Source organism: Pseudomonas sp. GW821-FHT07G10, assembly GCF_059418545.1.
This window is the reverse complement of the sequence record NZ_JBWKQB010000004.1, coordinates 111,362-226,704: the sequence shown is the minus strand read 5'-3', so window position 1 is coordinate 226,704 and position 115,343 is coordinate 111,362. Positions and strand designations below refer to the sequence as shown.

Annotated in this window: 106 protein-coding genes (2 of these 106 running past the window's edge); 42 read left to right on the top strand and 64 right to left on the bottom strand. The window is 58.9% G+C overall.

The genetic code is table 11. The features are described 5' to 3' along the window. From AC07O1_RS08625 to rpsB, 10 genes are all read right to left on the bottom strand, one after another. Positions 1-503: the 5' portion of an OmpH/Skp family outer membrane protein gene (locus AC07O1_RS08625; protein ID WP_017130863.1), read on the bottom strand. 1 nt of this gene lie to the left of the window's left edge; only the first 503 of its 504 coding nucleotides appear in the window; it begins with the start codon at positions 501-503; only part of the stop codon is in view: it crosses the left edge, with 2 bases visible at positions 1-2. Between the two features lie 45 nt (positions 504-548). Beyond that, positions 549-2,927, bottom strand: coding sequence for an outer membrane protein assembly factor BamA (gene bamA / locus AC07O1_RS08620; protein ID WP_495088513.1), 2,379 nt, complete (start codon positions 2,925-2,927; stop codon positions 549-551). Between the two features lie 74 nt (positions 2,928-3,001). Then, positions 3,002-4,354: an RIP metalloprotease RseP gene (rseP, locus tag AC07O1_RS08615; RefSeq protein WP_495088512.1), complete on the bottom strand. Its 1,353-nt coding sequence runs from the start codon at positions 4,352-4,354 to the stop codon at positions 3,002-3,004. Between the two features lie 54 nt (positions 4,355-4,408). Next, positions 4,409-5,599 carry a 1-deoxy-D-xylulose-5-phosphate reductoisomerase gene (gene ispC / locus AC07O1_RS08610; RefSeq protein WP_495088511.1) on the bottom strand — a complete coding sequence of 397 codons (1,191 nt, stop codon included), beginning with the start codon at positions 5,597-5,599 and terminating at the stop codon, positions 4,409-4,411. After that, the gene (locus AC07O1_RS08605; protein ID WP_495088510.1) at positions 5,596-6,402 is read right to left on the bottom strand and encodes a phosphatidate cytidylyltransferase; all 807 of its coding nucleotides are present in this window, start codon (positions 6,400-6,402) and stop codon (positions 5,596-5,598) included. The genes ispC and AC07O1_RS08605 overlap by 4 nt, the downstream gene beginning before the upstream one ends. After that, complete coding sequence (gene uppS / locus AC07O1_RS08600; protein ID WP_495088509.1) at positions 6,402-7,157, bottom strand: polyprenyl diphosphate synthase; 756 nt, start codon at positions 7,155-7,157, stop codon at positions 6,402-6,404. The genes AC07O1_RS08605 and uppS overlap by 1 nt, the downstream gene beginning before the upstream one ends. A gap of 13 nt (positions 7,158-7,170) precedes the next feature. After that, entirely contained in the window at positions 7,171-7,728 is a 558-nt protein-coding gene (frr, locus tag AC07O1_RS08595) for a ribosome recycling factor (RefSeq protein WP_494992556.1), read from the bottom strand. Then, positions 7,725-8,468, bottom strand: coding sequence for a UMP kinase (pyrH, locus tag AC07O1_RS08590; protein WP_003172271.1), 744 nt, complete (start codon positions 8,466-8,468; stop codon positions 7,725-7,727). The genes frr and pyrH overlap by 4 nt, the downstream gene beginning before the upstream one ends. Before the next feature lie 210 nt (positions 8,469-8,678). Further along, positions 8,679-9,542 carry a translation elongation factor Ts gene (gene tsf / locus AC07O1_RS08585; protein WP_494992555.1) on the bottom strand — a complete coding sequence of 288 codons (864 nt, stop codon included), beginning with the start codon at positions 9,540-9,542 and terminating at the stop codon, positions 8,679-8,681. A gap of 203 nt (positions 9,543-9,745) precedes the next feature. Continuing rightward, a complete protein-coding gene (gene rpsB, locus AC07O1_RS08580) occupies positions 9,746-10,486 on the bottom strand; it encodes a 30S ribosomal protein S2 (RefSeq protein WP_494992554.1) in 741 nt (246 codons plus the stop codon). Between the two features lie 381 nt (positions 10,487-10,867). On the opposite strand from rpsB, the gene map reads away from it, so the two are divergent. The 7 genes from map to AC07O1_RS08545 all read left to right on the top strand — a co-directional run bounded on the left by map (position 10,868) and on the right by AC07O1_RS08545 (position 19,194). Beyond that, the gene (gene map, locus AC07O1_RS08575) at positions 10,868-11,650 is read left to right on the top strand and encodes a type I methionyl aminopeptidase (protein ID WP_494992553.1); all 783 of its coding nucleotides are present in this window, start codon (positions 10,868-10,870) and stop codon (positions 11,648-11,650) included. A gap of 43 nt (positions 11,651-11,693) precedes the next feature. After that, positions 11,694-14,396: a [protein-PII] uridylyltransferase gene (locus tag AC07O1_RS08570; RefSeq protein WP_495088508.1), complete on the top strand. Its 2,703-nt coding sequence runs from the start codon at positions 11,694-11,696 to the stop codon at positions 14,394-14,396. 34 nt (positions 14,397-14,430) lie between these two features. Continuing rightward, positions 14,431-15,630, top strand: coding sequence for a succinyldiaminopimelate transaminase (dapC, locus tag AC07O1_RS08565; protein WP_494992551.1), 1,200 nt, complete (start codon positions 14,431-14,433; stop codon positions 15,628-15,630). 501 nt (positions 15,631-16,131) lie between these two features. Next, complete coding sequence (locus AC07O1_RS08560) at positions 16,132-16,440, top strand: arsenate reductase (RefSeq protein ID WP_494992550.1); 309 nt, start codon at positions 16,132-16,134, stop codon at positions 16,438-16,440. 32 nt (positions 16,441-16,472) lie between these two features. Further along, positions 16,473-17,507, top strand: a complete 1,035-nt coding sequence (gene dapD, locus AC07O1_RS08555; protein ID WP_494992549.1) for a 2,3,4,5-tetrahydropyridine-2,6-dicarboxylate N-succinyltransferase — start codon at positions 16,473-16,475, stop codon at positions 17,505-17,507. A 77-nt stretch (positions 17,508-17,584) separates the two neighbouring features. After that, positions 17,585-18,790, top strand: a complete 1,206-nt coding sequence (locus AC07O1_RS08550) for an aminotransferase class V-fold PLP-dependent enzyme (protein WP_495088507.1) — start codon at positions 17,585-17,587, stop codon at positions 18,788-18,790. After that, positions 18,787-19,194, top strand: coding sequence for a SufE family protein (locus AC07O1_RS08545; protein ID WP_495088506.1), 408 nt, complete (start codon positions 18,787-18,789; stop codon positions 19,192-19,194). Before AC07O1_RS08550 ends, AC07O1_RS08545 begins: the two co-directional genes overlap by 4 nt. Before the next feature lie 110 nt (positions 19,195-19,304). Here AC07O1_RS08545 and tcdA read toward each other — a convergent pair whose 3' ends face one another. Further along, positions 19,305-20,114 carry a tRNA cyclic N6-threonylcarbamoyladenosine(37) synthase TcdA gene (gene tcdA / locus AC07O1_RS08540; RefSeq protein ID WP_495088505.1) on the bottom strand — a complete coding sequence of 270 codons (810 nt, stop codon included), beginning with the start codon at positions 20,112-20,114 and terminating at the stop codon, positions 19,305-19,307. Between the two features lie 277 nt (positions 20,115-20,391). Between tcdA and AC07O1_RS08535 the strand changes: the two genes are divergently transcribed. The 4 genes from AC07O1_RS08535 (at position 20,392) to AC07O1_RS08520 (ending at position 25,628) form a co-directional block, all read left to right on the top strand. Further along, the gene (locus AC07O1_RS08535) at positions 20,392-22,983 is read left to right on the top strand and encodes a glycosyltransferase (protein ID WP_495088504.1); all 2,592 of its coding nucleotides are present in this window, start codon (positions 20,392-20,394) and stop codon (positions 22,981-22,983) included. A 222-nt stretch (positions 22,984-23,205) separates the two neighbouring features. Next, complete coding sequence (gene dapE / locus AC07O1_RS08530; RefSeq protein WP_495088503.1) at positions 23,206-24,357, top strand: succinyl-diaminopimelate desuccinylase; 1,152 nt, start codon at positions 23,206-23,208, stop codon at positions 24,355-24,357. Then, on the top strand, positions 24,357-25,166 hold the full coding sequence (locus AC07O1_RS08525; RefSeq protein WP_494992543.1) for a putative RNA methyltransferase: 810 nt from the start codon (positions 24,357-24,359) through the stop codon (positions 25,164-25,166). The genes dapE and AC07O1_RS08525 overlap by 1 nt, the downstream gene beginning before the upstream one ends. A gap of 84 nt (positions 25,167-25,250) precedes the next feature. After that, positions 25,251-25,628 carry a hypothetical protein gene (locus AC07O1_RS08520; RefSeq protein ID WP_495088502.1) on the top strand — a complete coding sequence of 126 codons (378 nt, stop codon included), beginning with the start codon at positions 25,251-25,253 and terminating at the stop codon, positions 25,626-25,628. Between the two features lie 58 nt (positions 25,629-25,686). On the opposite strand, the gene AC07O1_RS08515 is transcribed toward AC07O1_RS08520, so the two are convergent. From AC07O1_RS08515 to AC07O1_RS08445, 15 genes are all read right to left on the bottom strand, one after another. Continuing rightward, entirely contained in the window at positions 25,687-26,013 is a 327-nt protein-coding gene (locus AC07O1_RS08515) for a PA3694 family proteiin (protein WP_494992541.1), read from the bottom strand. Next, positions 26,010-26,924, bottom strand: coding sequence for an alpha/beta hydrolase (locus AC07O1_RS08510; RefSeq protein WP_495088501.1), 915 nt, complete (start codon positions 26,922-26,924; stop codon positions 26,010-26,012). The genes AC07O1_RS08515 and AC07O1_RS08510 overlap by 4 nt, the downstream gene beginning before the upstream one ends. Positions 26,925-27,007: 83 nt before the next feature. Beyond that, the gene (locus AC07O1_RS08505) at positions 27,008-28,285 is read right to left on the bottom strand and encodes a flavohemoglobin expression-modulating QEGLA motif protein (protein ID WP_494992540.1); all 1,278 of its coding nucleotides are present in this window, start codon (positions 28,283-28,285) and stop codon (positions 27,008-27,010) included. Between the two features lie 34 nt (positions 28,286-28,319). Beyond that, complete coding sequence (locus AC07O1_RS08500) at positions 28,320-28,868, bottom strand: hypothetical protein (protein ID WP_495088500.1); 549 nt, start codon at positions 28,866-28,868, stop codon at positions 28,320-28,322. 27 nt (positions 28,869-28,895) lie between these two features. Then, positions 28,896-29,600, bottom strand: coding sequence for a TetR/AcrR family transcriptional regulator (locus AC07O1_RS08495; RefSeq protein WP_495088541.1), 705 nt, complete (start codon positions 29,598-29,600; stop codon positions 28,896-28,898). Between the two features lie 111 nt (positions 29,601-29,711). Then, entirely contained in the window at positions 29,712-31,214 is a 1,503-nt protein-coding gene (gene lysS, locus AC07O1_RS08490) for a lysine--tRNA ligase (protein WP_495088499.1), read from the bottom strand. A gap of 126 nt (positions 31,215-31,340) precedes the next feature. Further along, a protein-coding gene (prfB, locus tag AC07O1_RS08485) for a peptide chain release factor 2 (protein WP_494992537.1) occupies positions 31,341-32,436 on the bottom strand; the annotation gives its coding sequence in 2 pieces (ribosomal slippage) (positions 31,341-32,363 and positions 32,365-32,436; 1,095 coding nt in all). Between the two features lie 93 nt (positions 32,437-32,529). After that, complete coding sequence (locus AC07O1_RS08480; RefSeq protein ID WP_495088498.1) at positions 32,530-33,531, bottom strand: diguanylate cyclase domain-containing protein; 1,002 nt, start codon at positions 33,529-33,531, stop codon at positions 32,530-32,532. A 48-nt stretch (positions 33,532-33,579) separates the two neighbouring features. Next, positions 33,580-34,593 (bottom strand): chemotaxis response regulator protein-glutamate methylesterase, encoded by a 1,014-nt coding sequence (locus AC07O1_RS08475; RefSeq protein ID WP_495010309.1) that lies wholly within the window; start codon positions 34,591-34,593, stop codon positions 33,580-33,582. Further along, positions 34,590-36,917 carry a hybrid sensor histidine kinase/response regulator gene (locus AC07O1_RS08470; RefSeq protein WP_495088497.1) on the bottom strand — a complete coding sequence of 776 codons (2,328 nt, stop codon included), beginning with the start codon at positions 36,915-36,917 and terminating at the stop codon, positions 34,590-34,592. The genes AC07O1_RS08475 and AC07O1_RS08470 overlap by 4 nt, the downstream gene beginning before the upstream one ends. Continuing rightward, positions 36,914-37,594 (bottom strand): chemotaxis protein CheW, encoded by a 681-nt coding sequence (locus tag AC07O1_RS08465; RefSeq protein ID WP_494992533.1) that lies wholly within the window; start codon positions 37,592-37,594, stop codon positions 36,914-36,916. The genes AC07O1_RS08470 and AC07O1_RS08465 overlap by 4 nt, the downstream gene beginning before the upstream one ends. Beyond that, the gene (locus AC07O1_RS08460) at positions 37,591-38,868 is read right to left on the bottom strand and encodes a CheR family methyltransferase (protein WP_495088496.1); all 1,278 of its coding nucleotides are present in this window, start codon (positions 38,866-38,868) and stop codon (positions 37,591-37,593) included. The genes AC07O1_RS08465 and AC07O1_RS08460 overlap by 4 nt, the downstream gene beginning before the upstream one ends. Beyond that, positions 38,865-39,401: a chemotaxis protein CheW gene (locus AC07O1_RS08455; protein ID WP_495088495.1), complete on the bottom strand. Its 537-nt coding sequence runs from the start codon at positions 39,399-39,401 to the stop codon at positions 38,865-38,867. The genes AC07O1_RS08460 and AC07O1_RS08455 overlap by 4 nt, the downstream gene beginning before the upstream one ends. Then, entirely contained in the window at positions 39,401-41,023 is a 1,623-nt protein-coding gene (locus tag AC07O1_RS08450) for a methyl-accepting chemotaxis protein (RefSeq protein ID WP_495088494.1), read from the bottom strand. The genes AC07O1_RS08455 and AC07O1_RS08450 overlap by 1 nt, the downstream gene beginning before the upstream one ends. A gap of 206 nt (positions 41,024-41,229) precedes the next feature. Next, on the bottom strand, positions 41,230-41,952 hold the full coding sequence (locus tag AC07O1_RS08445; protein ID WP_495088493.1) for a tellurite resistance TerB family protein: 723 nt from the start codon (positions 41,950-41,952) through the stop codon (positions 41,230-41,232). Between the two features lie 194 nt (positions 41,953-42,146). On the opposite strand from AC07O1_RS08445, the gene AC07O1_RS08440 reads away from it, so the two are divergent. From AC07O1_RS08440 to AC07O1_RS08390, 11 genes are all read left to right on the top strand, one after another. Continuing rightward, entirely contained in the window at positions 42,147-43,061 is a 915-nt protein-coding gene (locus AC07O1_RS08440; protein ID WP_494992528.1) for a LysR family transcriptional regulator, read from the top strand. 103 nt (positions 43,062-43,164) lie between these two features. Beyond that, on the top strand, positions 43,165-44,655 hold the full coding sequence (locus AC07O1_RS08435) for a gamma-aminobutyraldehyde dehydrogenase (RefSeq protein ID WP_495010304.1): 1,491 nt from the start codon (positions 43,165-43,167) through the stop codon (positions 44,653-44,655). Between the two features lie 87 nt (positions 44,656-44,742). After that, entirely contained in the window at positions 44,743-45,894 is a 1,152-nt protein-coding gene (gene ydcS, locus AC07O1_RS08430; RefSeq protein WP_495088492.1) for a putative ABC transporter substrate-binding protein YdcS, read from the top strand. Positions 45,895-46,100: 206 nt separating this feature from the next. Then, a complete protein-coding gene (locus tag AC07O1_RS08425; protein ID WP_495088491.1) occupies positions 46,101-47,138 on the top strand; it encodes an ABC transporter ATP-binding protein in 1,038 nt (345 codons plus the stop codon). A 13-nt stretch (positions 47,139-47,151) separates the two neighbouring features. Beyond that, the gene (locus AC07O1_RS08420; RefSeq protein ID WP_495088490.1) at positions 47,152-48,084 is read left to right on the top strand and encodes an ABC transporter permease; all 933 of its coding nucleotides are present in this window, start codon (positions 47,152-47,154) and stop codon (positions 48,082-48,084) included. Beyond that, positions 48,074-48,901, top strand: coding sequence for an ABC transporter permease (locus AC07O1_RS08415; RefSeq protein WP_495088489.1), 828 nt, complete (start codon positions 48,074-48,076; stop codon positions 48,899-48,901). Before AC07O1_RS08420 ends, AC07O1_RS08415 begins: the two co-directional genes overlap by 11 nt. A 49-nt stretch (positions 48,902-48,950) precedes the next feature. Then, positions 48,951-50,375, top strand: coding sequence for a gamma-aminobutyraldehyde dehydrogenase (locus tag AC07O1_RS08410; protein ID WP_495088488.1), 1,425 nt, complete (start codon positions 48,951-48,953; stop codon positions 50,373-50,375). 223 nt (positions 50,376-50,598) lie between these two features. After that, the gene (locus AC07O1_RS08405) at positions 50,599-52,083 is read left to right on the top strand and encodes an APC family permease (protein ID WP_495088487.1); all 1,485 of its coding nucleotides are present in this window, start codon (positions 50,599-50,601) and stop codon (positions 52,081-52,083) included. Between the two features lie 271 nt (positions 52,084-52,354). Further along, positions 52,355-52,618: a CopG family ribbon-helix-helix protein gene (locus AC07O1_RS08400; RefSeq protein ID WP_494992520.1), complete on the top strand. Its 264-nt coding sequence runs from the start codon at positions 52,355-52,357 to the stop codon at positions 52,616-52,618. Next, on the top strand, positions 52,581-52,871 hold the full coding sequence (locus AC07O1_RS08395) for a type II toxin-antitoxin system RelE/ParE family toxin (protein ID WP_495010301.1): 291 nt from the start codon (positions 52,581-52,583) through the stop codon (positions 52,869-52,871). The genes AC07O1_RS08400 and AC07O1_RS08395 overlap by 38 nt, the downstream gene beginning before the upstream one ends. A 492-nt stretch (positions 52,872-53,363) precedes the next feature. Then, positions 53,364-54,983: a glucan biosynthesis protein D gene (locus tag AC07O1_RS08390; protein WP_495088486.1), complete on the top strand. Its 1,620-nt coding sequence runs from the start codon at positions 53,364-53,366 to the stop codon at positions 54,981-54,983. Between the two features lie 192 nt (positions 54,984-55,175). On the opposite strand, the gene AC07O1_RS08385 is transcribed toward AC07O1_RS08390, so the two are convergent. The 3 genes from AC07O1_RS08385 to AC07O1_RS08375 form a co-directional block, all read right to left on the bottom strand. Further along, positions 55,176-56,282 (bottom strand): NADH:flavin oxidoreductase/NADH oxidase, encoded by a 1,107-nt coding sequence (locus AC07O1_RS08385; protein WP_495023284.1) that lies wholly within the window; start codon positions 56,280-56,282, stop codon positions 55,176-55,178. 317 nt (positions 56,283-56,599) lie between these two features. Then, positions 56,600-58,309 (bottom strand): single-stranded-DNA-specific exonuclease RecJ, encoded by a 1,710-nt coding sequence (gene recJ, locus AC07O1_RS08380; protein ID WP_495088485.1) that lies wholly within the window; start codon positions 58,307-58,309, stop codon positions 56,600-56,602. Positions 58,310-58,375: 66 nt separating this feature from the next. Next, positions 58,376-58,918 carry a YaeQ family protein gene (locus AC07O1_RS08375; protein ID WP_494992515.1) on the bottom strand — a complete coding sequence of 181 codons (543 nt, stop codon included), beginning with the start codon at positions 58,916-58,918 and terminating at the stop codon, positions 58,376-58,378. 149 nt (positions 58,919-59,067) lie between these two features. Between AC07O1_RS08375 and AC07O1_RS08370 the strand changes: the two genes are divergently transcribed. Both AC07O1_RS08370 and AC07O1_RS08365 read left to right on the top strand, forming a co-directional pair. Then, positions 59,068-60,267: a CaiB/BaiF CoA transferase family protein gene (locus AC07O1_RS08370; protein ID WP_495088484.1), complete on the top strand. Its 1,200-nt coding sequence runs from the start codon at positions 59,068-59,070 to the stop codon at positions 60,265-60,267. Between the two features lie 52 nt (positions 60,268-60,319). Further along, positions 60,320-61,210: a TIGR02285 family protein gene (locus AC07O1_RS08365; protein ID WP_495088483.1), complete on the top strand. Its 891-nt coding sequence runs from the start codon at positions 60,320-60,322 to the stop codon at positions 61,208-61,210. 164 nt (positions 61,211-61,374) lie between these two features. On the opposite strand, the gene AC07O1_RS08360 is transcribed toward AC07O1_RS08365, so the two are convergent. From AC07O1_RS08360 to ffh, 10 genes are all read right to left on the bottom strand, one after another. Next, the gene (locus AC07O1_RS08360; RefSeq protein ID WP_495010295.1) at positions 61,375-61,662 is read right to left on the bottom strand and encodes a DUF3509 domain-containing protein; all 288 of its coding nucleotides are present in this window, start codon (positions 61,660-61,662) and stop codon (positions 61,375-61,377) included. A 251-nt stretch (positions 61,663-61,913) separates the two neighbouring features. Further along, positions 61,914-63,323, bottom strand: a complete 1,410-nt coding sequence (thrC, locus tag AC07O1_RS08355; protein ID WP_494992511.1) for a threonine synthase — start codon at positions 63,321-63,323, stop codon at positions 61,914-61,916. A 67-nt stretch (positions 63,324-63,390) separates the two neighbouring features. Then, positions 63,391-64,695: a homoserine dehydrogenase gene (locus AC07O1_RS08350; RefSeq protein ID WP_494992510.1), complete on the bottom strand. Its 1,305-nt coding sequence runs from the start codon at positions 64,693-64,695 to the stop codon at positions 63,391-63,393. Positions 64,696-64,831: 136 nt separating this feature from the next. After that, positions 64,832-65,563, bottom strand: coding sequence for a thioredoxin fold domain-containing protein (locus AC07O1_RS08345; RefSeq protein WP_495088482.1), 732 nt, complete (start codon positions 65,561-65,563; stop codon positions 64,832-64,834). A gap of 288 nt (positions 65,564-65,851) precedes the next feature. After that, positions 65,852-66,748, bottom strand: coding sequence for a site-specific tyrosine recombinase XerD (gene xerD, locus AC07O1_RS08340; protein WP_494992508.1), 897 nt, complete (start codon positions 66,746-66,748; stop codon positions 65,852-65,854). 211 nt (positions 66,749-66,959) lie between these two features. Then, positions 66,960-67,310, bottom strand: a complete 351-nt coding sequence (gene rplS, locus AC07O1_RS08335; protein ID WP_054593850.1) for a 50S ribosomal protein L19 — start codon at positions 67,308-67,310, stop codon at positions 66,960-66,962. A gap of 45 nt (positions 67,311-67,355) precedes the next feature. Next, the gene (gene trmD / locus AC07O1_RS08330) at positions 67,356-68,129 is read right to left on the bottom strand and encodes a tRNA (guanosine(37)-N1)-methyltransferase TrmD (protein ID WP_494992507.1); all 774 of its coding nucleotides are present in this window, start codon (positions 68,127-68,129) and stop codon (positions 67,356-67,358) included. Further along, the gene (gene rimM / locus AC07O1_RS08325; protein WP_495088481.1) at positions 68,111-68,647 is read right to left on the bottom strand and encodes a ribosome maturation factor RimM; all 537 of its coding nucleotides are present in this window, start codon (positions 68,645-68,647) and stop codon (positions 68,111-68,113) included. The genes trmD and rimM overlap by 19 nt, the downstream gene beginning before the upstream one ends. A 5-nt stretch (positions 68,648-68,652) precedes the next feature. After that, complete coding sequence (gene rpsP / locus AC07O1_RS08320; RefSeq protein ID WP_262114813.1) at positions 68,653-68,904, bottom strand: 30S ribosomal protein S16; 252 nt, start codon at positions 68,902-68,904, stop codon at positions 68,653-68,655. 250 nt (positions 68,905-69,154) lie between these two features. Beyond that, positions 69,155-70,531 (bottom strand): signal recognition particle protein, encoded by a 1,377-nt coding sequence (gene ffh / locus AC07O1_RS08315; protein ID WP_494992505.1) that lies wholly within the window; start codon positions 70,529-70,531, stop codon positions 69,155-69,157. Positions 70,532-70,741: 210 nt separating this feature from the next. On the opposite strand from ffh, the gene AC07O1_RS08310 reads away from it, so the two are divergent. From AC07O1_RS08310 to AC07O1_RS08300, 3 genes are all read left to right on the top strand, one after another. Next, complete coding sequence (locus tag AC07O1_RS08310; protein ID WP_495088480.1) at positions 70,742-71,554, top strand: cytochrome C assembly family protein; 813 nt, start codon at positions 70,742-70,744, stop codon at positions 71,552-71,554. A gap of 12 nt (positions 71,555-71,566) precedes the next feature. Next, positions 71,567-72,808: a CNNM domain-containing protein gene (locus tag AC07O1_RS08305; RefSeq protein ID WP_495088479.1), complete on the top strand. Its 1,242-nt coding sequence runs from the start codon at positions 71,567-71,569 to the stop codon at positions 72,806-72,808. 260 nt (positions 72,809-73,068) lie between these two features. After that, positions 73,069-74,385, top strand: coding sequence for an MFS transporter (locus AC07O1_RS08300; protein WP_495088478.1), 1,317 nt, complete (start codon positions 73,069-73,071; stop codon positions 74,383-74,385). An 86-nt stretch (positions 74,386-74,471) separates the two neighbouring features. Here AC07O1_RS08300 and purT read toward each other — a convergent pair whose 3' ends face one another. From purT to AC07O1_RS08275, 5 genes are all read right to left on the bottom strand, one after another. Next, positions 74,472-75,653, bottom strand: a complete 1,182-nt coding sequence (purT, locus tag AC07O1_RS08295; RefSeq protein WP_494992501.1) for a formate-dependent phosphoribosylglycinamide formyltransferase — start codon at positions 75,651-75,653, stop codon at positions 74,472-74,474. 99 nt (positions 75,654-75,752) lie between these two features. Then, the gene (locus AC07O1_RS08290; protein WP_495088477.1) at positions 75,753-76,220 is read right to left on the bottom strand and encodes a preQ0 transporter; all 468 of its coding nucleotides are present in this window, start codon (positions 76,218-76,220) and stop codon (positions 75,753-75,755) included. 90 nt (positions 76,221-76,310) lie between these two features. Beyond that, the gene (locus AC07O1_RS08285) at positions 76,311-76,526 is read right to left on the bottom strand and encodes a DUF1289 domain-containing protein (RefSeq protein WP_494992499.1); all 216 of its coding nucleotides are present in this window, start codon (positions 76,524-76,526) and stop codon (positions 76,311-76,313) included. Continuing rightward, on the bottom strand, positions 76,523-77,047 hold the full coding sequence (locus tag AC07O1_RS08280; RefSeq protein ID WP_494992498.1) for a gamma carbonic anhydrase family protein: 525 nt from the start codon (positions 77,045-77,047) through the stop codon (positions 76,523-76,525). The genes AC07O1_RS08285 and AC07O1_RS08280 overlap by 4 nt, the downstream gene beginning before the upstream one ends. 55 nt (positions 77,048-77,102) lie before the next feature. Continuing rightward, a complete protein-coding gene (locus tag AC07O1_RS08275) occupies positions 77,103-77,702 on the bottom strand; it encodes a CoA pyrophosphatase (protein ID WP_494992497.1) in 600 nt (199 codons plus the stop codon). A 147-nt stretch (positions 77,703-77,849) separates the two neighbouring features. Between AC07O1_RS08275 and AC07O1_RS08270 the strand changes: the two genes are divergently transcribed. Then, positions 77,850-78,407, top strand: a complete 558-nt coding sequence (locus AC07O1_RS08270) for an NUDIX hydrolase (RefSeq protein ID WP_494992496.1) — start codon at positions 77,850-77,852, stop codon at positions 78,405-78,407. A 36-nt stretch (positions 78,408-78,443) separates the two neighbouring features. Then, positions 78,444-78,953 carry a L,D-transpeptidase family protein gene (locus AC07O1_RS08265; RefSeq protein ID WP_495088476.1) on the top strand — a complete coding sequence of 170 codons (510 nt, stop codon included), beginning with the start codon at positions 78,444-78,446 and terminating at the stop codon, positions 78,951-78,953. Positions 78,954-79,115: 162 nt separating this feature from the next. On the opposite strand, the gene AC07O1_RS08260 is transcribed toward AC07O1_RS08265, so the two are convergent. Then, positions 79,116-79,427: an NGG1p interacting factor NIF3 gene (locus tag AC07O1_RS08260; protein WP_495023290.1), complete on the bottom strand. Its 312-nt coding sequence runs from the start codon at positions 79,425-79,427 to the stop codon at positions 79,116-79,118. A 5-nt stretch (positions 79,428-79,432) separates the two neighbouring features. Beyond that, the gene (gene purL / locus AC07O1_RS08255) at positions 79,433-83,329 is read right to left on the bottom strand and encodes a phosphoribosylformylglycinamidine synthase (protein WP_495088475.1); all 3,897 of its coding nucleotides are present in this window, start codon (positions 83,327-83,329) and stop codon (positions 79,433-79,435) included. A 286-nt stretch (positions 83,330-83,615) separates the two neighbouring features. Here purL and mltF point away from each other — a divergent pair, with 286 nt between their 5' ends. Further along, positions 83,616-85,076, top strand: coding sequence for a membrane-bound lytic murein transglycosylase MltF (gene mltF, locus AC07O1_RS08250; protein ID WP_495023292.1), 1,461 nt, complete (start codon positions 83,616-83,618; stop codon positions 85,074-85,076). A 69-nt stretch (positions 85,077-85,145) separates the two neighbouring features. Here mltF and pdxJ read toward each other — a convergent pair whose 3' ends face one another. The 8 genes from pdxJ to lptF all read right to left on the bottom strand — a co-directional run bounded on the left by pdxJ (position 85,146) and on the right by lptF (position 93,865). Beyond that, positions 85,146-85,889, bottom strand: a complete 744-nt coding sequence (pdxJ, locus tag AC07O1_RS08245) for a pyridoxine 5'-phosphate synthase (protein ID WP_495010286.1) — start codon at positions 85,887-85,889, stop codon at positions 85,146-85,148. Positions 85,890-86,112: 223 nt separating this feature from the next. After that, positions 86,113-86,802, bottom strand: a complete 690-nt coding sequence (gene recO / locus AC07O1_RS08240) for a DNA repair protein RecO (protein WP_494992490.1) — start codon at positions 86,800-86,802, stop codon at positions 86,113-86,115. A 188-nt stretch (positions 86,803-86,990) separates the two neighbouring features. Then, on the bottom strand, positions 86,991-87,893 hold the full coding sequence (gene era, locus AC07O1_RS08235) for a GTPase Era (RefSeq protein ID WP_494992489.1): 903 nt from the start codon (positions 87,891-87,893) through the stop codon (positions 86,991-86,993). Continuing rightward, the gene (gene rnc / locus AC07O1_RS08230) at positions 87,886-88,575 is read right to left on the bottom strand and encodes a ribonuclease III (protein WP_494992488.1); all 690 of its coding nucleotides are present in this window, start codon (positions 88,573-88,575) and stop codon (positions 87,886-87,888) included. The genes era and rnc overlap by 8 nt, the downstream gene beginning before the upstream one ends. A gap of 228 nt (positions 88,576-88,803) precedes the next feature. Then, positions 88,804-89,658: a signal peptidase I gene (gene lepB, locus AC07O1_RS08225; protein WP_494992487.1), complete on the bottom strand. Its 855-nt coding sequence runs from the start codon at positions 89,656-89,658 to the stop codon at positions 88,804-88,806. A 5-nt stretch (positions 89,659-89,663) separates the two neighbouring features. Next, positions 89,664-91,463, bottom strand: coding sequence for a translation elongation factor 4 (gene lepA, locus AC07O1_RS08220; RefSeq protein ID WP_494992486.1), 1,800 nt, complete (start codon positions 91,461-91,463; stop codon positions 89,664-89,666). Positions 91,464-91,692: 229 nt separating this feature from the next. Further along, positions 91,693-92,754, bottom strand: a complete 1,062-nt coding sequence (lptG, locus tag AC07O1_RS08215) for an LPS export ABC transporter permease LptG (RefSeq protein ID WP_494992485.1) — start codon at positions 92,752-92,754, stop codon at positions 91,693-91,695. Next, positions 92,747-93,865 carry an LPS export ABC transporter permease LptF gene (lptF, locus tag AC07O1_RS08210; protein ID WP_494992484.1) on the bottom strand — a complete coding sequence of 373 codons (1,119 nt, stop codon included), beginning with the start codon at positions 93,863-93,865 and terminating at the stop codon, positions 92,747-92,749. Before lptF ends, lptG begins: the two co-directional genes overlap by 8 nt. Positions 93,866-94,187: 322 nt before the next feature. On the opposite strand from lptF, the gene AC07O1_RS08205 reads away from it, so the two are divergent. The 5 genes from AC07O1_RS08205 (at position 94,188) to rlmF (ending at position 100,963) form a co-directional block, all read left to right on the top strand. Continuing rightward, positions 94,188-95,678: a leucyl aminopeptidase gene (locus AC07O1_RS08205; protein WP_494992483.1), complete on the top strand. Its 1,491-nt coding sequence runs from the start codon at positions 94,188-94,190 to the stop codon at positions 95,676-95,678. A 60-nt stretch (positions 95,679-95,738) separates the two neighbouring features. Continuing rightward, positions 95,739-96,167: a DNA polymerase III subunit chi gene (locus tag AC07O1_RS08200; RefSeq protein ID WP_495088474.1), complete on the top strand. Its 429-nt coding sequence runs from the start codon at positions 95,739-95,741 to the stop codon at positions 96,165-96,167. Positions 96,168-96,174: 7 nt separating this feature from the next. Further along, positions 96,175-96,600: a DNA polymerase III subunit chi gene (locus tag AC07O1_RS08195; protein ID WP_495088473.1), complete on the top strand. Its 426-nt coding sequence runs from the start codon at positions 96,175-96,177 to the stop codon at positions 96,598-96,600. Between the two features lie 178 nt (positions 96,601-96,778). Then, positions 96,779-99,625 (top strand): valine--tRNA ligase, encoded by a 2,847-nt coding sequence (locus AC07O1_RS08190; RefSeq protein WP_495088472.1) that lies wholly within the window; start codon positions 96,779-96,781, stop codon positions 99,623-99,625. A 315-nt stretch (positions 99,626-99,940) separates the two neighbouring features. Further along, complete coding sequence (gene rlmF, locus AC07O1_RS08185; protein ID WP_495088471.1) at positions 99,941-100,963, top strand: 23S rRNA (adenine(1618)-N(6))-methyltransferase RlmF; 1,023 nt, start codon at positions 99,941-99,943, stop codon at positions 100,961-100,963. 103 nt (positions 100,964-101,066) lie between these two features. Here the strand turns inward: rlmF and AC07O1_RS08180 are convergent, their stop codons facing one another. Next, positions 101,067-101,348, bottom strand: coding sequence for an HU family DNA-binding protein (locus AC07O1_RS08180; protein WP_003440137.1), 282 nt, complete (start codon positions 101,346-101,348; stop codon positions 101,067-101,069). Positions 101,349-101,744: 396 nt separating this feature from the next. Between AC07O1_RS08180 and yejK the strand changes: the two genes are divergently transcribed. Further along, positions 101,745-102,749: a nucleoid-associated protein YejK gene (gene yejK, locus AC07O1_RS08175; protein ID WP_495088470.1), complete on the top strand. Its 1,005-nt coding sequence runs from the start codon at positions 101,745-101,747 to the stop codon at positions 102,747-102,749. Further along, positions 102,749-103,096, top strand: a complete 348-nt coding sequence (locus tag AC07O1_RS08170) for a glutaredoxin domain-containing protein (protein WP_494995092.1) — start codon at positions 102,749-102,751, stop codon at positions 103,094-103,096. Before yejK ends, AC07O1_RS08170 begins: the two co-directional genes overlap by 1 nt. A gap of 113 nt (positions 103,097-103,209) precedes the next feature. Here AC07O1_RS08170 and AC07O1_RS08165 read toward each other — a convergent pair whose 3' ends face one another. The 5 genes from AC07O1_RS08165 to AC07O1_RS08145 all read right to left on the bottom strand — a co-directional run bounded on the left by AC07O1_RS08165 (position 103,210) and on the right by AC07O1_RS08145 (position 107,144). Further along, a complete protein-coding gene (locus tag AC07O1_RS08165; RefSeq protein ID WP_495088469.1) occupies positions 103,210-104,145 on the bottom strand; it encodes a glutathione S-transferase family protein in 936 nt (311 codons plus the stop codon). Between the two features lie 64 nt (positions 104,146-104,209). Beyond that, the gene (locus tag AC07O1_RS08160; protein ID WP_495088468.1) at positions 104,210-104,554 is read right to left on the bottom strand and encodes a GIY-YIG nuclease family protein; all 345 of its coding nucleotides are present in this window, start codon (positions 104,552-104,554) and stop codon (positions 104,210-104,212) included. A gap of 53 nt (positions 104,555-104,607) precedes the next feature. After that, positions 104,608-105,078, bottom strand: coding sequence for a nuclear transport factor 2 family protein (locus AC07O1_RS08155; RefSeq protein WP_495088467.1), 471 nt, complete (start codon positions 105,076-105,078; stop codon positions 104,608-104,610). 100 nt (positions 105,079-105,178) lie between these two features. Next, complete coding sequence (locus AC07O1_RS08150) at positions 105,179-106,495, bottom strand: CynX/NimT family MFS transporter (RefSeq protein WP_495088466.1); 1,317 nt, start codon at positions 106,493-106,495, stop codon at positions 105,179-105,181. Next, positions 106,485-107,144 carry a FadR/GntR family transcriptional regulator gene (locus tag AC07O1_RS08145; RefSeq protein WP_495088465.1) on the bottom strand — a complete coding sequence of 220 codons (660 nt, stop codon included), beginning with the start codon at positions 107,142-107,144 and terminating at the stop codon, positions 106,485-106,487. Before AC07O1_RS08145 ends, AC07O1_RS08150 begins: the two co-directional genes overlap by 11 nt. Positions 107,145-107,308: 164 nt before the next feature. On the opposite strand from AC07O1_RS08145, the gene AC07O1_RS08140 reads away from it, so the two are divergent. Both AC07O1_RS08140 and AC07O1_RS08135 read left to right on the top strand, forming a co-directional pair. Next, entirely contained in the window at positions 107,309-107,620 is a 312-nt protein-coding gene (locus AC07O1_RS08140; protein WP_495088464.1) for a type II toxin-antitoxin system MqsR family toxin, read from the top strand. Continuing rightward, positions 107,617-108,105 carry a type II toxin-antitoxin system MqsA family antitoxin gene (locus tag AC07O1_RS08135; protein ID WP_495088463.1) on the top strand — a complete coding sequence of 163 codons (489 nt, stop codon included), beginning with the start codon at positions 107,617-107,619 and terminating at the stop codon, positions 108,103-108,105. Before AC07O1_RS08140 ends, AC07O1_RS08135 begins: the two co-directional genes overlap by 4 nt. 67 nt (positions 108,106-108,172) lie before the next feature. Here the strand turns inward: AC07O1_RS08135 and AC07O1_RS08130 are convergent, their stop codons facing one another. The 4 genes from AC07O1_RS08130 to AC07O1_RS08115 all read right to left on the bottom strand — a co-directional run bounded on the left by AC07O1_RS08130 (position 108,173) and on the right by AC07O1_RS08115 (position 112,334). Continuing rightward, positions 108,173-108,937 carry an amino acid ABC transporter ATP-binding protein gene (locus AC07O1_RS08130; RefSeq protein ID WP_495088462.1) on the bottom strand — a complete coding sequence of 255 codons (765 nt, stop codon included), beginning with the start codon at positions 108,935-108,937 and terminating at the stop codon, positions 108,173-108,175. A gap of 10 nt (positions 108,938-108,947) precedes the next feature. Further along, positions 108,948-110,045 carry an amino acid ABC transporter permease gene (locus tag AC07O1_RS08125; RefSeq protein WP_495023299.1) on the bottom strand — a complete coding sequence of 366 codons (1,098 nt, stop codon included), beginning with the start codon at positions 110,043-110,045 and terminating at the stop codon, positions 108,948-108,950. A 10-nt stretch (positions 110,046-110,055) separates the two neighbouring features. Further along, complete coding sequence (locus AC07O1_RS08120) at positions 110,056-111,237, bottom strand: amino acid ABC transporter permease (RefSeq protein ID WP_495088461.1); 1,182 nt, start codon at positions 111,235-111,237, stop codon at positions 110,056-110,058. A 65-nt stretch (positions 111,238-111,302) separates the two neighbouring features. Further along, a complete protein-coding gene (locus AC07O1_RS08115) occupies positions 111,303-112,334 on the bottom strand; it encodes an amino acid ABC transporter substrate-binding protein (protein ID WP_495088460.1) in 1,032 nt (343 codons plus the stop codon). A gap of 467 nt (positions 112,335-112,801) precedes the next feature. Here AC07O1_RS08115 and AC07O1_RS08110 point away from each other — a divergent pair, with 467 nt between their 5' ends. The 3 genes from AC07O1_RS08110 to AC07O1_RS08100 all read left to right on the top strand — a co-directional run. After that, positions 112,802-113,458: an alpha/beta hydrolase gene (locus AC07O1_RS08110; RefSeq protein WP_495088459.1), complete on the top strand. Its 657-nt coding sequence runs from the start codon at positions 112,802-112,804 to the stop codon at positions 113,456-113,458. A 96-nt stretch (positions 113,459-113,554) separates the two neighbouring features. Continuing rightward, positions 113,555-115,042 (top strand): ATP-dependent RNA helicase RhlB, encoded by a 1,488-nt coding sequence (gene rhlB / locus AC07O1_RS08105; protein ID WP_495088458.1) that lies wholly within the window; start codon positions 113,555-113,557, stop codon positions 115,040-115,042. Between the two features lie 128 nt (positions 115,043-115,170). Then, positions 115,171-115,343 carry the start of an ornithine cyclodeaminase family protein gene (locus AC07O1_RS08100; protein WP_495088457.1) on the top strand. The gene runs 781 nt beyond the window's last position, so the window shows 173 of its 954 coding nt (coding positions 1-173); the start codon lies at positions 115,171-115,173; the stop codon falls past the right edge of the window.

The following is a 115,343-nucleotide window of genomic DNA, read 5'->3' as shown; positions in this document are numbered from 1 at the left end:
TACTTCAGCTGATTCATGCGCTCGATAACCTGGCGAGTGATGTCGTACTGAGGTTTGACATCGATCACTGCGCCACGCTCGAAGACCAGGTCAAAAGCACCTTTCTTGATGACTTCTTCCACAGCGCTATCCAGTTTCGGCTTGAGCTGTTTCAGCATTTCACGGTCGGCAACGGCTTTGGCTTCGTTCAGTTCCTTGGACTGGAACTGGAAGTCACGGGCCTTTTGCTTGAACTCGAGTTCAAGGCGCTCACGTTCGCCTTGCTGCATTTTGTCGCCACCACTGACCAGACGATCCTGGATGCCTTTGGCGCTGCTTTCAAGAGCCTTTAGCTTGGTCAGTTGTGGACCGAACTTCTTCTCGGCATCCACAGCGTATTTCTTCGCGGCGTCAGACTCCAGCAGAGCCATTTGATAGTTCAGTACCGCAATTTTCATTTCGGCAAATGCCGGGGTCGCTACCAGGACAGTCGCCAGGAGAACCAATTGAGTCAACTTACGCACGATGCACTCCTACAAAAACCATTGTCGTTATCTTGGATCAGACGATTAGAACGTCTGACCGAGGGAGAATTGGAATACCTGGGTCTCAGCATTGCTGTCCGGTTTCTTGACCGGCATTGCCAATGCGAAACTCAACGGACCAAGGGCAGTAACCCATGTCACACCAACGCCCACCGAACTGGCCATATTGCTCAGACTGACCTCGTTGCACTGCGTTTTAGACTTCGAACCATCGGCGTTAGTGCTCTGCGTGCAAGTCGAGTCGAACACGTTACCCACGTCCCAGAATACCGACGTGCGCAAGGAACGCTGATCTTTCACGAACGGCAGAGGGAACAGAACCTCTACACCACCCTGAATCAGGACGTTACCACCAAACGGCAGCGCATTCTGGTCCGGGTCGACGGTAGTTCCCGGGTTAACGCCACGACTCGGCGTACTGCGAGGCCCGAGAGTGCTGTCCTTGAAGCCGCGAACCGAGTTGAAACCACCTGCAAAGTAGTTCTCGTAGAACGGCAGGCTATTGGTCGAACCGTAACCATCACCATAGCCCAGCTCAGTGTGCAGACGCATGGTGTAGTTATCAGTCAACGGCTGGAACAGCTGACCACGGTAATCGAGCTTGAAGAACGAGAGATCGCTGCCAGGGGTCGTTGCTTCCAGAACCAGGCTCTGGGAATGACCACGGGTCGCCAGCACGCCTTTGTTCAGAGTCGACTCGGACCAACCGGCCGAAGCCTTGAAGTTCAGGTACTGGTCACCTTCACGGTTAACGAAGTCAAAAATCTCGTCAACGGTGAACTGACCGGTCTTGATCTTGTCTTGCTGTGCCGTCAGACCAAAGGTCAGACGCGAAGTTTCACTGATCGGGTAACCAACGCTGACACCTGCGCCCAGGCTGTCTACGGCATAGCTCGCGACGTTGACATCAAGGTTTTTGTAGTCAGTGGTGCGATAGAAAGCGTTGTAACCCAGGCTGACGCCGTCAGCAGTCCAGTAGGGGTCGACATAACCGAAGTTATAACGGCTCTGGTACTGGCTACGGGTCAAGCCGATGCTGACCTTGTTACCGGTACCCAGGAAGTTGTTCTGGGTAATCGAGCCACCGAGGATCAGACCGGCGCTCTGAGCAAAACCGACGCTGGCGGTGATCGAACCGGACGCTTGCTCTTCAACGGCGTAGTTCACGTCAACCTGGTCATCGACACCCGGTACAGCCGGCGTCTCGACGTTGACCTCCTTGAAGAAGCCCAGACGTTCCAGACGGGTCTTGGACTGGTCGATCAGGTAGGTTGACGCCCAGCCTCCTTCCATCTGACGCATTTCACGACGCAGTACTTCGTCTTCCGACTTGGTATTGCCACGGAAGTTGATGCGGTTTACGTAGGCGCGCTTGCCAGGATCGACCATGAAAGTGATATCTACGGTGTGATCTTCTTCATGGGGCTGCGGCACGCCGTTGACGTTGGCGAAGGTATAGCCTTCGTTACCCAGACGACGGGTGATCAATTCAGACGTGGTGGTCATCAGTTTGCGCGAGAAAACCTGACCTTTCTGTACCAGCAGCAACGACTTGACCTGGTCTTCAGGCACTTTCAAGTCACCGCTCAGCTTGACGTCACGAACGCTGTACTTCTCACCTTCGTTAACGTTGACGGTGATGTAGACGTGTTTCTTGTCCGGGGTGATCGAAACCTGGGTCGAAGCGATATCCATGTTGATATAGCCACGATCCAGGTAGTAGGAACGCAGGCGCTCCAGGTCACCGGACAATTTTTCACGAGCGTACTTGTCATCGTTCTTGAAGAACGACAGCCAGTTAGAGGTTTTCAGTTCGAACAGGTCGATGAGATCTTCGTCAGGGAAGACCGTGTTACCCACCACGTTGATGTGCTGGATAGCGGCGACAGTGCCTTCGTTGATATTGACCTTCAAGGCAACACGGTTACGCGGCTGCGGCACCACTTCGGTGTCGACGGTCGCCGAGTAGCGGCCCTGAGCAACATATTGACGCTGCAGTTCGTTACGCACGCCCTCAAGGGTCGCACGCTGGAAGATCTCGCCTTCGGACAGACCGGATTGTTTGAGGCCTTTCATCAGGTCTTCAGTGGAGATCGCCTTGTTTCCGTCGATCTCGATACTGGCAACAGATGGACGCTCGACTACAGTGATGACCAAGACATTGCCATCGCGGCCCAGCTGGATATCTTGAAAGTAACCGGTTTTGAACAATGCACGAGTGGATTCCGCCAGGCGACGATCATCCGCCTGTTCACCAACGTTCAACGGCAAGGCACCAAAGACGCTACCCGCGGACACCCGCTGGAGGCCATTGACGCGAATATCGGAGATAGTGAAGGACTCGGCGTGAACTTCGGCGATCATCAATACGGTGAGAACCGCAGTTAGCAGCAGACGTTTCATGAAGTCCTTTCTTATTCCAACTGGCAATAAACAAACTGCCGCAAAATGCGGCAGATTCGCAATTCAGCGAAGCGTTACAGTCGACCCAGATCGTTGAGCAGAGCAAGCAACATCACCCCGACCACCAAACTGATACCGATCTGCATCCCCCAACCCTGCACCCGATCCGACAAGGGGCGACCACGCGCCCACTCAATCAGATAAAACAACAAATGCCCCCCATCCAGTACAGGAATGGGCAACAGATTGAGAACTCCCAGGCTAATACTCAGATAAGCAAGGAAATTCAAGAAATCAGCGACACCCGACTGGGCAGAAGCGCCCGCCACTTTAGCAATGGTTATCGGTCCACTCAAGTTTTTTACCGAGAGCTCGCCGAACAACATTTTCTTTAGTGAATCAAGGGTCAGCACACTCATGGTCCAGGTCCGCCGGGCACCCTCGCCGATCGCAGCCAGCGGACCGAAGCTGACCTCATGAATCATGCTTGGTGGCCAATCGACAGCCTTTACCCCGGCCCCCAGATAACCGCTCGCGACTTTCGACTTGCCACGGGCAGCCAAGGTCACAGGGACGTCGATTTGAGCACCATCACGCTCAACATGCAGCATAATTTTGGTATCAGGCCGTACACGGACCAAATCAACGACTTGCTGCCAATCGCTCAACGCCTGACCATCGAGCGCCAGCAGACGGTCGCCCATCTTCAGGCCGGCAGCCTGCGCAGGCCCTTTGGGATCAAGCTCGGCCAGCACCGGCGGCAACGCTGGACGCCAAGGGCGAATCCCCAGCGCGTGAATCGGATCGGGCTCATCAACACCTTTAAGCCAATGATCCAGCATCAGCTCATGAGGTGAGTCGACAGTCGAGCCCTGTTCGCGCATCAGCAACTGCAAGGAGCCACTTTCACCCAATCGGCTCACCAGTTGCAGATTGACGGCCGCCCAACCAGAAGTCGGCTCACCATCGATCGCAACGATTTCCTGACCTGGGCTCAAGCCGGCCCTTGCAGCAAGACTACCGACCTCAACCGCACCGATGACCGGACGCACCTGCTCGCTACCGAGCATCGCCAACGCCCAGAAAAACACCAGAGCCAGCAGAAAATTGGCAACAGGACCGGCCACGACGATAGCGATACGCTGGCGAACAGTCTTGCGATTGAAGGCTTGATCGAGCTGATCAGCCGGCACTTCACCTTCGCGCTCATCGAGCATCTTCACATAGCCACCCAACGGGATGGCAGCGATCACGAACTCCGTACCGCGGCGATCATGCCAACGCAGCAGGGGCATACCGAAGCCCACAGAGAAACGCAGAACCTTGACGCCACAGCGGCGCGCCACCCAAAAATGGCCGAATTCATGGAAGGTGACCAGCACGCCCAGAGCAACCAGGGTGCCGAAAATCATATAGAGCGCGCTCATCTACTTTCTCCGCATTCCTATCCAGTGCCGATACACTCGAATCCGCCGCAACATTTATCGCCCATGGCGACTCAGCCATTGCTCGGTCAGGGTACGGGCTTTGGCGTCCGCCGAGAACACCGCGTCGAGTTCGTCGACGGCAACCACAGGCTCGAGGCTTAATACTTCCTCGATGATACTCGCGATCTCCGGGTAGCGGATGCGTCGATCAAGAAAGGCTGCCACAGCCACTTCATTTGCAGCATTCAACGTGGCGGGCGCACTGTTACCCGCCTCCGCCGCCTGACGCGCGAGTCGCAGGCATGGAAAACGCTCTTCATCGGGAGCCTGGAAGTCCAGGCGCGCGATTGAGAACAGATCAAGAGGCGCCACCCCGGAGTCGATTCGCTCAGGCCAGGCCAGGGCGTTGGCAATCGGCGTACGCATATCAGGATTGCCCAATTGCGCCAACACCGAGCCATCGACATAGTCGACCAGCGAATGAATGACGCTCTGCGGATGAACGACCACTTCGACCTGGGCAGGCCTGGCATCGAACAACCAGCAAGCCTCGATCAACTCAAGGCCTTTGTTCATCATGCTTGCCGAATCAACCGAGATCTTGCGACCCATCGACCAATTGGGGTGCGCACAAGCCTGCTCGGGCGAAACATCCGCAAGCTCGGACAACGGTGTTTGCCGGAACGGACCACCGGAGGCGGTCAGCAGGATCCGCCGAACCCCGACAGCACCAAGCCCGCGAGCAAAGTCACTGGGCATGCACTGAAAAATCGCGTTGTGCTCGCTGTCGATTGGCAACAGGACCGAACCGCTCTTGCGCACAGCCTGCATAAACAACGCGCCGGACATCACCAGCGCCTCTTTATTAGCCAAGAGGATTTTTTTACCGGCTTCTACCGCCGCCAAAGTCGGACGCAACCCCGCTGCCCCGACAATCGCCGCCATCACCGCATCGACTTCAGGATCGGCCGCGACCTGACACAGCCCCTCCTCCCCCACCAGGACGCGGGTTTTCAGCCCGGCAGCCCGCAAGTCGTCCTGCAGGCTACGTGCAGCAGCGATCTCAGGAACGACTGCGAAGCGCGGCGTGTGGCGAACGCACAACGCGAGCAGCTCGCTCAAACGACTGAAACCACTCAAGGCGAACACTTGGTAGCGCTCGGGATGACGAGCAATGACATCCAGGGTGCTCAGGCCAATCGAACCCGTCGCCCCCAGAACGGTAATCTGTTGTGGGCGACTCACAGTGCAGCCACCCACAACAGGACAGCAAATACCGGAATAGCCGCTGTCAGACTGTCGATTCGATCCAGCACACCGCCATGGCCCGGCAGCAGGTTACTGCTGTCCTTGATCCCCGACTGACGCTTGAACATGCTTTCAGTCAGATCGCCGACCACCGAGAGCGATACGACAATCGCCGCGCCGATCAACCCCAACAGCACCTGCACCCCACTCCAGTCTCGAACAAAGCCGACAACGGCAGTGATCAGCAAGCTAAGCAGTAAACCACCATAAACCCCTTCCCAGCTCTTGCCCGGACTGACTTGCGGAGCCAGTTTACGCTTGCCAAAAGCCCGGCCGGAAAAGTAGGCACCGATATCGGCCCCCCAGACCAGCACCATTACCGCCATGATCAGCCAGTTACCCAAGGGTTGTTGCTTGATCAGGATCAAACCTTGCCAGGCAGGCAACAAGATCAACAGACCAATCACCAACTTGCTTGCCGCGCTAGCCCAATACTCACCGGTCCGTGGATAAGTCAGCACCAGGAAAGTCGCCAGTAACCACCAGAGAACAGCAGCACCCAGCACCCATGGAGCGAGACCGGGAAGTACATGCATGAAAAACAGCAGCAGCGCGACCAGGGTTGCGTAAACAATCCGGGCAGACTGAGCAGTGAAACCTGCCAATCGAGCCCATTCCCAGGCACCCAGAGTCACCACCAGCCCGATGAACAAAGCAAAGCCCGTACCTTCGAGCAGGAAAAACCCGCACAAGGCGATTGGCAGCAGGATCAGCGCAGTAATGATTCGTTGCTTAAGCATTAAACCCGGGCTCCAGCCTCGACCTGCTCGCTCGTTTTACCGAAGCGGCGCTGACGAGAAGCGTAATCGGCCAGCGCAGAACGCATGGCATCGTGTTTGAAGTCCGGCCAGAACAGGTCGGAGAAATACAGCTCGGCGTACGCCAACTGCCACAACAGGAAGTTGCTGATGCGGTGCTCACCGCCAGTACGAATGCACAAGTCCGGCAAGGGCAGATCGCCAGTCGCCAGACAGGTTTGCAACAACTCGGGCGTAATGTCTTCAGGTCGCAGATGCCCGGCCTGAACCTCGCGCGCCAGGCGCTGGGCAGCTTGGGCAATGTCCCATTGACCACCATAATTGGCAGCGATTTGCAGGATAAAACGATTGCTGCCCGCTGTCATCGCCTCAGCTTCACGCATGGCCGCCTGCAGCTCCGGATGGAAGCGCGAGCGGTCACCAATGATGCGCAGGCTGATGTTGTTGTCGTTGAGGCGCTTGGCCTCACGACGCAATGCCCTGAAGAACAGATCCATCAAGCCACTGACTTCGTCTGCCGGACGCTGCCAGTTCTCACTGGAGAAGGCAAACAAGGTCAGCACTTCGACCTTGGCCTCGGCACACACCTCGATGACAGCACGAACAGCATCGACACCCGCTTTATGCCCGGCAATACCCGGCATAAAGCGCTTTTTTGCCCAACGATTATTGCCGTCCATGATAATCGCGACATGACGCGGCACCGAAGACGGTACAGCTTGCTTGGTCTTTTCCATGAAAACGCGACCCTTATACGGCCATCAGGTCTTTTTCTTTCTCCGCCAACTTAGCGTCGATTTCAGCTACGAACTTCTTGGTCAGATCGTCGATCTCGCCAGTGGCACGACGCTCTTCGTCTTCGCTGATTTCCTTTTCCTTGACCAGATCTTTCAGCGAGCTGTTTGCATCGCGACGGATGTTGCGTACGGCAACACGGGCGTCTTCAGCCACATCACGTGCCTGCTTGGTGAAACCGCGACGGGTTTCTTCGGTCAGGGCCGGCATGCTGATCAGCAGCAGCTCACCAAGGTTGGTCGGGTTCAGGTTCAGACCTGCGCTGCCGATTGCCTTGTCGACGGCGCCCAGCATGTTGCGCTCGAAGGCAACAACTTGCAGGGTACGGGCGTCTTTGACGGTGATGTTGGCAACTTGCTTGATCGGGGTGTCAGCACCGTAGTACGGCACCATCACGCCCTCCAGGATGCTTGGGTGCGCCTGGCCAGTACGGATACGGCCGAAGTTGTGCGCCAGCGATTCCACAGATTTCTGCATGCGATCTTTAGCGTCTTTCTTGATTTCGTTGATCATTGTTGGCCTTCCTCGATCAGGGTTCCTTCAGCGCCGCCATGTACGATATTCAGCAGGGCGCCGGGCTTGTTCATGTTAAAGACGCGCAACGGCATCTTGTGATCACGGCACAGACAGATGGCCGTCAGATCCATCACACCCAGCTTGCGATCCAGCACTTCATCGTAGGTCAGATGATCGAACTTCTCGGCATGCGGGTCTTTGAATGGGTCAGCGGTGTACACACCATCAACCTTGGTCGCTTTCAACACGACGTCAGCATCGATCTCGATCGCTCGCAGGCAGGCTGCCGAATCCGTGGTGAAGAACGGGTTGCCGGTACCGGCTGCGAAGATAACGACTTCCTTGGCGTTCAGGTGACGCATGGCTTTGCGGCGATCATAGTGATCGGTTACGCCAACCATGGAAATAGCCGACATAACGATGGCGGAGATATTCGCACGTTCCAGCGCATCACGCATGGCCAGGGCATTCATCACAGTGGCCAGCATCCCCATGTGATCGCCGGTAACCCGATCCATCCCGGCAGCACTCAGGGCTGCACCACGGAACAGGTTGCCACCGCCAATCACCAGACCGACCTGAACGCCTATACCGACCAGCTGGCCGACTTCCAGCGCCATGCGATCCAGAACCTTGGGGTCGATCCCGAACTCTTCCGAGCCCATCAGGGCCTCGCCGCTGAGCTTGAGTAGAATGCGTTTATAGCGAGCCTGATAACCACTGCCCTGCTGAGCCATTGCGAATCTCTCCTGCGGCGTATTTTAAAAATTCTTTGCAAGCTGTTTGCAGCCTGCGTTCACTCTAACTGGACGCTATCACAACGCCATCGGAACACGGCTTTGTAAGCCAGTTCCGAAGGGAAGCCAAATAAATTGATCATCCCATTTGAAAAGAGGCTGCGCGCGTGAGCGGGCAGCCTCTTCAGGGCGACAGTTTAAAAAACTGTCTTACTGCTTGGCAGCAGCCAGCTGAGCAGCAACTTCTTCAGCGAAGTTGTCTACTGGCTTCTCGATGCCTTCACCTACCGCGAAGCGAGTGAAGGAAACGATTTCAGCGCCGCCTTTCTTGGCCAGGTCGCCAACAGTCACTTCAGGGTCCTTGACGAACTGCTGGTTGACCAGGCTGGCTTCGGCCAGGAACTTGCTGATACGACCAGCAACCATTTTTTCAACGATTTCGGCTGGCTTGCCTTTGATCTTGTCTTCGTTGAGGCTCATGAACACGGCTTTTTCGCGCTCGATGGCTTCAGCGGAAACTTCCGACGGCAGCAGGAACTCAGGGTTGCTGGCCGCGACGTGCATCGCGATGTCTTTAGCCAGTTCAACGTTACCGCCCTTCAGGACGACAGCAACACCGATCTTGTTACCGTGCAGGTAAGTACCGACCACGTCACCTTCAACGCGAACCAGACGACGGATGTTGACGTTCTCGCCGACTTTACCGACCAGAACCAGACGATCAGCTTCACGCGCTTCGATCAGCGGAGCAGCATCAGTCAGTTTGTCAGCAAAAGCCTGTTCGACGCTGGCAGCAACGAACACTTTGAAGTCGTCTTGCAGAGCCAGGAAGTCGGTCTGCGAGTTCACTTCCAGCAGAACTGCCGCTTTACCATTGTCCTTGATAGCGATTGCGCCTTCAGCAGCAACGTTGCCTGCTTTTTTGGCTGCCTTGATGGCGCCCGAAGCACGCATGTCATCAATGGCTTTTTCGATGTCGCCGCCAGCCTTGGTCAAGGCTTTCTTGCAGTCCATCATGCCTTCGCCGGTACGCTCGCGCAGTTCTTTGACCAACGCTGCAGTAATCTCTGCCATTTCAAAATTCCTCTTGGATAGGTTTTCAACCATTCCACCCGACCGAACGGGCGTTCAATTCTTGCGCTACTCCCGAAACACTTGTTAACCGCCGCTCATGACAAAAACTGCAGAGGGCATTTTTCAACAAACGATTTTCGAGGTGGCAAAAAGGGGGCCAAGCCCCCTTTTTGCGTACTGAGTAAACGCTAAGCGCTAGCTACTCAGCCTTCAACTACTGCTGCTGGAGCGTCTTCGACGAACACTTCGGTGCCGCCAGCAACGTGGTTGCGACCTTTGATCACAGCATCAGCCATCGCACCCATGTACAACTGGATGGCGCGGATTGCGTCATCGTTGCCTGGGATGATGTAGTCAACGCCTTCCGGGCTGCTGTTGGTATCGACAACGCCGATAACCGGGATGCCCAGTTTGTTGGCTTCGGTGATCGCGATGCGCTCGTGATCAACGTCGATAACGAACAGTGCGTCTGGCAGACCGCCCATGTCCTTGATACCACCCAGGCTACGATCCAGCTTCTCAAGATCGCGAGTGCGCATCAGCGCTTCTTTCTTGGTCAGCTTGGCGAAAGTACCGTCTTCAGCCTGAACTTCAAGGTCACGCAGACGCTTGATGGAAGCACGGATGGTTTTGAAGTTGGTCAGCATGCCGCCCAACCAGCGGTGATCGACGTACGGCGAACCGCAACGTGCTGCTTCTTCAGCAACGATCTTGCCAGCGGAACGCTTGGTGCCGACGAACAGAATCTTGTTTTTGCCCTGGGCCAGACGCTCTACGAAAGTCAGAGCTTCGTTGAACATTGGCAGGGTTTTTTCAAGGTTGATGATGTGAATCTTGTTCCGCGCGCCGAAAATGTACTTACCCATTTTCGGGTTCCAGTAACGGGTTTGGTGACCGAAGTGCACACCGGCCTTCAGCATATCGCGCATGTTGACTTGGGACATGATAGTTCCTTAATAAGTCGGGTTAGGCCTCCACGCATCCCAATGACCAACCAGCAGCGTCAAGCTGAAGGCACCCAGGTCATCGTGTCGACGCGTGTGTGGGTTTAAACTTTTCGAGGTATCCCCGGAAAGCGGCGCATTTTATACCACAAGAAAGGGAAAAACGAAACCAGGATTCACACGCTCCAGGCATCAGCTTTTACCCTGACCTTGGAATCGGATCAGAATGCACCATTACTATAGAGAGAAGCGATGGCAAGACGTTCATGATTTGCACCGACCGTCTGTTAGAATCGCGTTTTAGGGTTGCGAAGACGCAACATTTGGTTCCGCAATCCATCTACCGTGTTTATAGCGCCATTGAGCGCCTAGAGAGCCTGTATGACCGTCACCCTCAAAACCCCAGAGGACATCGCAAAAATGCGTGTCGCCGGCAAACTGGCCGCCGACGTGCTGGAAATGATCGCCGAATACGTCAAACCCGGCGTCACCACGGACGAACTGGACCGCATCTGCCACGACTATATTGTCAATGAACAGAAGGCCATCCCTGCCCCTCTCAATTACAAGGGTTTCCCGAAGTCGATCTGCACCTCGATCAACCATGTGGTCTGCCACGGCATCCCGAATGAGAAACCACTCAAGGATGGCGATACCCTGAACATCGATGTCACCGTCATCAAAGATGGCTATCACGGCGACACCAGCCGGATGTTCCACGTTGGCACCGTGCCTGTCTGGGCCGAGCGCCTGTCGCAAGTCACCCAGGAATGCATGTACAAGGCCATTGAACTGGTCAAACCCGGCTGCCGCCTTGGCGACATCGGTGAAGTCATCCAGAAACACGCCGAGAAAAACGGTTTCTCGGTGGTCCGCGAGTTCTGTGGCCACGGCATCGGCAAGGTGTTTCACGAAGAGCCGCAGATCCTGCACTACGGTCGTGCCGGCACCGGAATGGAACTGAAAGAAGGCATGACCTTCACCATCGAGCCAATGATCAACCAGGGCCGCGCCGACACCAAAGTATTGGGCGACGGCTGGACCGCGATCACCAAGGACCGCAAGCTCTCCGCGCAGTGGGAACACACGCTGCTGGTGACCGCCACCGGTTACGAGATCTTCACCCTGCGCAGCGATGACACTATCCCTCGCGTTTCGGCCTGATCCGTCCTGCTCTGCCCCTACATAAAGAAAGGAAAGCCAATCGATGCCGCAGGTGGATCCCGAACTCTTCGACCGCGGTCAGTTCCAGGCTGAACTGGCCTTGAAGGCAAGCCCGATTGCGGCCTTCAAGAAAGCTATTCGCCAGGCCCGCGAGGCGCTCGACGAGCGCTTTCGTGCCGGTCGGGATATCCGTCGACTGATCGAGGATCGCGCCTGGTTCATCGATAACATCCTGCAAAAGGCCTGGGAGCAGTTCAACTGGAACGAAGACGCCGACATCGCGCTGGTCGCGGTCGGCGGCTATGGTCGCGGCGAGCTGCACCCTTACTCCGACATCGACCTGCTGATCCTGCTCGACAGCGCCGATCACGAGACTTTCCGCGATTCCATCGAACGTTTTCTGACGTTGCTGTGGGATATTGGCCTGGAAGTCGGGCAAAGCGTGCGTTCGGTGGATGAATGTGCCGAAGAGGCCCGCGCCGACCTGACGGTCATCACCAACCTGATGGAAAGCCGCACCATTGCTGGCCCCGAGCGTTTGCGCCAGCGCATGCTGGAGGTCACCAGTACCGCTCATATGTGGCCAAGCAAGGACTTCTTTCTGGCCAAGCGTGCCGAGCAAAAGGCCCGCCACCACAAGTACAACGATACCGAATACAACCTGGAACCCAACGTCAAAGGCTCCCCCGGTGGCCTGCGGGATATCCAGACAATTCTCTGGGTAGCCCGCCGCCAGTACGGCACGCTGAACTTGCGTGCACTGGCTGGCGAGGGCTTCCTGGTGGAGAGCGAGAACACCCTGCTGGCTTCATCCCAGGAATTTCTGTGGAAGGTCCGTTACGCCTTGCACATGCTGGCCGGACGCTCCGAGGACCGCCTGCTGTTCGATCACCAGCGCTCGATAGCCGGGTTGCTGGGCTTCGCGGGGGATGACGCCAAGCAGGCTATCGAAAGCTTCATGCAGCAGTATTACCGGGTGGTCATGAGCATTGCCCAGCTCAGCGACTTGATCATCCAGCACTTCGAGGAAGTCATTCTCGCATCAGAAGATGAAGCGCCCTCGCAGCCGCTTAACTCGCGTTTTCAGCTGCATGACGGCTACATCGAAGTCACCAACGTCAATGTCTTCAAACGCACGCCATTCGCGATGCTGGAGATCTTCCTGCTGATGGCTCAGCACCCGGAGATTAAAGGAGTTCGCGCCGATACCGTCCGTTTGCTGAGGGAAAACCGTCACTTGATTGACGACGAATTCCGCCATGACATCCGCAATACCAGCCTGTTCATCGAATTGTTCAAGTGCGAGATCGGCGTCCACCGCAATCTGCGGCGAATGAACCGTTATGGCATTCTCGGGCGCTATCTGCCGGAATTCGGCTTTATCGTCGGCCAGATGCAGCACGATCTGTTCCACATCTATACCGTTGACGCCCATACCCTGAACCTGATCAAACACCTGCGTAAACTGCAGTACACCCAGGTTTCCGAAAAATTCCCGCTAGCCAGCAAACTCATGGGCAAGCTGCCAAAACCCGAGTTGATCTACCTGGCCGGCCTGTATCACGACATCGGCAAGGGTCGGCATGGCGATCACTCGGACATTGGCGCAGTAGATGCCGAGGCGTTCTGCGTACGCCATCAACTGCCGCAGTGGGACAGCCGACTGATTGTCTGGCTGGTGCAGAATCACCTGGTGATGTCGACCACCGCCCAGCGCAAGGATCTGTCCGATCCGCAGGTTATCCACGATTTCGCACAAATCGTTGGCGATCAGACCCGGCTCGACTATCTGTATGTGCTGACCGTCTCCGACATCAATGCGACCAATCCGACCCTGTGGAACTCCTGGCGGGCGAGCCTGCTGCGTCAGCTCTACACCGAGACCAAGCGCGCCTTGCGCCGCGGCCTGGAAAATCCGGTGGATCGTGAACAGCAGATTCGCCAGACCCAGAGCGCTGCCCTGGACATCCTGGTACGCAGCGGCACCGATCCGGATGACGTCGAACAGCTCTGGGCACAACTGGGCGACGACTATTTCCTGCGCCATACCGCTGGCGACGTAGCCTGGCACAGCGATGCGATCCTGCAACAGCCCGCCGACGGCGGCCCCTTGGTGCTGATCAAGGAAACCACACAGCGAGAATTCGAGGGCGGAACGCAGATCTTCATCTACGCGCCAGACCAGCACGACTTCTTCGCTGTGACCGTGGCGGCAATGGACCAGCTCAACCTGAACATTCACGACGCCCGGGTCATCACCTCCAGCAGCCAGTTCACCCTCGACACGTATATCGTGCTCGACACCGATGGCGACTCGATCGGCGACAACCCTCTGCGCGTCAAACAGATCCGCGACGGCCTGACCGAAGCCCTGCGCAATCCGGCTGACTACCCGACCATCATTCAGCGACGGGTGCCACGCCAGCTCAAGCACTTCGCTTTCCCGCCACAGGTCACCATCCACAACGACGCCCAGCGTCCGGTGACTGTCCTTGAGCTGAGCGCTCCGGACCGGCCCGGCTTGTTGGCACGGATCGGGACAATCTTCCTCGAGTTCGATCTGTCGCTGCAGAACGCCAAGATCGCCACCCTCGGCGAACGCGTGGAAGACGTATTTTTCATCACCGACGCAAACAACCAACCGTTGTCCGACCCGCAGCTGTGCAGCCGCTTGCAGGACGCCATCGTTGAACAATTGAGCGTCAGCCACGAACCGAATATCGAACTGTCGCGCCTGAGCTTCTAGTCGCGCGCCATGACTTGAGTGAGATCCGCCAGCAATGAACAACGCTCTGAACCAGTTGCAGCCCTACCCGTTCGAAAAACTCCGCGCCCTGCTCGGCACTGTTCAGCCCGCAGCAGGTAAACGCCCGATTGCCCTGTCCATCGGCGAGCCTAAACATCGCTCGCCTGACTTTGTCGCCCAAGCCCTGGCCAGCAACCTGGATCAGATGGCGGTCTACCCGACCACTCTGGGTATTGCAGCCCTGCGTGAAGCAATTGCTCATTGGTGCGAACGTCGCTTCAGCGTCCCCGACGGCTGGCTCGACCCTGCCCGTAATATTCTGCCGGTCAACGGTACGCGCGAGGCGCTGTTCGCCTTCACCCAGACGGTGGTCAACCGCAGCGATGAAGCACTGATCGTCAGCCCGAACCCCTTCTATCAAATCTATGAAGGTGCAGCCTTCCTTGCCGGGGCCAAGCCGCATTACCTGCCTTGCCTGGACGAAAACGGCTTCAATCCGGATTTCGACGCGGTAACGGCCGATGTCTGGCAGCGCTGCCAGATTCTGTTCCTGTGCTCGCCGGGCAATCCGACCGGCGCGTTGATCCCACTGCAAACCCTGAAAAAGCTGATCGCTCTGGCCGACGAGTACGACTTCGTGATCGCTGCCGACGAGTGCTACAGCGAACTGTATTTTGATGAACAGACGCCACCGCCCGGCCTGCTCAGCGCCTGCGTGGCACTGGGGCGCAAGGACTTCAAGCGCTGCGTGGTATTCCACAGTCTGTCCAAACGTTCCAACCTGCCTGGCCTGCGCTCCGGCTTTGTTGCCGGTGACGCCGAGATCCTCAAAGCCTTCCTGCTGTACCGCACCTACCACGGTTGCGCCATGCCGGTTCAGACGCAGCTCGCAAGCATCGCGGCCTGGAACGACGAAGAGCACGTGCGCGCCAACCGAACGCTGTACCGGGAAAAATTCGATGCGGTGCTGGAAATTCTGAGCCCGGTTCTCGATGTGCAGTGCCCGGATGGTGGCTTCTATCTGTGGCCGAATGTTGAGGGCGATGACGCCGAGTTCTGCCGCCAGCTGTTTGCCGAAGAACATGTAACCGTAGTGCCAGGCTCGTATCTGTCCCGTGAAGTCAAAGGCTTCAACCCAGGCGCCGGACGCGTACGTTTGGCACTGGTCGCGCCGCTGGCCGAATGCGTTGAAGCCGCCGAGCGGATTCGCGACTTCATTCAGCGTCGCAAGTAAGCGGCCGATCGCGAGCAAGCTCGCTCCTGCAATGAATCGCGCTTTTTGCAGGAGCGAGCTTGCTCGCGATAGCTTCACAGCATCACTTGAACTGCCACCTCTCACAACACGTCGCCCGAGAGCAGCCAAACCACCACATCAGAGACTTCCTCCGGCTGGCCGCGCGCTGCGTCATTGCAAGGGCTGGGTACCGTGCCGCAACCAGCGATTCTGAAGCGCGATTGCCAATCAATCGAATGCTAATGGCACCCGCTTGGCAACTGTTCGCCATTGAAGTGCCACATTAGTCGTTTAAGCTGCTGGCTGACCGCCGCACCAATGTCGCAACGGGCCTGGAAATCTGTAATACATTGCGACAAAGCTCGGCCGCAGCCGACGCCGAACCTGCCCGGTCGTGGCATAATCCGTCACCTTTCGTTTCCAGCATCTCCAAAGGGGGGCAATTCCTTGACCGCTTCAAGCAAAACGTTGCACCTTTTCGGCATCAAAGCTTGCGACACCATGAAAAAAGCGCGCACCTGGCTCGATGAAAACGCTGCCAGCTATGAATTCCATGATTACAAAGCGGCCGGAATTGACCGAGAACACCTGACCCAGTGGTGCGATGAGCACGGCTGGCAAGTGCTGTTGAACCGCGCAGGCACGACCTTTCGCAAACTCGACGACGAACGCAAAGCCGATCTCGACCAGACGAAAGCCATCGAACTGATGCTCGCACAACCTTCGATGATCAAGCGCCCGGTGCTCGATCTCGGTGACAGAACCCTGATTGGCTTCAAGCCAGATATCTACGCGGCAGCGCTCAAGTAAGCCAGCCCGTTCAATTTTGTAGAGGTAATCCCATGTCCACTACCCTGTTCAGCCTGGCCTTCGGTGTCGGCACCCAGAATCGTCAAGGCGCGTGGCTGGAAGTGTTTTACGCCCAGCCGCTGCTCAATCCGTCGGCCGAACTGGTCGCCGCTATTGCCCCGATTCTGGGTTACACCGAAGGTAATCAGGCCATCGCGTTCAGCACTGCCCAGGCTTCGCAACTGGCTGAAGCACTCAAAGGCGTCGACGCCGCGCAAGCCGCATTGCTGACCCGCCTGGCCGAAAGCCACAAGCCGCTGGTCGCCACGTTGCTGGCAGAAGACGCGCAATTGAGCTCCACCCCTGAGGCCTACCTCAAACTGCACCTGCTGTCCCATCGTCTGGTCAAGCCTCACGGCCTGAACCTGGCCGGCATTTTCCCGCTGCTGCCGAACGTCGCCTGGACCAGCCAGGGTGCGATCGACCTCGCGGAACTCGCCGAGCATCAACTCGAAGCCCGTCTGCGTGGCGAGTTGCTGGAAGTATTCTCGGTAGACAAGTTCCCGAAAATGACCGACTACGTGGTACCGAGCGGTGTGCGGCTGGCTGACAGCGCGCGGATTCGTCTGGGCGCCTACATCGGCGAAGGCACCACCGTGATGCACGAGGGTTTCGTCAACTTCAACGCCGGCACCGAAGGCCCGGGCATGATCGAAGGTCGCGTTTCGGCTGGCGTGTTCGTCGGCAAGGGTTCGGACCTGGGCGGCGGTTGCTCGACCATGGGCACCCTGTCGGGCGGCGGCAACATCGTGATCAAGGTCGGCGAAGGCTGCCTGATCGGCGCCAACGCCGGTATCGGCATTCCGTTGGGCGATCGCAACACCGTAGAGTCCGGCCTGTACGTGACCGCTGGCACCAAAGTGGCTCTACTGGACGAGAACAACAAGCTGGTCAAGGTGCTCAAGGCCCGTGAACTGGCTGGCCAGCCTGACCTGTTGTTCCGCCGTAATTCGGAGACCGGTGCCGTGGAGTGCAAAACCCACAAGTCGGCCATCGAACTGAACGAAGCGCTGCACGCTCACAACTAAGCAGCGACTCGATGCCAACGGAGCCTGTCGGGCGTTTATAATCAGCATCCGACAGGCTCAAACGAGTCTTGACCACCATGCTTGTGCCCTCTGCCTGGCGCGCCGACTTCCCGGCCATCGCCGCATTGCAACGGCAAGACCAGACCTATCTGGATAACGCCGCCACCACTCAAAAACCCCAAGCCCTGCTGGACGCCCTGACGCACTACTACGCCAATGGTGCGGCCAATGTCCATCGAGCCCAACACCTGCCCGGCGCCCACGCCACTCAGGCGTTCGAAGACAGCCGCAGCAAGGTCGCGCATTGGCTCAATGCAGGCGAAAGCGGGCAAATCATCTTTACCCACGGCGCGACCTCCGCGCTGAACCTCCTGGCCTATGGTCTGGAACACCAATTCAATGCCGGTGATGAAATTGTCATCAGCGCCCTGGAACATCATGCCAACCTGCTGCCTTGGCAACAGCTGGCCCTGCGTCGCGGCCTTGAGCTGATCGTCTTGCCATTGGACGCCGACGGCTTGATCGATCTCGATGCCGCGGCAAGCCTGATCGGCCCGCGTACTCGCCTGCTGGCGGTCAGCCAGTTGTCCAACGTACTCGGCGCCTGGCAGCCGTTGCCGGCGCTTTTGGCGATGGCCAAGGCCCATGGTGCCTTGACCGTGGTCGATGGCGCTCAAGGTGTTGTCCATGGGCGACACGATGTGCAGGCTTTGGGCTGCGATTTCTATGTATTTTCCAGCCACAAGCTTTACGGACCGGACGGCCTCGGCGTGCTCTACGGCCGCAGTGAGGCGCTGCACCAATTACGCCACTGGCAGTTCGGTGGCGAAATGGTGCAAAACGCGGACTACCAGCACGCCTCCTTCCGACCCGCCCCGCTCGGTTTCGAAGCCGGAACACCGCCGATTGCCAGTGTGATCGGCCTCGGTGCGACCCTCGATTACCTGAGCGGGCTCGATCTGGATGCGGTCAACGCCCATGAGGCCGCATTGCATGCCTATCTGCTGCAAGGTTTGCATGCGCGCAAAGGCGTTCGCCTGCTGGGCAAACCTGAGGTAGCGCTGGCCAGCTTTGTCGTCGAGGGCGTGCACAACTCTGACCTCGCGCATTTGCTGACCGAACAAGGAATTGCCGTACGCGCCGGCCATCATTGCGCGATGCCGTTGCTCAAAGGCTTGGGTCTTGCGGGAGCGATTCGGGTGTCGTTGGCACTGTACAACGACTCCGAAGACCTGGAGCGCTTCTTTGAGGCGCTGGATCAAGCCCTGGAGTTGTTGCGATGAGTTTGCCCGCCGAAGCGCTGACGGCGCTGGAAACCTTTCAGAGCGCCGCCGGATGGGAACAGCGAGCGCGCCTGCTGATGCAGTGGGGCGATCGACTACCGGCCTTGAGCGATGTGGAAAAGACCGAGGCCAATCGGGTGCAGGGCTGTGAAAGTCAGGTTTGGTTGCTGGGTACGTTGCAGGACGACCATTGGCAATTCACCGCCAGCAGCGATGCGCGGTTGATTCGTGGCTTGGTGGCGTTGCTGCTGGTACGGGTCAACGGTTTGTCTGCAGAGGATTTGCAGCAGATCGACTTGCCGGACTGGTTCAACCAGTTGGGCCTGGCCCGGCAGTTGTCACCATCGCGCAGCAATGGCCTGAATGCCGTATTGCAGAGGATGCGGGAGTTGGCTGGGTACTGATGATCGTTCCCATGCTCTGTGAGGGAATGCCTCAATGGAGGCTCTGCGTCCGCTCTTGTGACGCAGAGCGTCACGGGCTGCATTCCCACGCGGAGCATGGGAACGATCTATCAAGCAGGTTTGACCCGATCCGCCGGCCGCCGTACCCCGGCAACTATCTTGTCCACAGCCTTGGTCGCGGCGACCATGCCGAAGGTCGCCGTTACCATCATCACGGCGCCAAAACCGCCCGCGCAGTCAAGTTTCACGCCGTCGCCGACAAAACTCTTCTGCAAGCAAATACTGCCGTCCGGTTTCGGGTAACGCAGTTGTTCCGTAGAAAACACGCAGGGCACGCTGTAATGGCGGGTCACTGTGCGGGAGAAGCCGTAATCACGGCGCAAGGTGGAGCGGACCTTGGATGCCAGAGGGTCATTGAAGGTACGGTTCAGGTCACAGACCTGAATCAGCGTGGGGTCGATCTGCCCCCCGGCGCCGCCGGTGGTGATTATCTGAATCTTGCGGCGTTTGCACCAGGCGATCAGCGCCGCCTTGGCGTTGACGCTGTCGATGCAGTCGATTACGCAATCGATGTCTGCTGTGATGTACTCGGCCATGGTCTCGCGAGTGACGAAGTCGGCCACGGCATGCACCGTGCAGGCTGGGTTGATCCCGCGCAAGCGCTCAGCCATCACCTCGACCTTGGCCTGACCGACGGTGCTGTCCAATGCGTGCAACTGACGATTACTGTTGCTGACACAAACATCGTCCAGATCGAACAGCGATATCTCACCGACCCCGCAACGGGCGATGGCTTCCGCCGCCCAGGAGCCAACTCCGCCGACCCCGACGATCGCCACATGGGCCGCACGCAAGCGCTCCAGACCTTCGATGCCGTACAAACGGGCAACGCCAGCAAACCGCGGATCTTCTGTACTCATGACCATTACCCCAAAAACCGGCGCGCATTATAGGGCCGATGCTGGCCAAGAGCACCTTTGCGCTATGAACGGTGGCCAAGCCTCTTTCAATAGGCTAATCAGCGCGGTTATTTGAGCTACAAAAACAGCCGATAAGAACTTAAGTGAAGAGCCGTTGCCCAACGGCGACCTTCTCTTCACATGCTGTACGGTAAGTTGAAGGTCAGTGTAGGATGCGCGCCGTTTGGCACCTGCCAACAGTTCCTTCGTTCCACACCCTTTGGAACCCGAAATCTCTATGTCATCGCGTAAATTTGGACTCAATCTGGTGGTGGTTCTGGCAATCGCCGCGCTATTCACCGGCTTCTGGGCGCTGATCAATCGCCCGGTCACGGCCCCCAACTGGCCTGAACAGATCTCCGGTTTTTCTTACTCGCCGTTCCAGCAAGGGCAGTACCCACAGAAAGACCAGTATCCATCCGACGATGAAATGCGTCGTGATCTGGAGATCATGAGCAAGCTGACCGACAACATCCGTACCTACTCGGTCGACGGCACGCTTGAGGACATCCCGAAGCTGGCTGAAGAGTTCGGCCTGCGGGTAACCCTGGGGATCTGGATCAGCCCGGATCAAGAGCGTAACGAGCGCGAAATCACCCGTGCCATTGCACTCGCCAACAGCTCACGCAGTGTTGTGCGCGTCGTCGTAGGCAACGAAGCGATCTTTCGCAAGGAAATCACCGCCAAGGAACTGAGCGTTCTGCTTGATCGCGTGCGCGCGGCCGTCAAGGTTCCGGTCACCACGTCCGAGCAATGGCACGTCTGGGAAGAACATCCAGAGCTGGCCAGGCACGTCGACCTGATCGCGGCCCACGTCCTGCCTTATTGGGAGTTCATCCCGATGGACAAGGCCGGTCAGTTCGTCCTGGACCGTGCCCGTGACCTGAAAAAGATGTTCCCGAAAAAACCTCTGCTGCTGTCCGAAGTGGGCTGGCCGAGCAACGGCCGCATGCGCGGTGGTGCTGATGCGACCCCGGCTGACCAGGCTATTTACCTGCGCACACTGGTGAACAAACTCAACCGCCAGGGCTTCAACTACTTCGTGATTGAAGCATTTGACCAGCCATGGAAAGCCAGCGACGAAGGTTCGGTAGGCGCGTATTGGGGCGTTTACAACGCCGCGCGTCAGCAGAAATTCAACTTTGAAGGCCCGGTGGTTGCGATTCCGCAATGGCGAGTACTGGCCATCGGCTCGGTCGTCCTGGCCTTGTTGTCCTTGACCCTGCTGATGATCGACGGTTCGGCCCTGCGTCAGCGTGGCCGCACCTTCCTGACCTTTGTCGCGTTCCTTTGCGGTTCGGTGCTGGTGTGGATCGGCTACGACTACAGCCAGCAATACAGCACCTGGTTCAGCCTGACGGTGGGTTTCTTGCTCGCCCTCGGTGCGCTCGGGGTGTTTATCGTGCTGCTGACTGAGGCCCACGAACTGGCCGAAGCGGTCTGGACCCACAAACGCCGGCGCGAATTCCTGCCGGTGGTGGGCGATTCCGACTACCGTCCAAAAGTCTCGATCCACGTGCCCTGCTACAACGAGCCACCGGAGATGGTCAAACAGACCCTCGATGCGCTGGCCAACCTCGACTATCCGGACTTCGAAGTCCTGATCATCGACAACAACACCAAGGACCCGGCAGTCTGGGAACCGGTACAGGCCTACTGCGAGACGCTCGGCCCGCGCTTCAAGTTCTTCCACGTCGCGCCACTGGCCGGCTTCAAGGGTGGCGCGCTGAATTACCTGATTCCGCGCACCGCGCCGGACGCCGAAGTCATCGCGGTGATCGACTCCGATTACTGTGTCGAGCCGAACTGGCTCAAGCACATGGTGCCGCATTTCGCCGACCCGAAAATCGCCGTGGTGCAGTCACCGCAGGATTATCGCGACCAGAACGAAAGCACCTTCAAGAAGCTCTGCTACTCGGAATACAAAGGCTTCTTCCACATCGGCATGGTCACCCGTAACGACCGTGACGCGATCATCCAGCACGGCACCATGACCATGACCCGCCGTTCGGTGCTCGAAGAACTGGGCTGGGCCGACTGGTGCATCTGTGAGGACGCCGAGTTGGGTCTGCGGATATTCGAAAAAGGTCTGTCGGCGGCGTATTACCACACCAGCTATGGCAAGGGCCTGATGCCCGATACCTTTATCGACTTCAAGAAACAGCGTTTCCGCTGGGCCTACGGAGCGATTCAGATCATCAAGCGTCACACCGCAAGCCTGTTGCGCGGTAAAGACACCGAACTGACCCGTGGCCAGCGCTATCACTTCCTCGCGGGTTGGTTGCCGTGGGTCGCGGACGGCATGAACATCTTCTTCACTGTCGGCGCTCTGCTGTGGTCGGCGGCGATGATCATCGTGCCGCAACGGGTCGATCCACCGCTGTTGATTTTCGCAATCCCGCCATTGGCGTTGTTCGTGTTCAAGGTCGGCAAGATCATCTTCCTCTACCGTCGTGCGGTCGGGGTCGACATGAAGGATGCGTTCGCGGCGGCACTGGCGGGTCTGGCGTTGTCCCACACCATTGCCAAGGCGGTGCTGTACGGCTTCTTCACCAGCAGTATTCCGTTCTTCCGTACGCCGAAAAATGCCGACAACCACGGCTTTTGGGTGGCGATCTCGGAAGCCCGTGAAGAGATGTTCATCATGCTGCTGTTGTGGGGCGCGGCGCTGGGGATATTCCTGGTGCAGGGCATACCGAGCAACGACATGCGCTTCTGGGTGACCATGTTGCTGGTGCAGTCGCTGCCGTATCTGGCCGCGCTGATCATGGCGTTCCTGTCTTCACTGCCAAAACCTGCGCCAGAGACAGAGCCGGCACCTGCCGCCTAAATCTGCGCAAACCACTAAACGGCGGCCTCTGGTCGCCGTTTTGCTTTAAGATATCCACCATTTTGCGCGCCCAGTCCCACGACCGCAGGAGCAGGGGGGGCGCCGAGCCCTTGCCCGCGATTGAAGCGACTCGGTGTAACAGACAAACCTCATCATCGTTCTTCGCGGGCAAGCGGAACGCCGCCCGGCCCGCTCCCACACCAATGCTTTCGGAGTTATTACATGACGGCCCACGCCGACCTTTCGCCGACCCTTCAACTGGCCATCGACCTGATCCGCCGTCCCTCCGTCACGCCGGTCGACGCCGATTGCCAGAAGCAGATGATGCAGCGCCTGGGCGATGCCGGCTTCAAGCTGGAGCCAATGCGCATCGAGGATGTGGATAACTTTTGGGCGACCCACGGCAAACACGAAGGCCCGGTGCTGTGCTTCGCCGGCCACACCGACGTGGTCCCGACCGGCCCGGTGCAAGCCTGGCAGACAGACCCATTCGACGCACTGATCGACGAACACGGCATGCTCTGCGGCCGTGGCGCGGCCGACATGAAAGGCAGCCTGGCCGCCATGACCGTGGCGGCCGAGCGGTTTGTCAGCGACTACCCGGATCACAAAGGCTCGGTGGCCTTCCTGATCACCAGTGACGAAGAAGGCCCGGCTCATCACGGCACTAAAGCGGTGATCGAGCGCCTCGTTGCCCGCAAGGAACGTCTGGACTGGTGCATCGTCGGCGAGCCGTCGAGCACCGCCCTGGTCGGTGATGTGGTGAAAAACGGTCGGCGCGGCTCCCTCGGAGCCAGGCTCACCGTACGCGGTGTGCAAGGTCACGTGGCCTACCCGCACCTGGCGAAGAACCCGATCCATCTCGCTGCCCCGGCGCTGGCGGAACTTGCCGCCGAGCATTGGGACAATGGCAACAGCTTCTTCCCGCCTACCAGCTTCCAGATCTCCAATCTGAACTCCGGCACCGGTGCGACCAACGTGATCCCGGGTGATCTGGTTGCCGTGTTCAACTTCCGTTTCTCCACCGAGTCGACCGTCGAAGGCCTGCAACAGCGGGTCGCCGATATCCTCGACAAGCATGGCCTGGACTGGCACGTGGAGTGGGCGCTGTCCGGTCTGCCGTTTCTCACCGAACCGGGCGCGTTGCTCGATGCCGTATCGGACAGCATCAAGGCCATTACCGGCCGTGAAACCAGGGCTTCCACCAGCGGCGGCACGTCCGACGGGCGCTTCATCGCGACCATGGGCACCCAAGTGGTCGAATTGGGCCCGGTCAACGCGACGATCCATCAGGTCAATGAGCGAGTGCTCGCCAGCGACCTCGATGTACTGACCGAAATCTACTACCAGACCTTGATCAAGTTGCTCGCCTGATGCTCACCTGCCCTATCTGCACCGCGCCGCTGAGCGCGGTCGACAATGGAGTGGTCTGCCCCGTCGGGCACCGCTTCGACCGCGCGCGCCAAGGTTACCTGAACCTGCTGCCGGTGCAGCACAAGAACAGCCGCGATCCCGGCGACAACCAAGCCATGGTCGAAGCGCGCCGTGATTTCCTTAACGCCGGCCATTACGCACCGGTGGCCAGGCGCCTTGCCGAACTGGCCGCCGAACGTGCGCCACAGCGCTGGCTGGATATCGGTTGTGGTGAGGGTTACTACACCGCACAAATCGCCGAAGGATTGCCCAACGCTGACGGTTACGCCCTGGATATCTCCCGCGAAGCGGTGAAACGCGCCTGCCGGCGCAATCCGAAGCTGACCTGGTTGATCGCCAGCATGGCCCGCGTACCTTTGGCCGATGCCAGCTGCCAGTTCCTCGCCAGCGTCTTCAGCCCTCTGGACTGGCAGGAAGCCAAACGCCTGCTCAGCCCCGGTGGTGGCTTGATGCGCGTCGGACCGACCAGCGGTCACTTGATGGAATTACGCGAGCGCCTGTATGACGAAGTCCGCGATTACGCCGACGACAAGCATTTGGCCCTGGTACCAGAAGGCATGCAGCTGCAACACAGTGAAACCCTGGACTTTAAACTCAGCCTGGTCGCGCCCCAGGACCGCGCCAACCTGCTGGCAATGACGCCCCACGGCTGGCGCGCCAGTGCCGAACGCCGGGCGAATGTCATCGAACAGGCCGAGCCGTTCGAGGTCAGCGTATCAATGCGCTACGATTACTTCGTTCTTCAATAACCCATTAATTTATGGTCTTGAGCATTAGTCTTGAGGCCGACTAAATCCGCGAATGGATTTTTCAGACCCGCAGTGAGGACATCCATGCGCCAACCCGATATCGAGATTTACCTGAAAGACGCCGACGTTGATCACAAGGCCATTGCGGCCTGGCTCGGCACGGCTCTGGGCCCTTGCACCGACTGGGAGCAGAAAGGCCAGACTTACAAATGCAAGGCCGGCAATGTGCCAGTAACCTGGCTGCCGAAGGCTGTGGGCAAGTGGAACAGCCTGCACCTGGACAGCGACCAGACCCCATGGGACGACGATATCGCCTGCGCTCGCGCCGCTTTCGCCGCGTTGAACGTCGAGGTGCGTTGCGCACCGGGTAGCTGGGTTGAGGATGAAGGCGAGGAAACGGCTGATCGCTGGATTCGCATCAGCGTTGATGGTGAAGAAGAGATCACCTGGCATACAGCGTAATTCACTGCCATAAATCCGGAATCTGTTAAGGATTCCGGATTTATGGCTGACTGTAGCATCACTGCTCCAGCTGCGGCGTCTCCTGGCCCATGCAGCGCACAGCCTTCTTCTTGTTATTGACCAACACGCCGGTCAAGCCTTTCTGCTCGGTGTCGAACAGCACCAGCACACCATCAACGCATTGCGCCACTTCAGCAGCGGGCTCCAGGGAGATTTTGTAATCCTCGCCTGGCTGCGTCTTGAGCATGGTGAAATCGTTCAAAAGCAGCGCATCTTCCGGTTTGGCGAAGTGCAGGTAGCCGTAGTACCACAGGCATGCCACGGTGCCGAGGATGCTGCAGATACCGGTGATGATGAGGGGGATGGCGTTACGTTCTTCACTCATTGCGGACTCTCTGGGGGTTCAACTTCTGAATTCGGGGGTAGCGGGTAATTCGGGACTTCGCCCAGCCGGCGCAGGCCGTTGAAATGCTGCGGGTCATCCAGATAGCGCAGCATGACTTTTCGCCAGATCGGGTCGGCAAAGGTCTGCACATGACCTCCGCGGGTCAATTGCAGCACCCTGGGCGGCGGCGCAGCTTGATACAGACGGATAGCGCTGGAAAGAGGCACGATCGGATCATCGATGCTGTGGTAGATCAATTTCGGTACACCGCGCAGTTGCGGCATGACGTTGATTGCGCTGTCAGCGTCCGGCACCAGCCAGGACAATGGCACCTGAAACGGCCAGGTTAGCCAGGAGGTGCTCAAGGCGGAGCGCCCGACATCACGGTAACTGGCCGGCACGCTGTCAAGAATGAGCGCCTTGAGCTGGTGCTGGCGCTCGGGATGTTCGACCAAATAGTGCACGGCCAGCGCACCACCGAGGCTCTGACCGAGAAGCACCAGCGGTTTGCCTTGAACCTCAGGGGCCTTGTCCAGCCATTGGAATGCTGCGTCGATGTCCCGATAAATCTCCGGCAGCCGCGGCTCACCTTCAGACAGGCCATAGCCGCGATAGTCCACCAGCAGCACCTGATAACCCTCCTTCGGCAGCCACCAACTACCCCCCAGGTGCCAGGCCAGATTACCGCCATTGCCGTGCAGATGCAGCACCGTGCCTTTGAGCGCCACGCCAGCCTTGGCCGGCAGCCACCAACCGTGCAGTTTGATGCCATCCGCCGTGGTCAGGGTGACGTCGCGGTATTGCAGTCGGGCTTTTTGCGGAGTGAACGGCAGACCGGGCTCGGGGTAGAACAGCAAGGAGCTGCAGCCGTTCAAGGTCAGTAACAGACAAAAAATGCCGAGGATTCTCATCCGTTTGAAACCTCGCAAAAAATGGTGGGACATCTGATCGTTCCCACGCAGAGCGTGGGAACGATCAATGCAATGGTGTGTTGTTACAGGATATTCGAGTAGTCCGCCTCGATCCGGTCCAGGCTCAGGTGATTGAGGAAGTTGGAGAAGCACATCCAGGCCGACAAAGCGTTCATGTCACGAAACTGGTCCGGCAAATACTTGGGCGGTACGATCAGGCCTTCGTCCAACAACTGGCGCAAGGTGCGCATGTCTTCCAGAGTGGTCTTGCCACAAAACAACAAGGGTATCTGCTCAAGCATGCCCTTACGCACGGCCAACTGAATGTAGTTGTAAACCATGATAAAGCCCTTGAGGTAGGACAAGTCTTTGGTAAATGGCAGACCATTAGGCACTGATCCGCGGAACACCCGACTGGCATTGCTATAGCTTTGCTCCGCCTCGAAGCCTTGTTCGCGGAAGAACTCGAAGATCTGCAAGAAATCCGCCCCCTCTTCCACCATGTGAATAGCGCGGGTGCGGTTGGTCAGTTTGCGCAGGCGGCTTGGATAGGAAGCAAAGGTAATGATTTCCATCAGGATCGCCAGGCCTTCCTGGGTCACGGTCGAGGACGGTGGGCCCTTGGACAGGAAGGTGCAGATCGGCTGGTTCAGGCCATTGAGCGTGGTGCCGACGTGTACCAGCCCCTCATGGACCTCCAAAGCACGCACGTCACGGTTGTTGAACATCGCATCGGTGCGGATCTTGATGTAGTCGGCACCGGCTGCCGCGTCAGCGACGATCCCGTCGGACTCGAACACCCGGATGGTGTCCTCGGCTTCGCCAAAGACTTTGTTCAAGCGGCATTGCAGCAGATGGACAGCCTCTTTGGAGGTCAAGGTCTTGGGTTCGTCCTTGAGGTCGCCACGGCCGTCGATGTTGTTCAGATAATCGGAGAGCATCAGGCCCAGGTCGGCCAGGGTCGGGTCACCGGCATGGAAGGCGTCGGAGGCCGCGCCATAAAGCTCTTGGGAGATCAGACCGAAATCTTCGGTGCCGCGCGCTTCGAGCATGCGCACCACCATGCGGTATTCCTTGCACATACGCCGCATGATCTGCCCGACCGGGTTGAACTGACCCAGTTGACGGGTGATGTCACGCTCGATGTTCTGGAACTCCAGCTTCACCGCACTGGAGTCGAACGACAGTGGGCGATTGAGGTAGTAGTCGCGGTCGACGGCAGGCATTTCCTTGCCTTTGGCCTTGAGGAATCCTTTGCGGATGTTCTCGTCCCACTTGACCGCATCCAGTACGCGGATTGGTGTTTGCGCCAGCACTATGCGATCGGACAAAGTGCGTATCGTCTGCTGGTAATCGTCCACCCGAAACTCCTATTGATAACGTTCTATGCCGCGTTTACTTGCCCGAACGCTGGAAGCGCGCCGCTTCGATGAATACGTCAGAGTTGGCGGGATCATCCAGATAGGCGAACACCTGTTCCAGCGGGTTGCTGATCAGAACACCATCGCCTTCTTTGGTTTCAAACCGCTCGCCACTCAAGGCCTCTTGCCCCAGCGCCTGGCGAATCTGCTCCAGGTCCAGGTTGTAGACCACCAATTCATGGTTATCGGTCAACTCGAAACCGGCGATAGTGAAGTGGCCGCCGAATTGATCCGGCACCGCCGCCGACAAGTACCAGCGGCTGCCATGGCGGGAAACGGTGAAGTCATAAGCCTCGCGCTGTTTCGGCTCGCCTTTGGGGTAGCTGACAGCCTTGTAGCGATTGGTCGCGACGCGGCTCAGCTCAAGGTTGAGCGCCCCGCCCCAGACGTTCTTGCTCGTCCATTTGCCGAGCAGCGCGGCAGGTGCCGCCTGATCAGCCGGCAGTGGCTGCCTGACACTCACCAGACAGCCACTGAGCAGCAGAAACGACATGGCGATCACGACCTCACGCCAGGACTTCATTCAACACTCCTTTGAACACCGCGGTCGTCACACGGAGGCCAGCACCAAATGCATGTAACGCGTAAGGATACCGAGCATTTCTTCCTCGGCCGCTGGTTCCGCGTCATTGAGCAGGCCCTGATATTCCATCCGTCCGATTATAGCCGTCAACACTTTGGCATCTTGTTGTGGCTCACGGGAACCCAATACCTGGAAAAAATGGCAAGTGCCCTGTAGGAGGATTTGCTGATGCGAACGCACCAACAGCGCCAGACGCGGGTTGAGTAGTGCCTCCTGGCGAAATGCCTGCTCGGCCATCAAGTGTTCACGGCGGTTGTGCAATTGGCGCTGCACATAGTCGGCGGTCAACCGGGCAATGTCGTCAGCCAGTTGTGAACGAGACTCCCGGCTGCCGTCACCGAAAGCGACCATCTCGCGCAGCAAGCCCTCGCTATTGGCCCAGAATTTGGCCATGTAGGCTGCACTGCGCTCCACATATTGAGCGAAGGTATCGGTGAGCAGGTCATCGATATCCTTGAAATAGTAAGTAGTCGCCGACAACGGCACATTGGCCTCGGCAGCCACTGCGCGGTGACGCACCGCACGCACGCCATCACGCACGACGATACGCATCGCGGCATCGAGAATAACCTGTCGGCGCTGCTCGCTTCCCTGTCGGCTGGCCTTGCGGCCCTGGTACTGAACACTTTCAGCGACCGCAGTGGCGATTCCAGCTGCACCTTCTAGAGCAATTGCACCATTCACGACAGATATTCCTCTCACATCACTATGAATTAGAAGTACGTCAGTTCCACACAGACAATAAAAAGCCGCCTGATGTAGGCGGCTTCTTATTCATAACACTTACGCTTGCGGCCGCATATGCGGGAACAGGATCACGTCACGGATCGACGGAGCATCGGTGAGCAACATCACCAGACGGTCGATACCGATACCTTCACCGGCGGTTGGTGGCATGCCGTATTCCAGCGCACGAACGAAGTCGGCGTCGTAGTGCATGGCTTCGTCGTCACCGGCGTCCTTGTCGGCCACCTGGGCCTGGAAGCGCTCGGCCTGGTCTTCCGCGTCGTTCAACTCGGAGTAGGCGTTGGCGATTTCGCGGCCTCCGATGAACAGCTCGAAACGGTCGGTGACGTTCGGGTTGGTGTTGTTGCGACGTGCCAGCGGCGACACTTCGAACGGGTATTCGGTGATGAAGGTCGGCTGTTCCAGCTTGTGCTCCACCAGCTCTTCGAAAATCATGGTTTGCAGCTTGCCCAGGCCTTCGAAGCCTTTGACGTCGGCGCCGGCCTTCTTGGCGATGGCACGGGCCGTGTCGATGCTTTCCAGGTCCGCGGCGGTGATTTCCGGGTTGTACTTGAGGATTGAAGCAAACACCGAGATGCGCTGGAACGGCTGGCCGAAGTGGAACACCTTGCCCTGATAAGGCACGTCGGTGCTGCCCAGAACCAGCTGCGCCAGTTCACGGAACAGTTCTTCGGTCAGGTCCATGTTGTCTTCGTAGTCAGCGTAGGCCTGGTAGAACTCGAGCATGGTGAACTCGGGATTGTGCCGGGTCGAAACGCCTTCGTTACGGAAGTTGCGGTTGATCTCGAACACACGCTCGAAACCGCCGACCACCAGACGCTTGAGGTACAGCTCCGGCGCGATGCGCAGGTACATGTCCAGGTCCAGGGCGTTGTGGTGGGTTTCGAACGGTTTGGCCGCAGCGCCGCCCGGAATGGTCTGCAGCATCGGCGTTTCGACTTCGAGGAAGTCGCGCTTCATCAGGAAGCTGCGGATGTGCGCGATCACTTGCGAACGCACGCGGAAGGTCTGACGCACGTCTTCGTTGACGATAAGGTCGACGTAGCGCTGGCGATAACGGGTTTCGGTATCGGTCAGGCCGTGGTGCTTGTCCGGCAGCGGGCGCAGGGACTTGGTCAGCAGGCGCACGTTGGTCATTTCAACGTACAGGTCGCCTTTGCCGGAACGGGCCAGGGTGCCTTCGGCGGCAATGATGTCGCCCAGGTCCCAGGTCTTGACCGCGGCCAGGGTTTCTTCCGACAGGGTTTTACGGTTGACGTAGACCTGGATGCGCCCGGACATGTCCTGGATCACCATGAAGGAACCACGGTTGAGCATGAGACGACCGGCCACCTTGACCGGGATCGCTGCCTCTGCCAGCTCTTCCTTGGTCTTGTCCGCGTACTTCTTCTGCAAGTCTTCGCAGTAGGCGTCGCGGCGGAAGTCGTTGGGGAAGGCCTGGCCCTTGGCGCGCTCGGCAGCAAGCTTTTCCTTGCGCAGGGCGATCAGGGAGTTTTCTTCCTGTTGCAGGGCTTGCGGGTCGAGTTGTAGGTCGCTCATGTCTTTAAATTTTCCATCACAGGTTCGTTGCCCCTGCCTTGCGGCAGGGTTCGCGGGCAAGGACTAGGCGTCCCCCCATGCTCCTACATGATCACCGCAGCTGCGCAGTGATCATGTATGGCTGCTTTACAGCCCTTGCTTGAGGCTTGCCACCAGGTATTCGTCGATATCACCGTCAAGCACCTTGTCGCAATCGCTGCGTTCGACGCTAGTACGAAGATCCTTGATCCGCGACTGGTCGAGCACGTACGAGCGAATCTGGTGACCCCAGCCGATGTCCGACTTGGTGTCTTCCAGGGCTTGCGAGGCGGCGTTGCGTTTCTGCACTTCCTGCTCGTACAAGCGCGCCCGCAACATTTTCATCGCGGTGTCTTTGTTGGCGTGCTGGGAACGTTCGTTCTGGCAACTGACCACGGTGTTGGTCGGTACGTGGGTAATACGTACAGCCGAGTCGGTGGTGTTTACGTGCTGACCACCGGCACCGGAGGAGCGATAGGTATCGATCCGCAAATCCGACGGGTTGATGTCGATTTCGATGTTGTCATCGATTTCCGGCGAGACGAAAACTGCCGAGAACGAGGTGTGACGACGGTTACCGGAGTCGTATGGGCTCTTGCGCACCAGACGGTGCACGCCGATTTCGGTACGCAGCCAGCCAAAGGCATATTCACCCTTGATGTGCACGGTCGCGCCTTTGATCCCGGCAACTTCACCGGCGGACAACTCCATGATGGTCGCCTCGAAACCGCGTTTATCCGCCCAGCGCAGGTACATGCGCAGCAGGATATTGGCCCAGTCCTGGGCTTCGGTGCCGCCGGAACCGGATTGAATGTCCAGGTACGCGTTATTGGCGTCCATCTCGCCGCTGAACATCCGACGGAATTCGAGCTTCTCGAGGGATTCGCGCAGACGCTCCACTTCAGCGGCAACGTCGTCTACAGCCGCCTGGTCTTCTTCCTCGGCAGACATCAGCAACAGGTCTTTGGCATCGGCCAGACCGCTGTGCATTTCATCGAGGGTATCGACGATCTGGGCCAGCAAGGAACGCTCGCGGCCTAGATTCTGGGCGTATTCAGGGTTGTTCCAGACACTCGGATCTTCAAGCTCGCGATTGACTTCGGTCAGACGCTCATGCTTTTGATCGTAGTCAAAGATACCCCCGAATAGTTTCGGAGCGCTCGGACAGGTCCTTGATACTGTTAAGGATCGGGTTGATTTCCATGGCGGGCAGCACTCGTTGGCGAACTTTTGAAAGCCGACGAGTATAACGCAATCAGGCTGTCAAGGCAGCCCGCTTGGCCGATGGGGCCCTACTTCATTCAATCCCCACCTGATTACGCCCATTGTTTTTCGCCAGGTACAAACCTTTGTCGGCTGCCGAGATCAGTTGCCGGCAATCAGTGCCCTGCTGCGGGGTCATGGTCGACAGGCCGATGCTGATGGTCAGGCTCGAGCCTTCGGTCGGGGAGATATGCGTAATTCCCAGCGCAGCCACAGTCTGACGCAGTTTCTCGGCCACCAGCCGCGCGCCACCCGGCGAGGTATTGGGCAGCACCAGGACGAATTCTTCGCCGCCATAACGGGCTGGCAGGTCGGACGGTCGACTGCTGGCGTCGCGAATGGTCGTGGCGACTTTGCGCAGGGCTTCATCGCCCTCCAGATGGCCGAAGTTATCGTTGTAGGACTTGAAGTAGTCGACATCGATCATCAACAGTGAAAGTTGCGTCTGATCGCGCAGGGCTCGCCGCCATTCCAGCTCGAGGTATTCATCAAAATGCCGGCGATTGGACAGCCCGGTCAGGCCGTCGGAGTTCATCAACCGCTGCAGCACCAGATTGGTGTCGAGCAACTGCTGCTGGCTGACCCGCAACGCGCGATACGCCGCATCACGTTGCAGCAGGGTCATGTAAGAACGCGAGTGATAGCGGATACGCGCGACCAGTTCGATATTGTCCGGCAGCTTGACCAGGTAATCGTTAGCGCCTGCGGCAAACGCCGCGCTCTTGATCAAGGGATCCTCCTTGGTCGACAGCACGATGATGGGAATATCCTTGGTCGCCGGGTGGTTGCGGTATTCACGTACCAGACTCAGGCCGTCCAGACCGGGCATGACCAGATCCTGAAGGATCACCGTCGGCTTGATGCGGATCGCCTGAGCGATGGCCTGATGCGGGTCGGCGCAGAAGTGGAAATCGATATTCTCTTCATGGGCCAGCCCGCGCCGCACAGCCTCACCGATCATTGCCTGATCATCGACCAACAACACCATCGCGGCATTTTCATCGGTTTTGAAATCGTCGAGCTGCAAGTCATGCATGTGCGGTCACCTGAATTACTACCTGGTCAGGAAAGCTGTTTTTGTCAGTCATTTGGCAAATATCTCCAGCAATCGTGGCGCAATCTTGTTCAGTGGGCGGATTTCGACGGCTGCGTCGATGGCAGCTGCTGCCTTGGGCATCCCATACACCGCACTGCTGTTTTGGTCCTGAGCGATGGTCAGGAAGCCTTGCTGGCGCATCAATTTGAGCCCCTGAGCGCCATCACGGCCCATGCCGGTCAGCAATACGCCGACCGCATCGCCATCCCAGTAGCTGGCCACGCTCTCAAAAAAAACGTCGATCGACGGCCGGTAGATCTCGTTGACCGGCTCGGCGGTGTAGGCCAGTGTGCCGTCCTTCAAGAGTCGGATATGGTGGTTGGTGCCGGCTAACAGCACCGTACCGCTTTGCGGCGGCTCACCCTCTTGCGCCAGGCGCACCTTCAATCCGGACGCACTGCTCAGCCATTCGGCCATACCGGCAGCGAACACCTGGTCAACGTGCTGAACCAGCACGATGGCCGCGGAAAAATCAGTGGGCAGACCCTTGAGCAAGACTTCCAGCGCCGCCGGGCCACCAGCGGAAGAGCCGATGGCCACCAGGCTTTGGCGCTGCACCATGGTGCGCAGCGACGTCGGGGCCGAGCGCGCCCGGCTGCCGCCGCTCTGGCCGATCAGCCAGCCGATATTGAGGATCTTGCGCAGCAATGGCGCTGCGGCTTCTTTGGCATTACCCGCACCGACAGCCGGAGTGTCGACCACATCCAGTGCGCCATGGCCCATGGCCTCGAACACTCGATGGACGTTCTGCTGGCGGTCGCCGGTAACAATCACGATAGCGCACGGGCTCTCGGCCATGATCCGCCGGGTTGCTTCCACGCCATCCATCACCGGCATGATCAAGTCCATCAGGATCAGGTCCGGCGTCAGCCCGGCGCAGAGCTTTACCGCCTCGGCACCATTGCTCGCGACCCAGACCACTTCGTGCTCAGGTTCGAACGCCAGCGCGCGACGCAAGGCCTCTACCGCCAGTGGCATGTCATTGACGATAGCGATCTTCATGCCGGGGCTCCTCCAATGAGTTCCTCTACCGCATCGAGCAAAGCGTCGTCATGGAAACTGGCTTTGGCTAGATAATAGTCGGCTCCAGCGTCCAGTCCACGACGCCGGTCTTCTTCGCGATCCTTGTAGGAAACCACCATGACCGGCAGCGACTGCAAACGATTGTCGCGACGCAACAGGGTGACCAATTCAATGCCGTCCATTCGGGGCATATCGATGTCGGTGATCAGCAAATCGAAGTCTTCGGCACGCAAAGCGTTCCAACCGTCCATTCCGTCTACCGCGACGGCGACGTCGTAACCGCGATTGAGCAACAGTTTGCGCTGTAACTCGCGGACCGTCAGCGAATCGTCGACCACCAGAATGCGTTTGCGCGCGACTTCCACAGCCTGGTGGTTGTGCCGGGCGATGCGCTCCAGACGGCCAGTATTGAGCAGTTTGTCCACCGAACGCAGCATGTCTTCGACGTCGACGATCAGCACCACGGAGCCGTCGTCCAGCAGCGCTCCGGCGGAAATGTCCTGAACCTTGCCCAACCGATCATCCAGCGGCAGCACCACCAACGTGCGCTCGCCAATAAAGCGCTCGACGGCCACTGCGTACACCGCATCGCGCTCGCGGATCACCACCACTTTGAGGGTTTGATCGTTACTCTGAGCCGCCGGACGCTGTAACAGCTGGCTGGCCGCGACCAGACCGACATGCCGGCCTTCGTGCCAGAAATGCTGACGCCCTTCGACTTGTACTATCTCGTCCGGCTCCAGGTCGCACATGCGTTCGATGTGCGCCAGCGGGAAGGCATAAGCCTCTTCACCCACCTCGACTACCAGACTGCGCACCACCGACAGGGTCAACGGCACTTCAAGATGAAAGCGGCTGCCCTCGCCCGCTGTCTGCTCCAGTATCACGGCGCCACGAAGCTGTCGGACCATATGCTGAACCGCGTCCAGTCCAACTCCGCGCCCGGACACTTCGGTGACCTTGTCCCGCAGGCTGAAGCCCGGCAAAAACAGGAATGTCAGCAGTTCTTCTTCGCTCAACCGGGCAGCGGTTTCGGCCGGAGACAATTGGCGCTCGACGATGCTGCGACGCAGGTGTTCGAGGTCTACTCCATTACCGTCATCGCTCAGCTCCAGTACCAATAGCCCAGCCTGGTGGGAGGCGCGCAGCCGGATCAAGCCTTCGGCGGGCTTACCCGCCAACATCCGTTGCTCAGGCATTTCGATGCCATGATCCACCGCATTGCGCAGCAAATGGGTCAGCGGCGCTTCGAGCTTTTCAAGCACATCACGGTCGACTTGGGTCTTGTCGCCTTCGATCTCCAACCGCACTTGCTTACCCAGACTACGACCCAGATCACGAACCATCCGCACCTGCCCGGCCAACACATCGGCGAACGGCCGCATGCGACAGGCCAGTGCCGTGTCATACAGCACCTGAGCGCGTTGACTGGCCTGCCAGCCGAACTCATCCAGCTCGGCGGTTTTCTCGGCCAACAGTTGCCGGGATTCGGCGAGCATGCGCCGGGCATCGCCCAGCGCTTCCTGGGCTTGCAGGCTCAACTCGCTCTCTTTGAGATGAACATTGAGATTTTCCAGGGCTCGCAAACTGTTGCTTTGCATGCGTTTGAGACGCTGCATGGTCGCCAGCCAAGGCTTGAGTCGCTGGGTTTCTACCAAGGATTTGCTCGACAGATCGAGCAAGCTGTTCAGCCGCTCAGCGGTAACCCGCAGCACCCGTTCGCCGCCTTCGGTAACGCGCGTGGCTTTAGGCGACATTTCGATGGGCGCGGCAAGCAACGGTTCCGGCTCCAGCAACGGCGCTTCGGACTCAAGCCCGGCACGGGGCAAATCGACTTGCAGCTCAGCCATCAGCAGCATGACCGAATCAAGGATTGGCGCGGCAGGCGGTGCCACGTTGACGGTCAATGCCGCGGGATCGAGCAACCGGCCCATCAAGGCGACGTAGGCCTCGATATCGCTCGGCCCCACATTGTCGCTACCCGGTGTAGCGATGCGCATCAGAACGTCTGTGCCTTGCAGCAAGGCGTCGATGTGTTCGGGTTGCAGGTGCAGGCGCCCCTCCTGGGCGCTGACCAGGCAGTCCTCCATCACATGCGCCACGCTGACTCCGGCATCCACACCGACAATCCGCGCGGCGCCCTTGAGCGAGTGCGCTGCACGCATGCAGGCTTCCAGTTGATCGGCCTGAGTCGGGTTGCGCTCGAGTGCCAGCAAGCCGGCGCTGAGCACTTGAGTCTGCGCTTCGGCCTCCAGACTGAAGAGTTCGAGCAGCGATGAGTCACGCATTTGATCGGGGGTCATGTGAGGCTCCGGGTCACGGCTGACAGCAACTGTTCTTCATCCAGCCAGCGCAAGCTGCGACCTCTGAACTGCAATACGCCACGGGTGTACCTGCCAGCGGTTTGTGAGCCGGAACTGGAGGCGGCGCTCAAGGTGCGTTCATCGATGGCATGAATCCCGTCCACCTCATCCACCGGCACCACCACCGGGCCGCCGTGGGCAGCAATGATCAACATGCGCGGCATGACCCGCGCCCCGGAGACAACGCCAGTGGTGGCGTCCAGCCCCAGCAGTTCCACCAGTGACAGGCAGGCGACCAGGGCGCCGCGCACATTCGCCACGCCCAGCAACGCTCGCGAACGCTGGTGCGGCAAAGAATGGATCGGCTGCAACGGCGCAACCTCCGCCAGGCAGCGGGTGACCAGCCCCAACCACTCTTCGCCCAGGCGAAACATCAACAGTGAACGGGTGACGACATCATTCTCGACTGCAATCGACTGTCGATGATCCTCTTGTTGCAACGCATAACGATCGAGCAGGCGGGTCGCGGCAGCGGAATACACCGCGCAGTTGCGACAATGAATATGTTCAGGCAGCAGCGGGCAGGACTTGTCACCGTGGATACCGATCCGGTTCCAGCAGTCATCGATGGCCTGCGCATCCTCATGGGTCACGTTCAACGAAACAGATCCGGTCATCGTTTACGCTCACTGTCAGCGGTGCGCTCGCTACGGGCGGCGCGTTCCTGCAATCGGCGGGCACCCGTGGCGTCGCCTTGGGAAGCCAGCAAGGCCGCCAGGTGCATCAGGGTTTCAGGGTGCTGCGGCTGCAAATACAGCGCCTTGCGATAGAAGCCCTGAGCCTCCAATACGCTGCCGGCGACATCGCAGAGCAAACCCAACCAATAAAACACTTGAGCTACCGGCTCATGGTTATGCAGGTACTGCTCACAGGCCGCTCGCGCCTCAGTGCTTTTGCCTTCATTGGCCAACGCCTCGATATTGGCGAGCAAGGCCGCTGCATCATTCACCGCAGCACAAGGTTTGCCGGGGCTGATCACTGGCGCAACGCTGGTAAAGGGTCGGCTGCGAAGCGGCGGCTGCGCCACATCGCTTATTGGCTGACGCACCGGCAACGGTATCGGGTTAAAGACAGGCAACGGCTCGGGGTCAGACTCGCGGTGATGCCTGAAAGCAAAGGACTGTGCAATGCCGATCGAATGCATGCCCAATCGCCCCAGCAGGCCGCCTTCGGCCGGGCCGATAAACAGCACGCCGTCGACATGGGTCAGGCGCTTGATGACGTCAAGCACCTGTCGCTGAGTCGGCGGGTCGAAGTAAATCAGCAGATTGCGGCAGAACACAAAGTCATAGGGCGATTCATTGGCCAGCAATGCAGGATCAAGCAGGTTGCCCACCTGCAAGCGCACCTGCTCACGCACCCGTTCACTGAGAACGTAGCCCTGCTCCTGCGCGCTGAAGTGGTGCTCGCGAAAGTCGGTCTGTTGCCCACGAAAGGAGTTCTTGCCATACACCGCACGCTTGGCGCGCTCGACCGACAAGGCGCTGACATCCAGCCCTTCGACCTTGAACTGATGGGGCGCAAACCCGGCATCAAGCAAGGCCATGGCAATCGAATACGGTTCTTCGCCGGTAGAGCACGGCAAGCTGAGAATCCGTAATGCACGCATGCCCTTGATCTCGGCCAGACGGCCCTTCGCCAACGTGGCCAGGGCAACGAAGGATTCCGGATAACGAAAAAACCAGGTTTCCGGCACGATCACGGCTTCAATCAGCGCCTGCTGCTCATCCTGCGATTGCTGCAGTGTGAGCCAGTACTCATTCACGGTCTGCGCTTGCTGCGCGATGCTACGCTGGCGGACGGCTCGCTCAATGAGCGCCGCCCCTACGGACGCCACGTCCAGGCCAATGCGTTCTTTGAGGAAGTCGAAAAAGCGCTGGTCGTTGCTCACGGGCGCTCCTCAAACAGAGCGAGATCCAGCGGCGGCGACGGAAACAGCAGTGCGCGGACCTGGGCATCGAGCAAATCATCGACCCGAATCCATTGCAGCAAGCCTTGCTGGTCTTCGCGCACCAGCCCCAGATAAGGCGCCTGGCGATTGTCCAGGCCGTACGGTTTAAAGTCCGCCGGATTGCAGCGCAGGGTATCGGTGGCCTGTTCAAGAATCAGCCCGAGCAATTGCCCGGGCCCAGACGCTTGCGCTCGATAGTGCACCAGCACCAGGCGAGTGCTGGTGCGCACTTGGGCCGGCTGGCCGAAGGTCAGCGCACTGAGGTCGATCACTGGCACCACCACGCCACGGTAGGCAAACACCCCGGCGACCCAGGGCGGCGCTTTCGCGATCGGCTTGAGTGGCAGGCGCGGCAGCACTTCGGCCACCTCGATGGCCTGCAGGGCATAGCGTTCGTTGCCGATACGGAACAGCAAAAACAACGAATGTTTCGGCGTCATTCCGGCGCCGCGTTTCGCCGCGAACTCGCTCATCAGACTTTGAAACGCGAGACGCCGCTACGCAGCCCCACCGCCACCTGGCTCAGCTCATCGATGGCGAAGCTGGCCTGACGCAGGGACTCTACCGTCTGGCTGCTGGCATCGCCCAGCTGCACCAACGCGTGGTTGATCTGCTCGGCACCGGTGGCCTGGGCCTGCATGCCTTCGTTGACCATCAACACCCGCGGCGCCAGCGCCTGAACCTGATGAATGATCTGCGACAGCTGCTCGCCTACCTGTTGAACTTCGGACATGCCACGACGCACTTCTTCGGAGAACTTGTCCATGCCCATGACACCCGCCGACACCGCCGACTGGATCTCACGGACCATCTGCTCGATGTCATAGGTGGCCACGGCGGTCTGATCCGCCAGACGCCGTACTTCGGTAGCCACCACCGCGAAACCGCGGCCATATTCACCGGCCTTCTCGGCTTCGATCGCAGCGTTGAGGGACAGCAGGTTGGTCTGGTCGGCGACCTTGACGATGGTCACCACCACCTGATTGATGTTGCCGGCCTTCTCATTGAGGATCGCCAGTTTGGCGTTGACCAGATCGGCCGCCCCCATTACCGAGTGCATGGTGTCTTCCATGCGGGCCAGGCCTTGCTGACCAGAACCGGCCAGCACCGAAGCCTGGTCGGCGGCGGTAGAAACTTCGGTCATGGTGCGCACCAGATCGCGCGATGTCGCAGCGATTTCTCGCGAAGTGGCACCGATTTCCGTGGTGGTGGCAGCGGTCTCTGTCGCAGTAGCCTGCTGCTGCTTGGAGGTGGCGGCAATTTCCGTGACCGAGGTAGTGACCTGCACCGAAGAGCGCTGGGCCTGGGAAACCAGAGAAGTGAGCTCGGTCATCATGTCGTTGAAGCCGGTTTCTACGGCACCGAATTCGTCCTTGCGCTCCAGATTCAAGCGCCTGCTCAAGTCCCCCGTACGCATGATGTCGAGGATCTGCACGATCCGGTTCATCGGCGCCATGATTGCGCGCATCAACAGCAGACCGCACAGACCGGCAGCGATTACCGCGATCAGTAAAGAGACGCCCATACTGATTTTTGCTGCGGTTACCGCGGAACCGATAGCCCCGGTGGCATTACCCGCCTGATCACGATTGCGGTCGATCATGCCGTTCAAATGCTTGCGGCCAGCGATCCACGCAGGCGTCAGTTCATTCTCCAGCGCGAGGCGAGCCTGTTCGTATTCTTTGCGCTGATAGAGATCGATGACGTTCTTCAGTGTCTGATCGAACGCTTGATGACGCACTTCAAACTCGTCGAAAGAGGCACGATCGTCCGAGTCGAAGACGGTTTTGCGATAGTTATCCATCTGCGCCTTCAAGCGCTCTTCGAAGCTCTTGTACAACGCCTGGTCAGCAGCGCTGATGTCCCGATGTCCGGAGAGGCCAACGATCTGCTGGGTCAGGACGTAGCTGTCGACCCAGGCACTGCGAATCATCGAACTGTAATACACCCCCGGAACAGCGTCCGTTCGGACCGTTTCCTCGCTGGTCTCGATCTTCAGCAGACTGGAGAACGAGACCATGACCATCAGCAACATGATGGCGATAATTACCGCAAAGCTCGCCAAAATGCGTTGGCGCAACGTCCAGTTCTTCACAGTCGATCCTCGGGGGCATTCAAATGGAGGGGAGTATAGCCGAGGGCGGCTCATCATTTAGCAGTGGGTTGCGCACCACGTCTCACCCAGGGTGAAGAAAGTCAGCATCTGCTCTGGATGGCTACTGTGGGGCAGATGCGGTGAACGTCGTCAGTGATGACTCGGAAGAAAGTGGCGATCCTTTGGATCCCCCTTGCTTTCTCTGATTACAACGAGGCTTGCCGGACCTGACGCTCCAACTCGGCTTTCAAGCCTGGCTCAAGCTTGAGCTGGCGCGCCAGTTCATCCAGATAGGACTTCTCCATGAAGTTCTCTTCATCCACCAGCATCACGCTGGCGATGTACATCTCGGCGGCCATTTCCGGGGTGCTGGCGGCGCGGGCGACATCGGCCGGGTCCAGGGGTTTGTTGAGTTCGGCGTGCAGCCAGCGTTGCAGGTCCTGATCGTTGTCCAGCCTGGTAAATTCGCCCTCGATCAGCGCTCGCTCGCGTTCATCGACATGGCCGTCGGCCTTGGCGGCAGCGACCAGCGCCTTGAGGATCGCCTGGCTGTGCAATTCAACTTGCGCTGCCGGCAAGCGGTCGACGGTTTGTGGCTCAGCCTGTGGCGCGCCAGCCTGCTGTGCCTGCCAATTGCCGTATGCCTTATAGGCCAAAACGCCCAACGCGGCGAGACCGCCGTAGGTCAGTGCCTTGCCGCCAAACTTGCGGGCTTTTTTGTTTCCCAACAACAGCCCCATCGCGCCCGCCGCCAGCGCGCCGCCACCAACACCTGAGAGCAAACTGCCGAGCCCGCCCGAACTGCCGCCGAGCAAGCTGCCCAGTGCGCCGTTATCCGATACCGATTTGTTCTGAGTGCCGCCGGCCTTGTTTTGCAACATGTCCTGACCGGACTTGAGCAGCTGATCGAGCAATCTGCGTGTATTCATTTGTCACCTCCAAAACCGGGGTTAACCGGATCATTGAGGCCCACAGCGTAGATCGAAGCGCCCTCCTCCACGTGGCGAGAATGCTTCCAGATGTTGCTTGGCCCTGACCGAAGCCCCGGTCCTGAACCAGACCATCGATTAAAAAGATATACACTCAAGCAAATCTATAAAACCGTCTAACCGGTAATTCCCCCATGATGACCTTGCGTCAAATCCGCCACTTCATCGCTGTGGCCGAAACCGGCTCGATCTCGGCCGCCGCCCAGGCGGTCTATATTTCCCAATCGACACTGACCCTGGCAATCCAGCAACTGGAACAGGAAATCGGCGTCAACCTGTTCAATCGACATGCCAAAGGCATGACCCTGACCCACCAGGGTCACCAGTTCCTGCGCCAGGCGCACTTGATCCTGGCCACGGTCGACAACGCCAAGCGCAGCTTGCAACAAAGTACCGACCAGGTGGCCGGGCAGTTGATTGTCGGCGTGACCAGCCTGGTGGCCGGTTACTACCTCGCCGATTTGCTCACCCGCTTCCAGCGTGCCTACCCGAACGTGGAAATCCGCGTGATGGAGGATGAGCGCCCGTATATCGAGCATTTGCTGGTCAGCGGTGAAATCGATGTCGGGGTGCTGATTCTCTCCAACCTGGAAGACCGTCATGCCCTGCAAACCGAGGTGCTCACCCACTCGCCCCATCGCCTGTGGCTGCCGGCTCAGCACCCGTTGCTGGAACACGACAGCATCAACCTCGCCGACGTCGCCCGCGAACCGCTGATACAGCTCAACGTCGATGAAATGGACCGCAACGCCCAGCGCATGTGGTCCAGCGCGGGGTTGCAGCCACGCATCACCTTGCGCACAGCCTCGACCGAAGCGGTGCGAAGCCTGGTGGCGGCCGGTCTTGGTGTGTCGATCCAGCCGGACATGACCTACCGCCCGTGGTCACTGGAGGGCGACATCATCGAGGCGCGGCCACTGGCGGACCTGAGCCAGACCCTGGACGTCGGCCTGGCCTGGCGCCGCGGCACCGCACGCCCCGCGTTGGTGGACCCATTCCTGACCGTGGCCCGCGAGCAACCCCACGCCGGACGCAAGCCATCTATTTAATCGAACGCAGCCTTCAGTATTTAGTATTTGTCGACCGCAGCTCCGGCCACTAGTCTCTGTGCATCTATAAGAGAGGGCCGGGCTCCAGTCCCAAGGGAGCACCATGGCCACACAAGAAAAGAGAACCCGAAAAATGGCTGGCGTGCAGACCCCGTTGTTCACCGCTTTATTGATCGATGGTGAATTAGTCGCAGGCCAGGGTTTTGTCGAACCTATTCTCAACCCGGCCACGGGTGAAGTGCTGACGCATATCGCCGAAGCCAGCACCGAACAAGTTGAAAGCGCCGTTCTGGCTGCCCATCGCGCTTTTGCCGGTTGGTCGCGAACCACCCCGCAGCAACGCTCGAACATTTTGTTGGCCATCGCCAACGCCGTTGAAAAACAGGCCGATCACCTCGCCCGCCTCGAATCGCTGAACTGCGGCAAGCCGCTGCACCTGGCGCGTCAGGACGACTTGAACGCCACGGTCGACGTGTTCCGTTTCTTCGCCGGCGCCGTGCGTTGTCAGACTGGCCAGCTCAGCGGTGAATACCTGCCGGGCTACACCAGCATGGTCCGTCGCGATCCGATTGGCGTGGTCGCCTCGATCGCCCCCTGGAACTACCCCATCATGATGGCCGCCTGGAAAATCGCCCCGGCCCTGGCGGCGGGCAACACCCTGGTGTTCAAGCCATCCGAACACACACCGCTATCGATTCTGGCCCTGGCCCCGGCGCTGGCCGAATTGCTGCCACGCGGGGTGATCAACATCATTTGCGGCGGCGGTGAAGGCGTCGGCAGCCATTTGGTCAGCCACCCGAAAGTACGCATGGTTTCGCTGACCGGCGATATCGTCACCGGGCAGAAAATCCTCCAGGCCGCGGCGAAAACCCTCAAACGCACCCACCTCGAGCTCGGCGGTAAAGCGCCGGTGATCGTCTGCAATGACGCCGACATTCAAGCCGTGGTCGAAGGTGTGCGCAGCTACGGCTACTACAACGCGGGGCAGGACTGCACCGCGGCTTGCCGGATCTACGCCCAGGCCGGGATCCATGATCGCCTGGTCGCCGAGCTTGGCGCCGCCGTCAGCAGCCTGCGCTTTGCCGGCAAACGCGACACTGATAACGAGATCGGCCCGCTGATCAGCACCCGTCAGCGCGACCGCGTGGCCAGCTTCGTCGAACGCGCCCTTGGTCAGCCGCACATCGAGCGCGTCACCGGCGCCGCCGTGCATTCCGGCGCGGGCTTCTACTACCAGCCGACCCTGCTCGCCGGCTGCAAACAGAGTGATGAAATTGTCCAGCGTGAAGTGTTCGGCCCAGTCGTCACCGTGACCCGCTTCGAAGCACTGGAGCAAGCAGTGGACTGGGCCAACGACTCCGAGTACGGCTTGGCGTCGTCGGTATGGACTCAGAATCTGGACAAGGCGATGCAGGTCGCGGCGCGTTTGCAGTATGGCTGCACCTGGATCAACAGCCATTTCATGCTGGTCAGCGAAATGCCCCACGGCGGCTTGAAACGCTCGGGCTATGGCAAGGATCTGTCCAGCGATTCGCTACAGGATTACAGCGTGGTGCGGCACATCATGGCGCGCCACGGCAATGACCTGAATTAACGCACTACTCCAATAAATAGCCTCAAAAGGCATGGCTTCACCACGTTCACCAACTGCCCCGACCATAATTAAAGAAGAGGGAATCCCATGTTCGTGCACAAGACCGTACTGCTCAGTGCAATCACCACCGCACTGCTGGCCAGCGCCAGCATCCAGGCCGCCGAACCGCTGAAAGCCGTTGGCGCCGGCGAAGGACAACTGGATATCGTGGCCTGGCCGGGCTACATCGAACGTGGTGAGAGCGACAAGAACTACGACTGGGTGACCGGTTTCGAGAAAGAGACCGGCTGCAAGGTCAACGTCAAAACCGCCGGCACCTCCGATGAAATGGTCAGCCTGATGGCCAAGGGCGGTTACGACCTGGTCACCGCTTCCGGCGACGCCTCCTTGCGCTTGATCGCTGGCAAGCGTGTTCAGCCGATCAACACCGCGCTGATCCCGAACTGGAAGAACATCGATCCACGCCTCAAGGACGGGCCTTGGTACGTGGTCAACAAGCAGACCTACGGCGCGCCCTATCAGTGGGGCCCGAACGTGCTGATGTACAACACCACTGTGTTCAAGCAGGCGCCCACCAGTTGGGCCGTAGTGTTCGATGCGCAGAACCTGCCGGACGGCAAGTCCAACAAGGGTCGTGTGCAGGCCTATGACGGCCCGATCTACATCGCCGACGCGGCGCTGTACCTCAAGTCGAGCAAACCGGAACTGGGCATCAAGAACCCTTATGAACTGACTGAAACCCAGTACAAAGCCGTGCTTGATCTGTTGCGAGCCCAGCAACCGTTGATCCACCGCTACTGGCATGACACCACCGTGCAAATGAGTGACTTCAAAAACGAAGGCGTGGTGGCCTCCAGCGCCTGGCCGTATCAGGTCAACGGCCTGATAAACGAGAAACAGCCCATCGCTTCGACCATTCCCAAGGAAGGCGCCACTGGATGGGCCGACACCACCATGATGCACGCCGAGGCCAAGCACACCAATTGCGCCTACAAGTGGTTGGACTGGTCCCTGCAACCCAAGGTCCAGGGTGACGTAGCCGCCTGGTTCGGCTCGCTGCCAGCGGTTCCGGCGGCCTGCAAAGAGAGCGAATTGCTCGGTGCTGAAGGGTGCAAGACCAACGGTTTCGACCAGTTCGACAAGATCGCCTTCTGGAAAACCCCGCAGGCCGAGGGCGGAAAATTCGTGCCATACAGCCGCTGGACCCAGGACTACATCGCGATCATGGGCGGTCGCTAAAAGTCATTCCGGTAGCTACTGACAACTCGTTCCCACGCTCTGCGTGGGAATGCAGCCAGTGACGCTCCGCGTTACATGCCGAAGCGATTGCTGCGCGTCCGGTGAGGCATTCCCACGCGGAGCGTGGGAACGATCGATATTCAGATTTCTCAGAAGTCCAGGCAAGGGCCGCTGCGACGGCTTTCGCCTTTTTGGAGCACCGCACCATGACGCTTGCAGTCCAGTTCACCAACGTTTCCCGTCAGTTCGGCGAAGTGAAAGCCGTTGACCGGGTTTCCATCGACATCCAGGACGGCGAGTTCTTTTCCATGCTTGGCCCTTCCGGCTCGGGCAAAACCACGTGCCTGCGCCTGATTGCCGGGTTCGAACAACCAAGCGCCGGCTCGATCCGCATTCATGGCGAAGAAGCCGCCGGGCTGCCGCCGTATCAGCGTGACGTGAATACCGTGTTCCAGGATTACGCCCTGTTCCCGCACATGAACGTACGGGACAACGTGGCCTATGGCTTGAAGGTCAAGGGCGTCGGCAAGACCGAACGCCTGATGCGCGCCGAAGAAGCCCTCGACATGGTCGCCCTCGGCGGTTACGGCGAACGCAAGCCGGTGCAACTGTCCGGTGGTCAGCGCCAGCGAGTCGCCCTGGCCCGCGCACTGGTCAATCGTCCTCGGGTGCTGCTGCTGGACGAACCCCTGGGCGCCCTCGACCTGAAGTTGCGCGAACAAATGCAGGGGGAGTTGAAGAAGCTGCAACGCCAGCTCGGCATCACCTTTATTTTCGTCACCCACGATCAGACTGAAGCGCTGTCGATGTCCGACCGTGTGGCGGTATTCAACAAGGGCCGCATCGAGCAAGTCGACACCCCGCGCAACCTCTACATGAAACCGGCCACCACATTTGTCGCCGAGTTCGTCGGCACCTCTAACGTTATCCGTGGCGAGCTGGCCCAACAGTTGAGCGGCAGTACCAAGCCCTTCTCGATTCGCCCGGAACATGTGCGTTTCGCTGACGGTCCTGCGGCCAGCCACGAAATCGAAGTCAGCGGCCTGCTTCACGACATCCAGTACCAGGGCAGCGCCACCCGTTACGAACTCAAACTGGAAAACGGCCAGACCCTGAACATCAGCCAGGCCAACAATCAATGGCTGGATAGCTGCGCCCAGCACCAGACCGGGCAACGGATCACCGCACGCTGGGCGCGCGAAGCCATGACCAGCCTGACCGACACCGTTGCGAGCGAGGTGTGACATGAGCCCGGCCATGACCTCCTCCCCCGCCAGCGGTTCACCCTTGCGCAGGTTTTCCGACCTGCTGTATCGCCGACCCAATCTGTACCTGGCGATGTTATTGGTGCCGCCGCTGATCTGGTTCGGCGCGATCTATCTTGGTTCATTACTGACCTTGCTCTGGCAGGGTTTCTACACCTTCGATGACTTCACCATGGCAGTCACTCCCGACCTGACCCTGGCGAACTTCACGGCGCTGTTCCAGCCGTCGAACTTCGACATCATCGCCCGCACCCTGAGCATGGCCGTCGTGGTATCGATCGCCAGCGCCTTCGTCGCGTTCCCCATTGCTTACTACATGGCGCGCTACACCACGGGCAAGACCAAGGCGTTTTTCTACATCGCGGTGATGATGCCGATGTGGGCCAGCTACATCGTCAAGGCCTACGCCTGGACCCTGCTGCTGGCCAAGGGCGGCGTCGCGCAGTGGTTCGTTCAACACTTTGGGCTGGAGCCGGTGTTGCAGTTCGTGCTCGGTATTCCCGGCGTCGGCGGCAGCACCTTGTCCACCTCGCATCTGGGACGCTTCATGGTGTTCGTCTACATCTGGCTGCCGTTCATGATCCTGCCGATCCAGGCCTCGCTGGAACGTCTACCGCCATCGCTGCTGCAAGCCTCCGCCGACCTCGGGGCCAGACCACGACAGACCTTCATGCAAGTGACCCTGCCGCTGTCGATCCCGGGCATTGCGGCCGGGTCGATCTTCACCTTCTCGCTGACCCTGGGTGACTTCATCGTGCCGCAACTGGTCGGCCCGCCGGGCTACTTCGTCGGCAGCATGGTGTACGCCCAGCAGGGTGCAATCGGCAACATGCCGATGGCCGCCGCCTTCACCCTGGTGCCAATCGCGCTGATCGCCATTTACCTGTCCATCGTCAAACGTCTGGGGGCCTTCGATGCGCTCTGATTCAGAAAAGCATGGGGAAAAAGCCTCCCTGGGCCTGCGACTGGCCGCCTGGAGCGGGCTGGTGTTCCTGCACTTCCCGATCCTGATCATCTTCATATACGCCTTCAACACTGAAGACGCAGCCTTCAGCTTTCCACCCCAGGGCTTCACCCTGAAGTGGTTCAGCGTGGCCTTTTTGCGACCGGACGTGCTGGACGCGATCAAGCTGTCGCTGCAGATCGCCGCTATTGCCACGCTGATCGCCATGGTCCTCGGCACCCTCGCTTCGGCCGCTTTGTACCGGCGTGACTTCTTCGGCAAACAAGGCATTTCGCTGATGCTGATCCTGCCAATCGCCTTACCGGGGATCATCACCGGTATCGCCCTGCTCGCGACCTTCAAGACCCTGGGCATCGAGCCGGGCATGTTCACCATCATCGTCGGCCACGCGACCTTCTGTGTGGTGATCGTCTACAACAACGTCATCGCCCGTTTGCGCCGCACCTCTTACAGCTTGATCGAAGCCTCGATGGATCTGGGCGCCGACGGCTGGCAGACCTTTCGCTACATCGTCCTGCCGAACCTCGGCTCGGCGTTGCTGGCCGGCGGCATGCTGGCGTTCGCCCTGTCGTTCGACGAAATCATCGTCACCACTTTTACCGCCGGCCACGAGCGCACCCTGCCGCTGTGGCTGCTCAACCAACTCAGCCGCCCGCGCGATGTGCCGGTGACCAACGTGGTGGCGATGCTGGTGATGCTGGTGACCATGTTCCCGATCCTTGGCGCCTACTACCTGACCCGTGGCGGTGAAAGCGTGGCCGGGAGCGGCGGCAAATGATCGATCTTACAAATCCAACAATGAATTCGCTGCAAGAGAGGACATAGCCATGCAAACCAAACTGCTGATCAACGGCCAACTGGTCGAAGGTGAAGGCGCCAGCCAACCCGTGTTCAACCCGGCGTTGGGCCGTGTGCTGGTGGAAGTCAACGAAGCCAGCGAAGCCCAGGTCGACGCCGCCGTGTGTGCCGCCGATGCGGCGTTCGAAGGTTGGTCACAGACCCCGCCCAAAGAGCGTTCGCTGCTGTTGCTCAAACTCGCCGATGCCATCCAGGCCCACGGCGAAGAACTGGCCAGGCTGGAATCGGACAATTGCGGCAAACCCTATAGCGCGGCGCTGCACGACGAAATCCCGGCGATTGCCGATGTGTTCCGCTTCTTCGCCGGCGCCAGCCGCTGCATGGGCGGTACGGCCGGTGGCGAATACCTGCCCGGCCACACCTCGATGATCCGCCGCGACCCGGTGGGCGTGATCGCTTCCATCGCGCCGTGGAACTACCCGCTGATGATGGTCGCCTGGAAAATCGCCCCGGCCCTGGCCGCCGGCAATACCGTAGTGCTCAAGCCGTCGGAACAAACGCCGCTGACCGCATTGCGTCTGGCGGAACTGGCCTCGGAGATTTTCCCGGCCGGTGTGCTCAACCTGGTCTTTGGCCGTGGCCCCAGTGTCGGCAGCCCGCTGGTAACTCACCCGAAAGTGCGCATGGTCTCCTTGACCGGCTCGATTGCCACCGGCGCGAACATCATTTCCAGCACCGCCGACAGCGTCAAACGCATGCACATGGAACTGGGTGGCAAAGCCCCGGTGATCATCTTCGACGACGCCGACATCGATGCCGCCGTGGAAGGCATTCGGACCTTCGGTTTCTACAACGCCGGGCAAGACTGCACCGCCGCCTGCCGCGTCTATGCCCAGGAAGGCATCTACGACAGGTTCGTCGAAAAGCTCGGCGCGGCCGTCAGCACCATCAAGTACGGCTTGCAGGATGACCCGCAAACCGAGCTGGGGCCGTTGATCACCGCTCAGCATCGCGACCGTGTGGCCGGGTTTGTCGAACGTGCGCTGGCACAACCGCACATTCGCTTGATCACCGGCGGCAAGGCCGTGGAAGGCAACGGCTTCTTCTTCGAACCGACGGTGCTGGCCGACGCCCAACAGGACGATGAGATCGTCCGGCGCGAGGTGTTTGGGCCGGTGGTGTCAGTGACCCGATTCACAGACGAAGCGCAGGTGCTGGGCTGGGCCAACGCTTCGGACTACGGCCTGGCGTCGTCGGTATGGACCGCCGACGTCGGCCGCGCCCACCGCCTCGCGGCGCGTTTGCAGTACGGCTGCACCTGGGTCAACACGCACTTCATGCTGGTCAGCGAAATGCCTCACGGCGGGCAGAAACTGTCCGGTTATGGCAAGGACATGTCCATGTACGGGCTGGAGGATTACACCACCGTGCGGCATGTGATGTTCAAGCACTAAAAGCATCGCGAGCAAGCTTCGCTCCTACAGGTCTGCGCAGCCCGTAGGAGCGAGGCTTGCCCGCGATGGCGTCACCGCGAGTTCAAGGACGACTTCGCGATACGCACCACCAGGTTCCACACCAACGAAACCACAACAATAACCACCGAACCGGGTTGGGCCGTCATGGCCCCGCCACGGATTCGGACATCCGAAATCTGCCGATTTTCCGGAGAAATACCTTATGAGTGCATCACCCGAATTCTCTGCATTAGCCGCCGACAGCGATGCCGAGCAGCTACGCAAACTGGGCTACACCTCGAACTTCAATCGCAGCATGAGCCTGTGGGAAAACTTCGCCCTGGGCTTCACTTACCTGTCGCCGGTGGTAGGCGTCTACACCCTGTTCGGCCTGTGTCTGGCTGCCGGCGGGCCACCGATGTTCTGGGCCTACTTACTGGTCGGCTGCGGGCAATTGCTGGTGTGCCTGATCTTCGGTGAAGTGGTTTCACAGTTCCCGATTTCCGGTGGGGTTTACCCTTGGGCCCGCCGCCTGGTCGGCAAGCGCTGGGCGTGGATGGTCGGCTGGATCTACTCCATCGCCCTGTGCGTAACCATCGCCGCCGTTGCGGTCGGTGCCGGCCCCTATCTGGCGGCGATGATGGGCTTCGAACCAAGCAACAACACCAACATCATCATCGCTCTGGTGCTGACGTTGTTCGCCACGCTGGTCAACCTCAGCGGCACCAAAGTGCTGGCGCGTATCGCCATGTTCGGCTTCCTCTGCGAGCTGGTGGGCGCGGTGATCGTCGGGGTGTACCTGCTGGTATTCGAGCGTCATCAACCGCTCAGCGTGTTGTTCAACACCTTTGATATCCGCGTTGACGGCTCCTACCTGCCGGCCTTCCTCACCGCCTCGTTGGCGGGGATGTTTCTCTACTACGGCTTCGAGGCCTGCGGCGACGTGGCCGAAGAAACCCCGAACCCGAGCAAGCAGATCCCGGTGGCCATGCGCATGACCATCTACATCGGCGGCATTGCGGCGATGTTCGCTTGCCTGGCACTGATCCTCGCCGTGCCGGACATGCAAGCAGTGATCAATGGCACCGACAAAGACCCGGTCACCACCATCCTCAGCAACGCCTTCGGTCCTGTTGGTTCGAAAGTAGTGATGGGTGTGGTGATGATTTCCTTCATCTCCTGCGTCATCAGCCTGCAAGCGGCGGCCAGTCGCCTGCTGTATTCCTACGCCCGAGACGAAATGGTCATCGGCAGCAGCCTGCTGAAACGGATTTCGCCGACCACTCAGGTTCCGGTTGCCGCATTGTTCGTGTCCGGTATCCTGCCGGCGCTGATCATCGCTCTGGGCTTTTTCCTGCAAGACGCAGTGGCGACCATCGTCAGCTTCGCCGCCATCGGTATCTACCTGGCGTTCCAGATGATCGTTCTCGCCGCCCTCTACGCCCGTGCCCGCGGCTGGAGACCCAGCGGCAAATTCACTCTCGGGGCTTGGGGCCTGCCGGTGAACATCGGTGCGCTGGTCTACGGTGTCGGTGCAATCATCAACATGGCCTGGCCGCGTACGCCAGACGCTGCGTGGTACATCAACTACGCCATGGTGCTGAGCACCGCCATCGTTATCGGCCTGGGCCTGCTCTACATGTGGCTCGGCAAGCCGTACGACCACGGCACCGCCCCGGCGGGCGATGCCTGGAAAATCAGCCGGTAACACCTTTCGCCCCGGCATCGTTTGGGTTGCCGGGGTGACTCAGATGCGCAGTGGGGCCTACTTACCCATACAGCGATTGATGGAGCCTGGAGGGTAGTGGCGGAACGAATGACCACCCAAGCATTTGGCAATATATCGGTCACTCTCTTTCGACACAGCCCCGCTAAGGTTTGCTGACGACAGTGCACATAGCATCGGTTGACTGAAGTCTCGGCAAGGCCTACGGTGTTTACATCGTCTACAACGTATACACCTTTTCAGGAGAGCCAACATGGCCTCGCCCGTTTTGTCCTTTCGTGTCGAAGAGATCCTTGCCCAGCAACTGGATCAGCTTGCAGCCGCGACCGATCGCGACCGCCAGTATCATCTCAAGCGTGCACTGGTTCGTTATGTGGAAGCCGAGTCCTGGCATCTACAAGCCATCAGCGAAGGCATAGCCGATGCCAACGCTGGCAAACTGACCGATCTGGACGCCGTAAAGGCTAAGTGGGCAAACCGTGCCGAAAGTCGTACTGACCGAAAAAGCGGAGAGTGATCTTGATGCTATCCATGAGTATTACCGCGACTTGATTGGCTTTTCTGCAGCCAACGATGTGATAACAAACATTCTGGAATTATTCGGTCAACTTGAACTGTTCCCCGGCTCAGGCAGACCTTCCGTGATGCCTGATCTGCGTGAACTCGTCATAACTGAGTATCCGTTTATTGCTCCTTATCGCCTGATGCACGGACAAATTCAGGTATTGCGGGTTTTGCATCAGAGAACAGAGCGAATACAGGATTGGTAATGCCGGCTGAATTGAACAAAGGCCTGCTGCTCGATTCCTGCTCCGGGTAACTGCATCAGGCCACTCCGCATTCTGCAACGCCTGGTGGTTCATCTTCTGCAAGGACGTTAACGATAACCGCGAACCGCTGTCCGGCAGCGCCGCAACTGATTCAAAGACCCGCCTGTGATCATGCTGATGGTGATCGTAAGGTACGCCGTATAAGTGTGGTTGAGCACACGGTGGATGCGCTGCCATCCATATGGCCCGCTTGAATGCTTGCTGCGGTCTGTGACTATCATGGCCTTGCCCGCCTGGCGGCGGATTGCCTGATCATTTGTGCAGGCTTGCTCCTCAGCGCTCAGTGTTTTTTTCAATTCATTGCGAACGGCTGGCGCTCTTTGTTATCTGTTAAGCGTCCGTTGCGTTTGGCCCAAGACATGTCCGAACCTCAATTTCTGATTCATCACGCAGCCAGTAACGGCGCGGGATCATCCAAGACAGGTTTTATTTATGCACCGCAGGAATCTCCTGAAAGCCTCCATGGCCATCGCCGCCTATACCGGTCTGTCGGCCACTGGCCTGCTGGCCGCTCGCGCCTGGGCCGGTACCGCCGATGGCGAGGCTCAGACGTTCGACTTCGAAACGTTGAAGGCAAAAGCCAGGCAACTGGCAGGCGATCGATATCTGGATACCAAGCAGGTGTTGCCGCCGACCCTCGCCAACATGGCGCCGCAGCAATTCAACGCGATCCAGTACGACGCCAATCATTCGCTGTGGAATGAGCTGAACGGCCAACTGGACGTGCAGTTTTTCCATGTCGGGATGGGTTTCAAGCAACCGGTGCGCATGTACAGCGTCGACCCCAAGACCCGCCAGGCGCGGGAAGTGCACTTCCGGCCATCACTGTTCAACTACCGGAAGACCAGCGTCGACACCTCGCAGCTCAAGGGAGACCTGGGTTTCGCCGGGTTCAAGCTGTTCAAGGCCCCGGAGCTGGACAAGCACGATGTGCTGTCCTTCCTCGGCGCCAGCTATTTCCGTGCAGTGGATGCCAGTGGCCAATACGGTTTGTCTGCGCGTGGGCTGGCGATCGACACTTACGCCAAACGCAAAGAGGAGTTTCCTGACTTCACCAGGTTCTGGTTCGAAACACCAGACAAGGACAGTACGCGATTCGTGGTGTACGCCTTGCTCGACTCGCCCAGCGCAACCGGCGCTTATCGCTTCGATATCGATTGCCAGGCCAATCAGGTGGTGATGGCCGTCGACGCGCATGTCAATGCGCGCACCGCCATCGAGCAGTTGGGCATCGCGCCGATGACCAGCATGTTCAGCTGCGGCACCCATGAACGGCGCATGTGCGACACCATTCATCCGCAAATCCATGACTCCGACCGTCTGGCCATGTGGCGCGGCAATGGCGAATGGATCTGCCGGCCACTGAACAACCCGGCGACGCTGCAATTCAATGCCTTCGTCGATAAAGACCCGAAAGGTTTCGGTCTGGTCCAGACCGATCACGAGTTCGTCAGCTATCAGGACACCGTGGACTGGTACAGCCGCCGCCCGAGTCTATGGGTCGAGCCGACCACTGCCTGGGGTGAAGGCTCTATCGATCTGCTGGAAATCCCGACCACGGGCGAGACTCTCGACAACATCGTGGCCTTCTGGACACCCAGGCAGCCCGTCGCAGCAGGCGACTCGCTGAACTACGGCTACAAACTCTACTGGAGCGCTCTGCCACCCGTCAGCACACCGCTGGCGCAGGTCAATGCGACGCGCTCGGGCATGGGTGGCTTCATCGAGGGATGGGCACCGGGCGAGCATTATCCTGAGGTCTGGGCGCGGCGTTTTGCTGTCGACTTTACCGGCGGCGGTCTGGATCGCCTGCCCGAAGGAACTGCCATCGAGCCGATCGTCACGGCGTCGAACGGCCAGGTGAAAGACTTCAACGTCCTGCAGTTGCCGGACATCAAAGGCTATCGAGTGACTTTCGACTGGTACCCCACCGACGATAGCGTAGCTGCGGTGGAGTTGCGGCTGTTCATTCGTACCCATGACCGGACGTTGAGCGAGACCTGGCTGTATCAGTATTTCCCGCCAGCACCGGATAAGCGCAAATACACCTGACAGGGTCAGCCTTGAGATCGTCGGTGCCTGGACTGACCTCATCGCGAGCAAGCTCGGCTCCCACAAGGATGACGCGGTACCTGTAGGAGCCGAGCTTGCTCGCGATGACGGTAACAAGCCCCATAAAGCGTTCAGCTGGATAAGTAAAAGCCCCAGTCTCGCGACCGGGGCTTTGGCTTTTTACAAATGCGTTTATTCACGCAAATCCGACTCATGAATCGGCTGATCGCGGTGAGTCGCCCGTTGGTATTGCGCCGGCCAGATGGCTTTGTGTCCGCCCAGGTCATCATCGGCATGCAGCGGCCAGTAAGGATCGCGTAGCAGCTCCCGAGCCAGCAGGATGATGTCAGCCTGACAGGTACGCAGAATGTGCTCGGCCTGAGCGGGCTCGGTGATCAAACCGACAGTCCCGGTGGCGATACCCGACTCCTTGCGCACACGCTCGGCAAAGCGCGTCTGGTAACCCGGCCCGGTTGGAATCTCCGCGTTGGCCGCGGTGCCGCCCGAGGACACATCAATCAGGTCTACACCCAAGGCTTTCAGACGTCGCGCCAGCTCCACGGTTTCATCCGGGTTCCAGCCATCTTCGACCCAATCGGTGGCCGACACCCGCACAAACAGTGGCAACTCTTCAGGCCAGACCGTACGCACCGCTTCGGTCACTTGCAGCACCAGACGAATGCGGTTTTCGAAAGAGCCACCGTATTGATCGCTTCGCTGGTTGCTCAAGGGCGATAGAAACTGGTGCAGCAGGTAACCGTGCGCAGCATGCACTTCGACTACTTTGAATCCGGCGACCAAGGCGCGTTTGGCGGCATCGACGAAGGCCTGGATGACGTCGGCGATCTGTCCTTCATTCAGTTGTATCGGTGCGCTGTGTTCGGGGTCAAAGGCAATCGGCGATGGGCCGACCGGAGTCCAGCCGCCGTCGGCCGGTTTCACGCTGCCATGCTTGCCCAGCCATGGCCGATGGGTGCTGGCCTTGCGCCCGGCGTGGGCCAGCTGGATACCGGCGACAGCGCCCTGGGCGGTGATAAAACGAGTGATGCGTTGCAAGGGTTCGATCTGATCATCGTTCCACAGACCAAGGTCTTGAGCGGTGATACGCCCGTTGGCAGTCACCGCCGTGGCCTCGGTAAAGACCAGACCGGCACCGCCCACGGCACGACTGCCGAGATGAACAAGATGCCAGTCATTGGCCAGCCCATCGACGCAGGAGTATTGGCACATTGGCGAGACCGCGATGCGGTTGAGCAGCGTCAATTGACGAAGGGTATAGGGTTCAAGCAGCAGACTCATGGGGCACCTCTCAATCAGTGGTCAGGCTCCAGGGTTCTGTTTGAAAAGTCGACGAGTGACAAGAAGGATGCAGCACCCGCCCCCGCGGGCAAAAAATGAGAAGACGTCACAAGGCACAATCAGACAGTGTTTAGAGCCTAGTCGACAACCGAGAATGAGGGAGGGTTCAGAAAACTAAAGAACCCGATTTGGGAGATTTGATCGTTCCCACGCTCCGCGTGGGAATGCCTCAATGGACGCTCTGCGTCCGCCTCTGTGACGCGGAGCGTCACGGGCTGCATCCCCACACCGGAGCGTGGGAACGATCTGCGATCTGACTACCGCGGTTCGATGTGGGCAATCATCAACTGCACGGTTTCCTGCCCACGGAACTCGTTGAGGTCAAGCTTGTAGGCCAGCTCGACCCAACGAATGGTCGGGTTCGGCCAGATCTCGCGATCGATGCCAAATGCAATACCATCGAGTTTCAGCGAGCCGCATTCACTTTTGAGCACCACTTTGAGATGCCGCTCACCGACGATGCGCTGCTCGACCAACTGAAACACGCCATGGAACAACGGTTCAGGAAAGTGCTGGCCCCAAGGACCGGCGTGGCGCAAGGCGCGGGCGAGTTCCAGATGGAACTCCTCGACTGCCAGCGTACCGTCAGACAGCAGCCGCCCGGTCAAATCGTCCTCACGCAGTTGCCGACGAACCTCGGTGTCGAACGCCTCGGCAAACGCCGGGAAGTTCTGCTCCGGCAGTGACAGCCCCGCCGCCATGGCGTGGCCACCGAACTTGCTGATCAACTCAGGATGTTTCGCCGCCACTGCATCCAATGCGTCGCGGATATGAAACCCCGGCACCGAACGCGCCGAGCCTTTGAGCATGCCTTCACCCGCATCGGCAAAGGCGATGGTCGGGCGGTGGTAGCGCTCTTTCATACGCGAAGCGAGGATACCGATGACGCCTTGGTGCCAATCGGCTTCGAACAGACACAAGCCGAACGGCATCGACTCCAGCGGCAAGTCCTTGAGTTGAGCCAGGGCTTCGCGCTGCATGCCTTGCTCGATGGATTTGCGATCCTGGTTCAGCTCATCGAGCTGGGTCGCCATTTCCCGCGCTGAAGCGTTGTCTTCGCTGAGCAGGCATTCGATGCCCAGACTCATGTCATCCAGCCGCCCTGCCGCGTTCAGACGCGGGCCGATAATGAACCCAAGGTCGGTGGAGGTGATTCGCGAATGGTCGCGCTTGGCGACTTCAAGGATTGCCTTGAGTCCCGGCCGCGCACGCCCGGCGCGAATCCGCTCAAGCCCTTGATGCACCAGAATGCGGTTATTGGCGTCCAGCGGCACCACGTCGGCCACACTGCCCAGCGCCACCAGATCCAGCAACTCACCGATGTTCGGCTGCGGTCTACTCTCGTACCAACCCAGGCTGCGTAGACGAGCGCGCAGCGCCATCAGTACATAAAAAATCACCCCGACGCCGGCCAGCGCTTTGCTCGGGAACTCGCAACCCGGTTGATTCGGATTGACGATGGCGTCCGCGGCAGGCAACTCGTGCCCCGGCAAGTGGTGATCGGTGACCAACACGGTCAGCCCCGCCGCTTTCGCCGCCGCCACGCCTTCGACGCTGGAGATACCGTTGTCCACGGTAATCAGCAATTGTGGTTCGCGCTGCAAGGCTACCGCGACAATTTCCGGGGTCAGTCCGTAGCCGTATTCGAAGCGATTGGGCACCAGATAGTCGACGTGGGCGGCGCCCAGCAGGCGTAATCCGAGCATGCCGACCGTGCTGGCGGTCGCGCCATCAGCATCGAAGTCACCGACGATGAGGATGCGCTGGCGCTGCTCCAGTGCCACCACCAGCAAATCCACCGCCGCCTCAATGCCCTTGAGCTGCTGATAGGGAATCAAACGCGCCAGGCTCTTGTCCAGTTCAGCCTCGGACTGCACACCACGCGCCGCGTAGAGGCGGGTCAGCAGCGGCGGCAGGTCACCGAGAAACGGCAGGGTAGCGGGCAGCAGGCGGGGTTCGATACGCATGGGGCGAGGGGTGCTTCTCTTCAAGAAAAGGGATGAAACAGAATGATGCAGACGAGCGGCGAAGAATCAGCCGCGCTCGCCCGTCAGCCACTGCAGCTGGACTTCGTGCTGGCCGCGATCATCGGTCACGAAAATCGTGCCTTCGCTGATCATCACGTCCCACTTGATAGCGCGCGGCATGTCCTTGGCCAGCACTTCCAGAATCTCTTGCGGCACGGCGGCGATGTTGACGTTTTTCAGGTTTTTCACGGCTGGGACCACTTTGGTTTCCCAGACACGCAGGCTGCCATAGGCCAGCAAACTGGTGCGTTCAGTACGACGCGAGCACCAGGTCAGGCGATCGGCATCCGGCTGGCCGACTTCGATCCAGTGCAGGACACGGTCATCCAGACTTTTTTCCCACAAGGCAGGTTCGTCTACTTCTGACAGACCACGGCCAAAGGACAGCTGCTCGTTGTACCAGAAGGCATAGGCCAACAGGCGCACGGTCATTCGCTCTTCAGTCTCCGAAGGATGACGGGCGATGGTCTGTTTGACGCTTTCATACACCCCACGATCGAGGTCAGTAAGGTTCAGTTCAAATTTGTAGGTCGTGGACGGCTGGGCCATGAACGCGCTTCTTGATACGAGGAAAGGCGGCAAGTCTAACCGATGCGAAGGCTAATCAACGACTCCCGCGACTCATCATCCTTTAGCCAGATGGCCGGGCTATGTTAAAACGCTCTCTCCGCTCAGCCGTTTGCCCTACAGGATTTCCCATGCCGCTCACCGCCAAACCTCTTGCCGGGGTAAAAGTCATCGAACTCGGCACCTTGATCGCCGGCCCTTTCGCCTCACGCATCTGCGGCGAATTCGGCGCCGACGTAATCAAGGTCGAATCCCCGGATGGCGGTGACCCGTTGCGCAAATGGCGCAAGCTCTATGAAGGCACGTCGCTGTGGTGGTTCGTCCAGGCGCGCAACAAGAAATCCCTGACTTTGAACCTGAAACACCCGGACGGTCTGGCGATTCTCAAACAGTTGCTCAGTGAAGCGGACATCCTGATCGAAAATTTCCGCCCAGGCGTGCTGGAAAAACTCGGCCTCGGCTGGGAGGTTTTGCACGCATTGAACCCGAAACTGGTGATGGTGCGCCTCTCCGGTTTCGGTCAGACCGGGCCGATGAAGGATCAGCCCGGCTTCGGTGCGGTCGGCGAGTCCATGGGCGGCCTGCGCTACATCACCGGCTTCGAGGACCGGCCACCCGTGCGCACCGGCATTTCCATCGGTGATTCGATCGCCGCGCTCTGGGGCGTGATTGGCGGGCTCATGGCGCTACGTCACCGCGAGGTTAATGGTGGTCAGGGGCAAGTGGTGGACGTTGCGCTGTATGAGGCGATCTTCGCCATGATGGAAAGCATGGTCCCGGAGTTCGACGTCTTCGGGTTCATCCGTGAGCGCACCGGCAACATCATGCCTGGCATCACGCCCTCCTCCATCCACACCAGCGCCGACGGGAAACATGTGCAAATCGGCGCTAACGGCGATGCGATCTTCAAACGCTTCATGCAGGCGATCGGTCGCGAGGATCTGGCTGACGATCCGGCCCTGAGCAGCAACGATGGTCGCGACAGCCGCCGTGATGAAATATACGGCGTGATTGATCGCTGGGTCAGCTCGCTGCCGCTGGACGCGGTGATCGACCGATTGAACCTGGCCGAAGTACCGGCCAGCCGGATTTTCAGCGCCGAAGACATGTTCAGCGATCCGCAGTTTCTGGCCCGGGAAATGTTCCTGCAGGCCAAGCTACCCGATGGCAAGGCCTTCAAGATGCCGGGGATAGTGCCAAAACTTTCGGACACACCGGGCACATCCGAATGGGTCGGGCCAGCGCTCGGTGAACATAACGTGCAAGTGCTGAACGACCTTGGCTACGACGCCGTACAGATCAACCGGCTACGTGAAGTCGGGGCTATCTAAGCTGAATCCATTGTCTTTGGCTCGCCGGAGGCCGACGCTGGCAAGCAGCGCAATGCTTCGTCGCGCCTGGTGGCGAACGCTTCGCATGCTGGGAATTTTGCCGATGCTGGTGTGGCTATTGGCCGCACCAAGGGCGGCTCAAGCCAAGGAGACGCTGATCTGGCTGCTGCGCGACCTGCCACCGTTGACGATTCTCGAAGCACCAGAAAAAGGTCAAGGCGCCATCGATCGGCTGATGCCGCTGTTGATCGCCAGCATGCCGCAATACCAGCACAACATCATGCGGGTCAACCGCGCGCGCGGCATGCAAATGCTCCATGAACTCTCATTCACCTGCGATCCTTCATTGCTCTGGAGCAAAGAGCGCACGCAGTGGATCGAGTTTTCGATTCCCGCCTTGAGGATCCTGAGTAACGGTCTGGCAGTGCGCCATCAAGACCGCGCCACCCTGGAGCCGTTCATCGTCGGCGGCAAGGTCGATCTGACGGCACTTCTGGCCAGCAGCCAGAAGCTCGGAGTGGTTGCCGAACGCAGCTATGGCCAACGGATCGATGCTCAACTGCAACACGCTCCGGTCGACACATTGGCTGCGCACTATGGCAATGACGCGCTGGGTAGCTTGTTGCAAATGCAGCGCCTGGGACGCTTGACCGCGTTATTGGGCTACTGGCCGGAAATCCGGTACCAGGCACAACGGCAAGGCATATCGCCCGCTGAGCTGGAGTTCTACCCGATCAAGGATACGGAAAAGTACCAGTCGATCCATGTCGGTTGCTCGAATACGGCAGAGGGCCGTCAGGCCATTGCCAGCATCAACAAAGCCTTGCGCGACCTGCGTCAGAACACACTGATCGATTTTTATACCGCTTGGCTTGATCCAGAGATGCGCCGCGATTACCTGGAGGACGCCAGGGCATTTTTTCAGCGCCCTCAAGAGCAATGACAAACGCCAGGCAAAAGAAACCCCAAGAAGTAGGGAAACGACTCGGGGTTAAACGTGGCCTACAAAGACCCGTACAACAAGCTGCAAGCACCGGAGCACAATGCTTGGTCCCGTTGTACAAAGTCTGACTTACCCGACGGTATTAAGGTTCAAAAAAAATAGAATCAATTCCTGCTGGCAAAAGCCTTGTCCTGCGCGGCATTACGCAAAGCAGCGATGACGCTGGGCTCAAGACGCCCCTCGGCAATCAGCACGTCACGGTGCAGGCCGTCGACTACGTCTGTCAGCAAACGTTTATCGGTCAACTGAGCCTGATTGAACGCCCGCTCAACCACGATGGACCCGGCTGCATTCTTCAACGTCACCAGGCATTCGCCACCGGCACCCGAGGGGCCCAGTGCGACCTGATACGGGCTCAAAGCCTCACCCAGCAATAGGCTGATACTTTCCATCTCGATCACCACTCAATAGTCCGAAAACAAAGTGCCTAAGGGCCTGTCCACTGCAAATGACCACCAGCCCGAGAAGAAAGCCCTTCACGTAAACGAAGAGCGAACCTCGTCAACCTGAGTACATGGAGCATGCATGGAAAAGATGACAGAGAAAAAACAGCCACGTTGAATCGTCAACCTTCCGGTGATTCTGGGCGCACAATAAAAAGCCCGTCATGAGACGGGCTTCAATATGTGACGGGTCCAGTCAATCAAAGTGGCTTGCCGCGGTTGCCATGTTGACTGACAAAGGCCTGCACGGCTTTCAAGTCATTTGCCAAAACGGTGCAGCGCTCATCCCGTTCAAACAAATCAGAAAGATGAGCGGGCAGTTCAAGCGCTTTTCCTACACCAGCTTTCTCCACGGCTTCAGGGAACTTGACCGGGTGGGCCGTCCCCAGAATCACCATCGGTATATCCAGGCTGCGGCGGCACTCACGCGCGGCCTTGACGCCGATGGCGGTATGCGGATCCAGCAACTCGCCACATTGTGCGAAGACTTCGGCAATGGTTTCGCAGGTTTGCTCATCGTCGACCGCCAGCGAATCGAACAGCTTGCGTGTTTCAGTCCAGCGATCCTCGTCGACGCTGAAACCGCCACCCTGCTTGAAGGTCTCCATCAGGCCGGCCAGCGCCGCACCATTGCGACCGTGCATATCGAACAACAGACGTTCGAAGTTCGAGGAGACCATGATGTCCATCGACGGCGACAGGGTCGCGTGCAGGGTTTCCTTGACGTACTGATTGCCGCTCATGAAGCGGTGCAGGATGTCGTTGCGGTTGGTAGCGACAATCAATTGATTGATCGGCAGACCCATGTTGCGCGCCAGGTAGCCAGCGAAGATATCGCCGAAGTTGCCGGTTGGCACCGAGAACGATACCGAACGGGCCGGGCCGCCCAGCTGCAGGGCTGCATGGAAGTAGTAAACGATCTGGGCCATGATCCGCGCCCAGTTGATCGAGTTGACCGCTACCAGGCGAGTGCCCTTGAGGAAGCTCTGGTCGGCGAAGCTGGCCTTGACCATTTCCTGGCAATCGTCGAAGTTGCCTTCAACGGCGATGTTGTGAATGTTCTCGCCGAAGATGGTCGTCATCTGCCGACGCTGAACTTCAGAAACGCGGTTGTGCGGATGCAGAATGAAGATGTCGACGTTGTCGCAACGACGGCACCCTTCGATGGCGGCAGAACCGGTATCACCCGAGGTGGCACCGAGGATCACCACGCGCTCGCCACGCTTCTCCAGCACGTAATCGAGCAAGCGACCGAGCAGTTGCAGAGCAAAGTCCTTGAACGCCAGCGTCGGGCCGTGGAACAGCTCGAGCACCCATTCGTTACCGTTGAGCTGACGCAACGGCGCAACAGCGCCGTGGGAGAACGCACCGTAGGTTTCTTCAAGGATGTTCTTGAAGTCCACATCCGGAATGCTACCGCTGACAAACGGGCGCATCACCCGGAATGCCAGCTCGTGGTATGGCAGGCCGGCCCAGGAGGCAATTTCTTCCTGAGTGAAGCGTGGCAGGTTTTCTGGCACGTACAGGCCGCCATCGCTGGCCAGACCGGTCAGCAGGACATCTTCGAAATTCAGGGCCGGTGCCTGGCCGCGGGTACTGATATAACGCATGACTGGCTCCTCTAAAAAGAGTTCTCAAACGAGGGCTTTGGCAAAAAGCCCTCGGAACAATAACGGCTTAGTTCAAGTGCTCGACCCGGATCCGCACGACAGGACCGACCACATCCTGCAACGCTTCCAGAGCGGTGATCGCATCGTTCATGTGCTGCTCCAGCACACGGTGGGTCAGCAGGATCATTGGTACCAGACCGTCGTGCTCTTCAACTTCTTTTTGCATGATCGATTCGATGTTGATGCCACGCTCCGACAGGATGCTCGCAACCTGGGCCAGCACGCCCGGGTGGTCCTTGGCCTGGATACGCAGGTAGTAGGCACTTTCGCAGGCTTCGATCGGCAGGATCGGATGGGCCGACAGCGAGTCCGGCTGGAAGGCCAGGTGCGGTACGCGGTTTTCCGGGTCCGAGGTCATGGCGCGAACCACGTCCACCAGATCCGCGATCACCGACGAAGCCGTTGGCTCCATGCCAGCACCGGCACCATAGAACAGCGTCGAACCCGCAGCGTCGCCGTTGACCATGACGGCGTTCATCACACCATTGACGTTGGCAATCAGACGATCAGCCGGGATCAGCGTCGGGTGTACGCGCAGCTCGATGCCGCTTGGCGTGCTGCGTGCCACACCCAGGTGCTTGATGCGATAGCCCAGCGCTTCGGCGTAGTTCACGTCAGCGGTGGTCAGCCTGGTGATGCCTTCTGTGTAGGCCTTGTCGAATTGCAGCGGGATACCGAAGGCGATGGACGCCAGAATCGTCAGCTTGTGCGCCGCATCGATGCCTTCAACGTCGAAGGTCGGATCAGCTTCCGCGTAGCCCAGGGCCTGCGCCTCGACCAGGACGTCTTCGAAGGTCCGGCCTTTTTCACGCATTTCGGTGAGGATGAAGTTACCGGTGCCGTTGATGATCCCGGCGACCCAGTTGATGCGGTTCGCCGACAGGCCTTCACGGATCGCCTTGATTACCGGGATGCCACCAGCCACGGCAGCTTCGAAGGCGACGATTACGCCCTTCTCACGAGCCTTGGCGAAGATTTCATTGCCGTGAACGGCAATCAGTGCCTTGTTCGCGGTGACCACGTGCTTGCCGTTCTCGATGGCCTTGAGCACCAGCTCACGGGCCACGGTATAACCACCAATCAGCTCGATGACAATATCGATTTCAGGGTTGGTCGCGACAGCGAAGACATCGTTGGTAATGGGGGTACCGGTAATCTCACACTGAGGGTTTGGCGTACGCATGGCAATTTGAGCCACTTCGATTCCACGCCCGGCACGGCGGGCAATCTCCTCGGCGTTACGCTGAAGTACGTTGAAGGTGCCGCCACCGACGGTACCTAACCCACAGATGCCTACTTTGACCGGATTCACTCTGAACTCCCCATAAAACGGCCGACTCAAGGTCGGCCGTGGAAAACAGCCGCAAGCACGCGGCTCTCTATTTAACGGAACGACGACTGCTGTCGCCGAACCATGATCGTCAAAGGCTTACCGTGACGACGCAGGATTATTTCGCGCCCAACGCCAGTTTGGCGACTTGTGGCGCAGGCTGATAGCCCGGAATCACTTGGCCGTCGGCCAAAACGATGGCCGGTGTACCGCTCACACCGATAGACTGACCGAGAGCGAACTGCCTGGAAACCGGGTTGGCGCACTTGGCAGCCTTGATTTCCTTGCCATCGACCATACTGTCCATGGCCGCTTTCTTGTCTTTCGAGCACCAGACCGCTTGCAGCTGCTCGTCACCCGGCGAGCCCAGACCCTGACGCGGGAAAGCAACATAGCGCACTTCGATGCCCATTTTGTTCAGCTCAGGCACTTCGGCGTGCAGCTTGTGGCAGTACGGGCACGTGGTGTCGGTGAATACAGTAATGTGCGTTTTGGTTTCGCCGATGGCCGGATAAACCACAGTTTCTGCGACGGGGATGCCGTTGATCAACCTGGAAATGCCCAAACGTTCGGCTTTTTCAGTCAGGTTTACCGGTTTGCCATCCTTGAGCTGGAACAGATAACCCTGCATGACGAACTGGCCGTCAGCACTGGCGTACAGCACACGGCTGCCCTTGAGTTTGATTTCGTACAGACCGGCCAACGGGCTGGCGGTGATGGTCTCGACGGGCACTTCGAGATGCAGGCTTTCGAGGCTCTTGCGAATCGCTTGCTCGGCGGCGTCATCGGCCACAGCAAAGGTGCTGACCAATGCAATGGCTGCAGCGGCAATAATCTGGGTCACACGCATGGGAACTCCTGAAGGCGGACAAATGGAACGGGTACAACGCCGGTACTGAAACATCGGGTTTTAGCCGCCCACTGTGCAAACCGACAAAGCCTACCACAGTTGGCCTGCGGGGCCGACTGCCGCTCAGACAACACATCAAAATCGCCCCTTGCAAGGAGCAGCCGGTCGACGCTCGATTGCTCGCGATTAACGTAAGGACGACGCGCTCACTCAGACAACACGCGTTATCGTTCGCGACCATCGCGAGCAATCGAGCGTCGACCGGCTGCTCCTACACAGGGCCGGCAATCATCCTCGAGGGTGGTGTTTGGCGTGCAGGTCTTGCAACCGGGCTCGCGCCACATGAGTGTAGATCTGCGTGGTCGACAGGTCGCTGTGACCGAGCAGCATCTGCACCACCCGCAGATCGGCTCCATGGTTGAGCAAGTGAGTGGCAAACGCATGGCGCAAGGTGTGGGGGGACAGGGATTTTCCGATCCCGGCGACTTTTGCCTGGTGCTTGATCCGGTGCCAGAACGTTTGCCGGGTCATCTGTTCACCTCTCAGGCTGGGGAACAACACGTCGCTAGGTCGCCCGCCCAGCAGCTCGCCACGAGCGTCGCGCATGTAGCGCTCGACCCAGACAATCGCCTCCTCGCCCATTGGCACCAGCCGCTCCTTGCTGCCTTTGCCCATCACCCGCAGCACGCCCTGGCGCAGATTGACTTGCTCCAGGGTCAGGCTGATCAGCTCGGTCACGCGCAAACCACAGGCATACAGCACTTCGAGCATGGCGCGATCACGCTGACCGATGGCCTCACTCAGGTCCGGTGCCGTCAGCAGCGCCTCGACGTCGGCTTCTGACAGGGATTTGGGCAATGGCCTGCCCAGCTGCGGCATATCAATTTGCAACGTTGGGTCGACCGCAATCAATTTTTCCCGCAGCAGGTAACGATAAAAGCCACGTACACCCGAGAGAAAACGCGCTGTGGAACGTGGTTTATAGGCCTGCTCCAGACGCCAGGCCAGATGATCGAGAATCAGCTCGCGACCGGCGTTGACCAGCTCCAGGCTTTGCTCGCGCAGCCAGCCGTTGAACAGTGCCAAGTCACTGCGATAGGCGTCACGGGTATTTTCGGCAAGACCCTTTTCCAACCATAGGGCATCGAGAAACTGGTCTATCAGGGGATGATCGATGGCAGGCATGAGCACTCAGGATTCGCAAGCTCAAGGCCGCGTATAAATAAATAGCGAACAGTGGTGATGATCACTAGTCTTTCATAGCACGCCATTTCAAGGAACAGGGCAACAGCGAGTCCGCAGTTTTAGCAGATCTCCAGTGGGATCGGGGGCAAAAAACAGGCGCACACAAAAAAGCAGCCCGCAGGCTGCTTTTTTCGCATCGGAGAAGCTGGACTTAAACCAGTTTTTCCTTGATGCGAGCTGCTTTACCGGACAGGTCGCGCAGGTAGTACAGCTTGGCTTTACGTACGTCACCGCGACGTTTAACGGCCATGCTGTCGATTTGCGGGCTGTAGGTCTGGAAAGTACGCTCTACGCCAACACCGTTGGAGATTTTACGAACAGTGAAAGCACTGTTCACACCACGGTTACGCTTGGCGATTACAACGCCTTCGAACGCTTGCAGACGCGAACGGTCGCCTTCCTTCACTTTCACCTGAACGACAATGGTGTCGCCCGGGGCAAAGGTAGGGATCTCTTTGGTCATCTGCTCTGCTTCGAGTGCAAGGATGATTTTGTTAGTCATGCTGTGCTCCTAAGGTAAATCGTCGGATCTACCATCGATACGTTGTTAACTATCGTCCCGCTCGCGGATGTATTCCTCGAGCAGCTTCTTCTCTTCTCCAGAAAGCGAGCGGCTTTCCAGAAGATCGGCGCGTCGTTCAAAGGTCCTGCCAAGGGACTGCTGTAAACGCCATCGCCGGATATGTGCGTGGTTGCCACTTAGCAACACGTCGGGAACACGCTGATCCACATACACCTCCGGTCGGGTGTAATGCGGGCAATCCAGCAAACCATCCGTAAAGGAATCTTCCTCGGCGGAGTCCGCATGCCCTAAAGCTCCGGGCAGCAGTCGTGTAACCGCATCTATCAGGACCATCGCCGGCAGCTCGCCACCGGAAAGTACATAGTCGCCAATCGACCACTCTTCATCGACATGAGCCTCAATAAACCGCTCGTCAATGCCTTCATAGCGGCCGGCAATCAGGATTAATGCTTCCTCATTCGCCAACTCGCGTACCGCCGACTGAGTCAATCGACGGCCTTGGGGCGACAGGTAAATTACCTTCGCCGCCTCCCCGGCTGCCTGCCTGGCCTGAACCAGAGCATCTTCCAGGGGCTTGATCTTCATCACCATGCCCGGACCACCGCCAAATGGGCGATCATCCACAGTGTGATGTCGATCCGTTGTGTAGTCTCGCGGATTCCAACAGGTCAGCTGCAAGAGCCCCTGTTTCACCGCGCGGCTGGTAATGCCGTAGTCGCTGATGGCGGAAAACATCTCGGGAAACAAACTGATCACTTCTACGCGCAAATTAGCCACGTTTAGAAGTCCGCGTCCCATTCCACCTTCATCTCGCCCGCTGCCAGGTCGACTGCCAACACGCATTGCCCGGTATACGGCAACAGGCGTTCGCGATCATCCAGGCTGCCAGCGCAAGGCTTGACCACCATTACATCATTGGCGCCGGTTTCCAGAAGATGATCGATTTTCCCGAACAATTGCCCGTGAGTGTCGATAACCTTCAGACCTTCCAGCTGGTACCAGTAGTACTCGCCGTCGGTCAGTTCAGGGAACAGGTTGCGCGGCACGCAGATCTCGTAACCGGCCAGAAGACGAGCTTCTTCACGATCATCAAGACCCTTGAGCTTTGCGACCAGGAACTTGTCGTTCCCGCGTCCGCTGACCAGCTCAACCTGTTTCACATTGCCTTCGCGCCGCAGCGTCCAGGTTTTGTAGTCCAACAGGTTTTTAATCGGATCAGTAAAGGAATACACCTTCACTTCGCCGCGAACGCCGTGAACAGAATAAATCTTGCCGATAACGATCAAATCATCAGCGATTGCTGGCGTCGCGTTCATATTGCTCAGGCCGCAGCCTTAGCAGCATCCTTGAGCAACTGAGCAACACGCTCAGAAGGTTGTGCACCAACGCTCAGCCAGTAGGCTACGCGCTCTTGGTTCACGGACAGGCGGACTTCTTGACCACGAGCGATCGGGTTGAAGAAACCAACTTGTTCTTTGTGCGAACCGTCGCGTGGGTTGCGGCTGTCGGTCACGGTCAAGTGGTAAAACGGGCGCTTTTTGGAGCCGCCAAGGGCAAGACGGATTGTTAGCATGTGAACATCGTTCCTGTAGTCGGTGCTGCAAATCTAAATGCACAGCGGGCATAGGTGCCCGAAAGGCCGCATATTCTAAGGAATATCCGGACTTTTGCAAATGTCTTTTTCCGGCGCCTATCGGCATGCCATCAAGATTTGCTATAGAGCCGTCGCGAACGACGGCGGGTCAGCTCCCGCCAAGTGCGGGTTTGCTGGAGATCCCACGTCCGTGTGGGGTAGCGCCGACATAACTGCCGACGCGAAAACTTTACATTTTCGGCATACCGCCGCCGGGCAACATTCCGCCCATGCCGCGCATCATTTTCGCCATTCCGCCTTTGGCGGAGAATTTTTTCATCATCTTCTGCATCTGCTTGTGCTGCTTGATCAAGCGACCGATGTCCTGCACCTGGGTACCGGAACCCATGGCGATCCGACGCTTGCGCGAACCACTGATCAGCTCAGGGTCACGGCGCTCGGCCGGGGTCATGGAGTTGATGATGGCTTCCATTTGCTTGAACTGCTTCTCTGCTGCGCCCTGGGCATTGCCCATTTGCGCCAGATTCACACCACCGATATTTGGCAGTTTGTCCATGAGACCGCCGAGGCCGCCCATGTTCTTCATCTGTTGCAGTTGATCGCGGAAGTCTTCGAGATCGAAACCTTTACCTTTCTTGAGCTTTTTCGCCAGTTTTTCGGCTTTGTCTTTATCAAGGGTCTGCTCGGCCTGCTCGATAAGGCTGAGCACGTCGCCCATGCCGAGGATCCGCGAAGCGATCCGCTCAGGGTGGAACGGATCGAGCGCATCGCTCTTCTCGCCCATACCGATGAACTTGATCGGTTTGCCGGTAATCGCACGCACAGACAGCGCAGCACCGCCACGGGCGTCACCGTCGACCTTGGTCAGGATCACACCGGTCAGCGGCAGCGCATCACCAAAGGCCTTGGCGGTGTTGGCTGCGTCCTGACCGGTCATGGCGTCGACCACGAACAGTGTTTCTACAGGTTTGATCGCCGCATGCAGGGCCTGTATCTCACCCATCATCTCGGCGTCGATGTGCAGACGACCGGCGGTATCGACGATCACCACATCGATGAACTTGAGTCGGGCTTCTTTAATAGCCGCCTCAGCGATCGCCACCGGCTTCTGGCTGAGATCAGACGGGAAGAAGGTTACGCCGACTTCACCGGCGAGCATTTCCAGCTGTTTGATCGCCGCCGGACGGTAGACGTCCGCCGAAACCACCATGACGCTCTTCTTTTTGCGCTCTTTAAGGAAGCGCGCAAGTTTACCGGCGGTGGTGGTTTTACCGGCACCTTGCAGACCGGCCATCAGCACTACGGCCGGCGGCACAGCACTCAGGTTCAGGTCTTCGTTGGCGGCGCCCATCAGGCTTTCGAGTTCGGCCTGAACGATCTTCACGAAGGCCTGGCCCGGCGTCAGACTGCGCGACACCTCTGTGCCGACAGCGCGTTCCTTGACCGCATGGACGAAGTCTTTGACCACCGGCAAGGCGACGTCGGCTTCGAGCAACGCCATGCGCACTTCACGCAGGGTGTCTTTGATATTGTCTTCGGACAGCTTGGCCTTGCCGGTGACATGGCGCAGCGTCTGCGAGAGACGGTCGGTTAGGTTTTCAAACATGCGCGATCCTTTCAGGCCCTATTGTAGACCGAGGTAATGGCGGCCCAGCCCGTGAAAAACGAACGCTCGGCGAGCCTGCGGCGTGGGCAGGTCGCGGATTATAGCGAAGACTGGGCCCGGCGCACACCTCGCCGTCTGGTTGCGTGGTCTTTCGTGATATGTGGGTTCTATGCCAAACTCAGTTCCTTTCGGGCTTGCCTAACAGGATTTATGCTCCCCTTGTCACCCAGCTTGCTAACCACCCTCGCCGCCGCCTGCCTATACGCCGCTGCGACTCTCTATCAAGGCACCCGGCTGGCCAACGGCGCCAAGGCAAACAAACGCCTGCTGGTCACGCTCGGCATCCTCGCGGTGCTGGCTCACAGCGCCAGCCTCTTCACCCATCTGATGACGCCTGGCGGCCTGAGCCTGGACTTCTTCAGCGCCGCCAGCCTGATCGCCGCAGCGGTAATTGCCCTGACCCTGCTGGCTTGCTCGCGGATCCCGGTGGAAAACCTTCTTTTATTACTATTCCCGTTAGGAATGGCCACGGTGTTACTGGCGCAGTTCGCACCTTCGGGCACCGTGCAGGTAATCGATGAAGAGCCAGGAATCCTTGCACATATTCTGTTGTCGATCCTGGCCTATGGCATGTTCACCATCGCGGTGTTCCAGGCCTTGCTGCTGCTGGTGCAGGATCATCAGCTCAAGCACAAACACCCCTCCGGCCTGATCAAGAACTTCCCGCCACTGCAAACCATGGAAAGCTTGCTGTTCAGCTTCCTCTGGGCTGGCTGGACGCTGCTGTCGCTGTCGCTGATCTCCGGATGGCTGTTCGTCGAGAACCTGTTCGCCCAACACCTGGTGCACAAGACCCTGCTGGCTTGCCTGGCCTGGATCGTCTTCAGTGTGCTGCTGTGGGGCCGTAACCGCCTCGGCTGGCGTGGACACAAGGCTATTCGCTGGACCCTTGCCGGTTTCTGCCTGCTGATGCTGGCGTACTTCGGCAGCAAGCTGGTCCGTGAATACATCCTGCATATCTGACGGGCAACCATAATGGACAACTTGCCCTTGGGGCCTATGCTCGCGGTACTGGCCCTGCTGGTTTTATGGTCGGGACTATTTACCGCCATCGAGATCGCTCAACAGCAACTGCTGGCCCAGCGCACCGCGTCGCGCTCGGGTGACAAGCCACTGGCCAGACTGAGCTTCCCGCGCGAGAGCCTGATCTTCTGCAACACGCTGAGCCGGGTGCTGGCGGTGATTATCGGCACGTTGCTAGCCGTAGGTTACTGGCAAGAGAAAGGGCCGTTGCTGGCCTTCCTGAGTGCCACCGCGATCCTGTTGGTGTTCGCCGACTACCTGCCGCGAACCCTCGCCACACGTTATCCCGAAGCAATCCTTGGATTGGGCAATACCCTGCTTGGCGTGCCACTGAAGATCCTCTATCCCGCCGCATGGCTATTGAACAGCATCGCCCGATTGTTTCTGCGCCCGTTCAGTGTCAAATCCGCCAGCGTCAAACTGAGCGATGATGAGTTACCGCCAGCCCTTGACCACGAACCGAACCACGAACACGCCGCCTGCCGCCCACACCTGTTGTCCGGCATTCATGCACTGGACAACATCACGGTCAACGACATCCTGGTACCACGCAGCGAAGTCGACGGGATCAATCTGGACGATCCGATCGAAGAGATCATCGAACAGCTGCGACTCTCCAAACGCACTCGGCTGCCGGTGTTCCACAGCGATATCAACCAGGTCGAGGCGGTGCTCAACACCCGTCAGATTCGCTACTTGTTACCAGACGCGAGCCTGACCAAGAACGCATTGCTGGATGCCTGTCACGAACCTTATTTCGTGCCGGAAAGCACCCCGCTGCAGTTGCAGTTACTCAATTTCCATAAACAGCAGCGCCGCCTGGGGATGGTGGTTGATGAATACGGTGAAGTGCTCGGCATTGTCACCCTGGAAGATATTCTCGAAGAAATCGTCGGCGAGTTCGAAAGCGAGCAACGCATCGACAATCCACACATTCATCCCCAGGCCGACGGCCGCCTGGTGATCGACGGCGCTGCATCGATTCGCGATCTGAACAAGAGTCTCGGCTGGCACTTGCCCAGCGACGGCCCGAAAACCCTCAACGGGCTGGTCACCGAAGCGCTGGAAACCATCCCGGACAGCGCGGTATGCCTGAAGATTGGCCGCTATCGCCTGGAAATCCTCGCCACCGAAGACAATCGCGTCAGCCGTGTACTGATCTGGCACACCGGTTCCGTTCCAGTGTCTTTATAAAACGCAGCTCCCTAGTGGCCTGTATTTAGGCTGCTCTACTCCTTGTTTGATCGATAAGCGGCTTTCTATAATCGAACCCGCTTACCCAAGCCCCGCCGGACCACGTGCTACCCGCACTCAGCGAGTTCTGGCCCCGCATTGCCTGCACCTGTCCGGTGCCGACTCCCATCTCGAGTCGCGCCTGCGTAAAACCCACATCCCTGGGTGTTCGACCATAATAATTCGCTCCAACGGAGCACATGACTGTCAGGGATAACCGCATGACTACCAGCACCACGTATAGTGACACTGCACCCGCCCAACCGACGAACTCCGCCACCCGCGTGGCCACTGCCAGCTTCATTGGCACCGCCATCGAGTTCTACGACTTCTACGTTTACGCCACTGCGGCAGCGCTGGTCATCGGCCCGGTGTTCTTCCCGCAGACCTCCGGCACTGCGCAAATGCTTTCGGCATTCCTCACGTTCGGTATCGCCTTTCTGGCCCGACCTCTGGGTTCGGCGCTGTTCGGTCACTTCGGTGATCGCATCGGCCGCAAATCGACGCTGGTCGCATCCTTGCTGTTGATGGGCGTCTGCACCACGCTGATCGGCGTGCTGCCCGGCTATGACAGCATCGGCGCCTGGGCCCCGATCCTGCTGTGCGTGCTGCGCTTCGGTCAGGGGCTTGGTCTGGGCGGCGAATGGGGTGGCGCGGCGCTGCTCGCCACCGAGAACGCACCGAAGGGCAAACGCGCCTGGTTCGGCATGTTCCCTCAGCTCGGCCCCTCGATCGGTTTCCTCGCTGCCAACGGCCTGTTCCTGACCCTGGCGATGACCCTGAACGACGAACAGTTCCGCTCGTGGGGCTGGCGAATTCCGTTCCTGCTCAGCGCAGCACTGGTGATGGTCGGTCTCTATGTGCGCCTGAAACTGCATGAAACTCCAGTTTTCGCCAACGCCATTGCCCGTCAGGAGCGGGTGAGGATCCCGGTGGTTGAACTGTTCAGCCAGCATTGGGCGCCGATGCTGCTCGGCGCGGCTGCGATGGTGGTCTGCTATGCACTGTTTTATATTTCGACAGTATTCTCGCTGAGTTACGGTGTCTCGACCCTCGGCTATAGCCGTGAAACCTTCCTTGGCCTGCTGTGCTTCGCCGTACTGTTCATGGCCGCGGCCACACCACTGGCAGCCTTGGCCAGCGACCGTTACGGGCGCAAACCGGTGTTGATTGTCGGCGCTGTACTGGCGGTTCTTTCCGGTTTTACCATGGAGCCGTTGCTGACTCAGGGCTCGACCTGGGGTGTTGCGCTGTTCCTGTGCATCGAGCTGTTTTTGATGGGCGTGACCTTCGCGCCCATGGGCGCTTTGCTGCCGGAACTGTTTCCCACACACGTGCGTTATACCGGCGCATCAGCGGCCTACAATTTGGGCGGCATTGTCGGTGCATCGGCGGCACCGTTCTTTGCGCAGAAGCTGGTGGCAATGGGCGGTTTGAGTTGGGTCGGCGGCTATGTGTCAGGCGCAGCGCTGCTCAGCTTGATGGCTGTGCTGTGCTTGAAAGAGACCAGAGAAAATGATTTGAATCGAGTCGCCTGATAGATCGCATCGCGAGCAAGCTCGCTCCCACAGGGAAATGCATCGTCCTTGTGGGAGCGAGCTTGCTCGCGATGGCCGCGACTCGGTTACAGCTCTACAACAACCGCTTGCGAAGCACGGGTCGCCTTGGCCCTTGCGGCCTCGATCGACTCGTCACGCGCCAGGGCAACGCCCATGCGGCGCTGGCCATTCACTTCTGGCTTGCCGAACAAACGCAGGGCAGTATCCGGTTCGCTCAACGCAGCGCCCAGGTTGGCGAATGCAGTCTGGGTGGACTGCCCTTCCACCAGAATCACCGCCGAGGCCGATGGGCCGAACTGACGGATCAACGGGATTGGCAAACCAAGGATTGCCCGGGCATGCAGGGCGAACTGCGAAAGATCCTGGGAAATCAGGGTCACCAGACCAGTGTCGTGCGGGCGTGGCGACACTTCGCTGAACCAGACCTGATCGCCTTTGATGAACAGCTCGACACCGAACAGACCACGGCCACCCAAGGCCTCGGTCACGGCCTTGGCAACACGCTCGGATTCAGCCAGCGCGATCGGGCTCATGGCCTGCGGCTGCCAGGACTCCTGGTAGTCACCCTTCTCCTGACGATGGCCGACCGGCGCGCAGAAGGTGGTACCGCCGATATGACGCACCGTCAGCAACGTGATTTCGTAATCGAAGTCGATAAAGCCTTCGATGATCACCCGCCCTTTGCCGGCACGGCCGCCTTCTTGTGCGTAATCCCAGGCTTTCTGCACGTCATCGACGCTGCGTAGCAGGCTCTGGCCTTTGCCCGACGAACTCATCACCGGCTTGACCACACACGGGAAGCCGAGATCTTCGACCGCCTTGCGGTAGTCTTCGACGGTATCGGCGAAATGGTACGGCGAGGTCGGCAGGTCCAGCTCTTCAGCGGCCAGGCGGCGGATGCCTTCGCGGTTCATGGTCAGCTGAGCGGCACGGGCGGTTGGAATCACCGTGAAACCTTCGGCCTCGAGCTCAACCAGGGTGGCGGTGGCGATGGCTTCGATTTCCGGCACGATGAAGTGCGGCTTCTCGGCTTCGATCACCGCACGCAGCGCCGCACCGTCGAGCATGTTGATCACATGACTGCGGTGAGCCACTTGCATGGCCGGCGCATTGGCGTAGCGATCCACGGCAATCACTTCAACGCCCAGGCGTTGCAGCTCGATTACCACCTCTTTGCCCAGCTCACCGCAGCCACACAGCAAAACGCGGGTCGCGGTTGGCGACAATGGAGTTCCGATACGGGTCATCTCAGGTCCTCAAAGGAGCGGATCATCGAGGGTCGCACGCTGAGCGGGCTTCCCATGGGGAGAAAGCGCGGCATTTTACATGAACCGGGCGGTTTGGCTTTAACCCAGGACCGCGTTCTTGCGCAAACGCCAGGCCATGGCCAGCCAAACGACGGTCACGCCAGCGAATTTGGAACCCAGAGCAGTGAGAACCACACCCGGAGTCAGCGCGCCGATCAGGCCGAAAAAGATGACGGTGTCCAACGGAATGCTCAGCGCCGAACTTATCCACAGGCGATCGTGCAACGGCCGCCTGGTGATGCTGAACACCAGCCAGTCAATGCATTCGGAGACCGCGAAGGCGATCGCGCTGGCCAGCGCGATCGACGGATCCGAAGTGACGTAGGACAGCACCAGCGCGGCCAGCATCGCAAGAATGGCGCCGTGGCCAAAACGGGTTTGCACCATGTCTCGCAACACGAACACCAACCCGCCCCAGGCCGACCAGATAATGTCCAGGTGCGGGGCGGTGGAAAAGGCGTAGTTGATCAGCACGACGCTGGCGATGTAAGCGATCAGGAAGAGCATGGCGCGCAGGGGAACCTGGAAACAAGGCACACAGGGTACGTCAGGCGATGGGGTTGGGCCAAGGAAGTCACACCAAACCTGTGGCGAGGTTCAGATATTCGGCTTGGCCCCGATCATCCACACCAACCCGCTGGACTTCGCCCGTTCATGACACAACCCCAGCACCTTACGGCGCTCGTCGTTGTCCATCCGGCTCCAGCGGGTGATTTCATCGACGGTGCGTTGGCAGCCGGTGCAGACGTCATCCTCATCGAGTGCGCAAATGTTCACGCAGGGCGAGACGACTGGTCTTTCGGTCGTGCTCATTCTTGCTGCTCAACGAGATCCCGGGCGTAACGCTGGGAGTTGTGGACATAGTGCGCGGCGCTGGCTTCGAGCATTTTCTTCTGCGATTCGGTCAACTCGCGCACCACCTTGCCCGGCGAGCCCATCACCAGCGAACCATCGGGAATTTCCTTGCCTTCGCCAATCAGCGAATTGGCGCCGATGATGCAGTTCTTGCCGATTTTCGCGCCGTTAAGGATCACTGCATTAATACCGATCAGGCTGAAATCGCCGACGGTGCAACCATGCAGCATGGCGTTATGGCCGATGGTCACACCGGTACCGATGGTCAGCGGATACCCCATATCGGTGTGCATGACGGTGCCATCTTGCACATTGCTGTTCTTGCCGATCAGGATCAGTTCATTGTCACCGCGCAATACCGCGTTGAACCAGACGTTGGCGCCCTCCTCCAGTTTGACCTTGCCCACCAGCGTGGCGTTGGGTGCAACCCAGCTCTGTGGATGGGTTTCGACTCGGGCGTCGCCCAGGCGGTATTTCATCTAGTTATCCTCAAGGCTTACGGTGCCACGGGTTCAGGCCATGTGAGCAATGGCTTCAAATATTGATAAAGCTTTTGGGCGGGTGATGCAGGCTGATTTTTGCGTCATAGAGCAGGTTGATCAACTCGACGATCATAATCGCTGTCAGCCCCCATATCTTGTACTCACCGAAACGATAGCTGGGCACATACCAACTGCACCCCTGATAGTCGATACGGTGGGTATGTTCACGTGGGTCCTCGCGGAAGAACTCCAACGGCACGCTGAACACCGCGGCAATCTCGGCATCGTTGGCCCGGTACTCAACGAAATCCGGGATCACCCCGACGTAAGGTGTGACCTTGATGCCGTGCAGGGAGATCAGCGGACTGAGTGGCCCGATCACTTCTACCAGACCAGGCGGCAAGCCGATTTCTTCTTCGGCTTCGCGCAGGGCGGTAAAGATCAGGTCGGGATCTTCCGGATCGCGCCGCCCCCCCGGAAAAGCCACTTCGCCGCCATGGGTCGAGAGCCCGCTCGCGCGCAGGGTCAATACCAGCTCTGGCTCGTCACTGCGGGTGATAGGCACCAGCACTGCGGCTTCGGGGAAACGTCGGTCAGTCTCCAGCGTACGCGGAATGTGATTGCTTACGCGATGAAGCAGCTCGTCCAGCATGAGTCATCTCGATCTGTTGGCTACTTTGCATCATGCACCAAAGAAATCCCTCGCCCAACCCCCGATCCACTGCATGTCGCTTAACGACAACTTGCCGACACAGGCCCCCGCACGCCAAGATAGGCACAGCATTTACGGAAACCCAGCATGAAATTCTGCAGCCACTGCGGCAACCCGGTTACCCAGCGCATTCCCGAAGGCGACTCGCGCCTGCGTTTCGTCTGCGATCACTGCCAGACCATTCATTACCAGAACCCGAATATTGTCGCCGGTTGCCTGCCGACCTGGGGCACTCAGGTACTGCTCTGCCGTCGCGCCATCGAACCGCGACGCGGTTACTGGACGTTGCCGGCGGGCTTCATGGAGAACGGCGAAACCGTCGAGCAAGCCGCGATTCGCGAGACCAGCGAGGAGGCCTGCGCGCGGGTACGTAACCTGAGCATCTACACCTTGATCGACGTGCCGCATATCAATCAGGTGCATGTGTTCTTTCGCGCAGAGCTGGCGGACCTCGACTTTGCTGCCGGCGAAGAGAGCCTGGAAGTGCGGCTTTTCGAAGAAGCCGACATCCCTTGGTCCGAGCTGGCTTTCCGCACCGTCGGGCGTACTTTAGAATGCTTCTTCGCTGACAGACAGACACAGGTTTACCCGGTCCGATCCGAATCGATTCCACCACTCGCGCAACCTGCGATTACACTTAAATAATAGAAAGTACACCGTACTCTTAGGGATATCGTTGCAATGCGCTGGTTGCTTGCCCTCTTCTGCCTGTTGTTCGTTACTGCCTCCCAGGCCACCGCCTCCACGGTGGTAACCCTGGATGGCAAAGTCATCGAAAAAGTGCTGGTACTCAAATCAGCCCGCCAACTGCAATTGCTCAACGGCGGCAAGCCGCTCAAGACCTATCGCATCTCCCTGGGCAAACAGCCCAGAGGCGCGAAGTTCATGGAAGGCGATAAACGCACGCCGGAAGGTATTTATTGGGTGGACTGGCGCAAGATCAGTGACCGCTTCAACCTGGCCATGCACATCTCCTACCCAAACGTCAGCGACTCCGTGCGCTCGCGTCGTGAAGGGGTAGAGCCCGGGGGCATGATCATGATCCACGGCACCCCGGATACCCTGGATTACCCGGAGCAGCTTTTCCATACCCTTGACTGGACCGACGGCTGTATTGCCTTGCGCAACATCGACATGCGCGAAATCTGGGGCCTGGTCCCGGACGGCACGATGATCGAAATTCGTCCGTAATTTAAAAGAAGATCAAAAGATCGCAGGCTGCGCCAGCTCCTACCGGGAAATGCAATCAACTGCAGGAGCCGCCTGGTTCTTGCCCGCGAGACGCCAGAACGAACAACAAAAAACCCGCTGACCGTTACCGATTCAGCGGGTTTTTCATTTTACGGCGTCAGATCAGAAATCTTCCAACCGCCACACTTCATAAGCCGGCGTCTCATAGGGATGGCTTTGCTTGAGCGCCATCACCACCGAGTGGATCAATTCATCGGCCACCACCAGCTCAACCTTCCATTCCGCCACCTGCTCAACCAGACCGGTTTGCCCGAGAAACGGCTGACTGCCGTCCAGTGGACGAAACTGGCCCTGGCCCAGCACCTGCCACGAACACTGATCATAAGCACCGATCCGCCCGCCACCGGCGGCGAATACGGCGCTTTTGACCACGTCGACGTGGCTGGGCGGCACAAAAAAGCTGAGCTTGTACACGGCCTTTAGTTAACCCAGACCCGAGCGTTACGGAACATGCGCATCCATGGCGCGTCTTCGTTCCAGTCTTCCGAGCGCCAGGAGTTCTGCACGGCACGGAACACCCGCTCAGGGTGCGGCATCATGATGGTCACACGACCGTCGCGGCTGGTCAGCCCGGTGATCCCGCGCGGCGAGCCGTTCGGGTTGGCCGGGTAGTTTTCAGTGACCTTGCCGTGGTTGTCGACGAAACGCATCGCCACGCAACCGGACAGATCGGCCTGGAGCAGTGCCTCTTCGCTCTCGAACTCGGCATGGCCTTCACCGTGGGCGATGGCGATTGGCATACGCGAACCGGCCATGCCTTGCAGGAAGATCGAGTTCGATTCCTGCACCTGAACCATCGCCACGCGGGCTTCGAACTGCTCGGAACGGTTACGCACGAAGTGCGGCCAGAACTCGCTGCCCGGGATCAGTTCGTGCAGGTTGGACATCATCTGGCAACCGTTGCACACACCGAGGGTGAAGCTGTCGTTACGTTCGAAGAAGCCCTGGAAGGCATCCCGTGCACGGCTGTTGAACAGTGCCGACTTGGCCCAGCCCTCACCGGCGCCGAGAACGTCGCCATAGGAGAAACCACCGCACGCAACCAGACCTTTGAACTCGTTCAGGTCGACACGACCGGCAAGAATGTCGCTCATGTGCACGTCGATCGCGTTGAAGCCGGCACGGTCGAACGCCGCAGCCATTTCCACCTGACCGTTGACGCCCTGCTCACGCAGTACCGCCACCTGAGGACGAATGCCTTTCTTGATGTACGGCGCAGCGATGTCCTGGTTCACGTCGTAGCTCAGCTTGACGCTCAGACCCGGGTTGTCTTCTTCCAGCAGTACGTCGAACTCTTGCTCGGCGCAATCAGCGTTGTCGCGCAGACGCTGAATCTGGTAGCTGGTTTCGGCCCACTGACGCTGCAGCAGACGACGCTGGCCTTCAAAAACGGTTTCACCATTGAAGCTGATGGTGACTTCGCCGTTGTTGAGCGGTTGACCGATCACCGAAACGCAGTCGCCCAGGCCGGCAGCGCTGAACTGCGCGAGGATGTCCGCAGTGGCGTCCTGACGAACCTGAATCACGGCACCCAGCTCTTCGTTGAACAGGATCGCAGCGATATCGGCCGAGGTTTCAGCCAGACCGTCGAGGTTCAGGCTCAGACCGCAGTGGCCGGCGAAGGCCATTTCCACGGTGCTGGTCAGCAGACCACCGTCGGAACGGTCATGGTAGGCCAGCAGGTGACCGTCGGCGTTGAGGCCCTGGATCACCGCGAAGAAGGCTTTCAGGTCTTCGGCGTCGTCGACGTCCGGAGCCTGCTTGCCGAGCTTGCCGTGAACCTGTGCCAGGATCGAGGCGCCCATGCGGTTCTGGCCACGGCCCAGGTCGATCAGGATCAGATCGGTGGTGCCCTTGTCCATGCGCAGTTGCGGGGTCAGGGTCTGACGGATGTCGGTTACCGGGGCAAAACCGGTCACGATCAGCGACATTGGCGAGGTTACACTCTTGTCCACGCCTTTATCGTTCCAGCGGGTGGCCATGGACATCGAGTCCTTGCCCACCGGAATGGTGATACCCAGTTCCGGGCACAGTTCCATGCCGACCGCTTTGACGGTGTCGTACAGACGCGCGTCTTCGCCCGGGTGACCGGCTGCGGACATCCAGTTCGCCGACAGTTTGATGTCGGAGATCTTGCCGATGCGCGACGCGGCGATGTTGGTCAGGGTTTCGCCGATGGCCATGCGGCCCGACGCCGGAGCGTCCAGCAGCGCCAGCGGAGTGCGCTCGCCCATGGCCATGGCTTCACCGGTGTAAACGTCGAAGCTGGTGGCGGTGACGGCAACGTCGGCCACCGGAACCTGCCACGGACCGACCATCTGATCACGGGCCACGAGGCCGGTGATGGTGCGGTCGCCGATGGTGATCAAAAAGCTTTTGCTGGCCACGGCCGGGTGATGCAGAACGCGCTCGACGCAGTCGGCGATGTTCAGCGTCGACGGATCGAAATCGTCGCCCAGCTCGCTTTCACGAACGACCGAACGGTGCATGCGCGGGGCTTTGCCCAGCAGCACTTCGAGCGGCATGTCCACCGGGCTGTTGCCGAAGTGGCTGTCGGTGACAGTCAGCTGTGGCTCGGCAGTGGCTTCGCCGACCACGGCGAACGGGCAGCGCTCACGTTCGCAGATCGCCTTGAAGCGCTCGAAGTCGGCCGGGCCGACGGCCAGAACGTAGCGTTCCTGGGATTCGTTACTCCAGATCTCGTGCGGGGCCATGCCCGGCTCGTCGTTTGGAATGTTGCGCAGCTCGAAGCGGCCACCACGGTCGCCGTCGTTGACCAGTTCCGGGAAGGCGTTGGACAGACCGCCCGCACCCACGTCGTGGATAAAGCTGATCGGGTTGTGTTCACCCAACTGCCAGCAACGGTCAATGACTTCCTGGCAACGGCGTTCCATTTCCGGGTTTTCACGCTGTACCGAAGCAAAGTCCAGGTCCGCCGAGCTGGTGCCGGTGGCCATGGAAGAAGCTGCGCCGCCGCCCAGGCCGATGAGCATTGCCGGGCCGCCGAGCACGATCAGCTTGGAGCCAACGACGATTTCGCCTTTCTTCACGTGTTCTTCACGGATGTTGCCCATACCACCCGCCAACATGATCGGCTTGTGGTAACCGCGCACTTCATCGCCATGCGGGGTGGTGATGGATTGTTCGAAGGTGCGGAAATAACCGGTCAGCGCCGGACGGCCGAATTCGTTGTTGAACGCAGCGCCGCCCAATGGGCCTTCGATCATGATGTCCAGCGCGGTGACGATGCGCTCGGGTTTGCCGTACGGCACTTCCCACGGTTGTTCGAAACCCGGGATCTGCAGATTGGACACGGTGAAACCGGTCAGGCCAGCCTTTGGCTTGGCACCGCGACCGGTGGCGCCTTCGTCGCGGATCTCGCCACCGGAACCGGTGGAGGCGCCCGGGAACGGGGCAATCGCGGTCGGGTGGTTGTGGGTCTCGACTTTCATCAGGATGTGCACCGGCTCCTGCACCGCGCCATACTGGCGGGTTTCAGGGTCCGGGAAGAAACGGCCGGCAACGTTGCCGACAATCACCGAAGCGTTGTCCTTGTAAGCCGACAGAACGCCTTCGCTGTGCATCACGTAGGTGTTCTTGATCATGCCGAACAGGCTTTTTTCCTGGTTCTCGCCGTCGATGTCCCAACTGGCGTTGAAGATCTTGTGACGGCAGTGCTCGGAGTTCGCCTGGGCGAACATCATCAGTTCGATGTCGTGCGGGTTGCGCGCAAGGCCTACGAAGGCGTTGACCAGGTAATCGATTTCGTCTTCCGCCAGGGCCAGGCCCAGTTCGACGTTGGCTTTCTCCAGCGCGGCGCGACCGCCACCCAGCACGTCGATAGCAGTCAGCGGCTTGGGTTCGGAGTGACTGAACAGACCGGCAGCCTGCTCGAGGTTTTCCAGCACGATCTGGGTCATGCGGTCGTGCAGCGCATCGGCGATCAGCTGTGCTTGCGCGTCGGTGAATTCACCGGCCACGTAGAAAGCGATGCCGCGCTCCAGGCGCTGGATTTTCGCCAGGCCGCAGTTGCGGGCGATGTCGCTGGCCTTGCTCGACCATGGCGAAATGGTGCCGAAACGCGGCAACACCAGGAACAGACGGCCGGTCGGCTCTTGTACCGGCACACTTGGGCCGTACTTCAGAAGGCGCGCCAGCACCTGCTGTTCGTCGCCGGTCAGAACGCCGGTGACTTCGGCGAAGTGAGCGAATTCAGCATACAAGCCACTGACAGCCGGGACGCATCGGCTCAGTTGCTCAAGAAGTTTGCTGTGGCGAAAGGCAGAAAGGGCAGGAGCGCCGCGCAGGATCAACATCTTCGGGACAGCCTCGGGAAGGGGTGTGCTTTGAGGCCGTGCATTCTAGCCTAAACCGCCCGCGACAGCACCCGAAACGGCACGCCAGCCTTTGGCCGAACGTCGGCCCGTGGCCCAGCACCTTTAACCAATGGCTATCAAGGCGCGTGCGACGGGTTATTTTTGCCGTCACATTCGCGCCACAGAGCCTGTTTTTCAGGGCTTCAGCCGGTTTTTTCTCTCGCTAGCAGACATGCCCTTCGCTGTCGAGATATGGCGGTCGTGGTCCTTTGCGTATACTGCGCGAATGTTTTCCAAAACGGCTTTCCGTCCGCGCTGTGTCAAATGGCTCATCGCAACCGGACTCTTCCTGATGCTCAGTGCCTGTGTTGATAAACCCAGCACACTCGAGCGCGTAAAGGAGGATGGCGTACTGCGGGTGGTCACCCGTAACAGCCCCGCCACCTACTTCCAGGATCGCAATGGCGAAACCGGCTTCGAATACGAGCTGGTGAAACGTTTCGCCGAGGACCTGGGCGTCAAGCTGAAGATCGAAACCGCTGACAACCTCGATGATCTTTTCAGTCAGATAGGCAAACCCAATGGCCCGGTGCTGGCGGCTGCCGGTCTGGTCAGCAGCGAGAAGCGCAAACAGCAGGTCAGGTTTTCCCACACCTACCTGGAAGTCACTCCACAGATCATCTACCGCAACGGCCAGTCACGCCCGACCAACGCTGCCGACCTGGTAGGCAAGCACATCATGGTGCTCAAGGGCAGCACCCACGCCGAGCAGCTGGCGGATCTGAAACGCAAATATCCCGGTATTGAATACGAAGAGTCCGACGCCGTTGAAGTCGTCGACCTGCTGCGCATGGTTGATGAGGGCCAGATTGATCTGACGCTGGTCGATTCCAACGAAGTGGCGATGAACCAGGTCTACTTCCCCAATGTGCGGGTCGCCTTCGACCTGGGTGATGCCAGCAACCAGAGCTGGGCCGTGGCCCCTGGCGATGACAACAGCCTGCTCAACGAGATCAACACTTTCCTCGACAAGGTGGAGAAGAACGGCACCTTGCAACGTTTGAAGGATCGCTATTATGGGCATGTGGACGTACTTGGCTATGTCGGTGCCTACACCTTCGCCCAGCATTTGCAGCAACGCTTGCCCAAATACGAAAAGCACTTCAAAGCGTCGGCCAAGGATGAAAAAGTCGATTGGCGACTGCTTGCCGCGATTGGCTATCAAGAGTCGTTATGGCAATCGGCAGTCACTTCCAAAACCGGCGTTCGCGGCATGATGATGCTGACTCAGAACACCGCGCAGGCCATGGGCGTGTCCAACCGCCTGGACGCCAGGCAAAGCATCAGCGGCGGGGCCAAGTACCTGGTGTATATGAAGGATCAGCTGGACGACAAGATCGAAGAGCCGGATCGCACCTGGTTTGCACTTGCGGCCTACAACGTCGGTACCGGCCATCTTGATGACGCTCGAAAACTGGCCGAAAAAGAAGGCCTGAATCCGAACAAATGGCTCGATGTGAAGAAGATGCTGCCGCGCCTGGCGCAGAAGCAGTGGTACAGCAAAACCCGCTATGGCTATGCCCGTGGCGGTGAGCCGGTGCACTTTGTCGCCAACATCCGTCGTTACTACGACATCCTGACCTGGGTCACGCAGCCGCAGCTGGAGGGCAATCAGGTGGCTGAAGGCAATCTGCACGTACCCGGCGTGGACAAGACCAAGCCGACCGAAGAAATGCCACCGCTGTAGATCATGACTGAAAACGGACGCAGAGCGTCCAGTGAGGCATTCCCACGCGGGAGCGTGGGAACGATCTTCTTATGCCTTTGCTGCCGCCAGAATCAACGCCTTCATTTCCGCCACTGCCGACTTGAATCCGACGAACAGCGCATGTGCCACCAACGCGTGCCCGATGTTCAATTCGTTGATGCCTTTAATCGCGGCAACGGCTTCGACGTTGTGGTAATGCAGGCCGTGACCGGCGTTGACTATCAGACCTTGGGCCAGACCGCAGGCCACGCCATCAGCGACTCGCAGCAATTCTTCTGCAACTTCGGTCGGTGTCTGCGCATCGGCGTAACGGCCGGTGTGCAATTCAATCGCCGGTGCGCCGACCCGCCTGGACGCTTCGATCTGCCGCTCATCGGCATCGATGAATAGCGAGACCTCACAGCCGAATTTGGCCAGGCGCTCTACCGCAGCCTTGATCCGCGCTTCTTGCCCCGCGACATCAAGACCGCCTTCGGTGGTCAGCTCTTGACGGGTTTCCGGGACCAGACAGATATGCGCCGGGCGAATGCGCTCGGCGAAAGCCATCATCTCTTCGGTGACGCCCATTTCGAAGTTCATGCGGGTTTGCAACACATCCTTGAGCAGCAGCACATCACGCTCCTGAATGTGTCGGCGGTCTTCACGCAAATGCACGGTAATCCCGTCAGCCCCCGCCTCTTCCGCATCCAGCGCCGCCTTGACCGGATCAGGATAACGAGTGCCCCGGGCCTGGCGCAGAGTGGCAACGTGGTCGATGTTCACGCCAAGAAGAATGCGATTGCTGGTGGTCACGGAAGCGCTCCTGAAGAATGGAAGATTCGGCGCACAGCATATAGTGTCCAGTCACGAAAATAACTGTTCGCTTTTGACGGCGTCTTTCGTTCGGTCCGACACTTCGGCCATGTTGCGTTGCCGCTCCTCGCCACAGCGGGTGATGACTCGTCGCGGCGCCTTGCCTGACTTCGAGATCCACTCGTCAAAACTCGAACGTATTTCCGAGACCGGAAACCGCTCGCTACGGCTTGCGAAACAACTCGCGACTGACCAATGGCCGACCACCGAGATGCACAGCCAGCGCTTGACGCATCAGACGCTTGGCAGCGGAGAGCGCGCCGGGGGCAGTCCAGTCGGCTTCAGCCATGGCCAGCAGCTCAGTGCCGTTGAACAATCCCGGTTGCAGTAAGTAGACCCGCTCAAGCCCGGCATCGACTTGCAAGCGATACATACCGTCCGCAGCTATCGGATCGCCATGAATGTCGGTGTCCAGCGCGAATCCGTAACCGAGATCATCCAGCAGGCGCCACTCGAAGGCCCGCAGCAAAGGTTCGAGCGGACGCCCTTCAGCAAGGGCCAGCAAAGTCGCGGCGTAGTGATCGAAAACGGCTGGGTGAGGATCTTCGGCAGGCAGCAGGCGGATCAACAGCTCATTGAGGTAGAGCCCGCTGAACAGCGCCTCACCGTTGAGCCAGGTGGAAACACCGGCGCTTTCCATACGCCCGACATTTTTCAGCTCGCTGCGCCCACGAAATTCGACTTCCAGCGGCACGAACGGCCGCGCCAATGTCCCGGCCTTACCCCGCGCACTGCGCAACACCGCCCGCAGCCGACCTTGAGGCGTGAGGAAATCCACCAGCGCACTGTTTTCGCGGTAAGCCCGGCTGTGCAGTACGTAGGCGGGTTGGGCGATGGGTGGGGTTGGGGGCATGGAAGTCGAGTATCTCTAAGAGAATACAGCCAGTGAAAACGGCACATACCTAATGTGGGAGCGGCGGTGCGGCGATCCGACTTGCTCGCGAAAGCGGTTCAACATTCAACATCTCTGTCGACTGTGACACCGCCTTCGCGAGCAAGCCCGCTCCCACATTAGATCTTTGTTGCATCCAGCCTTGGCGCTTACAGGTCGCCGTAACCCAGGGAACGCAGGGCGCGTTCGTCGTCGGACCAGCCGCCTTTGACCTTGACCCACAGGTTGAGCATGATTTTGGAGTCGAACAGCAGCTCCATATCCTTGCGCGCCTCGGTACCGATGCGTTTGATCCGCTCGCCCTTCTCGCCAATGATGATTTTCTTCTGACCGTCGCGCTCGACGAGAATCAAGGCGTGGATATGCAAGGTCTTGCCCTGCTGCTTGAACTCTTCGATTTCCACGGTGATCTGGTACGGCAATTCAGCGCCCATCTGACGCATGATTTTCTCGCGTACCAGTTCCGCTGCAAGGAAACGGCTGCTGCGATCAGTGATCTGGTCTTCCGGGAAGAAGTGATCGTTTTCCGGCAGGTGCTCGGCGATCACACGCTCCAGGGCGTCGAGGTTGTGACCGTGCTGCGCCGAAATCGGCATGATCTGCGCGTTTGGCAACTGTTCTTGCAACCAGCTCAAATGCGGCATCAGTTCAGCTTTGTCTTCGATGCGGTCGGTCTTGTTCAATGCCACGATGACCGGGCCTTGAACGTACTGAACACGCTCGAGCACCATCTGGTCTTCATCGGTCCAGCGGGTGCGGTCGACCACGAAGATCACCACATCGACGTCTTTCAACGCCGCTGACGCGGTTTTGTTCATGTAACGGTTGAGCGCTTTTTCGCCGCCCTTGTGCATACCCGGGGTGTCGACATAGACAGCCTGAACGGTGCCTTCAGTCTTGATGCCGAGCATGTTGTGGCGGGTGGTTTGCGGCTTGCGCGAAGTGATCGCCAGCTTTTGCCCGAGAATGTGGTTCAGCAGCGTGGATTTGCCCACGTTGGGACGGCCGACGATGGCGACATAGCCACAGCGAGTTGCAGTTGAATCAGTCATGGCCATTCTCCACGCCCAGGGCTATCAGTGCTGCGGCGGCCGCTACCTGTTCGGCAATACGACGACTCACACCCTGACCTCGGCTTTTTTCATTCAATAAGGTGATTTCGCATTCGACGAAGAACGTCCGGCAATGGGGCTCACCCTGGATATCTACCACTTCATAACGTGGCAGGTCACAGGCACGCGACTGCAGGAACTCTTGCAGTCGGGTCTTTGGATCTTTGTTGGTGTCGACCAGCGTCAGGCCTTCGAACTCGGACGTCAGCCAGGCCAGTACGCGCTCGCGCGCCACCTCCATGCCCGCATCCAGGTAGATGGCGCCGATCAGAGCTTCCAGGGCATCAGCGAGGATCGACTCGCGACGAAAGCCCCCGCTCTTCAACTCGCCGGAGCCCAGACGCAGGTACTCGCCCAGATCGAAACCACGAGCCAGCACCGCCAGGGTTTCGCCTTTCACCAGCCGTGCGCGCAAACGCGACAACTGGCCTTCGCGAGCGAGCGGAAAGCGATCGAACAGTGCTTCACCGGCGACGAAGTTGAGAATGGCATCACCGAGAAATTCCAGGCGTTCATTGTTGCGCCCGGCAAAACTGCGGTGAGTCAGGGCCAGGACCATCAGCTCCTGATCCTTGAAGGTATAGCCGAGCTGACGCTCGAGACGGCTTAAAGAGACGCTCACGGTTTACCCACACTGAGTTCGTGGTCGAATATCGCCACCATTGGGACAAGGCACCGCTGGCCCTCGACAATTAACGCTGTGTTCAAATCCACATCCTGAATATTGTTGACTGCATGCTTCTGGCGACATCGCTGTAAAGATCACTGACGACGGCGGAACCGGCGTCGTGAAGCGTTCTACAAGACCCAGAAAAGCATTCGGCGCTGTGTTCAACAGCGCCGTGTGTGATTACTTGATCAGGCCAACCCGCGAGAAATTCGGCAGGCGGCTGAGTTTTGGTTCGGGCCAGCTCATCCAGACTGCAAAGGCCTTGCCGACAATATTCTTGTCGGGAACCATGCCCAGAAGATCCTTGGGAATACTCGGGTCATCCCAGTAGCGACTGTCATTGGAGTTGTCGCGGTTGTCGCCCATCATGAAGTAATGCCCGGCAGGCACGGTCCACTGATGGTCCGGAGTTGCACGAAAGCGGCTCATTTCCTTGCGGATCAGGTGCTCGACAGCGCCGAGTTTTTCCTTATAGAGCTCTGCACTGCCCAACGTACCTGGCTCGGAACCCACCAACTGCTCGGCCACCGATTGCCCATTGACGAACAGTCGCTTGTCGGCGGTGTAACGAATTTCGTCGCCTGGCAAGCCGACTACGCGCTTGATGTAGTTGACGTTCGGATCGCTTGGGTAGCGGAACACCATCACATCGCCGCGCTGCGGATCACCGACTTCGATGACTTTCTTGTCGATCACCGGCAAGCGGATCCCGTAAGAAAACTTGCTCACCAGAATGAAGTCGCCGACATCCAGGGTCGGCTTCATCGAGCCCGAAGGAATCTGGAACGGTTCCACCAGGAACGAACGCAGTACCAGCACGATGAACAACACCGGGAAGAACGATTTGCCGTATTCAACCAGCAACGGCTCTTTGTTCAGCTTCTCGACCACGACTACATCGGGCTGGCTGACGCTGCCCTGATAAGTGGCGATGGCTGCACGCCGGCGCGGTGCCAGAAAGAGCAGATCGAGCAACGCCAACAAACCGCAAACGGCGACAGCGATGACCAGCAACAGCGGGAAATTTAGTGACATAGGACCTAACTATCCAACCTGAGCACAGCAAGGAAGGCTTCTTGTGGAATCTCCACGTTACCCACCTGCTTCATGCGTTTTTTACCGGCCTTCTGCTTTTCCAACAGCTTGCGCTTACGGCTAACGTCACCACCGTAGCATTTGGCCAGTACGTTCTTTCTGAGCGCCTTGACGGTTGTCCGCGCCACAATCTGCCCGCCAATGGCGGCCTGGATTGCCACATCGAACATCTGCCGCGGAATCAGTTCTTTCATCTTCTCGGTCAACGCACGGCCTTTGTAGTGTGCGTTGTCACGGTGCACGATCAACGCCAGGGCGTCGACTTTCTCACCGTTGATCAATACATCCAGCTTGACCAGATTAGCTGATTGATAACGATCGAAATGATAATCCAGCGAAGCGTAGCCGCGACTGGTGGACTTCAGACGGTCAAAGAAGTCCAGAACCACTTCGTTCATCGGCAAATCGTAGGTCACCTGGACCTGGCTGCCCAGGAACAGCATGTCGTGCTGTACACCACGTTTTTCGATGCACAGGGTAATGACGTTGCCCAGGTGCTCTTGCGGCACAAGAATATTGGCCCGCACGATCGGCTCGCGCATGTCTTCGATGGCCGACAGATCCGGCAGCTTGGACGGGTTATCGACGTAAATCGTTTCACCGCTCTTGAGCAACAGCTCGAAAATTACCGTCGGCGCCGTGGTGATCAGGTCCAGGTCGTACTCGCGCTCCAGGCGCTCCTGGATGATTTCCATGTGCAGCATGCCGAGGAACCCGCAGCGGAAGCCGAAGCCCAGCGCGTCAGAGCTTTCCGGGGTGTACTGCAAGGAGGAGTCGTTCAGCGTGAGCTTTTGCAGGGCTTCACGGAAATCTTCGAAGTCATCGGAGCTGACCGGGAACAGACCGGCGTACACCTGCGGCTGAATGCGTTTGAAACCTGGCAATACGTCGACGTCCGGCGTCGAGCTCAAGGTCAGGGTGTCACCGACTGGCGCGCCGTGAATGTCCTTGATACCGGCGATGATGAAGCCTACTTCACCGGCTTTCAGATCAACGGTAGCGGTGTGTTTCGGGTTGAATACGCCGACGCTGTCCACCAGGTGGATCTTGCCGGTGGATTTCACCAGAATCTTGTCGCCCTTCTTCACGCGGCCGTGGCGCACGCGAACCAGGGACACAACGCCCAGGTAGTTGTCGAACCAGGAGTCGATGATCAACGCTTGCAGCGGATCTTCGATATTGCCGGTCGGCGCAGGAATGGTGTGAACCAGACGCTCAAGCACTTCATCGACGCCCAGACCGGTCTTGGCACTGCAGGTGACCGCGTCGGTGGCATCGATGCCGATGATTTTTTCGATTTCTTCTTTAACGCGGTCTGGATCGGCCTGTGGCAGGTCGATCTTGTTCAGTACCGGCATGACCTCCAGGCCCTGCTCGATCGCCGTGTAGCAGTTGGCTACCGACTGGGCCTCAACGCCTTGGCCGGCGTCGACCACCAGCAGCGCGCCTTCACAGGCCGCCAGCGACCGGCTGACTTCATAGGTGAAGTCAACGTGGCCCGGGGTGTCAATGAAGTTCAACTGGTAGTTGATGCCGTCTTTGGCCTTGTAATACAGGGTTACGCTATGTGCCTTGATGGTGATCCCGCGTTCACGCTCAAGGTCCATGGAGTCCAGTACCTGGGCTTCCATTTCGCGCTCGGCCAGGCCGCCGCACATCTGGATGAAGCGATCGGCCAGAGTCGACTTGCCATGGTCAATGTGGGCGATGATGGAGAAATTGCGGATATGACTCAAATCACTCACGGATCAACACTCAAAAAGGCTGCAGGCATAGCCCGCCGAAAAATAGCCGGGAATTGTACCTGATACACCGAGCAAGCGTCACGTTTGCCTGCGCTCGGCTGCGTAGCAGTTGTAACTTCAGTTCCTTTGATCAGCCCGCAGCGCAGGGGTAGCAAGGCTTTACGAAAAAAACGCCCCGATCTTTCGACAGGGGCGTTTTTATTCAGCCAGCGCAGGGCAAAGCCCGCTATCAACCGGCTCGGCGCAACAACCAGGCCCCGGCCAGCGCACAGATACCGGCCGGCACCAATACCGCGAACAATGGCGAGAAACCGAACACCAGACTCGATGGCCCCAGCAGATCCTGAGCGATACGGAAGGTAAAGCCCACCAACACACCAGTGAATACCCGTTGACCAAGGGTTACCGAGCGCAACGGGCCAAAAATGAACGAAATAGCCATCAGCACCAGCGCGGCGGTGACCAAGGGCTGCAACACCTTGACCCAGAACGCGAGCCAGTAGCGACCGTTGTTCAAGCCCTGATCGGCCAGATAGTGGATATAACTCCACAACCCGGTGATAGACAGCGCTTCCGGCACCATCACGACCGTATTAAGCAGTTGCGGGCTCAACGCCACGTCCCAGCGCTCCTCGGGAGCCGTGACGACCTCGGTGCTGCCATCATGGAAAAGCGTCGTGGTCACACCACTCAACTGCCAATGGTCCTTATCGAATTCCGCGCGCTTGGCGAAGCTCGAAGTGAGCATATGACGCTGATCGTCAAAACGATAACGGGTCACGCCATATAGCAGACCATTGGGCTGCACGGCGTTGACGTGAATGAACTCATCGCCCTGACGGTGCCACAAACCATGTTTGGCACTTTGCGCATCACCGCTACCCTGAGCCAGGGAGCGATTGGCCTGTGCCTGGCTTTCAGTGGCCGGCGCAACGTATTCGCCGACCAGAACCCCAACCAGCATCAACACCAGCATTGGCTTCATCACTGCCCAGACGATACGACCGATGGACACGCCAGCGGCGCGCATGATGGTCAATTCGCTGGCGCTGGCCAGGCTGCCCAGCCCGATCAGGCAGCCGATCAAGGCTGCCATTGGCAACATGTCGTAGACACGCCGCGGCGCGGTCAGCAATACGAAGCTCAAGACGTCGACCAAGGTGTAGGTATCAGTGACGTCGGTCATCTCGTCGATGAAGGCAAACAATGACGCCAGACCGAGAATGACCCCCAACACCCCCACAATGGCTACGAACACGCTTCTACCGATGTAGCGATCCAGCTTATCCACGGGCCATCTCCAGCACACTACGGCGACTCGCCAGCTTCAAGCGCAACGGTTCCCAGTACAGCAACCCCAGACCAACGGTCAGGAAGATCGCGTGCACCCACCACAACCCCAGCGCCGCCGGGATCTTGCCTTTTTCCAAGGCGCCACGGGCCGCAATCAGGATGGTCAGATAAGCCATATAAAGAAGAACCGCCGGGAGCAGCTTGAGGAAACGACCTTGCCGCGGATTGACTCGTGACAACGGCACCGCCATCAGGGTCACGATAAACACCAGCAACGGCAGGGAGACTCGCCATTCCAGCTCGGCACGCGCACGAAGATCCGGATTACCCAGCAGATCGCGGGTCGCCATCGCATCGCGATCGGTCACTTCTTCGCTCACATCCGGCTTGGACAGCAGCACTCCATAGGTGTCGTACTTGATGGCGCGGTAGTCGGCCTGCCCCGGATTACCGTCGTAGCGATAGCCATTGTCGAGGATCAGGTAGCGGCTACCATCCTCTTTGACTTCCTGACGCCCCTTCTGCGCAACCAGCACGGAAATGCCACGATCCTTCTTGTCAGTGGACATGCGCTTTTCCGAAATGAATACGCCGCCCAAATTGGCACGATCATCGGACAGTTGCTCGGTGTAGGTCACACGCGTCTCGTCACGCAAGGCCTGAAAGCGACCCGGCACCAGCGTGTCGAACTCGGTCATCGCATCCTGCTTATTGAGCAGCAACTGAAACTGCTTCGCACCCTGCGGCGCCAGGCTAAGGCTCAGCCATGCAACCACCAGCGCAACCAGGACGGCCGGGACCATGGTCATGCCCAGCAGACGCTGCTGGCTCATGCCCGTGGCCGAGAGCACCGTCATTTCGCTTTCAAGGTACAGACGGCCGTAAGCCAGCAGGATCCCGAGAAACAGCCCCAAAGGCAGAATCAGCTGCAGGAAGCCGGGCAGGCGAAAACCCATGATCAGGAACAGCGAACCCGGGTCAAGGGCGCCGGAAGCTGCCTGAGCCAGGAATTTGATGAAGCGCCCGCTCATGATGATGACCAACAACACAGCGCTGACGGCGCTCAAGGTCAACAGGACTTCGCGGGACAAATAACGGAAGACGATCAAACCAGACACTCCAGGGTTGTCAGGCTAAGGCGGCCAAACAAGCAAACGTATCGAGCTGGCTCGTGAAGCTGAGCCGCTGAAAAAGCTGGCGCATTATCCTGTGATTGAGCACGCCTGTCACTGCGCAAGCTCAAGCTGGCACGCAAAGCGCTGGAGATCGCTCATGGGAGGGTTGTCAGCCTCGGGCAGCGAGGTTCAAACTGGCGGCTTTGTCGCTGGTACGTACTGGCGCACTTCTCTTTATAAGCAAGCTTTATATAGATAAGCCAAGCGCACACTATTGAGCGGTGCGCACTTTGACCATTTATTCAGGGACCCGGACATGGAACTGGTTGTAAAAAGCGTTAGCCCAGAAACGTTGAAAACCGCCACTCTGGTGGTCGCCGTCGGCGAAGACCGCACGCTCGGCACTGTCGCCAAACAACTCGACGAACTCAGCGGCGGCGCCATCAGCGCAGTCCTCAAGCGCGGCGACCTGGCCGGCAAAGTGGGCCAGAGCCTGTTGCTGCATAGCCTGCCGAACCTCAAAGCCGAACGCGTGCTGCTGGTAGGTATCGGTAAAGATGCCGAATTGGGCGACCGTCCTTTCCGCAAAATCATCAGCGGCGTGCTGAACACCCTCAAAAACCTGGGCGGCAGCGACGCGGTACTGGCCCTGGACGAAGTGATCGTCAAAGGCCGTGACAGCTACGGCAAGACGCGCCTGCTGGCCGAAACCCTGGTGGATGGTGAATACCTCTTCGAGCAGTTCAAGAGCCAGAAAACCGAACCGCGCGCCCTGAAAAAAATCACCCTGCTGACCATCAAGGCGGCACAAGCCGAAGTCGAACGCGCCGTAACCCACGCGCAAGCGATCGCCACCGGCATGGCTTTTACCCGCGACCTGGGTAATCTGCCGCCAAACATCTGCCACCCGAGCTTCCTCGCCGAACAAGCGAAAAACCTCGGCAAGGCGCACAAAGGCCTGAAAGTCGAGATTCACGACGAGAAGAAAATCAAAGAACTGGGCATGGGCGCGTTCTACGCCGTAGGCCAGGGCAGCGATCAACCGCCTCGCCTGATCGTCATGAACTACCAGGGCGGCAAGAAATCCGAGAAGCCATTCGTACTGGTCGGCAAGGGCATCACCTTCGACACTGGCGGTATCAGCCTCAAGCCTGGCGCCGGCATGGACGAGATGAAGTACGACATGGGCGGTTCGGCCAGCGTTTTCGGCACCCTGCATGCCGTGCTCGAACTGAAACTGCCAATCAACCTGGTGTGCATCCTGGCCTGTGCCGAGAACATGCCGAGCGGCGGCGCGGCCCGCCCGGGCGACATCGTCACCACCATGAGCGGCCAGACAGTGGAAATCCTCAACACCGACGCCGAAGGCCGTCTGGTGCTGTGCGACGCCCTGACCTATGCCGAGCGCTTCAAGCCACAAGCGGTGATCGACATCGCAACGCTGACCGGTGCTTGCGTCGTCGCTCTGGGGGCTCACACTTCCGGCCTGCTGGGCAACAACGACGAGCTGATCGGCCAACTGCTGAGCGCAGGCGTTCAGGCCGACGACCGCGCCTGGCAACTGCCGCTGTTCGATGAGTACCAGGAACAGCTGGACAGCCCGTTCGCCGACATCGCCAACATCGGCGGCCCGAAAGCCGGCACCATCACGGCCGCCTGCTTCCTGTCGCGCTTCACCAAGCAATACAACTGGGCGCACCTGGACATCGCCGGGACTGCCTGGACCAGCGGTGGCAAGGACAAGGGCGCCACTGGCCGTCCAGTTCCGCTGTTGACCCAGTACCTGCTGGACCGCGCCAAAGCCTGAAACTGAAGACCCTGCGCTGCGTCATCCATGGATGACGCAGCGCAGGCGTCAGGACCCGCAATGACCAAAGTCGACTTTTATATTCTGCCCAGCGCCGATCCGTCCGCGCGCCTGGACTTCGCCTGCAAACTCACCGAAAAAGCCTGGCGCCTTGGGCACCGGGTCTATCTGCATTGCAGCGACGCGGCCCAGCGTGAGGATCTCGACGCCCGCTTGTGGAGCTTCAAAGGCGAAAGCTTTGTGCCTCATGGCCCCGCTGAAAACGAGCCGGACGGGCTGATTGTTCTCGGTTTGGGCCAAGACTGCGGACAACATCACGACCTGCTGGTCAATCTGGACCTGAAAGTCCCGGCATTCGCTCAGCGCTTCGCCCGTGTGGCAGAAGTCGTGGTCGAAGACCCTACTATTCGTCAGGCCGCGCGGGAGAGTTTCCGTTTCTACCGCGAACAGGGCTATCCTCTGCAAGATCACCGTCTACAGCGACTCTGAGCACCCGATGGACACTCCAAATCCGCTGCAAAAGTCCGCGCACCTGCTGGACGACCTCGAGTCGATCCGCCAACTGCTCGGCGATGACAACCTGCAACCACCGCTGCTGACCGAAACGGTTGCCAGCGATGTACAGATCCCCATGCTGTTTGACATGGTCGCAGGCAAGAAACCTGCCGAAACCATCGAAAACTCCACGGCACAACCGACGCCGGTATCGATCGCAGAGCCAGAGCCCGCCCCGGCATTGGCAGCAGCGCCGGTAGCCAACAAAGGTCCTGATGCCCTGCTGCATCTGGACAGCGAACTGCGTGCCGCCGCACTGCTGATCATGCAAGACGTGATCGACGACTTTGCCCCGCACATCGAAACCGAAATCAAACGCCGGCTCGACGCACGGATGGAACGGTTGTTGAGCCAGTATCAGTTCTGACCCCAAACACATCTCTCTTGTGGCGAGAGGGCTTGCCTCCCTCGCCACAAAAGCCCGCAAGCCTCCCCCCCTATCGTTTTTTCTCCCTCCTGCTATCACCTCGCTCTACGCCCAATCGAACATCCCCGCTATACTTGCCGGCTTTTCCTGAATAAATGCCAATAGGGTCCCGCCGCGCATGGATAAGACCTACCAGCCGCACGCCATTGAAACTTCCTGGTACAACACCTGGGAGTCCGAGAATTATTTCGCTCCGCAAGGCGCGGGCGATTCCTACACCATCATGATTCCGCCGCCGAACGTCACTGGCAGCCTGCACATGGGCCATGGCTTCAACAACGCGATCATGGACGCCCTGATCCGTTTCCGCCGCATGCAGGGTCGCAATACCCTGTGGCAACCGGGCACCGATCACGCCGGTATCGCCACACAAATGCTGGTGGAGCGTCAGCTTGAAGCTCAAGGCCAGAATCGCCATGACCTGGGCCGCGAAAAATTCCTCGAAAAAGTCTGGGAATGGAAGGATCAGTCCGGTGGCAACATCAGCCGCCAGATTCGCCGCCTGGGTTCGTCCGTAGACTGGAGCCGCGAGCGCTTCACCATGGACGACGGTCTTTCGGAAGCAGTTAAAGAAGCCTTTGTGCGCCTGCACGAAGACGGCCTGATCTACCGTGGCAAGCGTCTGGTCAACTGGGACACCAAACTGCACACGGCGATTTCCGACCTCGAAGTGGAAAACCATGACGAGAAAGGCTTCCTGTGGAACCTGCGCTACCCACTGGCCGACGGCGCCAGGACTGCGCAAGGTCTGGATTACCTGATCGTTGCCACCACGCGTCCCGAAACCATGCTCGGCGACGCCGCCGTCGCGGTGAACCCGGCAGATGAGCGCTACAAGGCCCTGATCGGCAAGTTCGTCGAGCTGCCGCTGGTCGGCCGTCGCATCCCGATCATCGCTGACGATTATTGCGACCCGGAATTCGGCACCGGCTGTGTGAAAATCACCCCGGCCCACGACTTCAACGACTATGAAGTCGGCAAGCGTCACAATCTGCCGTTGCTGAACATCTTCGACAAGAACGCCGATGTACTGCCGGTCGCTCAGGTGTTCAACCTCGACGGCACGCTCAACGAGCAGATCGACGGCAAACTGCCCGCCGTGTACGCCGGCCTCAACCGCTTCCAGGCGCGCAAGGAAATCGTTGCCGACTTCGAGGCTGCAGGCCTGCTGGTCAGCGTCGACGATCACGCCCTGAAAGTGCCGAAAGGCGACCGCTCCGGGACCATCATCGAACCGTGGCTGACCGACCAGTGGTACGTCTCCACCAAGCCGTTGGCTGAACCAGCGATTGCCGCCGTTGAAGACGGCCGGATTGCTTTCGTACCCAAGCAGTACGAAAACATGTACTTCTCCTGGATGCGCGATATCCAGGATTGGTGCATCAGCCGTCAGTTGTGGTGGGGCCACCGGATTCCGGCCTGGTACGACGAATCGGGCAAAGTTTATGTAGGTCGCGACGAAGCCGAAGTGCGTGCCAAAAACAACCTTGGCCCGGACGTAGCGCTGCAACAGGACAACGACGTTCTCGACACTTGGTTCAGCTCGGGTCTGTGGACGTTCTCTACCCTGGGTTGGCCGCAGCAGACTGAGTTCCTGAAGAAGTTCCACTCCACCGACGTGCTGGTGACTGGCTTCGACATCATTTTCTTCTGGGTTGCCCGGATGATCATGCTCACCATGCACCTGGTGAAAAACGAAGACGGCACGCCGCAGGTCCCGTTCAAGACTGTCTACGTGCACGGCCTGGTCCGCGATGGCCAGGGCCAGAAAATGTCCAAGTCCAAGGGCAACGTCCTGGACCCGCTGGACATCATCGACGGCATCGAACTCGAAGCACTGGTGGAAAAACGCACGACCGGTCTGATGCAGCCAAAACTGCTGAAGAAGATCGAAAAGCAGACCCGCGACGAGTTTGCTGACGGTATCGCCAGCTATGGCACCGACGCCCTGCGCTTCACGTTCTGCTCGCTGGCCTCCACCGGCCGCGACATCAAGTTCGACATGGGCCGCGTCGAAGGCTATCGCAACTTCTGCAACAAAATCTGGAACGCCGCGCGCTATGTGCTCGATAAAGGCGAAGACTGCGGTCAGAACGGCGAAGAAGTCGAACTGTCCCTGGCCGATCGCTGGATCATTTCGCAGCTGCAACGCACCGAAGCCGAAGTGACCCGCCAACTCGACCAGTTCCGTTTCGACTTGGCCACTCAGGTGCTGTACGAGTTCATCTGGAACCAGTATTGCGACTGGTACCTGGAACTCTCCAAGCCTGTGCTGTGGGACGAAAACGCGCCGATCGAACGTCAGCGCGGCACTCGTCGTACGCTGGTTCGCGTGCTGGAAGTCGCCCTGCGTCTGGCGCACCCGTTCATGCCGTTCATCACCGAAGAAATCTGGCAGCGCCTGGCGCCGCTGGCCGGTATCGAAGGCAAGACCATCATGCTGCAACCGTGGCCGGTGGCGAACGAGGCGCGCATTGATCCGGCGGCCGAAGACGATATCGAATGGCTCAAAGGCCTGATGCTCGGCACGCGCAACATCCGTGGCGAGATGAATATCGGCCCGGGCAAGCCGTTGCAGCTGTTCCTGAGAAACGTCAGCAGCGAAGATCAGCGTCGCCTGTGCGAAAACGATGCACTGCTCAAGAAGCTGGCCAAGCTTGAATCGATCACGATTCTCGCCCCAGGCGCCGAAGCACCGCTGTCCGCCACCGCTCTGGTTGGCGAGATGGAAGTGCTGGTACCGATGGCCGGCCTGATCGACAAGGCAGCGGAACTGGCGCGTCTGGACAAGGAAATCCAGCGCCTGCAAGGCGAAGTGCAGCGGGTCGGCGGCAAGCTGTCCAACGCTGCGTTCGTTGACAAGGCTCCAGCCGAAGTCATCGACAAAGAGCGCGCCAAACTGGCCGAAGCCGAACAGGCTCTGGGCAAGCTGGCTGAACAGCATGCACGGATTGCCAGCTTGTAACGGCAAATCGGGGAGTTGAAAAAAGGGAGGCCCATAAGGCCTCCCTTTTTTTGTCGGCAAAATTGGCACGATTGTTTTTTGTAGGAGCAGCCGGTCGACGCTCGATTGCTCGCGATGGTCGTCAACGATAACGCGTGCTTTCTGACGAAACGCATCAGCTTCAAGTCCATCGCGAGCAATCGAGCGTCGACCGGCTGCTCCTACAGGGGGTGCGTATAGCCATTGGCGAAGCCTGCGATCTTGGCGATCTCGCACCCGACGATAGATGTGGGACAATACCCGCCACTTTGAGCCACCCCCGAATCGACTTCGCCCATGACCACCCCCAGAACACCCAGAACCCCGGACAAAAAGCCCAAGCCTGCCACTATGGCCAAGGCCGTAGAGCCGCGCGAGAAGGCCAGCCTGCATCCGCGCAATCGCCACCAGGGTCGTTATGACTTCCCGGCGCTGATCAAAACCACGCCGGAACTGGCGAAGTTCGTGATCATCAACCCGTATGGCAAGGAAAGCATCGACTTCGCCAGCCCGGACGCCGTTCGGGTGTTCAATCGGGCGTTGCTCAAGTCGTTCTATGGCATCGCCCATTGGGATATCCCGGCCGACTACCTGTGCCCGCCGGTTCCGGGTCGTGCCGATTACGTGCACTTCCTGGCGGACCTGCTGGCCAGCGTCAACGACGGCGAAATCCCTCGCGGTGCGCCGGTCAAGGTGCTCGATATCGGCATGGGCGCGAACTGCGTCTATCCGCTGATCGGTTACAGCGATTACCGCTGGCACTTCCTCGGCTCGGAAATCGACCCGACGGCCGTAGCTGCCGCCAAAGCCATCGTGCAATCCAACGGGCTGAACAAAGCCATCCAGTTGCGCCAACAAAGCAATCCCAAGCACATTCTGCTGGGCCTGCTCGAACCCGGCGAGCGCTTTGACCTGACCATGTGCAACCCGCCATTCCACGCATCTATGGACGAGGCGACCAAGGGCAGCGAGCGTAAATGGCGCGCCCTGGGCCGCGCCGACCCAAAGCGCAAACTGCCGGTGCTGAACTTTGGCGGTCAATCGGCCGAACTGTGGTGTGAAGGCGGCGAAGCACGTTTCGTGACGCAACTGATCGCCGAGAGCGCGCATTTTCAACACAAAGTGCTCTGGTTCAGCACCCTGGTCTCGAAAACCTCAAACCTGCCTGCAATCCAGACGGCGCTGAAAAAGGCCGGCGTACTGGAAAGTCAGGTCGTGGAAATGTCCCAAGGGCAGAAGCAAAGCCGCTTCGTCGCCTGGACCTTCCAGACTAAATCCGAGCAGCAGACCTGGCGCGAACGTTGGGCTCGCAAAAACTAAGTAACGACTGAAATAGCGATTGACCCTGGGTCAATCGCTGAAATCGCAGGCACAAAAAAACCGTGCCCGGATTGCTCCGGAGCACGGTTTTTTTTACTGCGTCTTACTTGTTAACAGCGTCAGTCAGGCCTTTAGCCACGACCAGCTTGATAACTTTCTTGGCAGCGATTTCGATGGCAGCGCCAGTCGATGGGTTACGGCCAGTACGGGCAGGACGCTCGGTCACTTTCAGCTTGCCGATACCTGGCAGAGTGATTTCGCCGCCGTTTTCCAATTGATCAGCAACGATTTGAGCCAGTTGGTCCAGAGCGTTACGCGCGGTGGTTTTCGGCGCGTCGATAGCTTCAGCGATATCAGCGATCAATTGGTCTTTAGTAATAGCCATTGTGGTGTTCCTTCCCTATCAAATTCATTTGGATTGCAGAGTGCAGTGTCAGCCATCGAGCCAGATCCTCAGGACTTGGCACCCCTGGCTACAACCACCACAGATCGGGGTTATAGATACCGGAAATGGGGTTTGGTTCGACCTGACAAATGCTGAATGCACGCTTAACGCCATTACTGCGCGTAAGACGGGGCAAAACTAGCACAGAGACGGGGAAATATCCGCCTCTACCTACCCATTTGGTCAGCTTTATCACACTAAAACCGTAAAAAAATGCATAACGCCGGTCAGACAGTCCCAAAACGACCGTCGAACAGCGCCAAAACCAATAGGTGCGGTACACTGGGCACTTTTTTGGGGGGCTCAACCCTCCCTATACGACCAGCCGAGAAGCCCATGCCGATCCGTCATTGCATCGTCCACCTGATCGACAAAAAACCCGACGGCACACCTGCTGTTCTCCACGCTCGCGACTCCGAACTGGCTGAGTCCGCGGCCATCGAAAACATGCTCGCCGACCTCAACGAGAGCTACAACGCCAAGCAAGGCAAGGCCTGGGGCTTTTTCCATGCCGAGTCCGGGGCGCATCCTTTCAGCGGCTGGCTGAAGGAATATCTCGACGGCGGCAAGGACTTCACCGCCTTCAGCCGAATCGCGGTCGAACACCTGCAAAAGCTGATGGAAGAATCCAACCTGTCGGTCGGCGGCCACGTGCTGTTCGCTCATTACCAGCAAGGCATGACCGACTACCTGGCCATTGCCCTGCTGCACCACAGCGAAGGCGTGGCGGTGAACGCCGAGCTGGACGTGACCCCCTCGCGCCATCTTGATTTGGGCCAGTTGCACCTGGCGGCGCGAATCAACGTCTCCGAGTGGCAGAACAACAAGCAGTCCAAGCAATACATCTCCTTTATCAAAGGCAAGAACGGCAAGAAGGTCTCGGAGTACTTCCGCGACTTTATCGGCTGCCAGGAAGGCGTCGATGGCCCTGGCGAGACCCGCACGCTGCTCAAGGCTTTCAGCGACTTCGTCGAAAGCGAAGACCTGCCGGAAGAGTCCGCCCGGGAGAAGATCAAGACCCTGGTGGACTACGCCAGCAGCCAGGCAAAAATGGGCGAGCCGATGGGGCTGGAGGAATTGTCCGAGCTGATCGACGAAGAGCGCCCGAAAGCGTTCTACGACCACATCCGCAATAAGGACTACGGCTTGTCGCCGGAAATCCCGGCAGATAAACGCACCCTCAACCAGTTCCGCCGCTTCACCGGGCGTGCCGAGGGTCTGTCCATCAGCTTCGAAGCGCACCTGCTGGGCTCGAAGATTGAATACGACGAAGAAGCCGGCACGCTCATCATCAAGGGCTTGCCGACCCAACTGACTGATCAGCTCAAGCGTCGCAACTGATGCTGAACGGGATCCTGAAGAAATTCCTGCTGATTCTGCTGGTGGTCGTGGCCTACCAGAACTGGGGGAAAATCGAGCGAGTGTTCAACCCGCAAGCGGTGGTGTCCGAGCAGACCCGGGCCAATGCCAGGGTCGTGCTCTACGCCACCGACTGGTGTGGCTACTGCAAACTGATCCGACGCTTCCTGGACCAGAAAGGCATCCCGTATAGCGAGTTCGACTTCGAGAAAGATGCCCAAGGGCGCAAGGCCTATGAGGCATTGGGTGGACGCGGGATTCCGATGCTGGACGTAAACGGCACCTTGATTCGCGGTTACAGCCCTGAAGCTATTTTGTCGGCGCTGTAGGAGCGAGGCTTGCCCGCGAAGCAGACGGCGCATTTTTTCAGATGTACCGCGTTGTCTTCATCGCGGGCAAGCCTCGCTCCTACACATCCAACTCTATGCGCTCGACCTGTCAATCAACGCGCTTCAATCCGAAAGCCGAACCGCGGAAAGTGCACCTGTACTACACCGCCCCGCTCATCCTCGCGACGCAGGATCAACTCTTCGCGACCCGCAAACAGTAACTCGCCTGCGACCGGATCAACGCCATAGTCGATCGCGGCAATCACCACCTGCTGACCGGCCTTGAAACCATTCGGATCTTCGAACTGCTCGTCCGGCAAAGCGGCCGGCGTGGCCTGACGGGAAATTTCCAGCGCCTCTTCGCCGGTCATATCGCTCGATGCGCCATGGCCGAAGCCCATCACCCGGGCAAGCCAGGCGGACACCGCCGGGTACGCATCGACTAATGGCGCAGTAACCGGTGTGCCTTTGAGGAACCACAAGGGGTGGGCCATGGAGAAGTCGGCGATCGACGGTTCACCGAACAGGAAGTCGCCCTGCTCGCGCTGCAGTTGCTGCTCCAGACGGGCCATGATCGTCGGCCACTGATGCTTGGCCTGTTCGGCCGACAAGCGCGTCGCACTACCGCCACTGAAAAATCCGGCGCGGTCGGCGACAAACGCCTTGATCGCTTCCGGCGGCAATTTGGCGAAACGCACCGCCACCGACTCTGGCTGGAACACCAGGCTGACCGCATGCTGGAAAACCACCGAATCGGCCCAGGCGGCGAACATCGCGGCGATCATTTCCTGACCTTCAGGAAACAGTGCCGGTGAGACTTTCTCTTGCTCGAGACGACGGGCAATCAACGCGGTGTCGCAATAGATATCAGCGCCAATCTGCAAGACTGGCGTCTTGCGATAACCACCGGTCAGCGCTGTCAGATCGGGTTTTGGCATCACCGGCGAGATCTTCACTGAGCGCCATGACAGGCCCTTGAAACCCAGCAACAGCCGGGTCTTTTCCGCAAAAGGGGAAGTCGGGTAATGGTGAAGAATCAGATCTGACATGCTCAAGTCCACCGCACGAGTAAGAGTCACCAGCTTAGCGCGCAAATGGTAGGCGGCCTACCCATCAGCCTGATGGGACCTTATCAGTCAGATTGATAAAGCCTGTGGAGGCACTCGTCACCAGGCATTCCTTGGCGCTTTTCTTGAGTTTTTTAATCAGGCGTTCCTGACGCAGGGCTTCACCCTTGTCGCGGCAGACTTCCGTGTAAACCAGTGCCACCGCCGGACTGGAAAGAAAGAACCGCGCGCCCTTGCCACTCTGATGCACCGCAAACCGTCGCACGGGATCATCGCTGATCCCGCAATACAGCGAACCATTGGCCGCGCGAATCAGATAGACGAACCATGGTTTGCTCACCGCGGGCTCTGGTTCGACGCTGTTGATGGGGGCTTCAAGGCTGCTGTTCACGTGAGGATCTTGGCTTGCAGAAAACAAGCTGCGATCTTATCAGAGGCCCGCCCTTAACGACTGGCCTGGAAAGTCCTCAATCCCTTCAAGGCCTGGGTCCGGACGGCGTTTCTCACCAACGGTGTCCAGCCCAGCAACAAGCCCTTGGTGCCCAGCGCCTGCCGCGACCAGCGCCACAGATCGAAGTGGTCGTGGTGTTCACAGATCTTGCCATCGCGAAAAACGAACCGTGCCTGAATGTCGTTGACCACGGTGTTGCCGGTCTGACTGAATAGATAGGTCGCCACCCAATGGGCGCTACCGGTGCGCTCATCGCTACGGACATCGTCGAAGGTCAGAGAGAAGTTCTTGGCCCGAGTGGTCAGCATGCGCCACATGTCGCCGGCATCGCGGCCGCGCAACTCGCCAAACGCAGGATCACTGAACACCACGTCCTTGGTGTAGCAGGCGCTCATGGCCTCGGCATCCAGCCGCTGGAAAGCGGTGTAGAACTCAGTGATCAATGCGCTGTGGACATCACTCATAAACAGGCTCCGAAAAATCGAAAGGATGCCCGCACGATAGTCTGCAACGCTCGGGAAAACTATCGGCATTCGTGGCGGGAATACCGATAGTGCGCCTGGCTCAGACCTTTTCGCTTTCGACCTGAACGTACAGCGAACGCCCGGCGCCGAGGCCGGCGATGATGGCACCGCTACCGATCACCCCGAAGATCCAGCCCAGCGCAGTCCGGCCGCCTGTCAGGTCATGCACAAGCCCGACAGCGAAGGGGCCCATGGACGCCAGGGTGTAACCGATGCCCTGGGCCATGCCCGAGAGGTTCGCCGCAACATGGGCATCCCGTGAGCGCAGCACGATCAGGGTCAACGCCAGGCTGAAGGTACCACCCTGCCCCAGGCCGAGCAGAATCGCCCAACCCCAGAGGCTTTCGAGCGGCGCGTAGAGACAACCGAACAGACCGCCGAGCGTCAGGCACATGACGATGACGATCGCCAGACGCTGGTCTTTGCCACGGGTTGCCAGCCAAGGCGCGGCCAGCGAGCTGGCCAGCTGGACGATGACCGAGCCGGACAGCACCAGACCCGCTTGAGTCGGTGTCAGGCCACGACCGATCAGGATCGATGGCAACCAGCCGAAAACGATGTAAGCCAACGAAGATTGCAGGCCCATATACAGCGTCACCTGCCAGGCCAACGGATCACGCAGCAAGCCACGCACCCGATAAGCCACATTGTGGGTACCGTGTTTCTGACCGACTTGCGGCAACCAGAACACCACCGCCACCAATGCCGGCAGGATCCAGAAACCCAACCCCATGGCCCAGCTGCCCTCGAAATGCTGGCTCAGAGGAACCGTCGCCCCCGCCGCCATGGCCGCGCCCAGACACAGCGCCATGGTGTAGACACCGGTCATGGTCCCGGCGTGTTTGGCAAAGTCCCGTTTGACGATGCCCGGCAGCAACACGCCGATCACACCGATACTGGCACCGGCCAGGATGCTGCCGGAAAACAAGCCGACTTCACCGTATGAACTGCGCAGAATGATCCCGCAGGCCAAGGTCAGCAAGATTCCCAGCACCACCCGCTCGGCACCGAAACGTCGCGCCAGAATCGGCGCCAGCGGGGCGAACAGACCGAGGCAGAGCACCGGCAATGTGGTCAGCAGCCCCGCTTGCGCCGCCGACAGCCCGAGGCTTTTTGACACCTCACTGAGCAACGGCGCCATGCTCGACAGCGCCGGGCGCAGGTTCAACGCAACCAGAATCAATCCCAGCAGCAACAGCCACGGACGACGTAAAACCGGATGGCTTTGCTGGATTTCTTCGTCATCGGCTTCGGCGTCGATCAATAGCTCCTCAAGCTCCGCCGTGCGTCTGGGTTGCGTCACGCCGCGCTGGGTCGCCTGTGGGGTGGACATGGGATTCTCGGTTTCAAGGTTCATTGATCAGCTTCCGGGAAATGGCTTTGGCCCGTTCCGGGTCCCGTTGCTCGACGGCCTCAAGCAGTTCGATGTGCAGGTCGAACACTTCCTGACGCCGCGGCGTGATGCTCAGTGTCTGGCGCAGATGCGCGCCGACCATGCTGGAAAAGTAGCGGTACAGTTCGCTCAAGGTGGGGTTGTGCGCGGCATCCACCAGCCGTCGGTGAAACACCAGATCACACGCGATGTAGCTCTCAAGGTCGCCGTGGTAATGACTGCCGCTGACGCCAAGCGCTTCATGCAGCGCTTTGAGGTCTTCATCCGTACGCCGCAACGCCGCAAGGCCGATGGCCTCGACTTCAAGGATGTGCCGCGTCTCCCGGGCCTGCTCGTGGGAACAGCGTGACAACACCTTCATGGTGTCCAGCGGATCGACCACCGCCCGCAAGTAACTGCCGTCGCCCTGGCGAATCTCGATCAGTCCGGAAAACGCCAACACCCGCATAGCCTCACGCACCGTGTTGCGGCTGATGCCCAACTCGATCGCCAGCTCCGGCTCGGTGGGCAAGCGCTGGCCGATCGTCCAGGTGCCGTCATTGATGCGCAGACGCAACTGTTCCAAAGCCTGATCGACCAGGGAACGCTTAATTAACGGAGAAATATCTGACATAGGATTCGCCCTTTCATCCAATCATAGGATGAATTTTCTGACATGTTAGTCAGCTTCGTCTGAGAGGACAACCTTCTAGGGTTAGAAGGCAAGAAACAGAGCGGGATTTTCGATTGTTAAAATTACCCTCAAAGGGTAATTTATTTCAGTGTCCAAGGTGTCTTATGGAAAAGAACACACCTCATTATGACCTGGCGGTGGTCAAGGCGGAGGTTGTCAAGTTGGGTGTCGAAGCCTTTACGACCAGCGCTTTGCAGACGGGCCGGAATATGGGACTAACGTTTCAAAGGATGCAAAAAGTGATTTATGCGTTGGAGAAAAGGATGCTCTACAAATCCATGACCACTTATGCGGATCACCGAACCTGGCAGGACGTGTACCACGCAACATTTCGTGATCTGGAGATTTATATCAAAGTGACTTACCGCCCCGGCGGTGGGCCTCCGATAGTCTCCTTCAAGGAGAAAAACATATGAAAACACGGCAATGCTTCAGCTGCGGCACCCGGGATGGAATGCATCATTTCGACGGCCGCAGTCTCACTGTCGACTTCAAGCAAATGTCCCGGTCGGTGCACGATCTCGCCGGCTGGGAGTGCAGGGTCTGCGGTGAAATCGAATTCGATAGTGGCAGCGACAGTGCCCAGCGATATGTCGACGCTGGCGACCAACTGCTTGAAGATTGCCTGCAACTCATGGCCGCCGAAACGAAACGCATCCGCCGCAAACTACACCTCACGCAGAAAGACGCGGTGAAGTTACTGTCGGGTGGCGGGCACAACGCCTTTTCCCGTTACGAGCGTGGCGAACTTGCCCCTCCTCAGCCGCTGTTCATGTTGATGCGCTTGCTTGATCGCCATCCTCACTTGATGGCTGAGGTACAGGCACTGAGTGAGGGCGCCGATCTACGGCAACTGCTGGCTACCCGCCATCCGGAACACGAAACCGTCCTTACATCCTGATGAGATAACCCCCCAGACAAAAACAAACCCGGAACACGTCCGGGTTTATTTCAACGCCTGTGCCGGATCAATGCAGGATCTGGCTCAAGAACAGCTTGGTCCGTTCATTCTGCGGGTTGTCGAAGAAGTCGTTCGGCGCGGCCTGTTCGACGATTTCGCCTTTATCCATGAAGATCACCCGGTTCGCCACGGTGCGGGCGAAGCCCATTTCGTGGGTTACGCAGAGCATGGTCATACCGTCTTCGGCCAGGCCGATCATGGTGTCCAGAACCTCCTTCACCATCTCCGGATCGAGCGCCGAGGTCGGCTCATCGAACAGCATGATTTTCGGCTTCATGCACAACGCACGGGCAATCGCCACACGCTGTTGCTGACCACCGGAAAGCTGCCCCGGGAATTTGTGCGCCTGCTCTGGAATGCGTACGCGCTCCAGATAGTGCATGGCGATTTCTTCGGCCTGGCGCTTGGGCATCTTGCGCACCCACATCGGAGCCAGCGTGCAGTTCTGCAGGATGGTCAGGTGCGGAAACAGGTTGAAGTGCTGGAACACCATGCCGACTTCACGGCGGATCGCTTCGATCTGCTTGAGGTCGTTGGTCAGCTCCACGCCATCGACCACGATGCGGCCCTGCTGGTGTTCTTCCAGGCGATTGAGGCAACGAATGGTGGTCGACTTGCCAGAGCCGGACGGCCCGCACAAGACGATGCGCTCGCCCTGTTTGACGTTCAGATTGATGTCTTTCAGCACGTGGAACTGGCCGTACCACTTGTTCACACCCTGCATTTGAATAATGCCTTCAGGGCCCACAGGCTGTTTGATCGCTTCACTCATCACAAAACTCCTAACGCTTGTGGCCTGTGTCCAGCCTACGTTCCAAGTGCATGGAATAGCGGGACATACCAAAACAGAAAATCCAGAACACCAGGGCCGCAAACACATAGCCTTCGGTCGCCATACCCAGCCATTTCGGGTCGGCGGCGGCTTGCTTGACGCTGTTGAGCAGGTCGAACAGGCCGATGATGATCACCAGGCTGGTGTCCTTGAACAGTGCGATGAAGGTGTTGACGATCCCCGGGATCACCAGCTTCAGGGCTTGCGGCAGAATCACCAGGCCCATGCTGCGCCAGTAGCCCAGGCCCATCGCCGCGGCCGCTTCGTACTGACCTTTGGGTATGGCCTGCAAACCACCGCGCACCACCTCGGCGATGTAGGCCGACTGGAACAGGATCACGCCGATCAGCGCCCGCAGCAGCTTGTCGAAGTTCATGCCCTCAGGCAGGAACAGCGGCAGCATCACCGAGGACATGAACAATACCGTGATCAAGGGCACGCCGCGCCAGAACTCGATGAAGGTCACGCAGACCACGCGGATCGCCGGCAGGTTCGAACGGCGTCCCAGCGCCAGCAGAATTCCCAGCGGCAACGCACCGACAATACCGACGGTGGCGATTACCAGGGTCAACATCAGGCCGCCCCACTGGCTGGTGGCGATATTGCTCAGGCCCAGGTAGCCGCCGTGCAGCAGGGTGTAGGCAATGATCGGGTACAGCACCAGGAAGCTCAGGCCGTAGATCGCCTTGTGCGGGACGCGCGTGATGAACAACGGGGCCACGCCGATCACCGCCAGCCACACGGTCAGGTCCACGCGCCAGCGCAGATCCACCGGGTAGTAGCCGTACATGAACTGGCCGATGCGTTGCTCAATGAACACCCAGCAGGCGCCGCCCTTGGTGCAGTCGGCGCGGGTCGTACCGACCCAGTTGGCATCGAGAAACGCCCAGTGCAGGATGGGCGGCACGACCAGATAGATCAGGTAGAACGCGAACAGCGTGAGCAGCGTGTTGATCCAGCTGGAGAACATGTGCTCGCGCATCCACGCCACGACACCGATGCGGATGCCTGGTGGTGGCATGTCAGGTTTGAAAATATGAGTCGTCATGCGCGTTTCCTCACCGCTCGATCAGCGCAATGCGCTTGTTGTACCAGTTCATCAGCATGGAAATGCTGATACTGATCGCCAGGTACACGCTCATGGTGATGGCAATGACTTCGATGGCCTGACCGGTCTGGTTCAACACGGTGCCGGCAAACAGCGAAACCATTTCCGGGTAACCGATACCGGCAGCCAGCGAGGAGTTCTTCGCCAGGTTCAGGTATTGGCTGGTCAGCGGCGGAATGATCACGCGCAGAGCTTGCGGGATGATCACCTTGCGCAGGGTCGGGCCGTTGCGCAGCCCCAGGGAACGGGCCGCTTCGGTCTGGCCATGGCTGACCGACTTGATGCCCGAGCGCACGATCTCGGCGATAAACGCCGCGGTGTACACCGTAAGCGCCAGGGTCAAGGCCAGCAGTTCCGGGATCAACACCCAGCCACCGACGAAGTTGAAGCCTTGCAGCTTCGGTATTTCCCAATGCAGCGGAGCGCCAAAGATCAGCGCGCACAACGCAGGAATCACCAGAAACATTGCCAGGCCGGTCCAGAACTTGTGAAACGGCACGCCGGTCGCTTCGAAACGCTTGTTGGCCCAGCGGCACATCAGCACGATGGCAACGATGGCCACCACGATGCTGACCATGAACGGCCAGAAGCCGCCGGAGATCAGGGCTGCCGGCATGTTCAAGCCACGACTGCTGACGAAAAAAGTGTCGCCGAAGTTATGACTGTTGCGCGGCCCTGGCATGGTCAGGAACACCGCGAAGTACCAGAACAGAATCTGCAGCAGCGGCGGAATGTTACGGAAAATCTCGACGTAAACGGTCGCCAGTTTGCTGATGATCCAGTTGTGCGACAGTCGGGAAACGCCAACGATGAAGCCGAGGATCGTCGCCAGAATGACGCCAATGAAGGTCACCAGCAGGGTATTGAGCAGGCCGATCAGGAAGACGCGGGCATAGTTGTCCGATTCGGTGTAATCGATCAGGTGCTGGGCGATACCGAACCCGGCACTGCGCTCAAGAAAACCGAACCCCGAGGTGATGCCCCGGTGCTGAAGGTTGGTCTGAGTGTTGTTGAACAGGTACCAACCCATGGCGATCACCGCGACAACCGTGATGATCTGGAAGAGCCACGCACGCACTCGAGGATCGCTGAGGGAGAACCTCTGCTTTGGTGCGCCGATTGAATTTTGCATGAAGTGCCCCAGAAATAATGGAACAGAACATCACCCGGTGGTTGGCCCACCGGGTGATAGAACCATCAGCGCACAGGTGGTGCGTATTGAATGCCGCCGTTGCTCCACAGGGCGTTCAGGCCGCGGTCGATTTCCAGCGGCGTGCCCTTGCCCAGGTTCTTCTCGAAGATTTCGCCGTAGTTACCAACCTGCTTGACGATTTGGACGACCCAGTCCTTCGGTAGCTTCAGGTCCTTGCCGTACTCACCATCGATGCCCAGCAGACGGGCAACGTCCGGGTTCTTGGTGGACTTGGCTTGTTCCACAACGTTTTTCGAAGTGATACCGGCTTCTTCAGCGTTGAGCAGGGCGTAGCCTGTCCAGCGCACGATGGCCAGCCACTCGTCGTCGCCATTACGGACCACCGGCCCCAGAGGTTCCTTGGAGATGGTTTCCGGCAGCACCACATAGTCTTTCGGCGAGGCCAGCTTGCTGCGCTGGGCGAACAGCTGGGATTTGTCGGAAGTCAGCACGTCGCAACGACCGGATTCCAGCGACTTGGCGCTTTCGTCGGAGGTATCGAAGGTAATCGGGGTGTATTTCAGGCCATTGGCACGGAAATAGTCAGAAACGTTCAGCTCAGTGGTGGTACCGGCTTGAATGCAGATGGTCGCGCCATCCAGTTCCTTGGCACTTTTCACGCCCAGCTTGTTGTTGGCCAGGAAGCCCACGCCGTCGTAATAGGTGATGAAACCCGGAAATTTCAGGCCCATGCCCGCATCGCGAGAGCTGGTCATGGTGGTGTTACGCGACAGTACGTCGATTTCACCGGATTGCAGTGCGGTGAAACGCTCCTTGGCGTTCAACTGACTGAATTTGACCTTGGTCGCGTCGCCGAATACGGCAGCGGCCACAGCGCGGCAGACGTCAGCGTCGATCCCGAGGATCTTGCCAGTTGCGTCCGGTACCGAGAAACCCGGCAGACCATCGCTTACACCGCACTGTACGAAACCTTTCTTATGCACCGCATCCAGGGTTGCACCCGCCTGAGCGAACCCACTGACACCGAGTACTGCGGCCGCAGTCACGATGGCCAGGGTGGATTTCAACATCTTCATTCAAACCTCCAGTTTTGCTCTTGTTGTGTCGGAGCTTGAGTCTTGCCGCACCCTTATGAGGCGCTGTTGACCCCGTGTTGGCTTTTTTAAGGGTCAAGCGGCGTAAGACCTAGCTATGAGTCTAGTAGGAGAAAATCCACTTAATGGAAAACTCACTTCTCACCAATCGGCCGAACGGGCTGTAGCCCTTCATGTTCGCGAAGCCCGTAGCGGCCCTTGGCGAACGTCCATCACCGGATTCTTTGCTATCCCACAACCGAAGGTAGACTGATAGTGTTACCGCTCGGCGCAGGATTACTTGCACAGCTTTCCACATAGCAAAGCCCGTACCACACCTGCCGCTAAAGCGTTTCAGCGGCAGGTCAATAGCAAAACTTGCAACCTTGCGACATCTTCTTAACTGATTAACCAGAAGCGCACTCTGACGTCGCACTCAATCAGAGCGCACGCACACTAATGGAGCAGACATGACCCAGACCTTGATTCTTCAGCCCAGCAAGCCCGTCGATGCCTGCGTGATCTGGCTGCATGGCCTGGGCGCCGACCGCTACGATTTCCTGCCGGTAGCCGAGGCGCTACAAGAAAGCCTGCTGACTACCCGCTTTGTTCTGCCACAAGCGCCGACCCGCGCCGTGACCATCAACGGCGGCTACGAAATGCCGAGCTGGTACGACATTCTGGCCATGAACCCGGCGCGGGCAATCAACCGCGAGCAGCTGGATGAGTCCGCGCGGTCGCTCACCGATTTGATCGAAGAACAGCGCGCCAGCGGAATAGACGCCTCGCGAATTTTTCTCGCCGGTTTTTCCCAGGGCGGTGCGGTGGTGCTGCACACCGCCTTCTTGAAATGGCAAGGCCCCTTGGGTGGCGTAATCGCCCTCTCTACTTATGCACCGACATTCAGTGACCAACTGCAATTGTCGGCCAGCCAACAGCGGATCCCGGTGTATTGCCTGCATGGCCACTACGATGACGTCGTACAAAACGCCATGGGTCGAACTGCCTACGAGCATTTGAAGCGACTTGATGTCACCGTGACATGGCAGGAATACCCAATGGGCCATGAAGTGTTACCCGATGAAATTCGCGACATTGGCGCCTGGATCACCAACCGTTTGCGTTGAAATAGAAACTTCCTGTAGCCCTTTAAGCAATCCACTACGCCGCGCCCGATTCTTGCATTACACTGCCCGGCGTACATTCCTTAACCAATTGATGAGATGACCGTGCTCAAAGCACTCAAGAAAATGTTTGGTAAAAGCGAGGCTGAGCAGCTCGCGCCTGGCTCCATTGCACCTTCCCACAGCCCCGGCAGCCGCACCGACGGTAATCAGCCTGGTCGCGCCGTGCCTGACACCGCGCCTAAAAAAGAGCCGGTGAACACTCCCCAAGCTCAACCGGCAGCGGCTCCGGCCTCCGAACAACCGCGCAGCGAAAAGCCCAAACCAGAGCAACCTCGTCGCGCACGCGCGCCGAAAGCGCCTGTCACTCCCTGGAAACTCGAAGATTTCGTCGTCGAACCCCAGGAAGGCAAAACCCGTTTCCACGATTTCAAGCTTGCGCCAGAATTAATGCACGCGATCCAGGACCTGGGTTTCCCGTACTGCACCCCGATCCAGGCGCAGGTGCTGGGTTTCACCCTGGCAGGCAAAGACGCTATCGGCCGCGCCCAGACCGGTACCGGCAAAACCGCCGCGTTCCTGATCTCGATCATCACCCAGCTGCTGCAAACCCCACCGCCGAAAGAGCGCTACATGGGTGAACCGCGGGCGCTGATCATCGCGCCGACCCGCGAGCTGGTGGTGCAGATCGCCAAGGACGCCGCCAACCTGACCAAGTACACCGACCTCAACGTCATGACGTTCGTTGGCGGCATGGACTTCGACAAGCAGCTCAAGCACCTCGAGGCCCGCCACTGCGACATCCTCGTGGCCACCCCGGGCCGTCTGCTGGACTTCAACCAGCGCGGCGACGTGCACCTGGACATGGTCGAAGTGATGGTCCTGGACGAAGCCGACCGAATGCTCGACATGGGTTTCATCCCACAAGTGCGTCAGATCATTCGCCAGACTCCGCCGAAAAACGAGCGTCAGACCCTGCTGTTCTCTGCGACCTTCACCGAAGACGTGATGAACCTGGCCAAGCAATGGACCACCGACCCGTCCATCGTTGAAATCGAATCCGAGAACGTTGCCAGCGAGAACGTCGAACAGCACATCTATGCTGTTGCCGCTGCCGACAAATACAAACTGCTCTACAACCTGGTGAACGACAACGGCTGGGAACGGGTGATGGTCTTCGCCAACCGCAAGGACGAAGTGCGGCGCATCGAAGAACGTCTGGTGCGTGACGGTGTCAACGCCGCCCAGCTTTCCGGCGACGTTCCACAACACAAGCGCATCAAGACCCTGGAAGGCTTCCGCGAAGGCAAGATTCGCGTGCTGGTGGCCACCGATGTCGCCGGTCGCGGGATTCACATCGACGGCATCAGCCACGTGATCAACTTCACCCTGCCGGAAGTGCCGGACGATTACGTCCACCGCATTGGCCGGACCGGTCGTGCGGGCGCCGATGGTGTGTCCATCAGCTTCGCCGGTGAAGACGACTCCTACCAGCTACCGTCCATCGAGGCGCTGCTGGGTCGCAAGATCAGTTGCGAGACACCGCCGACGCATCTACTGCGCGCAGTAGAGCGCAAGCGCCCGTAAAACCCGGCGCAACAAAAGAGACGCAGCCCGGAAACGGTCTGCGTTTTTTTTCGTCTGGATATTGTCATATGGAACTATAAGTCCATAATGGACAAATTAGTTTATATTCACTTCCACGGAGCATCAGCATGTCCAGCACGCCTTATGTGGTCGCCAAAGCCCAGGCCCGCCAGCTACTCGAACACCTCGACGTGCCGCAGATTCTGCGCAAGATGTTCCGTGATCTGGCCGCCGGGCATGCCGTGCAACCGGCCCAGCAATTGGTGGAGTTCCCCCAAGGCGCCGGCGATTTCATCAATTA

What these genes read in the sequence shown, in the direction of transcription:
- bamA (WP_495088513.1), bottom strand. Translation starts at nt 2,927, where the DNA reads ATGAAACGTCTGCTGCTAACTGCGGTTCTCACCGTATTGATGATCGCC.
- rseP (WP_495088512.1), bottom strand. Translation starts at nt 4,354, where the DNA reads ATGAGCGCGCTCTATATGATTTTCGGCACCCTGGTTGCTCTGGGCGTG.
- AC07O1_RS08605 (WP_495088510.1), bottom strand. Translation starts at nt 6,402, where the DNA reads ATGCTTAAGCAACGAATCATTACTGCGCTGATCCTGCTGCCAATCGCC.
- uppS (WP_495088509.1), bottom strand. Translation starts at nt 7,157, where the DNA reads ATGGAAAAGACCAAGCAAGCTGTACCGTCTTCGGTGCCGCGTCATGTC.
- frr (WP_494992556.1), bottom strand. Translation starts at nt 7,728, where the DNA reads ATGATCAACGAAATCAAGAAAGACGCTAAAGATCGCATGCAGAAATCT.
- pyrH (WP_003172271.1), bottom strand. Translation starts at nt 8,468, where the DNA reads ATGGCTCAGCAGGGCAGTGGTTATCAGGCTCGCTATAAACGCATTCTA.
- tsf (WP_494992555.1), bottom strand. Translation starts at nt 9,542, where the DNA reads ATGGCAGAGATTACTGCAGCGTTGGTCAAAGAACTGCGCGAGCGTACC.
- rpsB (WP_494992554.1), bottom strand. Translation starts at nt 10,486, where the DNA reads ATGTCCCAAGTCAACATGCGCGATATGCTGAAGGCCGGTGTGCACTTC.
- map (WP_494992553.1), top strand. Translation starts at nt 10,868, where the DNA reads ATGACCGTCACCCTCAAAACCCCAGAGGACATCGCAAAAATGCGTGTC.
- AC07O1_RS08570 (WP_495088508.1), top strand. Translation starts at nt 11,694, where the DNA reads ATGCCGCAGGTGGATCCCGAACTCTTCGACCGCGGTCAGTTCCAGGCT.
- dapC (WP_494992551.1), top strand. Translation starts at nt 14,431, where the DNA reads ATGAACAACGCTCTGAACCAGTTGCAGCCCTACCCGTTCGAAAAACTC.
- AC07O1_RS08560 (WP_494992550.1), top strand. Translation starts at nt 16,132, where the DNA reads ATGAAAAAAGCGCGCACCTGGCTCGATGAAAACGCTGCCAGCTATGAA.
- dapD (WP_494992549.1), top strand. Translation starts at nt 16,473, where the DNA reads ATGTCCACTACCCTGTTCAGCCTGGCCTTCGGTGTCGGCACCCAGAAT.
- AC07O1_RS08550 (WP_495088507.1), top strand. Translation starts at nt 17,585, where the DNA reads ATGCTTGTGCCCTCTGCCTGGCGCGCCGACTTCCCGGCCATCGCCGCA.
- AC07O1_RS08545 (WP_495088506.1), top strand. Translation starts at nt 18,787, where the DNA reads ATGAGTTTGCCCGCCGAAGCGCTGACGGCGCTGGAAACCTTTCAGAGC.
- tcdA (WP_495088505.1), bottom strand. Translation starts at nt 20,114, where the DNA reads ATGAGTACAGAAGATCCGCGGTTTGCTGGCGTTGCCCGTTTGTACGGC.
- AC07O1_RS08535 (WP_495088504.1), top strand. Translation starts at nt 20,392, where the DNA reads ATGTCATCGCGTAAATTTGGACTCAATCTGGTGGTGGTTCTGGCAATC.
- dapE (WP_495088503.1), top strand. Translation starts at nt 23,206, where the DNA reads ATGACGGCCCACGCCGACCTTTCGCCGACCCTTCAACTGGCCATCGAC.
- AC07O1_RS08525 (WP_494992543.1), top strand. Translation starts at nt 24,357, where the DNA reads ATGCTCACCTGCCCTATCTGCACCGCGCCGCTGAGCGCGGTCGACAAT.
- AC07O1_RS08520 (WP_495088502.1), top strand. Translation starts at nt 25,251, where the DNA reads ATGCGCCAACCCGATATCGAGATTTACCTGAAAGACGCCGACGTTGAT.
- AC07O1_RS08515 (WP_494992541.1), bottom strand. Translation starts at nt 26,013, where the DNA reads ATGAGTGAAGAACGTAACGCCATCCCCCTCATCATCACCGGTATCTGC.
- AC07O1_RS08510 (WP_495088501.1), bottom strand. Translation starts at nt 26,924, where the DNA reads ATGAGAATCCTCGGCATTTTTTGTCTGTTACTGACCTTGAACGGCTGC.
- AC07O1_RS08500 (WP_495088500.1), bottom strand. Translation starts at nt 28,868, where the DNA reads ATGAAGTCCTGGCGTGAGGTCGTGATCGCCATGTCGTTTCTGCTGCTC.
- lysS (WP_495088499.1), bottom strand. Translation starts at nt 31,214, where the DNA reads ATGAGCGACCTACAACTCGACCCGCAAGCCCTGCAACAGGAAGAAAAC.
- AC07O1_RS08480 (WP_495088498.1), bottom strand. Translation starts at nt 33,531, where the DNA reads ATGCATGACTTGCAGCTCGACGATTTCAAAACCGATGAAAATGCCGCG.
- AC07O1_RS08475 (WP_495010309.1), bottom strand. Translation starts at nt 34,593, where the DNA reads ATGAAGATCGCTATCGTCAATGACATGCCACTGGCGGTAGAGGCCTTG.
- AC07O1_RS08470 (WP_495088497.1), bottom strand. Translation starts at nt 36,917, where the DNA reads ATGACCCCCGATCAAATGCGTGACTCATCGCTGCTCGAACTCTTCAGT.
- AC07O1_RS08465 (WP_494992533.1), bottom strand. Translation starts at nt 37,594, where the DNA reads ATGACCGGATCTGTTTCGTTGAACGTGACCCATGAGGATGCGCAGGCC.
- AC07O1_RS08455 (WP_495088495.1), bottom strand. Translation starts at nt 39,401, where the DNA reads ATGAGCGAGTTCGCGGCGAAACGCGGCGCCGGAATGACGCCGAAACAT.
- AC07O1_RS08445 (WP_495088493.1), bottom strand. Translation starts at nt 41,952, where the DNA reads ATGAATACACGCAGATTGCTCGATCAGCTGCTCAAGTCCGGTCAGGAC.
- AC07O1_RS08440 (WP_494992528.1), top strand. Translation starts at nt 42,147, where the DNA reads ATGATGACCTTGCGTCAAATCCGCCACTTCATCGCTGTGGCCGAAACC.
- AC07O1_RS08435 (WP_495010304.1), top strand. Translation starts at nt 43,165, where the DNA reads ATGGCCACACAAGAAAAGAGAACCCGAAAAATGGCTGGCGTGCAGACC.
- ydcS (WP_495088492.1), top strand. Translation starts at nt 44,743, where the DNA reads ATGTTCGTGCACAAGACCGTACTGCTCAGTGCAATCACCACCGCACTG.
- AC07O1_RS08425 (WP_495088491.1), top strand. Translation starts at nt 46,101, where the DNA reads ATGACGCTTGCAGTCCAGTTCACCAACGTTTCCCGTCAGTTCGGCGAA.
- AC07O1_RS08420 (WP_495088490.1), top strand. Translation starts at nt 47,152, where the DNA reads ATGACCTCCTCCCCCGCCAGCGGTTCACCCTTGCGCAGGTTTTCCGAC.
- AC07O1_RS08415 (WP_495088489.1), top strand. Translation starts at nt 48,074, where the DNA reads ATGCGCTCTGATTCAGAAAAGCATGGGGAAAAAGCCTCCCTGGGCCTG.
- AC07O1_RS08410 (WP_495088488.1), top strand. Translation starts at nt 48,951, where the DNA reads ATGCAAACCAAACTGCTGATCAACGGCCAACTGGTCGAAGGTGAAGGC.
- AC07O1_RS08405 (WP_495088487.1), top strand. Translation starts at nt 50,599, where the DNA reads ATGAGTGCATCACCCGAATTCTCTGCATTAGCCGCCGACAGCGATGCC.
- AC07O1_RS08400 (WP_494992520.1), top strand. Translation starts at nt 52,355, where the DNA reads ATGGCCTCGCCCGTTTTGTCCTTTCGTGTCGAAGAGATCCTTGCCCAG.
- AC07O1_RS08390 (WP_495088486.1), top strand. Translation starts at nt 53,364, where the DNA reads ATGCACCGCAGGAATCTCCTGAAAGCCTCCATGGCCATCGCCGCCTAT.
- AC07O1_RS08385 (WP_495023284.1), bottom strand. Translation starts at nt 56,282, where the DNA reads ATGAGTCTGCTGCTTGAACCCTATACCCTTCGTCAATTGACGCTGCTC.
- recJ (WP_495088485.1), bottom strand. Translation starts at nt 58,309, where the DNA reads ATGCGTATCGAACCCCGCCTGCTGCCCGCTACCCTGCCGTTTCTCGGT.
- AC07O1_RS08375 (WP_494992515.1), bottom strand. Translation starts at nt 58,918, where the DNA reads ATGGCCCAGCCGTCCACGACCTACAAATTTGAACTGAACCTTACTGAC.
- AC07O1_RS08370 (WP_495088484.1), top strand. Translation starts at nt 59,068, where the DNA reads ATGCCGCTCACCGCCAAACCTCTTGCCGGGGTAAAAGTCATCGAACTC.
- AC07O1_RS08365 (WP_495088483.1), top strand. Translation starts at nt 60,320, where the DNA reads ATGCTTCGTCGCGCCTGGTGGCGAACGCTTCGCATGCTGGGAATTTTG.
- AC07O1_RS08360 (WP_495010295.1), bottom strand. Translation starts at nt 61,662, where the DNA reads ATGGAAAGTATCAGCCTATTGCTGGGTGAGGCTTTGAGCCCGTATCAG.
- thrC (WP_494992511.1), bottom strand. Translation starts at nt 63,323, where the DNA reads ATGCGTTATATCAGTACCCGCGGCCAGGCACCGGCCCTGAATTTCGAA.
- AC07O1_RS08345 (WP_495088482.1), bottom strand. Translation starts at nt 65,563, where the DNA reads ATGCGTGTGACCCAGATTATTGCCGCTGCAGCCATTGCATTGGTCAGC.
- xerD (WP_494992508.1), bottom strand. Translation starts at nt 66,748, where the DNA reads ATGCCTGCCATCGATCATCCCCTGATAGACCAGTTTCTCGATGCCCTA.
- rplS (WP_054593850.1), bottom strand. Translation starts at nt 67,310, where the DNA reads ATGACTAACAAAATCATCCTTGCACTCGAAGCAGAGCAGATGACCAAA.
- trmD (WP_494992507.1), bottom strand. Translation starts at nt 68,129, where the DNA reads ATGGGACGCGGACTTCTAAACGTGGCTAATTTGCGCGTAGAAGTGATC.
- rimM (WP_495088481.1), bottom strand. Translation starts at nt 68,647, where the DNA reads ATGAACGCGACGCCAGCAATCGCTGATGATTTGATCGTTATCGGCAAG.
- rpsP (WP_262114813.1), bottom strand. Translation starts at nt 68,904, where the DNA reads ATGCTAACAATCCGTCTTGCCCTTGGCGGCTCCAAAAAGCGCCCGTTT.
- ffh (WP_494992505.1), bottom strand. Translation starts at nt 70,531, where the DNA reads ATGTTTGAAAACCTAACCGACCGTCTCTCGCAGACGCTGCGCCATGTC.
- AC07O1_RS08310 (WP_495088480.1), top strand. Translation starts at nt 70,742, where the DNA reads ATGCTCCCCTTGTCACCCAGCTTGCTAACCACCCTCGCCGCCGCCTGC.
- AC07O1_RS08305 (WP_495088479.1), top strand. Translation starts at nt 71,567, where the DNA reads ATGGACAACTTGCCCTTGGGGCCTATGCTCGCGGTACTGGCCCTGCTG.
- AC07O1_RS08300 (WP_495088478.1), top strand. Translation starts at nt 73,069, where the DNA reads ATGACTACCAGCACCACGTATAGTGACACTGCACCCGCCCAACCGACG.
- purT (WP_494992501.1), bottom strand. Translation starts at nt 75,653, where the DNA reads ATGACCCGTATCGGAACTCCATTGTCGCCAACCGCGACCCGCGTTTTG.
- AC07O1_RS08290 (WP_495088477.1), bottom strand. Translation starts at nt 76,220, where the DNA reads ATGCTCTTCCTGATCGCTTACATCGCCAGCGTCGTGCTGATCAACTAC.
- AC07O1_RS08285 (WP_494992499.1), bottom strand. Translation starts at nt 76,526, where the DNA reads ATGAGCACGACCGAAAGACCAGTCGTCTCGCCCTGCGTGAACATTTGC.
- AC07O1_RS08280 (WP_494992498.1), bottom strand. Translation starts at nt 77,047, where the DNA reads ATGAAATACCGCCTGGGCGACGCCCGAGTCGAAACCCATCCACAGAGC.
- AC07O1_RS08275 (WP_494992497.1), bottom strand. Translation starts at nt 77,702, where the DNA reads ATGCTGGACGAGCTGCTTCATCGCGTAAGCAATCACATTCCGCGTACG.
- AC07O1_RS08270 (WP_494992496.1), top strand. Translation starts at nt 77,850, where the DNA reads ATGAAATTCTGCAGCCACTGCGGCAACCCGGTTACCCAGCGCATTCCC.
- AC07O1_RS08265 (WP_495088476.1), top strand. Translation starts at nt 78,444, where the DNA reads ATGCGCTGGTTGCTTGCCCTCTTCTGCCTGTTGTTCGTTACTGCCTCC.
- purL (WP_495088475.1), bottom strand. Translation starts at nt 83,329, where the DNA reads ATGTTGATCCTGCGCGGCGCTCCTGCCCTTTCTGCCTTTCGCCACAGC.
- mltF (WP_495023292.1), top strand. Translation starts at nt 83,616, where the DNA reads ATGTTTTCCAAAACGGCTTTCCGTCCGCGCTGTGTCAAATGGCTCATC.
- recO (WP_494992490.1), bottom strand. Translation starts at nt 86,802, where the DNA reads ATGCCCCCAACCCCACCCATCGCCCAACCCGCCTACGTACTGCACAGC.
- era (WP_494992489.1), bottom strand. Translation starts at nt 87,893, where the DNA reads ATGACTGATTCAACTGCAACTCGCTGTGGCTATGTCGCCATCGTCGGC.
- lepB (WP_494992487.1), bottom strand. Translation starts at nt 89,658, where the DNA reads ATGTCACTAAATTTCCCGCTGTTGCTGGTCATCGCTGTCGCCGTTTGC.
- AC07O1_RS08205 (WP_494992483.1), top strand. Translation starts at nt 94,188, where the DNA reads ATGGAACTGGTTGTAAAAAGCGTTAGCCCAGAAACGTTGAAAACCGCC.
- AC07O1_RS08200 (WP_495088474.1), top strand. Translation starts at nt 95,739, where the DNA reads ATGACCAAAGTCGACTTTTATATTCTGCCCAGCGCCGATCCGTCCGCG.
- AC07O1_RS08195 (WP_495088473.1), top strand. Translation starts at nt 96,175, where the DNA reads ATGGACACTCCAAATCCGCTGCAAAAGTCCGCGCACCTGCTGGACGAC.
- AC07O1_RS08190 (WP_495088472.1), top strand. Translation starts at nt 96,779, where the DNA reads ATGGATAAGACCTACCAGCCGCACGCCATTGAAACTTCCTGGTACAAC.
- rlmF (WP_495088471.1), top strand. Translation starts at nt 99,941, where the DNA reads ATGACCACCCCCAGAACACCCAGAACCCCGGACAAAAAGCCCAAGCCT.
- AC07O1_RS08180 (WP_003440137.1), bottom strand. Translation starts at nt 101,348, where the DNA reads ATGGCTATTACTAAAGACCAATTGATCGCTGATATCGCTGAAGCTATC.
- yejK (WP_495088470.1), top strand. Translation starts at nt 101,745, where the DNA reads ATGCCGATCCGTCATTGCATCGTCCACCTGATCGACAAAAAACCCGAC.
- AC07O1_RS08170 (WP_494995092.1), top strand. Translation starts at nt 102,749, where the DNA reads ATGCTGAACGGGATCCTGAAGAAATTCCTGCTGATTCTGCTGGTGGTC.
- AC07O1_RS08165 (WP_495088469.1), bottom strand. Translation starts at nt 104,145, where the DNA reads ATGTCAGATCTGATTCTTCACCATTACCCGACTTCCCCTTTTGCGGAA.
- AC07O1_RS08155 (WP_495088467.1), bottom strand. Translation starts at nt 105,078, where the DNA reads ATGAGTGATGTCCACAGCGCATTGATCACTGAGTTCTACACCGCTTTC.
- AC07O1_RS08150 (WP_495088466.1), bottom strand. Translation starts at nt 106,495, where the DNA reads ATGAACCTTGAAACCGAGAATCCCATGTCCACCCCACAGGCGACCCAG.
- AC07O1_RS08145 (WP_495088465.1), bottom strand. Translation starts at nt 107,144, where the DNA reads ATGTCAGATATTTCTCCGTTAATTAAGCGTTCCCTGGTCGATCAGGCT.
- AC07O1_RS08140 (WP_495088464.1), top strand. Translation starts at nt 107,309, where the DNA reads ATGGAAAAGAACACACCTCATTATGACCTGGCGGTGGTCAAGGCGGAG.
- AC07O1_RS08135 (WP_495088463.1), top strand. Translation starts at nt 107,617, where the DNA reads ATGAAAACACGGCAATGCTTCAGCTGCGGCACCCGGGATGGAATGCAT.
- AC07O1_RS08130 (WP_495088462.1), bottom strand. Translation starts at nt 108,937, where the DNA reads ATGAGTGAAGCGATCAAACAGCCTGTGGGCCCTGAAGGCATTATTCAA.
- AC07O1_RS08125 (WP_495023299.1), bottom strand. Translation starts at nt 110,045, where the DNA reads ATGACGACTCATATTTTCAAACCTGACATGCCACCACCAGGCATCCGC.
- AC07O1_RS08120 (WP_495088461.1), bottom strand. Translation starts at nt 111,237, where the DNA reads ATGCAAAATTCAATCGGCGCACCAAAGCAGAGGTTCTCCCTCAGCGAT.
- AC07O1_RS08115 (WP_495088460.1), bottom strand. Translation starts at nt 112,334, where the DNA reads ATGAAGATGTTGAAATCCACCCTGGCCATCGTGACTGCGGCCGCAGTA.
- AC07O1_RS08110 (WP_495088459.1), top strand. Translation starts at nt 112,802, where the DNA reads ATGACCCAGACCTTGATTCTTCAGCCCAGCAAGCCCGTCGATGCCTGC.
- rhlB (WP_495088458.1), top strand. Translation starts at nt 113,555, where the DNA reads ATGACCGTGCTCAAAGCACTCAAGAAAATGTTTGGTAAAAGCGAGGCT.